The 115343-nt window shown below is 69.1% G+C and carries 107 protein-coding genes, 1 tRNA gene, 1 pseudogene and 1 riboswitch (1 of these 110 running past the window's edge); of the genes and pseudogenes, 40 read left to right on the top strand and 69 right to left on the bottom strand.

All coding sequences use genetic code 11. From position 1 onward, the window contains the following. From otsB to ON29_RS03025, 6 genes and pseudogenes are all read left to right on the top strand, one after another. Positions 1-2299 carry the 3' portion of a trehalose-phosphatase gene (gene otsB / locus ON29_RS03050; protein ID WP_040864562.1) on the top strand. It extends 275 nt beyond the left edge of the window, so only the last 2299 of its 2574 coding nucleotides appear in the window; its start codon lies beyond the left edge, outside the window; the stop codon is at positions 2297-2299. A 162-nt stretch (positions 2300-2461) separates the two neighbouring features. Continuing rightward, entirely contained in the window at positions 2462-3343 is an 882-nt protein-coding gene (locus tag ON29_RS03045) for a metal ABC transporter solute-binding protein, Zn/Mn family (RefSeq protein WP_051174820.1), read from the top strand. 4 nt (positions 3344-3347) lie between these two features. Then, a pseudogene (locus ON29_RS03040) lies at positions 3348-4211 on the top strand (metal ABC transporter ATP-binding protein); the annotation flags it as partial. A 287-nt stretch (positions 4212-4498) separates the two neighbouring features. Then, entirely contained in the window at positions 4499-5335 is an 837-nt protein-coding gene (locus ON29_RS03035; RefSeq protein WP_373283845.1) for a metal ABC transporter permease, read from the top strand. Between the two features lie 94 nt (positions 5336-5429). Further along, positions 5430-6602: an acyl-CoA dehydrogenase family protein gene (locus ON29_RS03030; RefSeq protein WP_040864560.1), complete on the top strand. Its 1173-nt coding sequence runs from the start codon at positions 5430-5432 to the stop codon at positions 6600-6602. A gap of 55 nt (positions 6603-6657) precedes the next feature. After that, on the top strand, positions 6658-7464 hold the full coding sequence (locus ON29_RS03025) for an enoyl-CoA hydratase/isomerase family protein (RefSeq protein WP_040864559.1): 807 nt from the start codon (positions 6658-6660) through the stop codon (positions 7462-7464). Positions 7465-7554: 90 nt separating this feature from the next. Here the strand turns inward: ON29_RS03025 and ON29_RS03020 are convergent, their stop codons facing one another. The 6 genes from ON29_RS03020 to carD form a co-directional block, all read right to left on the bottom strand. Beyond that, complete coding sequence (locus ON29_RS03020; RefSeq protein ID WP_040864558.1) at positions 7555-7833, bottom strand: DUF4190 domain-containing protein; 279 nt, start codon at positions 7831-7833, stop codon at positions 7555-7557. Between the two features lie 274 nt (positions 7834-8107). Beyond that, positions 8108-9076 carry a 23S rRNA (guanosine(2251)-2'-O)-methyltransferase RlmB gene (gene rlmB / locus ON29_RS03015; RefSeq protein WP_040864557.1) on the bottom strand — a complete coding sequence of 323 codons (969 nt, stop codon included), beginning with the start codon at positions 9074-9076 and terminating at the stop codon, positions 8108-8110. After that, a complete protein-coding gene (cysS, locus tag ON29_RS03010; protein WP_040864556.1) occupies positions 9076-10482 on the bottom strand; it encodes a cysteine--tRNA ligase in 1407 nt (468 codons plus the stop codon). The genes rlmB and cysS overlap by 1 nt, the downstream gene beginning before the upstream one ends. A gap of 64 nt (positions 10483-10546) precedes the next feature. Next, positions 10547-11014 carry a 2-C-methyl-D-erythritol 2,4-cyclodiphosphate synthase gene (gene ispF, locus ON29_RS03005; protein ID WP_040864555.1) on the bottom strand — a complete coding sequence of 156 codons (468 nt, stop codon included), beginning with the start codon at positions 11012-11014 and terminating at the stop codon, positions 10547-10549. A gap of 2 nt (positions 11015-11016) precedes the next feature. Then, complete coding sequence (gene ispD, locus ON29_RS03000; protein WP_083863200.1) at positions 11017-11742, bottom strand: 2-C-methyl-D-erythritol 4-phosphate cytidylyltransferase; 726 nt, start codon at positions 11740-11742, stop codon at positions 11017-11019. A gap of 2 nt (positions 11743-11744) precedes the next feature. After that, entirely contained in the window at positions 11745-12233 is a 489-nt protein-coding gene (carD, locus tag ON29_RS02995) for an RNA polymerase-binding transcription factor CarD (RefSeq protein WP_011206964.1), read from the bottom strand. 409 nt (positions 12234-12642) lie between these two features. Here carD and ON29_RS02990 point away from each other — a divergent pair, with 409 nt between their 5' ends. Next, positions 12643-13395, top strand: a complete 753-nt coding sequence (locus ON29_RS02990; RefSeq protein ID WP_444543618.1) for a copper chaperone PCu(A)C domain-containing protein — start codon at positions 12643-12645, stop codon at positions 13393-13395. Between the two features lie 96 nt (positions 13396-13491). After that, positions 13492-14892: a DNA repair protein RadA gene (gene radA / locus ON29_RS02985; RefSeq protein ID WP_040864553.1), complete on the top strand. Its 1401-nt coding sequence runs from the start codon at positions 13492-13494 to the stop codon at positions 14890-14892. A 259-nt stretch (positions 14893-15151) separates the two neighbouring features. On the opposite strand, the gene ON29_RS02980 is transcribed toward radA, so the two are convergent. Together ON29_RS02980 and ON29_RS02975 are read right to left on the bottom strand one after the other, a co-directional pair. Further along, on the bottom strand, positions 15152-15799 hold the full coding sequence (locus ON29_RS02980) for a hypothetical protein (RefSeq protein WP_040864552.1): 648 nt from the start codon (positions 15797-15799) through the stop codon (positions 15152-15154). 124 nt (positions 15800-15923) lie between these two features. Continuing rightward, positions 15924-16547 carry a carbonic anhydrase gene (locus ON29_RS02975; RefSeq protein WP_040864678.1) on the bottom strand — a complete coding sequence of 208 codons (624 nt, stop codon included), beginning with the start codon at positions 16545-16547 and terminating at the stop codon, positions 15924-15926. 91 nt (positions 16548-16638) lie between these two features. Here ON29_RS02975 and ON29_RS02970 point away from each other — a divergent pair, with 91 nt between their 5' ends. Then, positions 16639-17556, top strand: a complete 918-nt coding sequence (locus ON29_RS02970; RefSeq protein ID WP_373283842.1) for an HhH-GPD family protein — start codon at positions 16639-16641, stop codon at positions 17554-17556. A 22-nt stretch (positions 17557-17578) separates the two neighbouring features. Here ON29_RS02970 and ON29_RS02965 read toward each other — a convergent pair whose 3' ends face one another. Beyond that, on the bottom strand, positions 17579-18325 hold the full coding sequence (locus tag ON29_RS02965; RefSeq protein ID WP_040864551.1) for an alpha/beta fold hydrolase: 747 nt from the start codon (positions 18323-18325) through the stop codon (positions 17579-17581). Between the two features lie 58 nt (positions 18326-18383). On the opposite strand from ON29_RS02965, the gene mhuD reads away from it, so the two are divergent. From mhuD to ON29_RS02945, 4 genes are all read left to right on the top strand, one after another. Continuing rightward, a complete protein-coding gene (gene mhuD / locus ON29_RS02960) occupies positions 18384-18698 on the top strand; it encodes a mycobilin-forming heme oxygenase MhuD (protein WP_040864550.1) in 315 nt (104 codons plus the stop codon). A 262-nt stretch (positions 18699-18960) separates the two neighbouring features. Next, on the top strand, positions 18961-19155 hold the full coding sequence (locus ON29_RS02955; RefSeq protein ID WP_040864549.1) for a CbtB domain-containing protein: 195 nt from the start codon (positions 18961-18963) through the stop codon (positions 19153-19155). Continuing rightward, a complete protein-coding gene (locus tag ON29_RS02950) occupies positions 19146-19937 on the top strand; it encodes a CbtA family protein (RefSeq protein WP_040864548.1) in 792 nt (263 codons plus the stop codon). The genes ON29_RS02955 and ON29_RS02950 overlap by 10 nt, the downstream gene beginning before the upstream one ends. A 35-nt stretch (positions 19938-19972) precedes the next feature. Beyond that, positions 19973-20455, top strand: coding sequence for a hypothetical protein (locus ON29_RS02945; RefSeq protein WP_040864547.1), 483 nt, complete (start codon positions 19973-19975; stop codon positions 20453-20455). Positions 20456-20510: 55 nt separating this feature from the next. Here the strand turns inward: ON29_RS02945 and ON29_RS02940 are convergent, their stop codons facing one another. The 3 genes from ON29_RS02940 to ON29_RS02930 form a co-directional block, all read right to left on the bottom strand. Continuing rightward, positions 20511-20951: an OsmC family peroxiredoxin gene (locus ON29_RS02940; protein ID WP_040864676.1), complete on the bottom strand. Its 441-nt coding sequence runs from the start codon at positions 20949-20951 to the stop codon at positions 20511-20513. Positions 20952-21117: 166 nt separating this feature from the next. Beyond that, positions 21118-21438 (bottom strand): DMT family transporter, encoded by a 321-nt coding sequence (locus tag ON29_RS02935; protein WP_040864546.1) that lies wholly within the window; start codon positions 21436-21438, stop codon positions 21118-21120. Position 21439: 1 nt separating this feature from the next. Then, the gene (locus ON29_RS02930; RefSeq protein WP_040864675.1) at positions 21440-22087 is read right to left on the bottom strand and encodes an FMN-dependent NADH-azoreductase; all 648 of its coding nucleotides are present in this window, start codon (positions 22085-22087) and stop codon (positions 21440-21442) included. A 108-nt stretch (positions 22088-22195) separates the two neighbouring features. Between ON29_RS02930 and ON29_RS02925 the strand changes: the two genes are divergently transcribed. After that, positions 22196-22804 (top strand): TetR/AcrR family transcriptional regulator, encoded by a 609-nt coding sequence (locus ON29_RS02925; RefSeq protein WP_040864545.1) that lies wholly within the window; start codon positions 22196-22198, stop codon positions 22802-22804. A gap of 63 nt (positions 22805-22867) precedes the next feature. Here ON29_RS02925 and ON29_RS02920 read toward each other — a convergent pair whose 3' ends face one another. Further along, complete coding sequence (locus ON29_RS02920; protein ID WP_306307206.1) at positions 22868-23731, bottom strand: ABC transporter permease subunit; 864 nt, start codon at positions 23729-23731, stop codon at positions 22868-22870. Further along, positions 23728-24636: an ABC transporter ATP-binding protein gene (locus ON29_RS02915; protein ID WP_040864544.1), complete on the bottom strand. Its 909-nt coding sequence runs from the start codon at positions 24634-24636 to the stop codon at positions 23728-23730. The genes ON29_RS02920 and ON29_RS02915 overlap by 4 nt, the downstream gene beginning before the upstream one ends. Positions 24637-25193: 557 nt before the next feature. Here ON29_RS02915 and ON29_RS33570 point away from each other — a divergent pair. The 4 genes from ON29_RS33570 to ON29_RS02890 all read left to right on the top strand — a co-directional run bounded on the left by ON29_RS33570 (position 25194) and on the right by ON29_RS02890 (position 29373). After that, entirely contained in the window at positions 25194-27119 is a 1926-nt protein-coding gene (locus ON29_RS33570; RefSeq protein WP_245548806.1) for a histidine kinase, read from the top strand. A gap of 34 nt (positions 27120-27153) precedes the next feature. Then, positions 27154-27858, top strand: a complete 705-nt coding sequence (locus ON29_RS02900; RefSeq protein ID WP_051174830.1) for a response regulator — start codon at positions 27154-27156, stop codon at positions 27856-27858. A gap of 387 nt (positions 27859-28245) precedes the next feature. Next, positions 28246-28512 (top strand): SHOCT domain-containing protein, encoded by a 267-nt coding sequence (locus ON29_RS02895; protein ID WP_040864543.1) that lies wholly within the window; start codon positions 28246-28248, stop codon positions 28510-28512. A gap of 54 nt (positions 28513-28566) precedes the next feature. After that, positions 28567-29373: an LLM class flavin-dependent oxidoreductase gene (locus tag ON29_RS02890; RefSeq protein WP_040864542.1), complete on the top strand. Its 807-nt coding sequence runs from the start codon at positions 28567-28569 to the stop codon at positions 29371-29373. A gap of 74 nt (positions 29374-29447) precedes the next feature. Here the strand turns inward: ON29_RS02890 and ON29_RS02885 are convergent, their stop codons facing one another. The 19 genes from ON29_RS02885 to ftsH form a co-directional block, all read right to left on the bottom strand. Beyond that, positions 29448-32003: an ATP-dependent Clp protease ATP-binding subunit gene (locus ON29_RS02885; RefSeq protein ID WP_040864541.1), complete on the bottom strand. Its 2556-nt coding sequence runs from the start codon at positions 32001-32003 to the stop codon at positions 29448-29450. 289 nt (positions 32004-32292) lie between these two features. After that, a complete protein-coding gene (locus ON29_RS02880; protein WP_040864540.1) occupies positions 32293-33234 on the bottom strand; it encodes an esterase/lipase family protein in 942 nt (313 codons plus the stop codon). A gap of 89 nt (positions 33235-33323) precedes the next feature. Further along, positions 33324-33893: an anthrone oxygenase family protein gene (locus ON29_RS02875; RefSeq protein WP_040864670.1), complete on the bottom strand. Its 570-nt coding sequence runs from the start codon at positions 33891-33893 to the stop codon at positions 33324-33326. A gap of 132 nt (positions 33894-34025) precedes the next feature. After that, positions 34026-34586 (bottom strand): FHA domain-containing protein, encoded by a 561-nt coding sequence (locus ON29_RS02870; protein ID WP_083863212.1) that lies wholly within the window; start codon positions 34584-34586, stop codon positions 34026-34028. Between the two features lie 267 nt (positions 34587-34853). Then, complete coding sequence (locus tag ON29_RS02865) at positions 34854-35213, bottom strand: histone-like nucleoid-structuring protein Lsr2 (protein ID WP_040864538.1); 360 nt, start codon at positions 35211-35213, stop codon at positions 34854-34856. A gap of 115 nt (positions 35214-35328) precedes the next feature. After that, positions 35329-36828 carry a lysine--tRNA ligase gene (lysS, locus tag ON29_RS02860; RefSeq protein WP_040864537.1) on the bottom strand — a complete coding sequence of 500 codons (1500 nt, stop codon included), beginning with the start codon at positions 36826-36828 and terminating at the stop codon, positions 35329-35331. A gap of 260 nt (positions 36829-37088) precedes the next feature. Next, on the bottom strand, positions 37089-37511 hold the full coding sequence (locus ON29_RS02855; protein WP_040864669.1) for a rhodanese-like domain-containing protein: 423 nt from the start codon (positions 37509-37511) through the stop codon (positions 37089-37091). Between the two features lie 8 nt (positions 37512-37519). Beyond that, entirely contained in the window at positions 37520-38128 is a 609-nt protein-coding gene (locus ON29_RS02850; RefSeq protein WP_083863199.1) for a cysteine dioxygenase, read from the bottom strand. Between the two features lie 181 nt (positions 38129-38309). After that, a complete protein-coding gene (locus tag ON29_RS02845) occupies positions 38310-39107 on the bottom strand; it encodes a type III pantothenate kinase (RefSeq protein ID WP_040864536.1) in 798 nt (265 codons plus the stop codon). A gap of 17 nt (positions 39108-39124) precedes the next feature. Continuing rightward, positions 39125-39544 (bottom strand): aspartate 1-decarboxylase, encoded by a 420-nt coding sequence (gene panD, locus ON29_RS02840; protein WP_040773236.1) that lies wholly within the window; start codon positions 39542-39544, stop codon positions 39125-39127. 14 nt (positions 39545-39558) lie between these two features. After that, complete coding sequence (gene panC, locus ON29_RS02835; RefSeq protein WP_040864535.1) at positions 39559-40539, bottom strand: pantoate--beta-alanine ligase; 981 nt, start codon at positions 40537-40539, stop codon at positions 39559-39561. Then, positions 40539-41483, bottom strand: coding sequence for a Rossmann-like and DUF2520 domain-containing protein (locus tag ON29_RS02830; RefSeq protein ID WP_245548805.1), 945 nt, complete (start codon positions 41481-41483; stop codon positions 40539-40541). Before ON29_RS02830 ends, panC begins: the two co-directional genes overlap by 1 nt. 140 nt (positions 41484-41623) lie before the next feature. Then, positions 41624-42571 (bottom strand): DUF6779 domain-containing protein, encoded by a 948-nt coding sequence (locus ON29_RS02825; RefSeq protein WP_051174818.1) that lies wholly within the window; start codon positions 42569-42571, stop codon positions 41624-41626. 69 nt (positions 42572-42640) lie between these two features. Further along, positions 42641-43111, bottom strand: a complete 471-nt coding sequence (locus ON29_RS02820; protein WP_040864667.1) for a DUF3180 domain-containing protein — start codon at positions 43109-43111, stop codon at positions 42641-42643. A 2-nt stretch (positions 43112-43113) separates the two neighbouring features. Next, positions 43114-43650, bottom strand: coding sequence for a 2-amino-4-hydroxy-6-hydroxymethyldihydropteridine diphosphokinase (gene folK / locus ON29_RS02815; protein WP_040864532.1), 537 nt, complete (start codon positions 43648-43650; stop codon positions 43114-43116). 58 nt (positions 43651-43708) lie between these two features. Beyond that, on the bottom strand, positions 43709-44146 hold the full coding sequence (gene folB / locus ON29_RS02810; RefSeq protein WP_083863198.1) for a dihydroneopterin aldolase: 438 nt from the start codon (positions 44144-44146) through the stop codon (positions 43709-43711). Next, positions 44143-45000 (bottom strand): dihydropteroate synthase, encoded by an 858-nt coding sequence (folP, locus tag ON29_RS02805; RefSeq protein WP_051174828.1) that lies wholly within the window; start codon positions 44998-45000, stop codon positions 44143-44145. The genes folB and folP overlap by 4 nt, the downstream gene beginning before the upstream one ends. A gap of 143 nt (positions 45001-45143) precedes the next feature. Further along, positions 45144-45755, bottom strand: coding sequence for a GTP cyclohydrolase I FolE (gene folE / locus ON29_RS02800; RefSeq protein WP_174315378.1), 612 nt, complete (start codon positions 45753-45755; stop codon positions 45144-45146). Between the two features lie 149 nt (positions 45756-45904). After that, a complete protein-coding gene (ftsH, locus tag ON29_RS02795) occupies positions 45905-48295 on the bottom strand; it encodes an ATP-dependent zinc metalloprotease FtsH (protein WP_040864530.1) in 2391 nt (796 codons plus the stop codon). A 358-nt stretch (positions 48296-48653) separates the two neighbouring features. On the opposite strand from ftsH, the gene ON29_RS02790 reads away from it, so the two are divergent. Next, a complete protein-coding gene (locus ON29_RS02790; RefSeq protein ID WP_051174817.1) occupies positions 48654-49598 on the top strand; it encodes a hypothetical protein in 945 nt (314 codons plus the stop codon). Here the strand turns inward: ON29_RS02790 and ON29_RS02785 are convergent. Continuing rightward, the gene (locus ON29_RS02785) at positions 49578-50411 is read right to left on the bottom strand and encodes a DUF1266 domain-containing protein (RefSeq protein WP_040864663.1); all 834 of its coding nucleotides are present in this window, start codon (positions 50409-50411) and stop codon (positions 49578-49580) included. The genes ON29_RS02790 and ON29_RS02785 overlap by 21 nt on opposite strands. 160 nt (positions 50412-50571) lie before the next feature. Here ON29_RS02785 and ON29_RS02780 point away from each other — a divergent pair, with 160 nt between their 5' ends. Continuing rightward, on the top strand, positions 50572-50835 hold the full coding sequence (locus tag ON29_RS02780; RefSeq protein WP_040864529.1) for a DUF2277 domain-containing protein: 264 nt from the start codon (positions 50572-50574) through the stop codon (positions 50833-50835). Between the two features lie 8 nt (positions 50836-50843). Here ON29_RS02780 and ON29_RS02775 read toward each other — a convergent pair whose 3' ends face one another. Further along, entirely contained in the window at positions 50844-52157 is a 1314-nt protein-coding gene (locus ON29_RS02775) for a PucR family transcriptional regulator (RefSeq protein WP_040864528.1), read from the bottom strand. 185 nt (positions 52158-52342) lie between these two features. Here ON29_RS02775 and ON29_RS02770 point away from each other — a divergent pair, with 185 nt between their 5' ends. From ON29_RS02770 to ON29_RS02760, 4 genes are all read left to right on the top strand, one after another. After that, positions 52343-53944 (top strand): aldehyde dehydrogenase family protein, encoded by a 1602-nt coding sequence (locus tag ON29_RS02770; RefSeq protein WP_040864527.1) that lies wholly within the window; start codon positions 52343-52345, stop codon positions 53942-53944. Beyond that, positions 53941-54774, top strand: a complete 834-nt coding sequence (locus ON29_RS02765; protein WP_040864526.1) for an SDR family oxidoreductase — start codon at positions 53941-53943, stop codon at positions 54772-54774. The genes ON29_RS02770 and ON29_RS02765 overlap by 4 nt, the downstream gene beginning before the upstream one ends. A 100-nt stretch (positions 54775-54874) precedes the next feature. Then, complete coding sequence (locus ON29_RS35560; RefSeq protein ID WP_157172636.1) at positions 54875-55183, top strand: hypothetical protein; 309 nt, start codon at positions 54875-54877, stop codon at positions 55181-55183. Between the two features lie 18 nt (positions 55184-55201). Continuing rightward, positions 55202-56089: a LysR family transcriptional regulator gene (locus ON29_RS02760; RefSeq protein WP_040864525.1), complete on the top strand. Its 888-nt coding sequence runs from the start codon at positions 55202-55204 to the stop codon at positions 56087-56089. Here ON29_RS02760 and ON29_RS02755 read toward each other — a convergent pair. Then, the gene (locus ON29_RS02755) at positions 56079-57572 is read right to left on the bottom strand and encodes an amidase family protein (protein WP_083863211.1); all 1494 of its coding nucleotides are present in this window, start codon (positions 57570-57572) and stop codon (positions 56079-56081) included. The genes ON29_RS02760 and ON29_RS02755 overlap by 11 nt on opposite strands. 177 nt (positions 57573-57749) lie before the next feature. On the opposite strand from ON29_RS02755, the gene ON29_RS02750 reads away from it, so the two are divergent. The 3 genes from ON29_RS02750 to ON29_RS02740 are packed head-to-tail and all read left to right on the top strand — an operon-like array spanning position 57750 to position 63798. Further along, positions 57750-60299 carry a serine/threonine-protein kinase gene (locus ON29_RS02750; protein WP_083863210.1) on the top strand — a complete coding sequence of 850 codons (2550 nt, stop codon included), beginning with the start codon at positions 57750-57752 and terminating at the stop codon, positions 60297-60299. Beyond that, entirely contained in the window at positions 60296-63085 is a 2790-nt protein-coding gene (locus ON29_RS33565; RefSeq protein ID WP_051174816.1) for a protein kinase domain-containing protein, read from the top strand. Before ON29_RS02750 ends, ON29_RS33565 begins: the two co-directional genes overlap by 4 nt. Then, positions 63082-63798, top strand: coding sequence for a cyclase family protein (locus tag ON29_RS02740; protein WP_085994822.1), 717 nt, complete (start codon positions 63082-63084; stop codon positions 63796-63798). Before ON29_RS33565 ends, ON29_RS02740 begins: the two co-directional genes overlap by 4 nt. Positions 63799-63801: 3 nt before the next feature. Here ON29_RS02740 and hpt read toward each other — a convergent pair whose 3' ends face one another. Genes hpt through dacB form a run of 4 tightly spaced genes read right to left on the bottom strand, consistent with a single transcriptional unit; the run spans position 63802 to position 68101 of the window. Then, positions 63802-64356 (bottom strand): hypoxanthine phosphoribosyltransferase, encoded by a 555-nt coding sequence (hpt, locus tag ON29_RS02735; protein ID WP_040864524.1) that lies wholly within the window; start codon positions 64354-64356, stop codon positions 63802-63804. A gap of 1 nt (position 64357) precedes the next feature. Beyond that, entirely contained in the window at positions 64358-65482 is a 1125-nt protein-coding gene (gene tilS / locus ON29_RS02730; RefSeq protein ID WP_083863197.1) for a tRNA lysidine(34) synthetase TilS, read from the bottom strand. Between the two features lie 56 nt (positions 65483-65538). Then, the gene (locus ON29_RS02725; protein ID WP_083863196.1) at positions 65539-66648 is read right to left on the bottom strand and encodes an Rv3626c family coenzyme F420 biosynthesis-associated protein; all 1110 of its coding nucleotides are present in this window, start codon (positions 66646-66648) and stop codon (positions 65539-65541) included. 13 nt (positions 66649-66661) lie between these two features. Further along, a complete protein-coding gene (gene dacB / locus ON29_RS02720) occupies positions 66662-68101 on the bottom strand; it encodes a D-alanyl-D-alanine carboxypeptidase/D-alanyl-D-alanine endopeptidase (RefSeq protein ID WP_040864656.1) in 1440 nt (479 codons plus the stop codon). A 217-nt stretch (positions 68102-68318) separates the two neighbouring features. Here dacB and ON29_RS02715 point away from each other — a divergent pair, with 217 nt between their 5' ends. Further along, positions 68319-68810, top strand: coding sequence for an inorganic diphosphatase (locus tag ON29_RS02715; RefSeq protein WP_040864523.1), 492 nt, complete (start codon positions 68319-68321; stop codon positions 68808-68810). Between the two features lie 125 nt (positions 68811-68935). On the opposite strand, the gene ON29_RS02710 is transcribed toward ON29_RS02715, so the two are convergent. Then, positions 68936-69178, bottom strand: coding sequence for a hypothetical protein (locus tag ON29_RS02710; RefSeq protein WP_040864522.1), 243 nt, complete (start codon positions 69176-69178; stop codon positions 68936-68938). A 187-nt stretch (positions 69179-69365) separates the two neighbouring features. Next, entirely contained in the window at positions 69366-70187 is an 822-nt protein-coding gene (locus ON29_RS02705; protein WP_040864521.1) for a crotonase/enoyl-CoA hydratase family protein, read from the bottom strand. A gap of 193 nt (positions 70188-70380) precedes the next feature. Between ON29_RS02705 and ON29_RS02700 the strand changes: the two genes are divergently transcribed. From ON29_RS02700 to ON29_RS02690, 3 genes are all read left to right on the top strand, one after another. Further along, the gene (locus ON29_RS02700) at positions 70381-70701 is read left to right on the top strand and encodes a 2-oxo-4-hydroxy-4-carboxy-5-ureidoimidazoline decarboxylase (protein WP_040864520.1); all 321 of its coding nucleotides are present in this window, start codon (positions 70381-70383) and stop codon (positions 70699-70701) included. Between the two features lie 54 nt (positions 70702-70755). After that, complete coding sequence (locus ON29_RS02695) at positions 70756-71232, top strand: YbaK/EbsC family protein (protein WP_040864519.1); 477 nt, start codon at positions 70756-70758, stop codon at positions 71230-71232. A gap of 88 nt (positions 71233-71320) precedes the next feature. Then, entirely contained in the window at positions 71321-71872 is a 552-nt protein-coding gene (locus ON29_RS02690) for a flavin reductase family protein (protein ID WP_040864518.1), read from the top strand. 85 nt (positions 71873-71957) lie between these two features. Here the strand turns inward: ON29_RS02690 and ON29_RS02685 are convergent, their stop codons facing one another. After that, positions 71958-73277, bottom strand: a complete 1320-nt coding sequence (locus ON29_RS02685) for an aminotransferase class V-fold PLP-dependent enzyme (RefSeq protein ID WP_040864517.1) — start codon at positions 73275-73277, stop codon at positions 71958-71960. A gap of 47 nt (positions 73278-73324) precedes the next feature. After that, a riboswitch (SAM riboswitch) is annotated at positions 73325-73438 on the bottom strand. Positions 73439-74098: 660 nt separating this feature from the next. On the opposite strand from ON29_RS02685, the gene ON29_RS02680 reads away from it, so the two are divergent. Beyond that, positions 74099-78010: a Pls/PosA family non-ribosomal peptide synthetase gene (locus ON29_RS02680; RefSeq protein ID WP_040864516.1), complete on the top strand. Its 3912-nt coding sequence runs from the start codon at positions 74099-74101 to the stop codon at positions 78008-78010. After that, complete coding sequence (locus ON29_RS02675; RefSeq protein WP_040864655.1) at positions 78010-79356, top strand: M1 family metallopeptidase; 1347 nt, start codon at positions 78010-78012, stop codon at positions 79354-79356. Before ON29_RS02680 ends, ON29_RS02675 begins: the two co-directional genes overlap by 1 nt. Here ON29_RS02675 and ON29_RS02670 read toward each other — a convergent pair whose 3' ends face one another. Both ON29_RS02670 and ON29_RS02665 read right to left on the bottom strand, forming a co-directional pair. Next, a complete protein-coding gene (locus ON29_RS02670; RefSeq protein ID WP_040864515.1) occupies positions 79357-79542 on the bottom strand; it encodes a hypothetical protein in 186 nt (61 codons plus the stop codon). A 27-nt stretch (positions 79543-79569) separates the two neighbouring features. Then, entirely contained in the window at positions 79570-80028 is a 459-nt protein-coding gene (locus ON29_RS02665; RefSeq protein WP_051174815.1) for a DUF2752 domain-containing protein, read from the bottom strand. Positions 80029-80215: 187 nt separating this feature from the next. Here ON29_RS02665 and ON29_RS02660 point away from each other — a divergent pair, with 187 nt between their 5' ends. From ON29_RS02660 to ON29_RS02650, 3 genes are all read left to right on the top strand, one after another. Beyond that, the gene (locus ON29_RS02660) at positions 80216-81268 is read left to right on the top strand and encodes an alpha/beta fold hydrolase (RefSeq protein WP_040864514.1); all 1053 of its coding nucleotides are present in this window, start codon (positions 80216-80218) and stop codon (positions 81266-81268) included. Positions 81269-81546: 278 nt separating this feature from the next. Continuing rightward, entirely contained in the window at positions 81547-82002 is a 456-nt protein-coding gene (locus ON29_RS02655) for a hypothetical protein (RefSeq protein ID WP_157172635.1), read from the top strand. A gap of 135 nt (positions 82003-82137) precedes the next feature. Continuing rightward, on the top strand, positions 82138-82560 hold the full coding sequence (locus tag ON29_RS02650; RefSeq protein ID WP_040864512.1) for a TIGR03618 family F420-dependent PPOX class oxidoreductase: 423 nt from the start codon (positions 82138-82140) through the stop codon (positions 82558-82560). A 38-nt stretch (positions 82561-82598) separates the two neighbouring features. On the opposite strand, the gene ON29_RS02645 is transcribed toward ON29_RS02650, so the two are convergent. From ON29_RS02645 to ON29_RS02625, 5 genes are all read right to left on the bottom strand, one after another. Next, positions 82599-83156, bottom strand: coding sequence for a hypothetical protein (locus tag ON29_RS02645; protein WP_157172634.1), 558 nt, complete (start codon positions 83154-83156; stop codon positions 82599-82601). Between the two features lie 181 nt (positions 83157-83337). Continuing rightward, the gene (locus tag ON29_RS02640) at positions 83338-84870 is read right to left on the bottom strand and encodes an MFS transporter (RefSeq protein ID WP_245548804.1); all 1533 of its coding nucleotides are present in this window, start codon (positions 84868-84870) and stop codon (positions 83338-83340) included. Between the two features lie 360 nt (positions 84871-85230). Further along, a complete protein-coding gene (locus tag ON29_RS02635) occupies positions 85231-86490 on the bottom strand; it encodes a PP2C family protein-serine/threonine phosphatase (RefSeq protein ID WP_040864510.1) in 1260 nt (419 codons plus the stop codon). Further along, entirely contained in the window at positions 86487-87296 is an 810-nt protein-coding gene (locus tag ON29_RS02630) for an alpha/beta fold hydrolase (protein ID WP_040864509.1), read from the bottom strand. Before ON29_RS02630 ends, ON29_RS02635 begins: the two co-directional genes overlap by 4 nt. 227 nt (positions 87297-87523) lie before the next feature. After that, positions 87524-88027, bottom strand: a complete 504-nt coding sequence (locus ON29_RS02625; protein ID WP_063825236.1) for an SPW repeat protein — start codon at positions 88025-88027, stop codon at positions 87524-87526. Between the two features lie 147 nt (positions 88028-88174). Between ON29_RS02625 and ON29_RS02620 the strand changes: the two genes are divergently transcribed. Then, positions 88175-88621, top strand: coding sequence for a MarR family winged helix-turn-helix transcriptional regulator (locus ON29_RS02620; protein ID WP_040864651.1), 447 nt, complete (start codon positions 88175-88177; stop codon positions 88619-88621). A gap of 76 nt (positions 88622-88697) precedes the next feature. Here ON29_RS02620 and ON29_RS02615 read toward each other — a convergent pair whose 3' ends face one another. Then, positions 88698-89648 carry an RNA polymerase sigma-70 factor gene (locus ON29_RS02615; RefSeq protein ID WP_040864508.1) on the bottom strand — a complete coding sequence of 317 codons (951 nt, stop codon included), beginning with the start codon at positions 89646-89648 and terminating at the stop codon, positions 88698-88700. A gap of 122 nt (positions 89649-89770) precedes the next feature. Then, positions 89771-90961, bottom strand: a complete 1191-nt coding sequence (locus ON29_RS02610) for an NAD(P)/FAD-dependent oxidoreductase (protein WP_040864507.1) — start codon at positions 90959-90961, stop codon at positions 89771-89773. Positions 90962-91206: 245 nt separating this feature from the next. On the opposite strand from ON29_RS02610, the gene ON29_RS02605 reads away from it, so the two are divergent. Further along, entirely contained in the window at positions 91207-91599 is a 393-nt protein-coding gene (locus tag ON29_RS02605) for an Rv0313 family protein (RefSeq protein WP_040864650.1), read from the top strand. Positions 91600-91742: 143 nt separating this feature from the next. Here the strand turns inward: ON29_RS02605 and ON29_RS02600 are convergent. The 5 genes from ON29_RS02600 to ON29_RS02580 form a co-directional block, all read right to left on the bottom strand. Then, a tRNA-Thr gene (locus tag ON29_RS02600) sits at positions 91743-91815 on the bottom strand. A 62-nt stretch (positions 91816-91877) separates the two neighbouring features. Next, positions 91878-93083 carry a DNA polymerase III subunit delta' gene (locus ON29_RS02595; protein ID WP_040864649.1) on the bottom strand — a complete coding sequence of 402 codons (1206 nt, stop codon included), beginning with the start codon at positions 93081-93083 and terminating at the stop codon, positions 91878-91880. A gap of 546 nt (positions 93084-93629) precedes the next feature. After that, on the bottom strand, positions 93630-94136 hold the full coding sequence (locus ON29_RS02590; RefSeq protein ID WP_040864506.1) for a mycothiol transferase: 507 nt from the start codon (positions 94134-94136) through the stop codon (positions 93630-93632). Positions 94137-94173: 37 nt separating this feature from the next. Then, entirely contained in the window at positions 94174-97020 is a 2847-nt protein-coding gene (topA, locus tag ON29_RS02585; RefSeq protein WP_373283844.1) for a type I DNA topoisomerase, read from the bottom strand. Positions 97021-97393: 373 nt separating this feature from the next. Beyond that, positions 97394-97600 (bottom strand): cold-shock protein, encoded by a 207-nt coding sequence (locus tag ON29_RS02580; RefSeq protein ID WP_011206895.1) that lies wholly within the window; start codon positions 97598-97600, stop codon positions 97394-97396. 436 nt (positions 97601-98036) lie between these two features. Between ON29_RS02580 and sftH the strand changes: the two genes are divergently transcribed. Continuing rightward, positions 98037-100421, top strand: a complete 2385-nt coding sequence (gene sftH / locus ON29_RS02575) for a DEAD/DEAH box helicase (RefSeq protein WP_040864505.1) — start codon at positions 98037-98039, stop codon at positions 100419-100421. Positions 100422-100710: 289 nt separating this feature from the next. On the opposite strand, the gene ON29_RS02570 is transcribed toward sftH, so the two are convergent. From ON29_RS02570 to ssd, 7 genes are all read right to left on the bottom strand, one after another. Then, positions 100711-101211: an Rv3654c family TadE-like protein gene (locus ON29_RS02570; protein ID WP_306307205.1), complete on the bottom strand. Its 501-nt coding sequence runs from the start codon at positions 101209-101211 to the stop codon at positions 100711-100713. A 376-nt stretch (positions 101212-101587) separates the two neighbouring features. Then, on the bottom strand, positions 101588-101902 hold the full coding sequence (locus ON29_RS02565; protein WP_040864504.1) for a TadE family type IV pilus minor pilin: 315 nt from the start codon (positions 101900-101902) through the stop codon (positions 101588-101590). A gap of 59 nt (positions 101903-101961) precedes the next feature. Then, positions 101962-102147 carry a DUF4244 domain-containing protein gene (locus tag ON29_RS02560; RefSeq protein ID WP_040864503.1) on the bottom strand — a complete coding sequence of 62 codons (186 nt, stop codon included), beginning with the start codon at positions 102145-102147 and terminating at the stop codon, positions 101962-101964. 456 nt (positions 102148-102603) lie between these two features. After that, positions 102604-103230, bottom strand: coding sequence for a type II secretion system F family protein (locus ON29_RS02555; protein WP_040864502.1), 627 nt, complete (start codon positions 103228-103230; stop codon positions 102604-102606). Positions 103231-103914: 684 nt separating this feature from the next. Then, the gene (locus tag ON29_RS02550) at positions 103915-104709 is read right to left on the bottom strand and encodes a type II secretion system F family protein (protein ID WP_040864501.1); all 795 of its coding nucleotides are present in this window, start codon (positions 104707-104709) and stop codon (positions 103915-103917) included. Beyond that, a complete protein-coding gene (locus ON29_RS02545) occupies positions 104706-105890 on the bottom strand; it encodes a TadA family conjugal transfer-associated ATPase (protein ID WP_040864500.1) in 1185 nt (394 codons plus the stop codon). Before ON29_RS02545 ends, ON29_RS02550 begins: the two co-directional genes overlap by 4 nt. Positions 105891-105900: 10 nt before the next feature. Further along, positions 105901-107010: a septum site-determining protein Ssd gene (gene ssd / locus ON29_RS02540; protein WP_051174812.1), complete on the bottom strand. Its 1110-nt coding sequence runs from the start codon at positions 107008-107010 to the stop codon at positions 105901-105903. Positions 107011-107580: 570 nt separating this feature from the next. On the opposite strand from ssd, the gene ON29_RS02535 reads away from it, so the two are divergent. Beyond that, positions 107581-108390, top strand: a complete 810-nt coding sequence (locus tag ON29_RS02535) for an HAD-IB family hydrolase (RefSeq protein WP_040864499.1) — start codon at positions 107581-107583, stop codon at positions 108388-108390. A gap of 490 nt (positions 108391-108880) precedes the next feature. Here ON29_RS02535 and ON29_RS02530 read toward each other — a convergent pair whose 3' ends face one another. The 5 genes from ON29_RS02530 to ON29_RS02510 are packed head-to-tail and all read right to left on the bottom strand — an operon-like array spanning position 108881 to position 114887. Then, positions 108881-109627, bottom strand: coding sequence for a Fic family protein (locus tag ON29_RS02530; protein WP_040864498.1), 747 nt, complete (start codon positions 109625-109627; stop codon positions 108881-108883). 52 nt (positions 109628-109679) lie between these two features. Continuing rightward, complete coding sequence (locus tag ON29_RS02525) at positions 109680-111374, bottom strand: dipeptide ABC transporter ATP-binding protein (RefSeq protein WP_040864497.1); 1695 nt, start codon at positions 111372-111374, stop codon at positions 109680-109682. Beyond that, entirely contained in the window at positions 111371-112324 is a 954-nt protein-coding gene (locus ON29_RS02520; protein ID WP_040864496.1) for an ABC transporter permease, read from the bottom strand. Before ON29_RS02520 ends, ON29_RS02525 begins: the two co-directional genes overlap by 4 nt. Next, positions 112317-113243 carry an ABC transporter permease gene (locus ON29_RS02515; RefSeq protein ID WP_040864495.1) on the bottom strand — a complete coding sequence of 309 codons (927 nt, stop codon included), beginning with the start codon at positions 113241-113243 and terminating at the stop codon, positions 112317-112319. The genes ON29_RS02520 and ON29_RS02515 overlap by 8 nt, the downstream gene beginning before the upstream one ends. Positions 113244-113297: 54 nt before the next feature. Next, positions 113298-114887, bottom strand: a complete 1590-nt coding sequence (locus ON29_RS02510; protein WP_040864494.1) for a peptide ABC transporter substrate-binding protein — start codon at positions 114885-114887, stop codon at positions 113298-113300. Between the last annotated feature and the right edge of the window lie 456 nt (positions 114888-115343).

The following is a 115343-nucleotide window of genomic DNA, read 5'->3' as shown; positions in this document are numbered from 1 at the left end:
CTCGGAATTCGACGTGGGCTTCGTGCACGCGATCGACAACGACGCCAAGCATCTGCTCCAAGAGGTGCAGACGGCGCTGAACCAGGTCGCCTCGGACAATCCGGGGGTCACCGTCGAGATCAAGCCGGCCAGCGTCGCGTTGCACGTGCGCAACGCCAGCCCGGAGATCGGTCATCGCGCGCTGTCGCAGGTCCGGCTCGGTCCGGCGTGCTGGTTCGGCGTGCAGGTCACCGAGGGCAAGTCGGTCATCGAACTGGCCGTGGTGCAGACCGACAAGGGCACGGCACTGGACACCGTCCGGCATCAGGCGGGGGCCTCGGCCGCGGTGTTCTTCGGTGACGACGTCACCGACGAGAAGGCGTTCCGGGTGCTGTCGGGTCCCGACGTCGGCATCAAGGTCGGCGAGGGCGAGAGCCTGGCCAAGTTCCGGGTTGACAGCACCGAGGCCGTCGCCTGGGCGCTGGCCTACCTGCTGGAGGAGCGCCGGACCTGGCTGGCCGGCGCGAGCGCGCCGCGCATCGAGCGCCTGACCATGCTGGCCAGCCCGCGTTCGGTCGCGCTGCTCACCCCGGACGCCACGGTCACCTGGTTCTGCCACCCGGAGCCGGATTCCGCCGCGGTGTTCGCCCACCTGCTCGGCGGCCCGCAGGGCGGTCATTTCACCATCGAGCCCGAGCGCCCGGGCCTTCCGCTCTCGCAGCGCTACGTCGACGGCACGATGACCGTCGAAACCCGCTGGGCGAAACTGCAGGTCACCGACTACCTGCCGCACGACGTGGCGTCCAACCGCACCGACCTCACCCGGGTGATCACCGGCGACGCGAGGGCCGTGGTCACCTTCGCCCCCCGGCCCGAGTTCGGCCAGGTGCCGGTGAACCTCGAAGCGCAGGAGGGCGGGCTGCGCGTGCACGGCACCAACGATCCGATCGTGCTGCGCTCCCCCGGCGTGCGGTGGGAGATCGTCTCGGACGGCACCCACGAATCGGCACGGGCCGTGGTCGACCCGTCCAAGGGCCCGATCGTGCTCGAACTACGTTGCGGCACCACCGATCTCGATCCCGCCGCCGCGGGCGAGCCGGAGCGGCGACGGGAAGCCGAGCGGTACTGGTCGGAGTGGGCCTCGAAACTCACGCTGCCGCCGCTGAAGCCCGACCTGATGAAGCGTTCCGCGCTGACCCTGCGCGGCCTGGTGCACGCCCCGTCCGGTTCGATCCTCGCGGCCGCGACCACCTCGCTGCCGGAGGACATCGGCGGCGTGCGCAACTGGGACTACCGCTACTGCTGGCTGCGCGACGCGGCGCTCACCGCGCAGGCGCTGGTCTCGCTCGGCTCGCTCACCGAGGCCGAGGGCTACCTCGGCTGGGTGCACCGGGTGCTGGAGACGTTGCCCGGCCCCGAGCGCCTGCACCCGCTGTACACGCTCTACGGCGAGACGCTGCCGCCGGAGGCCTCGATCGACCAGCTGCCCGGCTACGCGGGCTCGCGCCCGGTGCGCGTCGGCAACGCGGCCAACATGCAGGTGCAGCTGGACGTCTTCGGCCCGATCGTCGACCTCATCGCCACCCTGGCGCACGCCAGGGAGCTGCGGGGCGTCACCGCCGCGGCGGACGTGCTGCCCGACGCCGACTGGGACCTGGTGTGCGCCATGGTCGCGGCGGTGCAGCGGCGCTGGCAGGAGCCCGACCACGGCATCTGGGAGATCCGCGGCAACCCCCGCCACCACGTGTACTCGAAGGTGATGGGCTGGCTGACCGTCGATCGGGCGCTGACCCTGGCGCAGAAATTCGATCGCGAGATCGACCCGGCCTGGCCGGTGCTGCGCGACACCATCGCCGACGAGGTGAAGGCGAAGGGCTGGAACGACGAGGTGCAGTCCTACACCGCGGCCTACGACGGCACCGACCTGGACGCGGCGACCCTGCACATCGGGTTGAGCGGCCTGATCGACCCGTCCGACCCGCGCTTCGCGGCGACCGTCGTGGCGACCGAGGCCGAGCTGCGCAGCGGGTCGACCGTGTACCGGTACCACCACGACGACGGCCTGCCCGGCGGCGAGGGTGGCTTCCACCTGTGCGCGGCCTGGCTGGTCGAGGCGTACCTGCTGATCGGGAAGCGCTCCGACGCCGAGGCGCTGTTCGCCCAGCTGGTCGACGTCGCGGGCCCGACGGGGTTGCTCAGCGAGGAGTACGACCCGGTGGCCGAACGCTCGCTGGGTAACCACCCGCAGGCCTACAGCCATCTCGGTCTGTTGCGCTGTGCGCAGCTGCTCGGCCAGCCGGTGGAGGCCGCGCTGGTCTGACCCGCGCATCGCGCCGAGGGCCCGCGAACGAGGAATCGTTCACGGGCCCTTCGCATTTCGCCGTTTTCGAGGGCTTCGCATCCTAACCTGCGACGATCCCTGCTAGAGTTAAACGGGAACGATTTCCATTATGATCTAGAGCACTGCCAGGAGTACCCCCACGTGAGAACCGGATTTGCCATCACCTCCGTAGGCATCGCCGTGGGGGTCGCCTCCACCCTGACGCTGACCGCCTGCGGCAGCTCGACCGACGACGGACGGCCGTCCGTTGTGGCCTCCACCGACGTGTGGGGCGATATCGCCGCCGCCATCGCGGGCCCCGACGCCACCGTCCGGTCGCTGATCACCGATCCGTCCGCCGACCCGCACTCGCACGAGACCTCCGCCGTCGAGTCGGCCGAACTCAGCGATGCCGACCTCGTGGTCTACAACGGTGGTGGCTACGACGAGTTCGCCGAGAAGGCGGTGGCGGGCACGAACAAGCGCACGGTGGACGCGTTCGCCTCGCGGGTGGACCAGAGCGACAACAACGAGCACGTCTGGTATGACGTGCGCACCGTCGGCGTGGTCGCCCACCGGATCGCCGCCCAGCTCGGCGAACTGGATCCGGACAAGGCCGCGGCCTACGCCGAGCGCGCGACGACGTTCGAGAACGGGCTCGCGGCGGTCACCGCCATCACCGGCGAACTTGCCGCCGAACACCCGAGAACTCCGGTGTTGCAGACCGAGCCCCTCGCGCACTACCTCGTGGCCGCCGCAGGGGCGGACGACCTGACTCCGCACGAGTTCCAGGAAGCCATCGAGCAGGAGACCGACCCGGCGCCCGCGGCCGTCGCGGCGACTCAGGACCTGCTCACCGGTAAGCGGGTCCGCGCGCTGATCTACAACGTGCAGACCGAGGACAAGATCACCAAGGACCTGCGGGGCACCGCGCGGAACGCGGGCGTCGCCGTCGTCGAGGTGACCGAGACCCTGCCCGAGGGCGTGGATTACATTCAGTGGCAGACGAAGAACGCGCAGGCGCTGGCCGCCGCGCTGGGCTGAGCAGATGAACGAGGGAGCCGCGCTGACCGAGCACACCGCCGCGGTGGAACGGCGGCGATCGAACATCGGTGCGGACTCGGCCGCGGTGCGGCTGGCGGCCGCCCGCTTGTCGTTCGGGGACCGAACCCTCTGGGAAGGGCTGGAACTCACCGTCGCACGGGGTGAATTCGTCGCGGTGCTCGGACCGAACGGCTCCGGCAAGACCTCACTGCTGAAAGTGCTGCTGGGCCAGGTCGGCCTGAGTTCCGGCACGGCCCGGATCGCGGGCTCTCCCGCGCGTACCGGCAACCCCGACATCGGCTATGTGCCGCAACAGAAGACGATCGATGCCGGGGTGCAGTTGCGCGGCGTCGACCTCGTCGGACTCGGCGTCGACGGGCATCGCTGGGGCCTGGGTCTGCGCTCCCGCGCCGAACGCAGACGCAAGGTTGCCGCGGCAATCGCCGACGTGGGGGCGGAGCACTTCGCCCACGCGCCGCTGGAATCCATGTCCGGCGGTGAGCAGCAGCGCCTGCGGGTGGCGCAGGCGCTGGTCGGTGATCCGAAGGTGCTGCTGTGCGACGAGCCGTTGCTCAGCCTCGACCTGGCGAACCAGCGACTGGTCGCCGAGCTGATCGATCGCCGCCGGCGCACCCACGACACCGCGGTGCTTTTCGTGACGCACGAGATCAATCCGATCCTGCCGTTGGTGGACCGGGTGCTGTACCTGGTCGACGGACGGTTCCGGATCGGGACGCCGGAGGAAGTGATGACCTCGCCGGTGCTGTCGGAGCTGTACCGCACCCAGGTGGACGTGCTGCGGGTCCGCGGTCGCCTGGTGGTCGTCGGCACCGGCGACACCATGGACGCGCTGGGCACCGCGGGCGGTCACTGTCACGGACCCGCGGGCGACGAGTTCGCACCCGGCGGCGCCGCGCAGGATGGGTCGACGGCGACGAGGGACGCGAACGACTCGGCGAAGAGGGAGCACGCGGACTCGACAGACTCGGCGTCCAACCACACCATTTCCGGCAACGGCAAGAGTTCGGTCGCTACGTCCTCGGCACCCTCCGTGCCAACGGACCTCGTGAACGGCAATGGCGACCAGTCGGCCGCGGACCCCGACGAGAGTGGAGTGCGCCCGTGACCGACAAGCTGTCCAGCGTCCTCGGCAAGATGCTGGACTTCGGTACCACGGCGAATCTGCTGTCCTACGGATTCGTCCAGCAGGCGCTGCTCGCCGCGGCCCTGCTCGGGCTGCTGTCCGGAGTGATCGGCCCGCTGATCATCAGCAGGCAGATGTCGTTCGCCGTGCACGGCACCAGTGAGCTGTCCCTGACCGGGGCCGCCGCCGCGCTGCTGGCCGGTGTGGGGGTCGGCCTGGGGGCCATCGCGGGGTCGGTGGTCGCGGCGGTGTTGTTCGGCCTGCTCGGCACCCGGGCGCGCGAGCGCGATTCGGTGATCGCGGTGGTGCTTTCGTTCGGCCTGGGTCTCTCGGTGCTTTTCCTGTGGCTGGGCCCCGACCGCGCGGGATCGAAGTTCTCGCTGCTGACCGGTCAGGTGGTCAGCGTCGGCAACAACGGCCTCGGCCTGCTCACCGTCTGCACCGCCGGGGTGATCGCGGTCCTCGCGTTCGTCTACCGGCCGCTGCTGTTCGCCAGTTCCGATCCGGAGGTGGCGGTGGCGCGCGGAGTTCCGGTGCGGGCGCTGTCCATCGTGTTCGCCGTGCTGCTCGGTATCACGGCGGCGTTCGGCGTGCAGATCGTCGGTGCGCTGCTGGTCCTCGCCCTGCTGATCACTCCGGCCGCCGCGGCCGCCCAGCTCACCGCGGACCCGATCCGGGCGACGGTGCTCGCCGTGCTGTTCGCGGAGATCGCCGCCGTTGGCGGCATCCTGCTGTCGCTCGCGCCGGGCGTACCCGTCTCCACCTTCGTCACCACCATCTCGTTTCTGATCTACGTCGCCTGCCGCCTGCTCGGCGCCCGCAACCGCAGGCTCGCCCGCGCCCGCTGAGCGACCGCGAACTTTGATGGCAGCCGCCTTCAGTCGTTTCGGGGCGCTTTCGTATGCTCGAGGCACCGCGACCCCGAACGAATGGTGACCAACGATGATCGACTTCGCGATTCCCGCCGACCTCGCCGCCGAACGCGACCGAGTACGCCGATTCGTCATCGACAAGATCGTCCCGTACGAGCGGGACCCGCGCCTGACCGCGCACGGCCCGACCGATGAGCTGCGGCAGGAACTCGTCGAACTCGCCCGCGCCGAGAAGTTGCTCACCGTGCAGGCGCCCGAGTCGCTCGGCGGGCGCGGCCTGACCCACATCGAGCAGGCGGTGATCTACGAGGCGGCGGGCTGGTCGACGCTCGGCCCGGTCGCGATGAACTGCGCGGCGCCCGACGAGGGCAACATGTTCCTGCTGTCCAAGGTGGCCGACCCCGACCAAGTCCAGCGTTTCCTGGCCCCCGTGGTCGCGGGCCACCAGCGTTCGGTCTTCGCCATGACCGAGCCCGACGGGGCGGGCTCCGACCCGGCCCAGCTGTCCACCGCGGCCACCTTCGACGGCGAGAACTTCACCATCAACGGCCGCAAGTGGCTGATCACCGGGGCGAACGGCGCGAAGACCTGGATCATCATGGCGCGGCTCGCCTCGAACCCGCACCTGCCCGAGGGCCCCACGCTGTTCCTGGCCGACGGCGACGAGCCCGGCATCGTCATCGAACGCACGATGAACACGATGGACCGCAATTACGTCGCCGGGCACGGTGTGGTCCGCTTCGACAACCTGGTCCTGCCCAGGGAGGCGTTGCTCGGCGAGGCGGGCCAGGCGCTGCGCTACGCCCAGCTCCGGCTCGCCCCGGCCCGGCTGACCCATTGCATGCGGTGGCTCGGCGCCGCCGAGCGCGCCCAGAGCATCGCGGTCGAGCACGCGCGCACCCGCACCGCGTTCGGCAAGCCGATCGGCGAACACGAGGGCGTGTCGTTCATGCTGGCGGACAACGAGATCGCGCTGCACCAGTGCAGGCTGACCATTTGGCACGCGTGCTGGCTGATGGACAACGGCGAGAAGGCACGGCACGAGAGTTCGATCGCGAAGTCGTTCGTGTCCGAGGAGCTGTTCAAGGTCGCCGACCGGTGCGTGCAGGTGCTCGGCGGCATCGGCATCAGCGACGAGACCGTGGTCGAGATGATCTTCCGGGACATGCGTGCCTTCCGGCTCTACGACGGCCCGACCGAGGTGCACAAGTACGCCATCGGGCGCAAGGTGCTGCGCGGATAGCCGAGGACTTTCGGCCCCGGGTCAGCTCCGCGTCCGTCGGCTAACATCCTGTGGCATGAGTTCGGAACTGCACGTCGACGTCTCTCAGGGCGTCGCCGTGCTCACGCTCAACCGGCCCGCCCAGCAGAATGCCTTCACCCCCACGATGGCCGCCGAATTGGGCGCCGCGTTGCGGCGCTGCGATTCGGAAGACGCCATCCGTGCCGTGATCGTCACCGGCACCCCGCCCGCGTTCTGCGCGGGCGCGGACCTATCCAACCGGGTGGGCGAGGTCAGCGCCACCATCGATCCGCCGCCGTGGCGAGTGCGCAAACCGGTGATCGCGGCCGTGAACGGTCACGCGGTCGGCATCGGCCTCGCCTTGGCCCTGCAATGCGACCTGCGGTACATGGCGCGCGACGCGGTGTACGGGCTGAACCAGGTGCGCCGCGGCGTCCTGGCCGACGGTTACGCGCACTGGACACTACCCAGGCTGGTCGGCATGGCCAACGCCGCCGACATCATGCTGACCGGGCGCACGTTCGACGGTGACGAGGCGAAGGCGATGGGCCTGGCCAACAGCTCACTGCCCGCGGGCGAGGTGCTACCCACCGCGCTGGCCGTCGCGCACGACATCGCGAACGGCTCGGCGCCGCTACCGGTGGCCCTGTCCAAGCGGCTGCTCTGGGAAGGGCTCGGGATGACCCCGGCCGTGGTCGGTCAACTGGAAACCGACCTCAACCAGCACGCGACCAAGAGCATCGACGGCGGCGAGGCCATGGCCGCGTTCCGAGACCGCAGGCAGCCCAGCTGGTCGGGCAGCGTCAGCACGGAATGGCCCGCGTGGGACGCCGCGGGACGCGAACGCCCCAGTTTGGATTAGGTCCGCCGACGACAGCGCTTCAGCCGCTCCGCCGGCCTGCGTACCAACCCGAGCCCGGAGAGGTGGACAGGCTCCGTCCGGCGGCACCGCTCAAGCGTTACCGCCGAGCAGGATGAACAGGAACAGCACCGCGAAGATGATCATGAATACGGTGCCGACGACGCCGAGGATATAGCCGACCAGCACCTGGGTGCGGCCACCGTACGCGCCACCGGATTCCTCGATCTGGTCGAGCGCGCGCCGTCCAAGCGCCCACGCCACCGGCCCCAGCACCCCGCAGCAGAGGACGCTCGCCGCGCCGAGAAACAACACCGCCGTCGCGTTCGGATGCTCGACCGGCTGACCGATGGGCTGATTGGGTATCACCACCAGCCGAATTCTACTGTGCCGTGCCGCCTCTCCGTGTTCTTAAGCCGTACGCGTCGGGGCTCGCGAGAATTCGGGGCGACTCTTGCGTTCGGTGACGCGCACGCCGGGGCGGACCCTGGGAGTTGGCCACGCCCTTGCGAGATCAGTTGGTGCGCTTTGTCTTTCCAACGAGATCGTGGCCTCGGACGGCAGGCTGGGTATCGACGGCAAGTTGTCCGTCGAATACGCACAGCCCCAGCACGCGGATGCCCGATCGAGCGACCGGCGGAAACGATCAGGCGCGGCGTTGCCGGGCGACTTCGGAGAGCACCACGCCGGCGGCGACCGACGCGTTCAGCGATTCCACCGGGCCGGCCATCGGGATCGACAAGATCGCGTCACAGGTTTCCCGGACCAGGCGGGACAGGCCCTTGCCCTCCGAGCCGACCACGATCACGGTCGGATCACCGCCGTCGAAGTCGTCGAGCGTGGTGTCGCCCCCGGCATCCAAGCCGACGATCTGAACACCCTGCGACGCCCAATCCTTCAGCGTGCGGGTGAGATTCGTCGCGCGCGCGACCGGAAGCCGAGCGGCGGCGCCCGCGCTGGTACGCCAGGCCACCGCGGTGACGCTCGCGCTGCGCCGCTGCGGGATCAGTACGCCGTGGCCGCCGAAGGCCGCCACGGAACGGATGACCGCGCCCAGATTGCGCGGATCGGAGATGTTGTCCAGCGCGACCAGCAGCGCGGGCTCGGCGGCGCCGCGTGCCCGGTCGAGCAGGTCGTCGGGATGGGCGTAGCGGTACGGCGGCACCTGGAGGGCGACACCCTGGTGCAATCCATTGGCGCTCAACCGATCCAGGTCGGTGCGCGGTACCTCGAGGATGGAGATGCCCGTGTCGGCGGCCATCCGCACGCTCTCGGTCAACCGGTCGTCGTTCTCGGTGCCGACCGCGACGTACAGCGCCGTCGCGGGCACACCCGCACGCAGGCACTCGACCACCGGATTGCGCCCGAGCACCAATTCGGGGCCGTCGTCGCTCTTGCGTCCGGCGGGCCGGCCCGCCGCGGACGAACGCCCCTGCGCCGCTTTGGCTTTCGCGGTCGCCCGCTTGGCGGCGGGATGCTTGGTCCGCATCTCGGCGGGCGGGGTCGCGCCACGTCCCTCGAGCCCGCGCCTGCGCTTGCCACCAGAGCCGACGACGGCGCCCTTCTTGCTGCCGCTCTTGCGAACCGCGCCCCGACGCTGCGAATTGCCTGCCATTACTCGGCCTTTCCGGATTGCGGTTCGCCGAGCGCCCATTCGGGACCGTCGGCGGTGTCGGTGACCTCGATGCCCGCGGCCTGCAGACGGTCGCGCACGCCGTCGGCGGTCGCCCAGTCCTTCGTGGCCCGCGCCTCCTGGCGGCGGTCGAGTTCGGCACGCACCAGCACGTCGAGAGCGCCGAGCGCGGCGGAGGAATCGCTCGGGGCATACCAGTGCGGGTCGAGCGGGTCGACGCCGAGCACGCCCAGCATGGCACGCACCTGGCTCGCCAGGTCGCGCGCGGAGTCGATCGCGCCGACCTCCAGCGCCTTGTTGCCCTCGTGCACCGCCCGGTGGATCTCCGCCAGCGCCTTGGGCACCGCGAGATCGTCGTCGAGGGCGGCGGCGAACGCGTCGGTCCACTTGCCGACCGGAATCTCACCGGCCCGGTCCACCACCCGGGTCACGAAGGCCTCGATGCGCTGATAGGACTGCGCCGCGTCGTGCAGCGCCTTCTCCGAGTACTCCAGCATCGAGCGGTAGTGCGCGCTGCCCAGGTAGAACCGCAGTTCCACGGCACGCACCTGTTTGAGCACATTCGGCACGGACAGCACGTTGCCCAGCGACTTGGACATCTTCTCCCCGCCCATGGTCACCCAGCCGTTGTGCAGCCAGTACCTGGCGAAGCCGTCACCGGCCGCCTTCGACTGGGCGATCTCGTTCTCGTGGTGCGGGAACACCAGATCCATACCGCCGCAATGGATGTCGAATTCCGGGCCGAGGTAGAACTCGGCCATCGCCGAGCACTCCAAGTGCCAACCGGGACGGCCGGGCCCCCACGGCGACGGCCAGGTCGGCTCGCCCGGCTTGGCCGCCTTCCACAGGGTGAAGTCGCGCGGGTCGCGCTTGCCCTCGCCCGCGCTCTCACCCTGGTGCACGTCGTCGAGCTTGTGGCCGGACAGCTTGCCGTAGTCCGGATAGCTGACCACGTCGAAGTAGACGTTGCCCGCCGAGGCGTAGGCGTGACCGCGGTCGATCAACCGCTGCATCATGTCGACCATCTGCGTGATGTGGCCGGTGGCGCGGGGCTCCGCGGACGGCGGCAGCACACCGAGTCGTTCGTAGGCGCGGTCGAAGGCACGCTCGTGCGTGGCGGCCCACTCCCACCACGGCCTGCCCGCCTCGGCGGCCTTGGTCAGGATCTTGTCCTCGATGTCGGTGACGTTGCGGATGAACCAGACGTCGAAGTCGTGCGCCAGCAACCAGCGTCGCAGTACGTCGAACGCGACTCCGCTGCGCACATGGCCGATGTGCGGCTCACCTTGCACGGTGGCGCCACAGAGGTACACCGAAGCACGGCCGGGGACCAGGGGCGCGAAATCGCGCATGGTCCGCGTGTCGGTGTCAAAGAGGCGCAGGGTCACGGCAGTCGATCCTAGCTGGTGTATAAGGTCGTTCACGGACCGGCTCGGGTCCGCCGGAGCAGGATCACCGACAAGCTTGCAGCAGCGCCGTCGCGACGGCGGCGACACCCTCGCCGCGACCGGTCAGGCCGAGTCCGTCGGTGGTGGTGCCGGACACCGACACGGGGGCATCGAGCAACTCGCCGAGCACCTGCTGCGCCTCGGCGCGCCGCGGCCCGATCTTCGGGCGATTGCCGATCACCTGCACCGCGGCGTTGACCACTTCGAAGCCCGCTTCGTCCAGTAGCCTGCGCACTTCCTTCAGCATGGCCGCACCGGAGACACCCGACCATTCCGGGCGTCCGGTGCCGAAGACCGCGCCGACATCGCCGAGGCCCGCCGCGGACAGCAGCGCGTCGCACAGCGCGTGCGCGGCGACGTCGCCGTCGGAGTGACCCGCGCAGCCGTCGTCGCCGTCGAACAGCAGACCGGCCATCCAGCACGGCCTGCCCGCTTCGATCGGATGGACGTCGCTGCCGATGCCGACGCGCATGGTCACGGCACCACCGCCCGTCCGATGCCCGCGCCGTCGAGTACCGCGTCGGCGAGCCGGAGGTCGAGCGGAGTGGTGATCTTGAACGCCAGCGGATCGCCGGGAATGGTGTGCACGCCGACGCCGAGCCGCTCGACCAGCCCCGCGTCGTCGGTCGCCTGGATGCCCTCGGTGGCGTAGGCGGAGCGCAGCAGATCGGCCGCGAAACCCTGCGGTGTCTGGATGGCGCGCAACCCGGCGCGCTGGGGAGTGCCGGTCACCGCGCCCGCCGCGTCGACCGACTTGATGGTGTCGGTCACCGGAAGTCCGGGAACCACGGCGGGACGGCCCGCGCGCAGTTCCGCCGTAACCCGGGCGATGAGCTCGGGTGGCGTGAGCGCTCGGGCGGCGTCATGGACCAGGAAGTAGGCGGCGTCGGGCGCCGCGGCGATACCCGCCCGCACCGAGTCGATGCGTTCGGCGCCACCGACGACCACCTGAACCGAACCCGTGGGCGGCAGCAGGGCAACGGCGCTGTCGACGAGTTCGGTGGGAACCATCACGATGATCCGGTCGACCGCGCCGGAGGCGATCAATCCTTCGACGGCGAGCCGGACCATAGGTGTGCCGCCGACCGGGACGAACGCCTTGGGTGTCGATTCACCCAGACGCACGCCACGGCCGGCGGCAGGCACCAAAGCAACGACGGGTCCGTCGGTGGGACGGACACCGTTGTCAGGTGTGTTCACGGTCAGGAAGCCGCTGCGAGGACCTCATCGAGCAGGGTCTCGGCCTTGCCGTCATCGGTTCCTTCGGCCAGCGCGAGCTCACCGACAAGGATCTGCCGAGCCTTGGCGAGCATGCGCTTCTCACCCGCGGACAGCCCGCGGTCCTGCTCCCGGCGCCACAGATCGCGGACGACCTCGGCCACCTTGTTCACATCGCCGGAGGCGAGCTTCTCGAGGTTGGCCTTGTAGCGGCGGGACCAGTTGGTCGGCTCCTCCGTATGCGGCGCACGAAGCACCTGGAAGACCCGATCGAGACCCTCCTGACCCACGACGTCACGCACGCCGACGTATTCGGCGTTCTCCGCGGGAACCCGAACAGTGAGATCGCCTTGGGCGACCTTCAGGACCAGATACTCTTTTTGCTCACCCTTGATGGTGCGAGTCTCGATTGCTTCGATCAACGCCGCTCCGTGGTGGGGGTAAACGACGGTGTCTCCGACCTTAAAAATCATGTGTCCCGTGCCCCTTTCGATGTTCACAGTTTAACATGCGACTCGATAACGGCGCGATCAACTGTGCAGGTCAGGGCCACAACGAGGCGACCGTGGGGCTTGACAGATGCCAGGTGGTGTGCATTACGTTGTGCCAGAAGGGGTTATCTCCCGGCTCGTTCGGCGCCGCTCGCCTCCCGCGCGCCGGCACCTTCGCGGCAACCATCCGAAGCTCGACCGAACCGTTATCGAAGTACCGGGTGTCGGCACGGACGTGTCGTGGCCCGCTTCACACCGCGCGTGCGCGTGTCGCGCGGGACTCCCGCGTTTGTCCCAGCCCCCGCGCCCGGTCCACCGAGGGAACTACTACGCTGCCTAGTTACTACGCTCCCGCGCGGAGCAGAGCCCGGTCGACATGGAGGGACAACCCGTGACTGCCCTGAAAGCTGTGACCGCCCCGAAGGGGGCGCGACGTCGCATGGTGACGGTTGCCGCACTCGCCGCCGGAGCGGCGATCGCGCTGTCCGGCTGCGGCGCGGGCCAGATCTCGCAGACCGCGGAGCAGGTCGCCGCCGTGAACGGCAACCACGCCGACGTCGGCCGCATCGCGCTGCGCAACGTGCACATCGTGTACCCGGGCGAAGGCACCGCCTACAACAACGCCAAGGGCGGCAAGGCGCTCATCGCCCTGTCGATCGTCAACAACAGCGAGTCCGTCCCCGACGAGCTCACCAGCATCACCACCGACCTGGGCACCGTCAAGATCACCCCGGCCTCCGGCGAGTCCGTCGTCGAGCTCGCGCCGCAGCAGACGGTCGTCGCGGCTGACCAGCCGGTCAAGCACGAGTCCACGCCCAGCAGCAGCGCCGCGCCCACCACGAGCGCCGCGGCCCCCACCTCCGCGCCGCGCTCCGCCGCGCCGACCACCTCCGCCGATTCGCACGGCGCGGGCGAGCACGGCTCCCAGCCCGCCGCCACCGACCCCGAGGCCAACCCGGTCCTGATCGAGATCACCGGCCTGACCAGGGACGTCACCCCCGGCCTCACCTACAACGTCTCGTTCAACTTCAAGCAGAACGGCACCGTCCAGGTCCAGGTCCCGGTCGACGCTGGCCTGCACACCGAGCGCCACGAGTCCGACAAGTCCGGCCCGGCCGAAGCCGAGCACACCGGCGGTCACTGAGTCGAATAGCAGCGACTTCGTCGCCACAAAGGGGCCGCGAACACCCAGCGCCGCAGGCGCTGGAAAAACAAACACTGTGGTGCGTATGGTGCCCCTGTGGCAAAGACCAAGCCGACCTTCCGGTGCTCCGCCTGTTCGCACGAAGTCGCCAAATGGGTGGGCAAGTGCCCGGAGTGCGGGGCTTGGGGCACGGTCGATGAAGTAGTCGTCGGGGCGGGGGCGGTCGGTTCTCCAGGGCGGAAAGCGATGTTGCCCAGCACCGCGGCCGCGCCGATTTCGCAGATCGACTCCAAGGTCACCCGAGCACGGCCGACGGGCGTGAGCGAGCTGGACCGGGTGCTCGGCGGCGGGGTGGTGCCCGGCTCGGTGGTGTTGCTCTCCGGTGAGCCGGGAGTGGGCAAGTCGACGCTGCTGCTCGAGGTGGCGCATCGCTGGGCGGCCGAGCACGGCGAGAAGTCGCTGTACGTCACCGCGGAGGAGTCGGCGGGGCAGGTGCGGTTGCGGGCCGATCGCACCGGCGCGGTGCACGACCGGGTCTATCTGGCGTCGGAATCGGATCTGTCGATCGTGCTCGGGCATGTCGAGCAGGTGCGACCGACGCTGCTGGTCGTCGACTCGGTGCAGACCATGCTCGCTCCGGAGGTGGACGGCGTCACCGGCGGAGTCACCCAGGTACGCGAGGTGACCGCCGCGCTGACCTCGCTGGCCAAGACGAGCGGGATCGCAGTGCTGCTGGTGGGGCATGTCACCAAGGACGGCAACGTCGCGGGCCCGCGCACGCTCGAGCACCTGGTCGACGTGGTCCTGCAATTCGAGGGCGACAAGAACTCCACACTGCGCATGGTGCGCGGCATCAAGAACCGCTTCGGCAGCGCCGACGAGGTGGGCTGCTTCGAACTGCACGAGGACGGCATCGCCTGCGTCGACGACCCGTCCGGCCTGTTCCTGCACCACCGCACCGATTCCGTGCCCGGCACGGCGGTGACCGTCGCGATGGACGGCAAACGCCCGCTGGTCGGCGAAGTGCAGGGCCTGACCGTGAAGACCGAGATTCCGCAGCCGCGCCGCGCGGTGAGCGGCCTGGACTACAACCGGGTCGCCATGGTGCTGGCCGTCCTACAGAGCCGTGGCCGGGTGTTCCTCGGCAAGAGCGACGTGTACGCCGCGACGGTCGGCGGCATGCGCTTGGTCGAGCCTTCCGCCGACCTGGCCATCGCGCTCGCCATCGCCAGCGCCGACTCCGACGTCCCGATCCCACCGGGCTGGGTGATCCTCGGCGAGGTCGGCCTCGCGGGCGAGGTGCGCAAAGTGACCGGCCTCAACCGCAGGCTGGCCGAGGCCGAACGCCTCGGCTTCACCACCGCCCTGGTGCCGCCCGGCCTCGCGCCGGTGCAGAGCGCCATGAAGATCTACGAGGTCACCGACCTCCGCTCCGCCATCCGCATAGCGGGCCTGCGCAAGCTGCGCGCCGCGGTCCCCGAGGAAGCCGCCGGCTGATCCCGACGGCCGCTGAGCCCGCGCCACGCGCGACCGAATGGCGGTAGCACAAGCGGCGAGCACCCATACCCGGCTCTCCAAGCGCACCTCGACTCCCGGTTTCGAGCGAAGCGAGACCGAGCATGTTCCGTTCGCGGCCCGGCTCGCGTTTGCGCGGCCGTCGCGTAGGCGACGAAGGAGCAAGCGGCGGTCGCGCAAACGCGAGCCACAAAGGGGCCGCGAACACCCAGCGCCGCAGGCGCTGGAAAATCAGCGCAGCTCAGGCGATGTTGAACGGCTCGGCCATGCTGCGCACCGAGCCGAGTTGCGCGACAACGCTGTAGGCCCCCGGCGGAACGGGAACCCGTTCGCCCGCGCAGCTGGGCTGGGACGTGGTGCCCGACCAGGTCACCGTGAATGCCGCCTGCTCACCGCGACCCATCGTGCGAACGTCGGGCTGGCCGTCCGGATAGCAGTCGGTGCTCGACCACAGGCGCCGCTGACCGTCGAGCGTGTGCACGGAGACTTGTTGCAGACCGGAGCCCATGTCGCGGGTGCACGGCACCGCCGAGATGTTGGTGATGACGATCCCGAACACCGGCTGCTCACCGGTCTTGTACGTGGGCTGCTCTACGGTGACCTTGATGGCCAGCGATTGGTCCGGGCACGGGCCCGCCGCGACACTGGTGGCCGCCGCCGAGGTTTTCGGCGCGCCGGACTCACCCGACGGCTTGGCCGCCGCGTCGACGGGCTTGGCCGCGACCGAGCTGGACTCGGCGGCCCGGGTGTCACCGGGCGAGTCGCCCCCGCGCGCGACCGCGAGCACGACCCAGATCACCAGCGCCAGGGCGACCACCAGGATTCCGATGGCGAACACGCGTCGACGCCAGTAGATCTCCGGTGGCAGCGGTCCATTCGGTTCCAGCACGTCTCAACGGTAAGGGCACCATCGGGCGCACCGTCTCAGGGGCACGGCGTGTCGGCCGTCCGCCCCTGTCGGCGGCGAGTAGATTCCGCCGCCACGCTGGGCCGACGGCGGGCGCGCCGCGGCGTCAGACCACCTCGCCGATATTGCCGACGACCCGGTGCAGCTGCACTTTGCCCTCGGCCAGTTTGTAGGTCACGCAGGCGATGGCGAGCTCACCGGTGGCCACCCGCTGCGAGATGATCATCGACCGCTGCATGAGCAGGCGGCTGGTCTCCACCACGTGCCTGGCCTCCATCTCGTCGACGGTGGACAGGCCTTCGCGCCGCCCGATCAGAATGGAGGGCGTTACCCGCTCGACCACGCTGCGAATGAACCCGCCGGGGACCTCGCCGCCGTCCAGCGCGTCGATGGTGGCCTTCACGGCGCCGCAGCTGTCGTGCCCGAGCACTACGATGAGCGGCACGTTGAGCACCTGCACCCCGTACTCGATCGAGCCGAGCACCGAGCTGTCGACCACATGGCCCGCGGTGCGTACCACGAACATGTCGCCGAGGCCCTGGTCGAAGATGAGTTCGGCGGCGACCCTGGAGTCGCCGCAACCGAACAGGATCGCGTGCGGGTGCTGGCCGCTGACGAGCTTGGCCCGGTCCGCTGCGCCCTGGCTAGGATGCAGCAGTTCACCACTGACGAAGCGCTCGTTGCCTTCGCGCAAGGACTTCCAGGCACTGATCGGGTTGGAATCCGGCATACCGACCATTGTGCAGGACGGTTCGGGTTACCAGCGAGTTCGGCCGGTTACAGGTGGGCAAATACCGCCTGGCAGCAGTAGGACGGGGATAGTGAGGGCAGTGCGGAACGGCGCACCGAAGGGCATCGACGCGGACACGTTGCTGGACTGGTACGGGGAGACCGCGCGGGATCTGCCGTGGCGCAGGCCTGGCGTTACCGCGTGGCAGATTCTGATGAGCGAGATCATGCTCCAGCAAACCCCGGTCGTGCGGGTCGAGCCGATCTGGCGGGAGTGGGTGGCGCGCTGGCCGGTCCCTTCGGCGATGGCCGCCTCCTCGCCTGCCGAGGTGCTGCGGGCCTGGGGAAAACTCGGCTATCCGCGCCGCGCGCTGCGGTTGCACGAGTGCGCCAGGGTGCTGGCGGCCGAGCACGGTGACGAGGTGCCCACCGACGTGGAGGTGCTGCTCGGGTTGCCGGGCATCGGGGCCTACACCGCGCGCGCCGTCGCCTGTTTCGCCTATGGCCAACGAGTTCCGGTGGTGGACACCAATGTCCGGCGGGTGGTTGCCAGGGCGGTGCACGGGCGTGCGGAAGCGGGCAACCCCTCGTCGCGGGACCTCCCCGACACCGAGGCGCTGCTCCCGCTTCAGGTCGACCGCGCCGCGGTGTTCTCCGCCGCCCTGATGGAACTCGGCGCGACCGTGTGCACCGCCCGCACCCCCGATTGCACGCGCTGTCCACTGCCGAGTTGCGCGTGGGTCGACGCGGGCCGGCCGGTGAGCGAGGTGGTCCGCCGCACCCAGAAGTACGAGGGCACCGACCGCCAAGCGCGCGGTCGCCTGCTGGAGGTTCTGCGGCATGCCAGCGGGCCGGTGGAACGAACGCGCCTGGATATCGCCTGGACCCGCGATCCGGGCCAGCGCGACCGAGCCCTGGACTCGCTGCTACTGGACGGCCTGATCGAACAGACACCCGATGGCTTGTTCGCCTTGGCGGGCGAAGGCGGGCACCCGGGCGCGACCGGCTGACCCCGGAACCGCCCGCTGCGGCTCAGGTCCTCAGCACCCGCCGCAGGAAGCGCTCGACCTCCGCTCGGTAGCGCTCCGGTTGGTCGTCGTGCACGAGATGGCCGGCACCGGCGATCAGGGCGTAATCGGCGCCCGGATGGGCGGCGGCCATCCGCCGCATCTGCCCCGGCGGAGTGATGCTGTGCTCGCCCTCCAGCAGCAGGGCGGGCACCCGCACCGCGTGCCACTGCCGCCAGAAGTCGCGCGTTCCCCACTCCTCGGAGATATCGCGGAAGGTGGTGACCGAGCCGTGTAGCCGGTATCCCTCCGGCCCGCGCTCGAAGGAGTTCAGGAAGTACCGTCCGGCGACCGGCCCGAAATAGGACAGCACGGCCTCGTCGTCGGGGAACGGCTGCGGCCACGCCTCGATCATCGCCGCCCAGTGCGCGGCGGTGCGGCCGGTGAAGTCCGGCGCGATGTCCTCGATCACCAGCGCCCGGACCCGATCGGGGTGGGTCGCGGCGAATACCCAGCCGTGCAGCGCGCCCATCGAATGGCCGATCACCACCATCGGCTCGCCGATCGCGGCGGTGCCCGCGGCGAGGTCCGCGACGAAGGCCTCGGTGGTCAGTTCCCCGGGCGCGGGCCTGCCGTGGCCCGCGGCGTCGAAGCTGTAGACATGGCCGTATCCGCGCAGCCAGGCCAGCTGATCGCGCCAAGTGCGCGCGCTGCCCATCAGTCCGTGCAGCAGCAGGATCGGCGCGCCCGCTCCGCCTTCGTCGTGCAACATCGACTCGACAATACGAGGTACCGAGCGTCTGCTCGGCCGCAGCCGCTAGCTTGGACGCATGGCTGTTGTGAAGATCAACGCGATCGAGGTTCCCGAGGGCGCGGGCCCCGAATTGGAGAAGCGGTTCGCCCACCGTGCGCACGCGGTCGAGGGCTCCCCCGGCTTCCTCGGCTTCCAGCTGCTCCGCCCGGTCGCCGGTGAGAAGCGGTATTTCGTTGTCACCCAGTGGGATTCGGAAGAGTCCTTCGCGGCCTGGCGGGACGGGCCCGCACGCGAGGCGCACGCGGGCGAGCGGCAGAAGCCGGTCTCGACGGGTGCGTCCCTGCTCGAGTTCGAGGTCGTGCTCGACGTCGAGGCCAAGCCCGCGAACTGAGTCCGGCATCCGACGCCGGGCAGGTCCGCCTGCCCGGCGACTCGCCCGACGCCGTGGTACGCCCGTGCCGGACCTGGTTGACGCGGGGGGTGTGCGGGTGTCACAGTTCGAAGGACAAACGCGAGGGTGACGCGGTAATTCCGGTGAGATTCCGGAGCGGTCGCGCCACTGTGTTCCACGCACCGAGTCCGGTGCCGGAAAGCCAGACACCGGCACCGTCGCGCCACCACCCAACGGGACGCGTATCCCAAGGAGGACTCGAATGGCCATCGCGCATACACCCAGCCGGGCAACCGATTCCCTGGCCGCCGTGCTCGTCACGGTCGGTGTCGTTCTTCTCGCATTGCTCACGCTCTACCTGGTCGGCTTCGACCAGGGTGTCATCTCGCGCAGCGGGATGTATCTGCATGAGCTGATGCACGACGGACGCCACCTGCTGGGGCTCCCGTGCCATTGATCGGTTCGCTCCGAACACTGCTGCTTCGCGGCCTGCTGGCCGGCCTCATCGCCGGTCTGCTGGCCGCGACAGTCGGTTACTTCGTCGGCGAACCGAAGGTGGACGCCGCCATCGCGATCGAGGAAGCGGGGTCCGCCGCCGGGCACACCCATGGCGAGCACGCGGAATCGACAGCCGGGCATTCCCACGGTGACGAGGAAGAACCGCTGGTGAGCCGCGGCGGCCAGAAGTTCGGACAGTTCCTCGCCCTCGGGTTGGCCGGGCTCGCGCTCGGCGCCATCTACGCCTCGGTCGCGCATTTCGCGCGGCGCTACACCGCCCTGTCCGGCCCACGGCTCGCCCTGGCGCTCGGCGTCGCGGGCTGGGCCGCGATCGTCGCGGTGCCGTTCTTCAAATACCCGGCGAATCCACCGGCGGTGGGTGATCCGGACACCATCAACGAGCGGACCCTGCTGTGGCTGGCCGCGGTCGTGCTGGGCCTGGCGGCCGTCGGCGCGGCGGTCGCGGCGTTCACCGCGCTGCGCGCGCAACTTCCCACGTTCCGCCTGATCGGCGGTGTCGCGGCGTTCGTCCTGGTGACGGCGCTCGGTTACGTCCTGCTGCCCGGCGTGAACGAGGTGAGCGCGGACTTCCCGGCCACCCTGCTGTGGCAGTTCCGGGTGGCGTCGCTGGCCGAGACCGCGACCCTGTGGGCCTGTCTCGGCCTCGGCTTCGCGGCGCTCACCGAGTTCGCGACCCGCACCGATACTCCGGTACCGGTGGCCGCCGCTACCGCCGGGTGATTCGCGTCCGGAAGCACTGAGGCAGTGTCGGTCCCATGACCGGCACTGCCTTTTCCGTCTGGCCCGTATCGCCGCGCGCCCATTCCGCTGGACCGCCGCGCGCCGTCCGCGTCGCGTTCGTCGCTCTGGCCGTCGCTGTCCTCGCGGGCGCCGCCGAGGCCATCGCGCGGGCCGCCCGGGCTTTTCCCGAAACCGACACGGCGAGCCTGGCCACCGGGTTGGGGGTGCGCGCGGGGATCTACGTTCTGGTGCTGGTCGTCGCGGTGCGCATGACCTACGGCGACCGCTGGGCCCGCCTGCTGATCACCGTCGGCATCGGCGGGTTCGGCCTGTTGTCACTGATCATCGAGCCGCTCGCCGCGGCCATGTCGGCGAATGAACTGCGCGACCTCGTCCGGGACGCCGGTCCCGCATCCCTGCTACTGGCCGCCCTCCGCACCGTGCACGTCTTCGCCGTGCTGGTCGCCGTCCCCGCGCTCTACAGCCGCTCCGCCCGCCACTACTTCCGCAAGCGTTGACACGCGCGCTTCGCGCCCCGCCTCCGTCGAGGGTGCGGGGCACGAAGCGGTGTCACTAGGCGAGAGCGGCATCCAGGGTGATGTGGTCGACGCCGGCCAGGGCCTTGCTGACGGGGCAGCCGGCCTTGGCGGCCTCGGCGGCGGCCTGGAAGGCGTCGGCGTCGATGCCCGAGACGCGACCGCGGACGGTCAGCGCGATCCCGGTGATCCGGAAGCCGCCCGCCGGGTCGGGGCCGAGGGTCACGTCGGCGGTGACGTCCAGGTTCTCCGGGGTACCGCCCGCGTTGCCGATCTGCGCCGACAGCGCCATCGCGTAGCAGGAGGAGTGCGCGGCCGCGATCAGTTCCTCCGGACTGGTGGTGCCGTCGGCCTCCTCGGCGGAACGCTTGGGGAACGACACGTCGTACTTACCGACCCCTGAACTGGCCAGTTCGACCTGTCCCGAACCCTCCTGAAGGGTGCCGGTCCAAGCGGTACGCGCGGTACGTGTGGGCATCACGGTCCTTTCGCCGATGATCGTTTGACGATTCAGCACGAAACCTACCCCGGCGGGCACGCCCCGGCCCACCGGTTCGCCGATCGCGTTCGCCGCGGCGCACCGCTCGCTCACCGCCGGTAAACCACGGACGCTCAGGCGATTCCGCGCCGTCGACGACGTGTCCTCACTCCGGATTCGTGACTCTGGCCAGCACGATGCCGCCGAGGATCAACGCGAGCGCCAGGAGCCGGCCCGCGCTGAGCGGGTCCTTGTGGACCACGATGCCGAGGGTGATCGCGCCGAGCGCGCCGATGCCGGTGAACACCGCGTAGGCCGTGCCGACCGGCAACGTCTGCATGGCGCGCGACAGCAGGTACACGGCCGTGACGCCGAGAACGACGCAGACCAGCGTCGGAACGAGTCTGGTGAAATTCTCGGTCGGTTTGATGCTCTGCGACCACACGATCTCCACCAGCCCGGCGACGGCGAGAACTATCCAGTTCACCTCAGTACTCCCCGGCCAGAGCGCGGACGGCGGCCGCAGCGCGGGCGTAGGACGTGTCGTGCTCGGCGCGCCTGTGTGCCAAAGCCGGGTCTTGGCGGGAATTGGCTAATTCCGCATGCACGAACACCGTGTCGGACACGCCGAAATGACCCGCGAAGAAGTCGCGCAGGAAGCGCTCCTGATAGTCGTAGGCCGCTTTCGGAGCGCCCGGCGAGTAAGCGCCGCCGCGGGCGCCGGCCACGACGAACCTCCGGTGCCCCAGCGACATTCGCGGAAAGGTCACCTGGTCCAGCCATGCTTTGAGCGAAGCCGGGATCGAGTAGTTGTACATCGGGGTGCCGATCAGGATCACGTCCGCCGCGAGCAATTCCGCCAGCAGCGGCTCGATGATCTTCCACGCGGTGGCCTGCTCCGGGGTCCGCACCAATTCACCGAGCCGTTCCGGCTCCGAGCTCGGCCGGGCCAGCACGGCGTCGCACAGCTCGGTCCACGCCGCCCCGATGAACGGCACCGGCTCGGCCGCGAGGTCGCGGTAGTGGTAGCCGCCCTCCGGATGGCGTGCGCGCCACGCGTCGGCGAATGCCGCGCTCAGCTCCCGGCTGATCGACTGCCGCCGGGCGCTGGCGTCGAGGTGCAACAGCGTGCTCATGATCCGACCTCCGAATAAGTGGACATAATGTCCGATTCCATCGATCTCCACCATACGAGCGATCCGGACAGATTGTCCAGTTGTTGGCGAATCGGCTAGAGTCGCGGCATGGAACCCCGAGCCGACCTGCTCGCCGGTGCCGCGCCGGGCCGGTCGGCGGCGCCGGAACGAGCGGACGCGGCCCGCAACCGGGCCAAAGTGCTCGCCGCCGCCGCGGAATTGTTCGCCACCCGCGACCCCCGCACGGTCACGATGGACGACATCGCGAAGGCCGCCGGTGTCGGGCGAGGCACCCTGTATCGGCGTTATCCGGACACCAACTCGGTCGCGGTGGCCCTGCTGGACGAACACGAGCGGGCACTGCAAGCGAAACTGCTCTCCGGTCCGCCGCCGCTCGGCCCCGGAGCTCCCGCGGCGCAGCGGCTGGCCGCGTTCTACGCCGCGATGGTCGAATTGCTGGACGCGCACGCGCATCTCGTGCTCGGCGCCGAGATCGGCGGAGCTCGCTTCGCCACCGGGGCTTACGGATTCTGGTACGCACACGTACGAGCCCTGTTGTCGGCGGCGGGGATTCGCGAGCCGGACGCGATGGTCGACCCGCTCCTCGCGCCCTTGGCCGCCGAGGTCTACCGGCAGCAGCGCGAGCGCGGCTTGACTTCCGAACAGATCACCGGCGCGCTTCGGGTCATCGCGGAAACCGTTCTGGGGGCCGGGTGAGCATGCCGCGCGCGGAAACCGCCGGTGGACGGCGCCCACCAGCGGTTTCACCCCTCCGGTAACTCACACCAGGTCGCGTTCGCGCATCAGCCAGATCGTGCAGGCCGCGAACAGCACCACGTAGACGACCAGTACGACCACCGAGTCGGTCCGCGAAAGGATCTGCGACACACCGGGCGTGGCGGGCCCGTCCACGGTGCGCATCGCCCCCGCCAGCGATCCCGCGGCGGTGCCGGGCAGATGATCGGTGATCACCTCGATCGGCGCGAAGATCGCGGCGACGCCGCGCAACAGGTTCTCCACCACCAGCACCCAGACCAAGCCGAGCCCCACCGCGAGCGCGGGCCCACGCGCGACCGCCCCGATCAGCGCGCCCGCCAGGGTCCACATACCTAGAATCACGACGCCGGTGAGGATTCCGAGCATCGACCGGCCCAGTCCAGGCAACGCGAGCGACTGCGACTGGAAAGCCGAGATCAGCGCGGCGACGGAGAGGTCGACCACAAATGCCGTGCACACCAACGCCACCACCACGCCGGCGAGGCTCACCACCACGGCGGCGACCGCCTGCACCCGCGAAGGCCCCTGCGTGAATACGGTCTTCCAGGTTCCCCAGCCGTATCCACTGCCGACGGCCAGGGCGCCGAGGATGAGCATCAGCGCGCCGCCGAACATGGCCATCCCTTGGGTGAACACTTCGGGCACCGCGGCCGGCAACATCTGTCGCAGCAACGCCTCGCGGGGCAGTCCGTTGGACATCCGGCTCGATTCCCCCGAGGTGTAGGCCAGATAGTTGAACAGATAGGCGAACGTGAGATTCAGCAGAAGCCATGTGCCGAGAAGGATCCAGAACGCGGGCCACTTCCGCAGTCGCAACGTTTCGGCCTTCGTACTCGCGACAAAATCGCGGATCGCCATGCCGTTCATCGCGCGGCCTCCCATCGCGTCATCTCGAAGAACACTTCCTCCAGGGACTTCTCTTCGACCCGCAGCTCGAGCAGGTCCGCTCCCGACGCCACGACCGCACGCGCCACGGCGGGCGCGGTGACGGTGTCCGATTCCGACTCGATCCGGATACCGCTCGGGGTCAGCAGTGCCGAACGTTCACCCACCAGCCGTCGCACCGCGGGCAGGGCCACCTCCAGCGGGTCGGCCCGCACCACCAGTGCCGAACCTCCGCGCAACTGAGCGACCGTCGCTTCGGTGAGCAGCCTGCCCTGCGAGATCACGCCGACCCGGTCGCACATCGCCTGGACTTCACTGAGCATGTGGCTCGACAGCAGTACCGTGTGCCCCTCGGCGGCCAAAGCGGTGATCAGCTCCCGCATCTCGGCCATCCCGGCGGGGTCGAGGCCATTGGTCGGCTCGTCCAGAACGAGCAGGTCAGGGCTGCCGAGCAAGGCTGCGCCCACACCGAGGCGCTGCTTCATGCCGAGTGAGTAGGTGCGGTACTTGTCCTCGCCGCGGTCCGCCAGCCCGACTCGTTCGAGCGCGCCGTCGACCTCCGGCGTGCCGAGCCCGCGATACTCGGCGAGCACGCGCAGGTTGTCCCGGCCGGAGAGGTAGGGGTAGAAGCCGGGACCTTCGATGAGCACGCCGATCCGGCGGACCACCGCGGGATCGCCGGGACGATGCCCCGCGACGGTGGCCGTGCCCTCGGTGGGACGGATCAGCCCGGCCAGCATGCGCAGGGTGGTGGTCTTGCCCGCGCCGTTCGGGCCGAGGAAGCCGTAGATCTCGCCGGACCCGACGCTCATGCTCACATCGTCGACAGCGGTGTGCTCCCCGTAGCGTTTGGTCAGCCCTCGGGTGACCACGATCGAATCTGTCATGCACCGAGAATCCGCCGCCGCCCCCGGTGCGGACATCCGTCGCCGGGCGACGGTCGGCATACGTACCCAGGACGACGGCCGACCGCTCACGGTTCCGCGCCTCACCGCTCACCCATGGCCCACACCGCACCGCTCCCACTCGATGGCCCACCACGCACGGCTTGCGTTTCCCTGGCCACGTCTCTCTCACTGCCCATCACTCCGAACTCACGACCTCGGGCCACCAGCCACCAGCCACGAGTTCCCTGCCACGATCCACGACCCCCGGGGCCACCAGCCGGAGCCACGAACCACGAGCCAGGAGCCACCAGCCAGGAGCCACCAGCCAGGAGCCACCAGCCAGGAGCCAGGAGCCAGGAGCCAGGAGCCAGGAGCCAGGAGCCAGCGTTTACAGCCGTGTCGGATCACCTGCCAGACCGGCGCGGGCAGCGGGCGCGCCCGGACTTTCGCCGAGGACCGAACCTGCGGCGAAACGCCGAATCGGTGCAATTCTCCCGAAATACGTTGCCAGGCGGACGTCGAATCGTGACCGAGCCGCATAGGCTACGTGGGTGCGGGTGGCAGGGATTACGGATCGAAGCTCGGTCGGCTTGGACTGGGGAGTCGCGCTCGTCGTGGCCGCGGTTCAGGTGGTCGGGGGCACCTTCGCGAACATGCGGCAGACCGGGGTGCACTCGCTCGACGTGCTCGGTTACCTGCTGCTGCTGGCCGGGCCCGCGGCGCTGATCCGGCGCCGGGCGCAGCCGCTGCCCGTGCTGATCGTCGTCCTCGCCGTGTGTCTCGCCTATTTCCTGCGCGGCTACGGGTACGGGCCGATCTTCGTCTCGCTGGTCGTCGCCTTCTTGACCGCCGCGAGCAGCGGATCACGGTGGTGGACTTACCCGCTCGTCCCACTCGGGTATCTGGCGCTGGTCTGGCCGCTGCCCGCGCAGCTTGGTCGCCCCGCCAACCTGTGGCAGGTCTTCGCGCTGATGGCGTGGCTGGCGATACTGCTGCTGGTGGCCGAAGGAATCCGCCAGCGCAAGGCCGTCCTCGTCGCCCGCAGGCAGCGCGCCGAGTCGGCGCGCCGGGACGAGGAAGCGCAGCGCGAGCGGCGCGCCAGCGAGGAGCGCCTCGCCATCGCGCGCGAGTTGCACGATGTACTGGCGCACAGTCTGTCGATGATCAACGTGCAATCCTCGGTGGCGCTGGAATTGCTCGACAAACGTCCGGAGCAGGCGGAAACAGCGCTCACGGCGATCAAGAACGCCAGTCGCGACGCACTCGCCGAGGTGCACGCGCTCCTGCACACGATCCGCTCCGGAACCGCCACCGCCGCGCCCGACGAGCAACCGTCCACGGCCGACGCGGAGGAGACCGGTCGCCGACGGCCTCGCCGCTCCGCCCGCAAGGACCGCATTTCCGCTGCGGCCGAGCAGGATTCGAGTCGCGACGAGGACGTCGAGCAGGCTTCGGCGACAGCGGTCGAGCCGCCTCCCGCACCTCGTGCGCCCGCTCCGAGCATCAGCGACCTGGACGATCTGCTGCTGCGTCCGCGCACCACCGGCCTGACGGTCGGCACCCGAGTGCTCGGCACCCCGCAGCAGCTGCCCAGCGTGATCGACGTGGCGGCGGCGCGGATCGTCCAGGAGTCCCTCACCAACGTGCTCCGGCACGCCCCGGGCGCCGACGCCACGGTGACCGTGCGCTACACCCCGGACTCGGTCGACATCACCGTCGACAACAACCGCCCCACCAGTGCCCCCGCGCGTTCCGGCACCGGCGGCGGCAACGGCATCATCGGCATGCGCGAGCGCACCCACGCACTGGGCGGCGCTCTCACCGCCGGTCCACGCCCCAGCGGGGGTTTCCGGGTCGCGGCCCGGTTACCCACGCGTGCGCCCGAACCCGGTGCGCAGGCCGGCTCGACGGCACCGGCATCCCCGGCCCGTCGCACGACGCCGGCAGCGGCGCCGGAACGGGACCCGGCTACTGGGAGCGCATCGCCCCACTCCACTTCGGCAGCGAGAAAACCGTCGCGGAGCGGCATGGCCTCGGACGCGCCGGAGCAGGGCCCTCGCGCATCGAGCACGTCCACACCCAGCGCGACGGCAGCGAGCAGACCGGCGCGGAGCAGCAGCACGTCGGAACACGACACCGATGCAACCAGCATGTCGACGCATAGCGCCTCGACAAGGAGAACGCCGACACAGGACAGCACGGCATCGGGCGCGCCGGAACAGGACGCCGCGACAGCGAGCAGGCCGACGGGCAGCGCCTCGAGCGGCCGAGGATCGGCGCCGGACACCACGGCAACGGGTACGCCGGAGCAGAGTGCGGCGGGGTCGGGCACGTCGCCGACGAGTACCGGCGCAGTGGAATCAACGGCCACGGGCACCGCGAGTACCGCGCGCTCGAGCGAGACCGAGTCACCCGCGAAGCCCGGCCGCCCCGCCGATGCGGCCGCCCGACCGAGCACCTCGGCCGGTCGCGGGCAGCGCTGACGGGACCACGCGGCCCCACGGCAGAGGAGACGCGATGCACGAGCACCACGATCCAGCCGGCGCGGACGCCCCATCCGGCAGCATCCGAGTGCTGGTGGCCGACGACCAGGCACTGGTGCGCGGGGGTTTCGTCGCGTTGCTGGAGGCCCAGGACGGCATCGAAGTGGTGGGCGAGGCGGACAACGGCGAGCAGGCCGTGCGCATGACCCGCGCCCTGCGCCCCGACGTGGTCCTGATGGACATCCGCATGCCCATTCTGGACGGCTTGGCCGCCACCCGCATGATCGCCGAGGATCCGCGACTGGCCGAAGTGCGCGTCGTCGTGCTGACCACCTTCGAACTCGACGAGTACGTCTTCGAGGCCCTGCGCTCCGGCGCGACCGGCTTCCTGGTCAAGCACACCGAACCGGCCGATCTGGTTCGTGCCGTCCGCGTGGTCGCCGCGGGTGACGCACTGCTGTCCCCCGGCGTCACCCGCACACTGATCGCGGAATTCTCCGTGCGCGCCAAGACGCCGCCACCGGCGACGCTCGCCGAACTCACCGACCGGGAACGCGAAGTGATGACCCTGGTCGCCGAGGGCCTCACCAATGCCGAAATCGGTGAACGCCTCTACATGAGCCCAGCCACCGCCCGCACGCATGTCAGCCGCATCCTCGCCAAACTGCACGCCAGGGACCGCACCCAGCTGGTGGTCATGGCGTATGAATCCGGGCTCGTCCGCCCCGGCTGGCAGTGAGCCGCTCTCGGTCTACAGCACTGACCGCGGTCTCCGGGTTGCTCGCCGTGCCTGGCTATCGCGGGGCATCGCAGCTCCGCATCAGTCCGGCCCCGCATTCTCGTACCGCTGCCGAGTTAAGAGCCGGGCCTTCCGTAGCCATAGCGAATAATTTCTCAATCGTCGCGTCGCGCGGCGACGCCCTGTCAAGACATCACCCCGGCCCGATATCGACCGACGGCTATTTTTCAGCGAACCACATTTCACAGCCTGAATAACAGTCAGCAAATAACTAGTAAATTATTGGGTGGCCATCACCCGCGGCTCCGCGGCTACGTATCCAGGCGTATTTCGAGTGTCGACGCGCGACCGATGCCCCCGCCATACCCTTCGGCGCAGGCTTTCGGCATGAATATTTTCACTCACCCCGAGGCCGTGAGTTTCCTGGCCGACCACTACGACGGCGGATGGCACCCCTGGCCGTTCTTCTGGATCTTCCCGCTGCTGTTCTGGCCGACCGTCGTGGCGGTGCTGGTGTTCGCCCGGCGGCGGTTCATCGGCCGTGCGAGCGGTATCGGCGCGCTGCGCACCGCGTTCGCGCGCGGCGAGATCACCGAGGAGCAGTACCGCAGCAGGCTCGCCGTCCTGAGCGAACCGCGGCGCGCCAAGCGGTAGCGACCAGCCGTCCACCGCGCGAGCGGATACTTCACGATCGGGAGACCCCCACCCATGAGCATGACCTTCGGAATCGTTCTCACCCCGCGTTCGGGAGCCGACTGGGCGCGCGAGGCAGCCGCCGCCGAACGGCAGGGTTACCGGACCCTCCTGCTGCCCGACACCCGGTTCACCCCCTCACCGTTCCCGGCCCTCGCCGCGGCGGCTGCCGTCACCACCACCATTCGGCTGCGCCCGAACGTCCTGGCCGCACCGCTGCGCTCCCCCGCAGCCACCGCGCGGGAGACCGCGGCCCTGCAACTGCTGTCGGACGGACGTTTCGAACTCGGGATCGGCTCGGGACGCCCGGACGCCGCCGCCGAGGCCCAGTGGCTGGGGGCATTCTGGGGCTCGGCCGCGCAACGCCGCGCCCACCTGGTCGCCACCATCGCCGCCGTACGCGCTCAGGTGGCCCCGGCCCCGCCGGTCGTGATCGCCGCCAACGGCCCCCGGATGCTGGCGACCGCGGCGGAATTCGCCGACCGCATTCTGCTCGCCGCGGGGCCCGCCGCCACCGAAGCGGAACTGGCCGAGTTGGTCCGCACCGCGCGGGACGGCGCCGACCGCCCCCTGCGCTTCACTCATCAGCTGGTCGGCATCGGTCATCGGCTGCCGAGCTGGACCTCGAAGAAGCTCGGCCTGACCGCCGACGCGCTCGCGGACGCGGGTGCGGCGGGCGTGATCCCGGCGGACCCGTCGGCCGCCGCCGAGATGCTCGAGCGCCGCAGGGAGAAGTACGGCATCGATGAGCTGATCGTGCCCGGCGAACTCGCCGACGACTTCGCACCCGTCCTCGCCCATTTCGGCGGCCGGCGTTCCTGACCTGGCGCCCCCGCCGGAATACGAAAAGCCCGTGCCCACCGCCATACGGTGGGCACGGGCTTTTCGGTTACGACTTACTCGCCCGAGGCAGCCTCGGTGGAGCCCTCGGTCGCGCCGGTCAGCACGACTTCCGGCTTCTCTTCGGTCTGCGCCTTGGTCAGCTTCGCCTTACCGGAGAAGGTGAACTTGGCGTCCTCGCCGGAGCCCTCGCCGTTCCAGCCCTCGACGTCGACCGAGATGGTCTGGCCGGGGCCGATCTCGCCGAAGAGGATCTTCTCCGACAGCTGGTCCTCGATCTCGCGCTGGATGGTGCGGCGCAGCGGCCGGGCACCGAGCACGGGGTCGAAGCCACGCTTGGCCAGCAGGTTCTTGGCGTTCTCGGTGAGCTCGATCGCCATGTCCTTGTTCTTCAGCTGCGTGGCGACGCGGTTGATCATCAGGTCCACCATCTCGACGATCTGGTCGGTGGTGAGCTGGTGGAAGACGATCACGTCGTCGATGCGGTTGAGGAACTCGGGCCGGAAGTGCTTCTTCAGCTCGTCGTTGACCTTGAGCTTCATCCGCTCGTAGTTCGAGCCCTCGGCATTGGACTGTGTGAAGCCCAGGCCGACCGCCTTCGAGATGTCGGACGTGCCGAGGTTCGAGGTGAAGATCAGCACCGTGTTCTTGAAGTCCACGGTCCGGCCCTGGCCGTCGGTAAGGCGGCCGTCTTCCAGAACCTGCAACAGGGTGTTGTAGATCTCCTGGTGGGCCTTCTCGATCTCGTCGAACAGCACGACCGAGAACGGCTTGCGGCGCACCTTCTCGGTGAGCTGGCCGCCCTCCTCGTAGCCGACGTAGCCCGGAGGGGCACCGAACAGCCGCGAGGCGGTGAAGCGGTCGTGGAACTCGCCCATGTCGATCTGGATGAGCGCGTCGTCGTCGCCGAACAGGAAGTTCGCCAGCGCCTTGGACAGCTCGGTCTTACCGACACCGGACGGACCGGCGAAGATGAACGAACCGGACGGACGCTTCGGGTCCTTCAGGCCGGCGCGGGTGCGGCGGATGGCCTTGGAGACGGCCTTGACCGCGTCCTCCTGGCCGATGATCCGCTTGTGCAGCTCGTCCTCCATACGGAGCAGACGGGTGGTCTCCTCCTCGGTGAGCTTGAACACCGGGATACCGGTCCAGTTCGCCAGCACCTCGGCGATCTGCTCGTCGTCGACCTCGGCCACGACGTCCAGATCACCCGAGCGCCACTGCTTCTCCCGCTCGGCCCGCTTGGCGACGAGCTGCTTCTCCTTGTCGCGCAGCCGCGCGGCCTTCTCGAAGTCCTGCGCGTCGATCGCGGACTCCTTCTCCCGGCGCGCCTCGGCGATCTTGTCGTCGAATTCGCGCAGGTCCGGCGGAGCGGTCATGCGACGGATGCGCATCCGCGCGCCCGCCTCATCGATCAGGTCGATCGCCTTGTCCGGCAGGAACCGGTCGTTGATGTAGCGGTCGGCCAGGGTGGCCGCGGCCACCAGCGCGCCGTCGGTGATGGAGACACGGTGGTGCGCCTCGTAGCGGTCGCGCAGACCCTTGAGGATGTTGATGGTGTGCTCGACCGTCGGCTCGCCCACCTGCACCGGCTGGAACCGGCGCTCGAGGGCGGCGTCCTTCTCGATGTACTTGCGGTACTCGTCGAGGGTGGTCGCGCCGATGGTCTGGAGTTCGCCGCGGGCCAGCTTCGGCTTCAGGATCGAGGCCGCGTCGATGGCGCCCTCGGCGGCACCCGCACCGACCAGCGTGTGCAGCTCGTCGATGAACAGGATGATGTCGCCGCGGGTGTTGATCTCCTTGAGCACCTTCTTCAAGCGCTCTTCGAAGTCACCGCGGTAGCGGCTGCCCGCGACCAAGGAGCCCAGGTCGAGGGTGTAGAGCTGCTTGTCCTTGAGCGTCTCGGGGACCTCGCCGTTGACGATGGCCTGCGCGAGCCCCTCGACGACGGCGGTCTTGCCGACGCCCGGCTCGCCGATCAGCACCGGGTTGTTCTTGGTGCGGCGGCTGAGCACCTGCATGACGCGCTCGATCTCCTTCGAGCGGCCGATGACCGGGTCGAGCTTGCCTTCGAGCGCGGCCTGGGTCAGGTTGCGACCGAACTGGTCGAGCACCAGCGAGGTGGACGGGGTGCCCGCCTCACCGCGCGAACCGGACTCCACCGGCTCCTTGCCCTGATACCCGGACAGCAACTGGATGACCTGCTGGCGCACACGATTGAGATCGGCGCCCAGCTTCACCAGCACCTGGGCCGCCACGCCCTCGCCCTCACGGATGAGGCCGAGCAGGATGTGCTCGGTGCCGATGTAGTTGTGACCGAGCTGCAGCGCTTCCCGAAGGCTCAGCTCCAGCACCTTCTTGGCGCGCGGGGTGAACGGGATGTGACCGGACGGGGCCTGCTGGCCCTGGCCGATGATCTCCTCCACCTGGCTGCGCACGCCTTCCAGCGAAATGCCGAGCGACTCCAGCGACTTGGCCGCGACGCCCTCACCCTCGTGAATCAGCCCCAGCAGGATGTGCTCGGTGCCGATGTAGTTGTGGTTGAGCATCCGGGCCTCTTCCTGGGCCAGGACAACGACACGCCTCGCGCGGTCGGTGAACCTCTCGAACATCGCTCCCTCACTCTCCTGCTCCGACATTCTGGCAACAGACGCCGCAGTGTGCTGTGTACAACAACCGTGGGCGTCAGCCTGCCATGAAGCCCGGGGGTTGCGGCCCCCGCCTCCACTCTAGTTGGCGGGGGATGCCACCGCCGCCGGTCCACCCTATTGCCGACCGGCGACAGCACGGTCATTCACTCACAACGTGGGCGCCGCGGGATTCGTTCCGGCCAGGTTTTGCCCTCAGCGAACAAATCGCCCGCCGACCGGATCTCCGCCGCACACGTCGGACCTCGGCTGCCTACCCCGTGTACGGGTCGGCGACACCGCAGGGCACGGGGCGTTGATGCGCGGGATCGAGCGCGTTGAGTACGTAGGTCGCGGCCCTCCTGCTGCCCGCTATGCCCGTATGACCAGAGTAGTCCGTCGAGCACCCGTCCTGAACCACGATGTTGGTCACCCGGGGCCCGGTCACCAATCCGGAGGTGTACGGCACCACCAGCTCGTCCAGCACGGTCGCGATGTTCGTGTAGGCCACGTCGGGGTGGTAGACGCCGTCCGCGTTGAGCGTGCGCACGAACTCCGACCCTTGCAGCACCTGGCGGCAGGCCATGCACGGCGAGCCCGCCACGGCGTCGAAGAGCGGGCCGAGGCCCAGCCGGGTGCCGAACGCGTTCAGGTCCGCCATGCCGCCCGCGTTCGAGCCGAGCCAGGGCGGGGCGAGCCCGACCATCTTGTCCACCTTGCCCGCGCCGCCGAGCCGCTTGACGTAGTAGTTGCCGATGAAGTTGCCCTGGGAATGGCCGATCAGGTCGACCTTGGCCGCGCCGGTCGCGGTCCGTACCCGGTCCACGAAAGCGGCGAGCTGGGCCGAGCTCTGCTCGATCGGAAGCATGCCGCCGATGGCCGACGCGGGCCACGGCAGGTTGTAGGCGCCGAAGGTGGACGAATACACGCAGTAACCCTCGTTGGCCAGCAACGGCGCATACACGCCCCAGTTCGTCTGTGCGCCACCACCCGTGCCGTGCACGAGAACCACGGGGTTCGGATGCTCGGAGCCGGGCCGGCAGGACCAGTCGTTGGTGCCGGGCAGCGAACCGCCCGGGTGGGACAGCTCCGCGGGGATGCCCGCGAAGAAGTTGTAGTCGACCGGATATCGCTCCTGCGCGTGTGCCGCGCCCGCGGTGGCGCACACCGCTGTGAGCAGAACGAAGAGCAACGAAAAGCCTGGGACACGCCGCACGATAGCCTCCCGGTCCGGTCTCGTCTTCCGGGGAAGCTACCGCACGAAGTGGCCCAGACGGAGGAGATTCCGGCGGGTCGTTGCGGAATCTAGCTCTGACCGAAGGCAGGCGCGACGTACTGGCCTGCCGCCGCCCGGCCCGGCGCCGCCGCGGAGGCCTTGCCCTGCTGGATGCCCGCGACGAACAGCGCACCGCACAGCGCCAGGAAGGCCAGCGTGTGGAAGACGCCGCGCGCGATGTTCCACCGAACCCAGGCCGCTTCGAAATCGGCGCGCACCGCGGCGAGGTCGGCGATCGAGCCAGGGTCGCCCGCGGCGGCCAGCTGGTCGTTGAGCGGGACGTTCAACCCGGAGGTGACCCCGAAGGCGACAACGTTGAGCACCAGCGCGAGCACGATCCAGATCAGCGTGCCCCGGTGCTCCCGGCCCAGGTGCAGCGCCGCCGCCAGGACGGTGAACCCCACCGTGCCGAGGAACGCCATCATGAACCACGGATTGATGATCACCACGTTGATCTTCTGCATCACGTCGATCATGGCGCGATCGTCGGTGCGGGCCAGCGCGGGCATCACCGAATTGGCGTACGCGTAGAAAAGGCCCGCGATCAGGCCCGTCGCCAGCGTGGCGAACACCAGTGCGGCGAGACGTGTGGCGGTCATGAGTTCCTCCTGCTCGGAAAACCCGCCGGAGTCGTCGCTCCGGCCCGGGTACCTCCGAGTCAAGCCGCTATCGCCCGGACTCTCCATGGCCGAGAAGCTCGATGCGCTAAGCGAGCGTCTACGGTGGAGGCCTCACAGGTCCCGATCGGAAATGAGCCCACTCTGCATGGCCAGTCCCGCCAATCGCACCCGCTTCTGGTTCTGCGGCAGATCCTCCACCCCGAACTTGGCGAACAGGGCGCGCAGGTGCGTCTTGATCGCGTCGACGCTGAGGAACAGCTCCTCGGCGATCTGCTGATTGGAGGCGGGCGTGGCGAAACCCGCGCCGTGCTTGTACGGCCTGCACAGTGCGACCAGCACCGAGCGCTGCGTCTCGGTCAGCGACCGCGCCGTGGGTATCGAGCCGGTGGAGGTACGGGTGATGTCGTCGGAGACGCCGCCGAAGTCGTGAAACGACACCCGCGAGGTGCCGACCCGGATGACGTCGCCCGCCATCAGCCTGCGGCGGCCGACGAGCCGGTCCCCGTTGACGAAGGTGCCGTTGCGGGAGAGGCCGTCGTCCACGATGGTCCAGTGCGCACCCAGGTATTCGACCGCCGCGTGCAGCCGGGAGACCTCGGCGTCCCAGCTCAGGGCGAGATCGGCATGCGGGGAGCGGCCGATGGTGACGCGTCCGCGATCCGGCGTGAGCATGAGCTCCTGCTGCCGACCGGCATCATCGGTGAACCGCAAGAATGATCCGACGAATCCTGTCACTGCGCCGATACCTCACCTCTCCATACCGCCAGTGACCGTCGCACGCTTCCATGGTGCCGCGTCCCGGTACCACGAGCAAGATCGATTCATCCGCCGGGACGTGCCACCGTGTGATCCGGTCTCGTTGCCATATCGAAGCCCTATCACAAACAAGACCGCCGCCCCGACGTCGCACGATTCGCCGGGACGGCGGCCGAAAAATAACTATCCCTTCGCGGCCTTGTTGTACGCGTCGGTGATGTCGGCGGAGATGCGGCCCCGTGCGGACACCTTGTGTCCATTCCGACGCGCCCACTCCCGAATTGCGGCGCTTTGTTCCCGATCGATCGAGACCCGGCTCTTCGGAGTGCCCGCGGCGGCCGCGGCGGCCTTGACCCGGCGCCGGCCGCTCACCCGGCGCGCATTCGAAACCCACTCCTCCAAACCGTCGCGCAGCTTCGCCGCATTTGCCGACGACAGGTCGATCTCGTACGACACACCGTCGATCGCAAACTCGATGGTCTCGTCCGCGATGGACTCACCGTCGACATCGTCGATCAGGCTAACGGTGACCTTCTTTGCCATGAGATGAACGTCCTCTCGAAATCGTGCGACCCGCATACTAGGCCGATTACCCGAGGCAAGAATACCCCGAATTCCGGAAATTCCAAGACGGAGTCGCTGCTTTGCAATCCAGTGGTCACCGGGTGACCGGACGCACAATTGGGAACAGTATCGTTTCTCGGATTCCCAATCCCGTGAGCGCCATCAACAACCGATCGATTCCCATACCCGTTCCGGTCGTCGGCGGCATGCCGTGCTCCATCGCCGCGAGGAAGTCCTCGTCCAGCACCATCGCCTCGTCGTCACCCTGCGCGGCGAGCCGCGCCTGATCGACGAACCGCTCGCGCTGGATCACCGGGTCGACCAACTCCGAATAGCCCGTGGCCAACTCGAAGCCGCGCACATAGAGATCCCACTTCTCCGTGACCCCTGCCGTACTACGATGCTGCCTGGTCAACGGGGATGTCTCCACCGGGAAGTCGCGTACGAAAGTCGGCGCGTACAGCTTGTCGCCATACTGGTGTTCCCAGAGTTCCTCGACGAGTTTCCCGTGGCCGTAGCCCTTGCCCTCCGGAATTTCCAGACCGACCCGATCCGCGAGCGCGCGCAATTCGGCGACCGACGTTTCCGGAGTCACCGGCACACCCAGCGCATCCGACAGCGAAGGGTACATCTCGACGACGGCCCACTCGCCGCGGAGATCATATTCGGTGCCGTCGGCCAGGGTCACCACCTGCGTGCCGAACGCCTCCTGCGCCACTTCCTGCACCAATTCCCGGATCATCACCGCCGAGTCGTCATAGGTGCCGTATGCCTGGTATGTCTCCAGCATCGCGAACTCGGGGGAATGCGTGGAGTCCGCGCCCTCGTTCCGGAAGTTCCGGTTGATCTCGAAGACCCGCTCCAGGCCGCCGACCACGCAGCGCTTCAGGAACAACTCGGGCGCGATGCGCAGGAAGAGGTCCATGTCGAGGGCGTTGGAATGGGTGACGAAGGGGCGGGCCGCGGCGCCGCCGTGCAGCGTCTGCAGCATCGGCGTCTCCACCTCCAGGAAGCCCCTGCGCTCCAGGGCGTTGCGCAACGCGCGCACCACGGCGATGCGGGTACGGGCCATTTCCCTGGCCTCGGGACGCACGATCAGGTCGACATAACGCTGCCGTACCCGCGATTCCTCGTTCATCTCCTTGTGCGCCACCGGCAGCGGACGCAGGGCCTTCGCCGCCATGAACCAAGAATCGGCCATGACGCTCAGTTCCCCGGTCCGCGACGAGATGACCTCACCGTGCACGAAAACGAAGTCACCGAGATCCACGTCGGCCTTCCAGGCGGCGAGGGCGTCCGTACCGACCCCGTTCAGGCTGATCATCGCCTGCAGCTTGGTACCGTCGCCCTCCTGCAGTGTCGCGAAACACAACTTGCCGGTATTACGCAGGAAAATGACGCGCCCGGCGACGCCCACCTGCAGCCCGGTGGCCGTGTCCGCGGCGAGGTCCGGATATGCGGCCCGAATTTCGGCCAGGGTATGCGTACGCGGCACGACGACGGGATAGGCCTCCCCACCGTCCGCGAGCAGCCGCTCCCGCTTCTCCCGGCGAATCCGTATCTGCTCCGGTGCATCGTCGGCGGCCGGCGACACGGCAGGCCGCGAATCCGATGTCGATGCGCTGGAAGATGCAGAGTTCGGGGTGCTCACATCGAACAACCCTAGCGTGCATCGGAAATCGTTATGCGGGCCGCCCGGACTCCGGCCCGGAGTAACGAAACGGTATCGATGCGTCGCCCCGCCCGGGACGTCCGCACCGGCGTCGTACGGACGCGAAATAGCCGGTGCGCATCGTGTGGTGTGCGAAACTACCTGAGCGCCCGGCTATTTCGAGATGGAAGTGTCGGCGGGAATTACAGCAAGGCGAGCGCTTCGGCCTCGCGCGCGAAGTGCGGCGCCCCGACGGCGACGTGCAACAGACCGGCCGCCTTCAACGCCTGATAGCCGCCCACCAGATCGGTCGCCCGGTGCAGCCCGAGTTGCTGCAGCGCGGCGGCGGCCAGGCTGGAGGTATATCCCTCGGAGCAGACGACGATCCATTCCACGTCGTGATCGGCGGCCAGCGCCAGGCGGGCGGAACTGGTGGGGTCCAGCCGCCATTCCAGGACATTGCGCTCGATCACCAGCGCGCCGGGCAAGGTGCCCTCCCGTCCGCGTTGCGCCTGCGGCCGGATATCCACCAGAATGGCGCCCCGCTCGACGGCTTCCGGCAATTCGAAGGCGTAGATCCGGTCCAGGTGGGCCCGTGCGTTCTCGAGCATCTGATCGATGGTCAAACGGGTCATCACATATCACCTTCGGGCTGGTCGGTGAGGACGGTTCGGGTGCGCCGCAGGGTGCCGTGCCCGGTCACCTCGTAATACGACATGGCGGTGAGCGGCGGGGAATAGGCGTGCACGCTCAGCGTGGGATCGAGCGGACCGGCGGAATCGACGGCGCCCGGCACGGCGGCCTGCGTCCGCATGACGTCGTGCACCCAGCCGATCGGGAACGAGGCCTGATCACCCGCCGCGAGCACGCGACGACGCAGTTCCGTTCCGTTCCAGCGATATTCGGTGAGCGCGCCGCTGAGCACGGTGAGCGCGCCGAGCGATCCGGCGTGGTCGTGCAGCTCGGTCGACTTGCCCGGCGTCCAGCTGATCAGCCAGACGTCGACCTCGTCGTCGGTGAGCAGCCTGGTCGCCCAGCGCTCGTTTTCCGGCCATTTCCCCCCGGCGGGAAGCAAATGGTCGTATCGCCCGGCCAGCACGTCTTCGGCGCCCTCATCGGTCAGCCGCAGCAGATCGGCCGGGCGCAGCCGGGTGGGCAGGGCGGGCGCCACCGAGCGTTCCACCGGCGGGGTAGCCGACAGCGCGGTACGCGCGGAAGAAAGGGAAAGGACAGAAGAACGCATGAGCGAATCTCCAGGAGGAAGGTAACGGTCGAGGGCGGGAACTCAGCCTCGATCGGTCGAGGCACGTCAGCCTCGACAACACTCCTGGGTGCTCGCGTAGAAGGTCACGAGAGGGAGTTTAACAGCAGACGGCGCGGTGTCGACAAGTGCCCGGCCTGCGACAAATCCGACACCGCGCATATCAGACACTTCCCTTGCGCCGCTGATTGCGTTCGTATACGAGTCGCAGGCCGGTCAGCGTGAGGTGCGGATCGTGGTCGTCGATCGTTTCGGATTCCGGGACGATCAGCGGTGCGGTCGCCCCGGTCGCCACCACGGCGACGTCATCACCCGCGAAGGCGTCGAACTCGTCGCGAATGCGATCGATCAGGCCGTCCACCAGCCCGGCGAAACCGAATACCGCGCCGGACTGCATGCATTCCATGCTGTTCTTCCCCAGCACCGAACGTGGCCTGGTCAACTCCGCCCGCCGCAGCGCACTGCGTTCCACCAGGGCCTCGGTGGAGATCTCCACACCCGGCGCGATGATCCCGCCCAGGAACTCGCCCTTCTTCGACACCAGGTCCACGCAGATCGCCGTGCCGAAATCGACGACGATCGCGGGCGCGGAATAGCGCTGGTACGCGGCCAGGCAATTGACGATGCGGTCCGCGCCGACTTCTTTCGGATTGTCCACCAGCAGCGGAATCCCCGTGCGCACACCGGGTTCCACCAGCACGTGCGGAACGTGGCCCCAGTATTGGCCGAGCATGCCGCGCAACTCGCGCAGCACGGGCGGCACCGTGGAAAGCGCCGAGACGCCGATCACCTCGTCCAGTTGCGCGCCGACCAGCCCGCGCACCTGCATGGCGAATTCGTCGGCGGTCAGCAACGGATTGGTGTGCATTCGCCAGTGCCGCACCAGTTTCGAATGCTCCCCGGAACCGGAGAACAGGCCGAGTTCGATACTCGTGTTGCGGACATCGATGGTCAGCAGCATGTCCTGGTCGCCGCTCCTCAGACGAACGACAGCGAGCGGGGCGAGGTCAGGCCCGAGCCTTCCGGCGCGTGCGCCGGGTCCGAGCCGAGTTCGACCGGGCGGTTGCGCTCGTCGACGAACACGACCTTGGGGTCGTACTCGGCGATCTCCTGCTCGTTCAGCTGGCCGTAGGCGATCAGGATGACGAGGTCGCCCGGGTGCACCAGGTGAGCCGCGGCGCCGTTGATCCCGATCACCCCGGAACCCCGCTCACCGGCGATGACGTAGGTCTCCAGGCGGGCGCCGTTGTCGATGTCCACGATGCAGACCTGTTCGCCTTCCAGCAGATCGGCGGCGTCGAGCAGGTCCTGGTCCACGGTGACCGAGCCGACGTAGTGCAAGTCGGCGTGCGTCACGGTGGCACGGTGGATCTTCGACTTCATCATGGTGCGCAGCATTGCGTCGAACCTTTCTAGTTCGCGGGAGGAAGGACGGCGGGGTCGGACACCGCCGCGACAGGCTGGGAGGAGTTCGCGGCGGGCCGCGAACCGGCGACGGTGGGGTGGCCGTCGATCGGAGCGCCGAGCGTGACGGCGATGTTGTCGATCAGCCGGGTCGCGCCGACCCGGGCCGCGATCAGCAGCCTGGCGTTGCCGGTGGCCGGGGCGGGCCCCAGGGTGGCCGAACGCAGCTCCAGGTAGTCGACGTCCACGCCGGTCGCGGCGTCGAGCACCTGGCGGGCGGCCGCGAGCACCGCGTCGCCGCCGAGACCGCCCGCGTGTTTGCCCGCCGACAGAGCGGCCGACAGGGCCAGCGCCGATTCGCGCTGCACGGGGTCGAGGTAGCGGTTGCGCGAGGACAGGGCCAGGCCGTCGGGCTCACGGACGGTGACCACCGGGGTGATCTTCACGTCGAAATTCAGATCGCGGACCAGCTGCCGGATCAGGGTGAGCTGCTGGTAGTCCTTCTCACCGAAGAACGCCTCGGTCGGCCGCGCGATCTGCAGCAGTTTGGCGACCACGGTGAGCATGCCCGCGAAATGGGTCGGGCGGCTGGCCCCCTCCAGCTCCGCGCCGAGCGGACCGGCGTGCACCGTGGTGCGCGGACCGTCCGGGTACATGTCGGACACGCTCGGCGCGAACACCAGCTCGACGCCCTCGGCACGCAACAGCTCGACGTCGGCGTCCAGCGTGCGGGGGTATTTGTCCAGGTCTTCGTTCGCCCCGAACTGCAAGGGATTGACGAAGATCGACACGATGACGACCTGGTTGGTCCGCTTGGCCAGCCGCACGATCTCCAAGTGCCCCTCGTGCAGCGCGCCCATGGTCGGCACCAGCGCGACGGTGCGGCCGACGCCGCGCAGGGCGGCGGACACCGCCCCGAGTACCGCTGGATCGTGGTGCACGGTCAGCACGCCGGGCCGGTAGGCACCGCGCAATTTCGAGTCGAACATCAGCGTCCTTCCAGCAGCTGGATTACGGCGGGGGCGGTGCCTGCCCGCTCAGCGGTGCGCAGCGACAGCGCGCGATAGGCCTCGGCCAGCCGGGCATCGACCGACGACAGGGCCTCCAGGTGCGCGGCCACCGCGTCGGCGTCGCCGCGGGCGACCGGGCCGGTCAGCGCGGCCTGGCCGCGGCGCAACGCGTTGTCCAGCGCCGCCGACGCCAGCGGGGCGAGCAGACGCTCGGCCAGGCCGTTGGGCTGCTCGTCGACCAGTTGCTGTCCCATCAGGCCGGGGCCGGCCAGGGCGGCGCGCAACGCGGCCACCGCGTCCACGATCACCGTGACCAGGTGATTGCTGCCGTGCGCGAGCGCGGCGTGGTACAGCGGCCGGTGCTGCTCCGGTACGCGAACCGGCTCGCCGCCCATTTCGATCACCAGCGACTGCGCGATGGCGTAGCCGACCTCGTCGGCCGCGGTGATACCGAAGCACGCGTTGCCCAGCCGGGCCACGTCCTCGTCGTGACCGGTGAAGGTCATCGCCGGGTGGATGGCCAGCGGAAGGGCGCCGACCTCGGCCAGGGGGGCGAGCACGCCGACGCCGTTCGCGCCGGAGGTGTGCGCCACGATGGTGCCCGGCCGCACCACTCCGGCGCCTGCCAGGCCGCGGACCAGGCCGGGGAGCTCGGTGTCCGGCACGGCGAGCAGCAGCAGCTCACTGCGGGCGGCCACCTGCTCGATCGGCAGGATCTCCGAATCGGGCAGTCGGGTCCTGGCACGGCGCACCGAGGCGTCGGAGATCGCGCAGACACCGAACACGACGTGTCCGGCCCGCTCGAGTGCGGCGCCCAATGCCGAGCCCACGCGTCCCGCCGAGACGATTCCCACCGTCAGGCGTGCGGGCGCGGGGTCGTAGCCCGAAGCAGCGTTGTCGGAATTCACGCTTCTCGAGGTCAACGTTGTCCTCTCGATGTCGTTCCAGTCCCGCCATGCGGGTACCGGACGGTACGCCAAGAGAATATCGGCAGGCGGTTCGCCGCCGCCACGGGGTGCCCGCGTGATCTAGGCCGCAGTGCCGGGCCGCGACCCGGCACGGATCACCGGCGTTCGCGCTCCTCGGATTGCAGGTTGGCCATGATCTCCGCGACCGAGAGACGGCGCGAGGGCGTCTCGTCGTCGCTCTCGGCCCTGCGCCGCCTGCGCGCGCTCGGCGTACCCATCGCGGGCGCGGACGTGGGCCGTGCGGGCGGTTCCCGAGTCGGCTGCGGGCGGGTAGCGGGCCGGGTGGGCGGCTCGTCGCGCGGCTCGGCCGCGGTCTCGGTGAAGGCATCCGCCCAGCCGCGCGGCTCGGCGTGGTGTGCCTGCTCCGCGTCGGCCTGCTCGGCGTCGTCGTCGACGGAGACGATCGCGGTCTCGGCGGTGACCGGATCGTCGAAGGGGCTGGCGAAGACCGGCGGCTCGGGATGGTCGGGCTCGAAGATCGGCGTCATGCTGCTACGCGGTTGCTGGTCGGCGAAGACCGACCACATCCCGGCATTCGCGGAGCTATTGTTCCCGGAGTCGGTCCCAGAGCTGGTCAGCTCCTGGATCCGGGTCGCGTCGGCGCGCAATGCCGGGCGATCCGTCGGCAGATCGCCGTCGAACAGCCGCTGCAGGCTCTGCCGCAGCACCGTGAGCTCCGCCCGTAAGGCCGCGAGTTCGGCCGCGTCGGCGCCCACTTCCTCGCGGACCCGCGCCTCGACGCCGAGTTCGTACTCGCGCCGCGCGGTGACCTCCCGCTCCAGCTGCAACTCGTAGACGGTCTGCAGATCGCGGACCTTCGCCTTGTCGATCGTCGCCTCTTTGCGGTACTTCGTCGCAGCCAGAGCGCCGATTGCCGCGGCCCACAGCGCCGCGACCAGACCTACCCGTACGAACTCGACACTGTTACTGAAGATCAGGAAAACGCTGGCAACCAGACCGAGCAAGATCAAGACACCGACGAATAATTTTCCCGCGTCCTCCCGCTGTCGACGGGAAGTGCTGCTACGGGAGGGTGAAACCATGCCAGCCAGGGTAGCCAATAGGTCGTGCAGAGCCCAGATTCCGTTTTGTGATTCGATCCGGGACTTTAGCTACGTAGTTGCCGCATCGTCGGTTGGATCCTCCGGCGCCCGGCAGCAGTACTCCAGCCACAGGGCCGCAGCAACCAAAGCGACGCCCGCCAGCATCCCGACGATCGCACCGGGGCTGTCGGCGGCGGCCGCGCGCAGCGTGCCGCGCTGCGGGAGGACCCAGCACAGGAAACCGAGCCAGATGCCCGCGGCGATCGAACCCACCTGCGCCGACGCCTTGGCCAACGCTACGGCGCGGGCGGCGGTGATCGGATGCAATTGGTGGCGGCCGTCGCCGATCTCGTGGTCGTTGACCCGCGCCCGGATGACGAAAGCGAGCACCGCTTCGATCGCGGCCACCGGGTACAGCGAGGCGCCCGCGAAGATCGAGATCGGCGGGAAGTTGTCATAGGCCACACGGGTGGCGATCCACGCGACCAGCGCGGCGATCAGCACGTTCGCCACGATGTCGAGGATGCGGGTCGGCTTCAGTTTCACGACGCCTCGCCCGTCAGCGAGAACTCGGTGCGGAGCACCCCGGCGCGTTCGGCCGGGTCGAGCCGCGCCAGCAGATCGGCCACCGGATGCGGCGCGCCGTCGACCTCCAGCACCGCGTCCGGCGCCACGTCCAGCCACGGCACCAGCACGAAAGCGCGCCGGTGCGCCTGCGGGTGCGGCAGCAGCAGATCCGGGTCGGCGCTGCGGCACGCGACCGGCTGCCCGTCGCGCAGTTCGGCGCACCACACCACATCCACGTCGAGTGTGCGTGCCCCCCAGCGCACTTCGCGCATTCGCCCCGCCGCCTGCTCCAGCTCCTGGCCGCGACGCAGCCAGTCCGCGCAGCTGAAGGCCGGATCCTCCACCAGCACAGCGGCATTGAGGTAGCCCGCCTGCGGGACACCACCCCAGGGCGCCGTGGAGTACACGGCCGAGGCGGCCAGCACGCGATGGCCGAACCCGTCCAGGACGCTGCGCAGATGCGCGAGCCGGTCGCCCAGATTCGAACCGATGGACAGCACGGCACGGGTCATCGGCGTGCCTCCCCGGCACCCGGCACGAGGAAAGTGGCCGTGCCGCAAGGTAGCTCGCTCATTCGGCGGGCTCCCCCCGGTGCCGGGAGGTGACCACCCGCACATCGGCGAAGGTGTGCGGGATCGGCGCGGACGGTTTGTGCAGCACCACCTCGACCGACCTGATCCGCGGATCGGTCATCACATCGTCGGCGATCTCCGACACCACCGTTTCGATGAGATCGCGCGGCTCACCCTGGACGATGCGCACCGCACGCTCGGCCAGCGCGCCGTAGTCCACGGTGGCGGCCAGATCGTCGGACGCGGCGGCCACCGCGAAATCCACCCACACCGTCAGATCGACCAGGAATTCCTGACCGTCGCGGCGCTCGTGCTCGAACACGCCGTGATGCCCGTAAACGCGCAGGCCGCGCAATTCGATGCGGTCGGCGCCGCGCCGGATCACCGGATCACGCGGCGGTGCCTCGTGTTCGGCGTGGACGGGGGACCGGCTCATCGTCGAGCTCCTTGCGCACTGGGTCGGGTGGTGTCGTGCTGTGCGGCGCGCTGCCGTGCGGCATTCTGCCACGCGTCGGTGACCGCGATGGCGTCGAGCGAGGCGCGCACGTCGTGCACCCGCACACCCCACGCGCCGTGCAGCGCGGCCAGCGCCGAGATGGTCGCGGTGGCCGTCTCCCGGCCGTCCGGCGGACGCGGACCCGCCTCGTCGGCGAGCAGCGAACCGAGAAAACGCTTGCGCGACGCGCCGATCAGGACGGGCAGCCCGTGCGCGACCAATTCGGGCAGCGCGCCGAGCAGCGCCCAGTTGTGCTCGGCGTTCTTCGCGAAGCCCAGACCGGGGTCGAGGATCAGCCGGGTCGGGTCGACGCCGGCGGCCACGGCCAGGTCCACCTGCGCGGTGAGTTCGGCGAGCACCTCCGCCACCACGTCGTCGTAACGGTCCGCCGGTCCGATGTGCCGGTAGTCGGCGCCCGCCCGCCAGTGCATGAGAATCCACGGGACCCGCGCGGACGCGACCACCCGCACCATGTCGGCGTCGGCGCGGCCGCCGGAAACGTCGTTCACTACCGACACCCCGGCCTCGAGCGCCGCGGCGGCCACGGCGGCCCGCATGGTGTCCACGCTGGTCGGTACGCCCGCCGCGACCAGGCCACGGATGACCGGGGCCACCCGCGCGGCCTCGGTCGCCGCGTCGATGCGGACCGCGCCCGGCCTGGTCGACTCGCCGCCGACGTCGATGATGTCCGCGCCCGCGGCGTGCAGCCGCACCCCGTGGGCGATGGCCAATTCGGGATCCAGGTACCGGCCGCCGTCGGAGAACGAATCGCTGGTGACATTCACCACGCCCATCACGACGCAGGAGCGTCCGTCGCGGGCGAACCCGCGCACCGGCGCGGTCGATCCCGCTTCCGACCGAGCCGTTGCGGTGTCCTGCCTGGTCGCACCAGTCGCCGCGCGCTGCGCGCCGCTCGGTTCGGACACCGCGGGACCGCTCACTTCCGGAGGATCAGATCGAGCGCCTCGGCGCGCGAGGCGGCGTTGGACTGCAGCAGTCCGCGCACGGCGGAGGTGGTCGTACTCGCGCCCGGCTTGCGGATGCCGCGCATCGCCATGCACAGGTGCTCGGCCTCGATCACCACGATCGCACCGCGCGGGTCCAGCTTGCGCATCACCGCGTCGGCGATCTGGCTGGTCAGCCGCTCCTGCACTTGCGGGCGCTTGGCGTACAGGTCGACCAGCCGGGCGAGTTTGGACAAGCCGGTCACCCGGCCGTGCGGGCCGGGGATGTAGCCGACGTGGGCGACGCCGTGGAAGGACACGAGGTGGTGCTCGCAGGTCGAGTACATCGGAATGTCCCTGACCAGCACGAGTTCCTGATGACCCTCGTCGAACGTGGTGTTGAGCACCGAATCCGGTTCCACGTAGAGCCCGGCGAAGGTCTCCCGGTAGGCGCGCGCGACCCGGGCGGGCGTCTCGAGCAGGCCGGGCCGATCCGGGTCCTCGCCGACGGCGATCAGCAATTCCCGTACCGCCGCTTCGGCCCGCGCCTGATCGAATGATCTGCCCGTTTCCAGTGCGACCGGTCCGGGCTCCGTCACGCCGATGTCGACACCGTTGTGTTCAGCACTGTCCGGTTCGGCGAGAATGTAACCACCGCCATGCTCGTTCGCCGACAATCGAGGACACCTCCAAACTCCCGGGGCGCCGGCAATTTCTCGGCACCCCCACGATGGACGAGCCTAATCGTCACCGCTCAGTGACGACCGTTCGGTCCATCCCAATCGCCGTTGTCGCCCTCACCGTTCGGATTGGTCCGGCGCGGCTCGTCGTAGCCGCCGCGATCGCCGTACCCGTCCCGGTCGTAGCCACCTTCGGACGCGCCCTGCGGACCCCATTGCTGGTAGCCGTGCCGCGGTTGCTGTGGTTCGCCCCAGCCCGGCTGACCCGGCTGCGGCTCGTCCCGCGGCGGCCAGCCGGGAGCCGACCATCCCGCCGGAGCGCCGTAGTCCGGCCGCGAACCGTGCGTCCCCTGGCGCGGATACGCCGGAGCGGGCGCCTGGGGCAGCGGGTAACCACCCGACGCGGGCGGGCGACCGTATTGCGGCGGAGCGCCGTAACCGCTCTCGTGCGGCGGATATCCGTTGGCGGGCTGCGGCTCGCGCTGCGCGGACGCGGCCACCGGCTCCGCGACCGGCTCCGGCGGCCAGGACTCGCCGCGCTCGGCGGCCAGCTCGCCCGGGGTCTTCACCGGCGGCTTGTCCGAAGGGACGCGATCGCCGAAATCGTTGAACGCGGTGATGCGCGGGCGCTTCTGCACCGACGTGAGGATCTGCTCGAGATCCTTGCGGTGCAGGGTCTCTCGTTCCAGCAGCGCGGTGGCCAGGTCGTCGAGCACGTCGCGATACTCGTTCAGGATCGCCCACGCCTCGGTGTGCGCGGCCTCGATCAGGTTGCGCACCTCCTCGTCGATCGCGCCCGCCACCTCGTGCGAGTAGTCCGAACCCATGCCCATCGAGCGGCCGAGGAACGGATCGCCCTGCTCCTGGCCGTAACGGACGGCGCCGAGCCGGGCACTCATGCCGTACTCGGTGACCATCGCGCGGGCGATCTTGGTGGCCTGGTCGATATCGGAGGACGCGCCGGTGGTCGGCTCGTGGAACACCAGTTCCTCGGCCGCGCGGCCGCCCATCGCCATCACCAGGCGGGCGATCATCTCCGAGCGGGTCATCAGGCCCTTGTCGTCCTCGGGCACCGTCATGGCGTGGCCGCCGGTGCGGCCGCGGGCCAGGATGGTGACCTTGTAGACCGGCTCGATGTCCGGCATCGCCCAGGCGGCCAGGGTGTGGCCGCCCTCGTGGTAGGCGGTGATCTTCTTCTCGTGCTCGCTGATGATCCGGCTCTTGCGCCGCGGACCGCCGATCACGCGATCGACCGACTCCTCGAGCGATTCGCCGGTGATCATCGCGCCGTTCTCGCGGGCGGTGAGCAGGGCGGCCTCGTTGATCACATTGGCCAGGTCGGCGCCGGACATGCCGACGGTGCGCTTGGCCAGGCCGTCCAGGTCGGCGTCCGGGGAGATCGGCTTGCCCTGCGAGTGCACCCGCAGGATCGCGCGGCGACCGGCGAGGTCGGGGTTGCCCACCGGGATCTGCCGGTCGAACCGGCCGGGACGCAGCAGCGCCGGGTCGAGGATGTCGGGCCGGTTGGTCGCGGCGATCAGGATGATGCCGGTGCGGTCGCCGAAGCCGTCCATCTCGACCAGCAGTTGGTTGAGGGTCTGCTCGCGTTCGTCGTGACCGCCGCCGAGGCCCGCGCCGCGCTGGCGGCCGACCGCGTCGATCTCGTCGACGAAGATGATGCAGGGGCTGTTCTGCTTGGCCTGCTCGAACAGGTCGCGCACCCGGGAGGCGCCGACGCCGACGAACATCTCCACGAAGTCCGAACCGGAAATGGTGAAGAACGGCACACCGGCCTCGCCCGCGACGGCACGCGCCAGCAGGGTCTTACCGGTGCCGGGCGGGCCGTAGAGCAGGACGCCCTTGGGGATCTTGGCGCCGAGGGCCTGGTAGCGGACGGGATTCTGCAGGAAGTCCTTGATCTCGTAGAGTTCCTCGACCGCCTCGTCGGCTCCGGCCACGTCGGCGAACGTGGTCTTGGGCATGTCCTTGGACAGCTGTTTGGCCTTCGACTTGCCGAAGCCCATCATGCCGCCGCGCCCGCCGCCCTGCATGCGGGCCATCACGAAGATGAACAGGCCGAGCAGGATGACCATCGGCAGCACGAACAGCAGGATCTGGGTGAACCAGCTCTCCTGCTTGACCACCGTGTTGTACGGGGCGCCGGAGTTCTTCACGGCAGAGAAGACCTGGGCGGAGGTCTCGCTGCCGCCCGGATACTTCGCGATGATCTTGTTCTGCCCGCCGGTGGCGTCGTTGCCGTCCTTCAGCTCGATGCGCAGCTGCTGCTCGCGATCATCGATCTGAACGTTCTGGACGTTGCTCTTGTTCTCGAGCTGGCTGAGGGCAACCGAGGTATCGACGCTCTTCCAGCCCCGCGTGTCGTTGCCGAAGTAGCTGAACGCATAGATCACGAGCAGAATGCCCGAGACTATGGCCAGGGTGCGAAACACTGTCTTGCGGTTCATAGAGCGTCGGCCGGGGCGGCCAGTCCTTTCCGGTGTCTCCGGTTCTTGCCTAGCGATGCATCTGGCGCGTCCGGTTCCGCGGGGTTCGGATGCGGACAAGCCACGTTACCGCGTACGGTCTACTCGATACATCGCACAGTTCGGCTGCAGGTGCAGTTAACGAGGTAAACGGCCGGGGAACGACGGTGGTTCCCGATGTCTCCGGTCCGGCTTCCTCCAAGTGGCAACAATCATGGCATGTTCGGCCTATCGTGAGCGACGACACAACATCGCGGCGCGAGCGACGGGCACGTAAGCGGTAGCTCGCAAACCACGAAGGCCCCGGGAGCGCCGCAGACCAGACACGAGCGCAGGGGGTATGGACATAGTCGAGTTACGGACACCCACAGCGATACTGCGTCACGGCGGCGGCAGACTGATCGTCCTGCGACCCGGGTCCGACGGCGAGCGCGTGCTCGATGTCCCGGTCTCCGACCTGCTGAAGGTCCGGCTGAACCGGCGCGCGGACGACGCGGTCGTCATCGAGATCTATCTGCGCTACCCGACGCCCGTGCTCACCGGCGTGCCCGCGGACCGCACCCCGCTGCCGGTCCTGATCGCCGAACACGACGTTCCGGCGGCCACCGAGATCGTCGACCGGCTCAATAGGCAGATCATGGCCACCCAGCGCATCGACGTCGCGGCGCCGGATCTGTGCCCGCCCGCGCCCACCTGGGGCCGCGGCGGTCCCATCCGCGCCGACGTGGAGCGGGCGACGCGCAGGATGTCCCCCCGCCGCGACGCGAAGCAGGCGATAGCGGCTCTGCATCGTTACGTGACGCCGGACGAGTATGTCCTGGAGACCGCGATCGCGGTCGCGCACCCGCCCGCGGGCAGCGGTGCCGGCCTGCTCGCCGCGACCACGGCGCGGCTGCTGTTCATCGCCATCGGCGACGGCCGTTACGCGCACGAACTCCCGATTCCGGTGATCGTGTGGGCCCGGGTCACCGACACCCCGGCCGCGGGCCGCGGCGAGATCGGTCCCGGACGCGGCGCGACCGGCATCGAGGTGCACGACGGCAGCCGAACTCTGCATTTCTCGGGCGCCGACCGCGCCGACACCGATCGGGTCACCTGCGCGGTGAACTTCGCGGTGCGCCGGGAGTCCGCCGACGGCGCCGCCGGCTCCGCCGATCCCGGTGTGGCCCAGTTGTACTCGGAGTGGGAACTGCTGGTCGAGCGGCACTCCCTCGGCATGGTCGACGACGCCCAGTTCCAGCGCTACGGCCGCGGGATCCTGCGCTCACTCCCCGACGGGAACTGAGTTCAGCGCGATCCGCCGCCACGGGCTGGTCGGGCGCAGCCACAGTCGCAGCAACTCCTTGCGGCGGTCGACGCCGCCGTTCTTCAACTCCGCCAGGTCCTCACAGGCCTGCCAATAGGTCCAGCCGGTGAGATAGGCGTCGCCGAACTGACGCCAGTTGCGGTACTTGCTCTGCGCCAGCGGCAGTGCGCGCGCCAGATAACTCCAGGCCACGTCGGCATCGAGGTACCCGGCCGTGTAGGCCATCCTGGCCACCGCGACCACCCGGGCCAGATCCCAGGCGTGGATGTCGCTGGGCAGCGGCCGCGCCAGATGGTCGGTGAATCCGATCTTGATCGCCTGCGACCAGATGTCGTAGTCGCGGACCAGCGCCTCCGGATTGTCCATCCCCCGAAACGCGCCGACCTGCCGCAGGAACGCCCGGTGCCGGTCGGCGCGCTCACCGAATCGATCGCGCTCGCTGGCGTTGATCGAGGCCGTCACCAGCGGGTGCACCAGCGCGTAGAGCGGGGCGTGCATGCCGTCGAGCAACTGCTCCATCGACGCCTGCGCCTCGGTGCCGTCGGTGATGCCCCACGCACCGGTGAGCGTATCGATGGCCAGCTCGCGCCGATCGCCGAGCGGATGCGCCCGTTCCGGGCCGAGCAGCAGCGCGTCGTGGAACGCGTCCCAGCGCGCCGAGTAGAAGGCGCCGAGGGCCAACGCCCGCAATTCGTCGTCGGATACCGCGGCGCCGGACCAATGGTCTTCCTCCCGCTCGTCCAGCTCCGCGTACGGAAAGGTCGTCAAGGTGGGTACACCGCGCGAAGACATGCCCCGATTGTTCCCCATCCCGCGCAGCCGACGCGCGGTATTCGCCGATGGCGCCGATGGCGCCGCCGCGGACCCGGGGGGCGTCCGGCGCGCGAATCGATTTCGGCCTCGGTGACTTCTTGCCCTGACGCATGTCGTGATCTGGGGCTAGTGTGCTCGCATGTGTAGAAACATCACCGTCCTGCGTGGTCTGGAACCTGCCGCAACCGAGCAGGAAATCTATGCCGCCGCACTGCAGTACGTGCGCAAGGTCGGTGGCGTGTCCGGCCTGAGCTCGACCACCAAAGCGGCTGTCGACAAGGCCGTCGCGGCCATCGCAGAGGCGACCACCACCTTGCTCGCCGAGTTACCCGACCGGAGGGTGGCGCCGCCCACCGAGCCACCGCTGCGCCGCATCGCCGCCCGCGAAGCCGTGGGCGACTAGCAGGCGGTTCAGGGCAGGGCGTCCGTGCCGTAGACGGCGACGCACACCAGCGCGATCTCCAGCGGCAGGCCACGCTCCTCGATCGGATATCCCAGTAGTTGTTCGATCCGCTGCACGCGGTAGCGGACCGTGTTCTTGTGCACACCGAGTACCTTCGCGGTGGCCTCCGGGCTGCGTTGGCTGCGCAGATAGGCGTGCAGCGTCTCGCGCAGCCGCGCGGCGTGCGCGTCGCGCCCGGCCAGCGCGCCGAGTTCCCGCTCGACCAGCCCGCGCATGGCCGCTTCGTCCGCGCCGGCGAGATAGGCGATCTCCACCGTTCGATAGCCCGTGACCCGAGGGCCACCCGCGGGCGCGCGCTCGGCGACCTGCCGCGCGGCGACCGCCTCTCGATGACTGCGGCGGAAGCCCGCGATCCCCCCGGCGGGCACGCCGAACGCCACCCGCACCGGCGCCTCGACCTGCACCGCGGCCAGCCGCTCCACTTCGCCCGGCGCCGCGAGTTCGGCGCCGTGTTCTCCGTCGTCCGTACCCGCCCACGCCCACATCGCGCTGGCGCCGGACGCAACGGTGAGCACCCGCGCGCTGCCCAGTGCCGCGGCCAGCCGCGCCGCGACCCGATCCAGCAGCCCGGTCGCCTCCGCGTCCGCACCGGTGGACTCGCCGGTCGGCTCGTCGGTCCACAGCACGAAGGCCAGGTGCCGCTGCGACAGGCGGTATCCCAGCCGCACCGACGCCTGCTCGACGTCCACGTCGTCGCCATCCAGCAGGGCGCGCACCGTCTCGGCGCGCCGGTTGAGCGCGGCGCGCAAGACCTGCTCGCGCTCCTCCATGTAGGTGTCGGTGAGCAACTCGACCGAGGTGCTGATCCACTTCGTGGCCCGCTCGAACAGCCGCAGCAGCACCACGCGCTCGAGTTCCGGCGTGGCCTGCCGCTGCTCGACGATCTCGGTCATGTAGTCCAGCACCGCTTCCATGCCCACGTGATAGACCCGCAGCAGCAGCCGCAGCTCGAAGCCGCGCCGGGCCACGCTGCGCGCGAACGCGTGCGCCTCCTCCGGCAGCGAGAACTCGAAGGCGTCGCTGGCCAGGCGGCTGAGCACGATCCTGGCGTGCGCCCGGGTGCTGGCCGCGAGGTCGCGGCGCATATCGCGATCGGCGAGTTCGGGGATGCGGGCGATGATCACGTCGTCGAGCCGGGTGACGATCCGCTCCAGCACTTCCGCGCGTGTCGTCTCGTAGACGTATTCGGCCAGCCAGTCGCGCACCTCGTCGGGAGCCGGGCTCGGCCGGACCGTGCCGCCCCGCGGCGGACCACCGGTCATCGCGCTCTCCTTCGACTCGGCGGATACTTCGCCATTCTTTGTACCAAGAAAACAAATTTGCCTATTTTCCTTGACAATTCGGGCCAAGAAACTTGGTTCGGATTGTGTCACGATCATAGTTCAGTGGCCTGCCTCACAGCAGTCAGCAGACCGCGGTTCAACACGACGTCAGTGGGAGAACAGCAGTGACCAACACCGAACCAGCGCCCGCGACCGAGGCGCAGGCACGCGAAACGACCGCGAAGAAGGACGGTCCCGCAGTCATCGAGGTACGCAATCCCGGCACGGGCGAGGTCGTCGGCACGGTGCCGGACGAGACCGCGGACGCGGTCGCGGCCAAGGTCCGCGAACTGCGGCTGTATCAGCCGGAATGGGAGGCGATCGGCCCCGAAGGCCGCAAGGTCTGGCTGCTGAAGTTCCAGGACTGGTTGATCGACAACACCGACCGGCTGGCCACCGTATTGCAGTCGGAGACCGCGAAGCCCCGGGTGGACGCCCTGATCGACCCCGGTTTCGCGACCGATCTGATCGGCTACTACGCCCGGCGCGCCGCGAAGTTCCTGGCCGACGATCACCCCTCGCCGCACAGCCCGCTGGCCCGCGTCAAGCGGCTGACCACGGTCTACCGGCCCTATCCGGTGGTCGGCGTCATCACACCGTGGAATTTCCCGTTGGCCATGCCGGTGATGGACGTCTTCCCGGCGCTCGCCGCCGGGGCGGCCGTCATCCTCAAGCCCTCCGAGGTGACCCCGCTCTCGGCGCTCGAACTGGCCAAGGGCTGGGCCGAGATCGGCGCGCCGCCGGTCTTCGCGGTGGTCACCGGCGCGGGCGCGACCGGTGCGGCCGTGGTCGGCAACGCCGACTACATCCAGTTCACCGGCTCCACCGCGACCGGCCGCAAGATCGCGGCCGCCTGCGTGGAACGGATGGTGCCCTACAGCCTGGAACTGGGCGGCAAGGACCCGGCCATCGTCTTGGCCGACGCCGACCTCGAGCGCGCCGCGCACGGCATCGCCTTCGGCGGCATGTTCAATTCCGGCCAGGTCTGCATCTCGGTGGAGCGGGTGTACGTCGAGGCGCCGGTGTACGACGAGTTCGTCGCCAAGCTCACCGCCAACGTCAAGGCGCTACGCCAGGGCCTGGACGGTCGCGAATCCAAATACGACGTGGGAGCGCTGGCCAACGAGAACCAGGTGGCGATCGTGCAACGTCACGTCGAGGAGGCCGTCGCGGCGGGCGCCAAGGTCCTCACCGGCGGCAAGCGGGCCGGATTCGGCACCGCCTTCGAGCCGACCGTGCTGGTGGACGTCGATCACTCCATGTCCTGCGTCACCGAGGAGACCTTCGGCCCGACGCTGCCGGTGATGAAGGTGGCCGACGAGTCCGAGGCGGTACGGCTGGCCAACGACTCCGTCTACGGCCTCTCGGCGTCGGTGTGGACCGGCGACAAGGAGCGGGGCGAGCGGATCGCCCGGCAACTCGACGCCGGTGCGGTCAACATCAACGACGTCTTCGCCAACCTGTTCAGCTATGCCTTGCCGATGGGCGGCTGGGGCCAGTCCGGTGTCGGCGCCCGCTGGGGCGGTGCGAACGGCGTGCGCAAGTACTGCCGTCAGCAGGCGATCACCACGCCGATCCTGCCGACCCAGCAGAAGGAACTGTTCTGGTACCCGTACTCGATGCCGAAGCTGCTGTTCGCACTCGGCGCGATGCGTGCGGCGGGGGCGCGCGGCCTGCGCCGCCTCGATCTTCCGGCCCTGCTGAAGCTGAAGGGACACGACAAGTGACCGAAGCGAAGCAGATCCGCGGCAAGGTCGTCGTCATCACCGGTGGCGCCCGCGGCATCGGGCTCGCCACCGCGACCACGCTGCAAGCCCTCGGCGCGCAGATCGCGATCGGCGACATCGACGAGACCACGGTCAAGGAGTCGGGCACGGCACGCGGCTTCGAGCTCTACGGCAGGCTCGACGTGACCGATCCGGATTCGTTCGACGGGTTCCTGGACGAGGTGGAGCGCACCCTCGGCCCGATCGACGTGCTGATCAACAACGCGGGCATCATGCCGACCGGCAAGCTGGTGGACGAGCCGGATCCGCTGACCAAGCGCATCCTGGACATCAACGTCTATGGCGTGATCCTGGGCTCCAAACTGGCGCTGCGCCGGATGCTGCCGCGCGGCGGCGGGCACATCATCAACATCGCCTCGCTGGCCGGTGAGGCCCACATCCCGGGTCTGGCCACCTACAACGCCAGCAAGCACGCGGTGCTGGGATTCACCGACACGCTGCGGGAGGAGTACCGCGGCACCGGGGTGCGCTTCTCCTCGGTGCTGCCCACGCTGACCAACACCGAACTGGGCTCCGGCGTCACCGCGCCCAAGCTGATGCGCGCCGCCGAACCGGAGGAGATCGCCGACGCCGTCGCGAAGCTGATCGTCGCACCGAAGTCGAAGGTCAGGGTGACCGCGGTGGCCGGGTTCATCTCCCGGTTCGTCGGGCTGCTGCCGGAGGCGGTCGGGGACGGCATCGGCCGGGCGCTCGGTTCCGGCCGCGCCTTCCTCGCCGACGTCGACGCGGACAAGCGCAAGGCCTACGAGGAGCGCGCCCGCGGGGTGTGAAACACAGCGCGGAGCCGAGGCGCCGCGGCCGGGATTCGTCTCGGTCGCGGCGCCTCGCTTTGTACAGCGGCCCACCGCGAGCGCAGTTCCCCCCTGTCATGTGAGGAAAATCACGCGAGGTCTCGATTACATCGACCAGCCGGTCAGCGGCAAATTCTCAGCCGGTGATCAGCGCCCGCAGAGATGTCCGCAATCCGCCATCGACTCTCCGGGAAAGACCTCATTCGTGCTGGTCAACTGCCCAACTACGACGACAGGAGGGCAACAGCTGCATGCATGCCGAGAATTCGCCAACCGGTGGATGCGCAACACCATCGCAGGCAATATGCTGTCCCTAACAAACCTGCCGACTGTTTCGGCACCCGTATCCGAACTTTTCGGCCTGATAAGCCTGGAAATTCCGGACTGATTCTGATAGCAAGGGGCTATGGACCCGCATTTGCGCGACCTGCGGTATTTCGTCGCCGTCGCTGAGGAACTGCACTTCACCAACGCCGCTCAGCGGCTGCACATCGCTCAACCCACCCTGTCGCGTCAGATCCGTCAGCTGGAACGTCAGCTCGACGTGGTCCTGTTCGACCGCAACCAGCGCAGTGTCGCACTGACCGTCGCGGGCAAGGAATTGCTCGAAGGCGCCCGCAAGATCTTGGAGCTGTGGGAGGTCACCAACGTCTCGCTCCAAGAGGCGGGCGAGGTGTTGCGCGTCGGCATCCAATCCGCACTGGGTCGCGGTCTGCTCAGCGATCTGGAGAGCGCGAGCGGGCATCGCCTCGCACTGCACGCCGCTTCATGGACCGATCCCTCCAGCGGGCTCGCCGGACGCCAGGCCGACCTCGCTCTGGTCTGGCTGCCGCTGCCGGACCAGAGCCGCTATCGCTGGCAGGTGCTGCGCACCGAACCGCGGTGGGTACTGCTGCCGGAGAACCACCCGCTGGCCGTCTCGGAGACCATCGAGTTCGCCGATCTGCTCGACGAACCGTTCGTCGCGCTGCCCACCGAAGCCGGTGCGGTGCGCGATTTCTGGCTCGGCAACGACGGACGCGCCGGCCGTCCGCCGAAGATCGGCGCCGAGGCCGCGACCGCCGAGGACAAGCTGGAGGCCGTGAGCCTCGGCCTCGGCGTGTGCCTGCTCGCCGAGAACAACGTGCCGATGTACCGCTGGCCGGGGCTGACCGCGCGTCCCGTGTCGGGGCTCGCACCGTGCGAGCTGGCCGTGGCGTGGCGGGCCGACGACAACCGGCCGACCATCCTCGAGTTCGCGGGCCGGGCCGTCGAGGGCGGATTCGCCGCGCAGCAATCGCCGGTCAGCGTCTGAATCGGCCCGCCGTGGTCGCAGGCGCCGTGCGCTGCCACGGATAGTGGGCCTCCAATTGCGCGGCCAGCCGTAGCAGGGTGGATTCGCTGCCCGGCGGTCCAGCGAGCTGGGCCGCCACCGGCGTACCCGACCGGGGATGCTCGCCCATGGGGACGGATGCGGCCGGCCAGCCGACCAGATTCCACAGCGGGGTGAAGGGGGCCAACCGCGCGCCCGCGAGCAGCGTGGCCGGCCGATTGCGGAAATGCCAGGCCCGCACCGGGGGCGGCGGGGCGGCGAGCGTGGGAGTGATCACCACGTCGTAATGCTCGAAGAACTCCAGTAGTCGCGCCTCGACCCGGTCGATCTGGGCGGGCCGCGCGAGCCGTAAGCGATGCACCGTCCGGCCCAGGGCCAGTCGGTGCCGCGCTCTCCGGGATAGCTGGTCGGGCTCGGGTAGCGCGGGAGCATCGCGTGCACCGAGGGCCAGCCAGCGTAGGGATGCCGCGAACAGCGCGTTTCCGTACGGTAGCGCGGTCGGTTCGACCAGATGGCCTGCCGCCGCGGCCAGCGAGGCCGCTCTGCGGGCCGCGGCCGTCCAGTGCCGGTCGACGCGCGTCAGCCGAGAAGGTGGATCCACGGCCAGTCCGATCCGTAGTCGGGCGGGTGGATCCACCTCGGCTAGGTCCGGCCGCGCCGCCAGCACCGACAGCGCCAGCGCGGCGTCGTCCACGCTCGTCGCGAGGACACCGCTTTCGACCAATCCGGACCAAGCGCCCGCACCGGGGACGGTGTACTGCCCGGGCTTGATCCCGAAGACGCCGCAGCACGCGGCGGCGACCCGCACCGCGCCCAAGCCGTCGCAGCCGTGCGCCACCGGGACCAGCCCGGCCGCGACGGCGGCGCCTGCCGCGCTTCCCGCGTTGCGTGCGGGGTTCCACGGATTGCGGACGACCGGTTCCGTGCCCGCGCTGGTCACCCATCGGCTCAGCTCGGGCGCCGTCACGAGGCCCACGATCACCGCGCCCGCGGCACGCAGCCTGGCCACCACCGGATGATCCGCGGCGGCCGCCGGGCCCCACGGCACCGGCTCGCCCGCGATCGGGAGGCCGTGTTCGACCGCGACCGGGACACCGGCCAGCGGTAGTACGTCGAGGTCGTCGCGCTCCATCAGGCCGACCGACTCGGCCATCGCCTGTTCGGCCCGGACCACGCTGAAAGCGCTGTGTTCGCGGTCCGCCGCCGAGATCCGGGTCCCGGCATCCGCGGCCACCTGGCCGGGGTGCAGCAGGCCGTCTCGCACGCACGCCGCGATCGTCGCGGCCGGACCGCGTTCGAGACCGGCCTCGGCTTCCCGAGCGCTCTGCGGCCGTACGCCCGCGGCGGGCCCGAGCGGTCGGATGAGGACTGATTCGCTGGTCTTCGCATTCGGAATGGTTGTTCGCGGCGCGGCGCGTCCCGCCGATATCGAGCCGTCCGCCACGATTGCGGCCTCGTCAGACATGTGCTGGTCATCCCCCGTCGCGTCGTTGTCGAAATCGGGTGATCCACTGTCGTGCCGCAAGTTATCATTTCGAATACGGCACGGGGGATGATGGTGTGGGGTGTGGCGGAAATTTCCGGCCATCCGACAACGACCGATGCGGATTCCGCGGCGTCCGCCGAGCCACAAGGTCCGAGCATGAGTGCGAACTCTGGAAGAAGTTCCGATCCCGACACAGGTGTTTCCACCCGTCCGGGGGGTGGCGACCTGTCGCATGCCGAATCCGACGCGGTAGCGGCGTTCTCGGCGGCATGGAAATCGACCCGGCGCCCGCCGACGATCGCCGATTACCTGCCCGACGCCAGCACGTTGCGTCGCGAGGCATTGCTCGAGTTGATCCGCGTCGACTTGCGCCATCGCTGGTTGCGTCGCCCGGTGACGGCCACGAGCACCGTGCCGGAACCGGCCGCGCGGTTGCGTTTGGCCGATTACTGCGCCGAATTCCCCGAACTCGCGTCCGACGATATTCCGGCCGGTCTGGTGTACGAGGAGTTCGTCATCCGCCGCCAGAGCGGCGAGCGAGTGGATCCGCGCGAATGCCTGCGCGAATATCCGCGGCAGGCCGAGCAACTGCGCGAGTTGTTGAACACCGACGACATCGATCAGAGCACCCGCCGCGCGGCTACCGAGGATTCTTCCCGGACCGTGTTGGCGCATACCGGATCGGTCCTCGCCGACACCGCATTGAACCGAACCACCGAGTCTGTTCGTGATTCCGAGGTGACCAGAACGACCGCCGCCGATCTGACGGGCACGGCCACCGCCGCGCCCACGACGATCGGGACCGGGCCGGGCCGCTCCGACCCGCTCGACCGCATCGAGATCGGTCAGCGCATCGATGACTTCGATCTGCTGACCGGTCTGGGCAGCGGCGCGTTCGCCCGGGTCTTCCTGGCCCGGCAACGATCGCTGCAACGGCTGGTCGCGGTCAAGATCTCGCTGGACCACGGCACCGAGCCGCAGACGCTGGCCCAGCTCGACCACGACTACATCGTGCGGGTCTTCGACCAGCGGCTGCTCGACGACGCCGAGGGCGCGGCACGCAGGCTGCGACTGCTCTACATGCAGTTCCTTCCGGGTGGCACTCTGCTGGGCGTGTTGCGCTGGGTGCGCGCCACCCCGCCCGCCGAGCGCAGCGGCCGGCTCCTGCTGGACGCCGTGGACGCGGCCATGGAGGAGAAGGGCGAGATCCGGCCGACCGACTCCAGTGTGCGCGCCGAGATCGCGAAGCTGAGCTGGCCGGAGACGGTGGCCTGGCTGGGTCGCAGGCTGGCCGAGGCGCTCGACTACGCCTCCACGCACGGCGTGCTACACCGCGACGTGAAACCGGCCAACGTCCTGCTCACCGCCGAGGGCGTGCCGAAGCTGGCCGACTTCAACATCAGCTTCAGCCGCAACGTGGAGGGCACCAGCCCGGTGGCCTACTTCGGCGGCTCACTGGCCTACATGTCGCCGGAACAGCTGGAGGCCTGCCACCCCAGCTTCGGCCGCAGCGCCGCCGACCTGGACACCCGTGCCGACATCTACTCACTGGGCGTGGTGCTCTGGGAGTTGCTCACCGGCGCGAAGCCGTTCGACGACCGGACGGCGGGCGCGGGCAACCAAGGCGACGACACCACGCTGGAGGCCATGCTGGAGCGGCGCAGCGCCGGCGTGAACGATGCCGCGCTGGAGCGGATCCCGGCCGACTGCCCCGCCGCCTTGTGCCGCGTACTGCGGACCTGCCTCGCTCCGGACCGGGCCGACCGCTGGTCCAGTGGCACCATCCTGGCCAGGCAGCTCGAGATGTGCCAGGACGCGCGCGCCCGTGAGCTGGTCGACCCGGCGCCGAACAGCTGGCGGCGGCGGCTGCGCCCGCACATCGTCCCGGTGGCGCTGACGGCGATGGCGCTGCCGAACGTGCTCGCCTCGCTGTACAACATTCAGCACAATCAACACCTGATCATCAGCCGGATGACCGAGGAAGCCCAGCAGACCTTCCTCATCATCACCGGCGCCGTGAACGCCGTCTTCTTCCCGACCGGCATCGCGCTCGTGCTGTACATGGCGAGATATGTGCTGACTGTGCCGCGTGGCCTGCGCAAAGGGCGACGATACGACCCCGAGACCCTGCGGCGTGCCAGACGCGACGCGCTGCTGATGGGCGACCGAGCCGTCGCCGTGGCCTTCTCGCTGTGGGTGCTGGCCGGACCGATCTTCCTGATCGCACTACAGGTGTCGACCGGAGAGATATCGGCACGCTATGTGGTGCACTTCTTGTCGTCGCTGGTGGTGTGCGGTGCGATGGCGGTCGCATATCCCTTCTTCCTGCTGACCTTCTACATGGTGCGGTGCGTCTACCCGCTGTTCCTCCGGCACGGGGACATCAGCCCGGAGGACGCGGTGTGGCTGCGCGGCCTGGACCGGCGCTGCAACGGCTACCTCGCGGTGGCCGCCTCGGTGCCGCTGCTCGCGGTCGCCGGGGTGACCTTCCTGCCCCCCTCCGACATCCCGTCGGTCATCTTCGCGGTCCGGCTGCTGTGCGTGGGCGGCATAATCGCGTTCGTGGGGACCTATCTGATCTTCCGTGCGCTGGAAGCGGATCTGCGGGCGCTGGAGCGGGTGGTCGATCCCGAATCCGCCGTAACGGGGTCCTCGGAGGGCAGGTCCGCCCGAGCGAACAAGACCGCCGCGGAGACCGCCGCGTGAGCTTGCCCCGCACCCATGCCGTCGCCCGGTTCTCCGCCGACTGGCAGCGCAGCGTCCACGGCGACCGGTTGCCACCGCAGATCCGCGACTACGTACCCGACGGCACGCAGGTTCGCTTGGCGGTGCTCGTCGACCTGATCCGGGTGGATCTGCGGCGGCGCTGGGAAAACGAGGGGCTCGGCAAACGGATCGCGGAGTACCGCGAGGAATTCCCCGAAATGGCGGACAGCCCGGAACTGGTCGATCTGCTGTGCGAAGAATTCCTGGCGCGCCGTGAACTCGGATCGCTGCCGCTGGAGGACTTCCTCGCCGAATACCCGGAGTTCGCGGGCGCGATCGGCGAACGTCTCGCCGATTTCGCCGACGACGCGGGGACGAACGCCGAATCGAGCGAAGCCGTCGCCGCGCTGGCCGACCTCGCGCCCGGTCTGCGAATCGACGACTTCGATCTGATCACCGATCTGGGCGCCGGGCTGCTCGGCCGCGTCTTCCTGGCCAGGCAGCGTTCCATGCAGCGGCTGGTCGCCGTCCGGTTCTCGGCGGGCCGGGCGGCCGCCCCGCGCACGATGGCCCAACTCGACCACGCCCACATCGTGCGCGTCTTCGACCAGCGGGTGCTCAGCGCCGACGCCGCACGCACGCTGACGGTCGCCGGTGCGCCCGCGAACGGCGGCCACGCCATCGCAGGCACAGCCGACGCGGATGCGACTCGCGCAGCGCCACGGCCCGCCCGCCACCTCGCGCTCGCGGATTCGGACGCCACGGTCGCAGCCCCACCGGGCCAACCCGGCGACGATGACACGGTCGCGCATACCAGCGCTCCCCACACCCGCCCAGCCGACGCGGTTCACATCCGACAGTCCACAGACGACGCGACGATCGCCCAGCCCCACACCCAACCGGCCGACGCGACACACAGCCGACGATCCGCCGCGAACGACGCGACGATCGCCGCGGCGGCCGATGCGTCCACCGCGCGCGAAGACAGTGACGACACCACAGTCGCCGGTACTCGCCGCCCACGCCGCGACGGTGCGCCGATCTCCGAGCACGCTGCCGGGCGACCCCCCGGATCCGGTGAGGGCACCGCGGTTCTCGCCGCTCCGGACGCGACGGTGGTCGACCGATCGATCGATCCGGACGCGACCGTCGCGGGCCCGCCGGCCCACACCGGCCCCGCGCCCGGCCGGGCGCCGTTCGTACCGGACTCCCCCGCGACCGTCCCCCCGCGCCTGGTCTACATGCAGTACCTCCCGGGCGGCACGGCGGTCGGTCTCCTCGAGCAACGCCGTCGCGGCTCGGTGACCGAGGGTGGCGCACTGCTGCTGCGCGCGCTGGACACCGCCATGGAGGCCAAGGGCGAGATCCGGCCGTCGGATTCCAGCGTTCGTGCCGAGATCGCCCGCTTGACCTGGCCGGAGACCGTGGCGTGGGTGGGCAGGCGGTTGGCCGATGCCCTGGACTACGCCGAGCACCACGGCGTGCTGCACCACGACATCAAACCGGCGAACGTGCTGTTCACCGCGGAGGGCATCCCGAAGCTGGCCGACTTCGCTCTCGGTGAGGCGGCCCGCGCTTCGGCGCCGCACGGTCCCGGCGCGACCGGCGCCCTGGCCTACCGCTCCCCGGAGCAGCTGGCCGCTTACCTCGATCCCGACGCGCCCGCCCCCGGCAACGGCAGCGACGTGTACTCCCTCGGCGTGCTGCTGTGGGAGATGCTCACGGGCGCTGTTCCGTTCGACGATCCACCGATCACCGAGGACGGCCCCGCCACCGAGACGTACGCGGCGATGCTCGCGGTGCGCCGCCGCGGCGTCTCGGCGGAGGCGCTCGCGCGCCTGCCGGAAGACACCCCCGCCGCGCTGCGCCGCGTGCTGCTGGAATGCCTGCACGCCGATCCGGAGCGCCGCTGGCGCGGCGGCGCGGAACTCGCGGGCCAGCTCGACCTGTGCCTGGACGCCCGCGCTCGCGACCTGGTCGATCCCCCGCCCGACAGCCTCGCCCACCGAGCCCGCGCATGGCTGCTCCCGGTCGCGGCGCTGTGCGTCGGCGTGCCGAACGTGCTGGCCAGCTTCTACAACATCCGGCTGAACCAGAGTCTGATCATCGACCGGATGTCGGCCGCGGACCAGGAGAAGTTCGCGGCGGTGGGATTGATCAACAATCTCGTCGCGTTCCCGGTCGCCGCACTGCTGCTGCTGTTCATGACCCGGCGGCCGCTCACCATCGCGTACCGCCTCGGCCGCGGCTCCGGGTATTCCGCCCGCACGCTCGCGAAAGCGCGCCGCGACACCTTGCTGATGGGCGACTGGGCGGTGTGGATACCCTTCGGCTTCTGGCTGGTCGCGGGCATCATCTGGCCGCTGGGACTGGCCTCCTCCGGCGTCGCGCTGCCGCGCGGCACCTTCCTGCATTTCTTCGCGGCGCAAGTGGTGTGCGCGGCGATCGCGCTGGCCTATCCGTTCTTTCCGATCATGGTCTACGCGGTGCGCTCGATCTATCCACAACTTCTGGTGCGCGGCGGTATCGGTCGCGACGACGAACGTCAGCTGCGCGCACTGGCCAGGCGCGGCAGTCTCTATCTCGGTGTGGCGGCGTCGGTTCCGCTGCTGGGCGTGGCGAGCGCGACCTTCGTCGAGGCCACCGACCTGGAACTGGTGATCGTTCCGGTGCGCGTGCTGAGCGTGGGTGGCATCCTGGCATTCGTGCTGACCTATCGGCTCTTCCGGCTCCTCGAAGCGGACCTGCTCGCGCTGGCCAGGGCGATCCCCCAGCGTCCGCGATGACCACACCGCGCCCGCTCGGGCAACTGGTGAGCCTCTCGCACGTCCACGATCCGGTCACCACCCCGCTGTACCCGGGCGATCCGGAATTCCGCGCCGACGTGGTGGCCACGATCGTGGACGACGGCTACTACCTGCGCTATATCCAGCAGGGCGAACACACTGGAACCCATTGGGGCGCACCGGTTCATTTCCGTGCCGACGGGCTGGCCGCGCACGAACTGGAACTGGACGATCTGCTGTTGCCCGCGGTGCGGATCGATGTCCGGCAACGCTGCGCGAACGATCGCGACTACGCGATCAAAGTCGGCGACCTGACGCGGTGGGAAGCCGAACACGGCCGGATTCCGGACGGCGCGGCGATAATCGCCTGGACCGGCTGGGACGCCAAGTGGGGAACGCCGGAATTCGTCGGCACGGGCGAATCCGCCGGTCGGCAACCAGGTTTCGCGGTGGAGACGGTGAAATGGCTGCTGCGCGGCGGCAGGCTCGGCCGCCGTGGCGCGCTCGGCATCGACACGTTCGGGCCCGACGTGGGCGCCGACGAGACGTACGCGGTGTCCAAGCTGCTCTACGGCGAGCACCGGATCAGCTTGGAATGCTTGGCGAACCTGGCCGCGCTGCCCGCGACCGGGGCGTGGGTGCTGGTCGGCGGACCGCTTTACCGCGGCGGTTCCGGTTCTCCGGCAACGATCTTCGGCATCCTGCCCGAGTGAGTCTCAGCCGCCGTAGACCTTCGGGTCCAGGGTGCCGATGTAGGGCAGGTCGCGGTAGCGCTCCGCGTAGTCGAGGCCGTAGCCAACGACGAATTCGTTCGGGATGTCGAAGCCGACGTGCGCGACCTCCACTGGCGTGCGTAGCGCGTCGGGCTTGCGTAGCAGGGTGACCACCTCTAGCGACGCCGGATTGCGGGTGGACAGGTTGCGCTTGAGCCAGGACAGCGTGAGCCCGGAGTCGATGATGTCCTCGACGATCAGGACGTTGCGGCCCGCGATGTCCTTGTCCAGGTCCTTCATGATGCGCACCACGCCGGAGGACGAGGTCGACGACCCGTAGGACGAGACGGCCATGAACTCCATCTGGGTCGGAATGGGCAGGGCCTTGGCCAGGTCGGTCATGAAGAAGATGGCGCCCTTGAGCACACCCACCAGCAGCAGATCGCCCTCGGGAGCATCGGGCGGATACCGCTTGGCGATGAGTTCGGCCAGCTCCTGGGTCTTGGCGGCGATCTGTTCCTCGGTGATCAGCACCGACGCGATGTCGTCCCCGTACACGTCAGCCGGATTCCCTTCCGTGGTGATGAGCCCGTTGGGCCGGTTGGGTCTGCTTCATCGGTCCGATGCCATCCTCGCCCAGCCGCAGTGTCAGCCTGCCACGTTCGCGCCCGGCGACCAACCTGCAATCCGGCCGCCCTCCACCGACCGCCACGCCGCCCTGCCCGCGCCAAGCCGTAACCAGTTCGTCGACTGCCTGTAAATGCTTGGTGGTCAGGGCTTTCGCCCCGTTGTCGAGCAGCCATGCCCGAATTGCCCGTTTACGGAGGGCCGCGGGCGCAGTGGCGAGGGTCTCGATCACCAGTGACGGCCCATCACTCGCGGTGTGCCGCAGCTCGGCGGCGAGCGCGTCCAGGACGGCGCCGTCCTCCCGCAACTGCTCGGCCGTGCGTGCCAGCGCGGGAGCCACCCCGCCGCCGAGAATCCGCTCCAGCAGCGGCAACGCCTCGGTGCGCAGCCGGACCCTGGTGAACTCCGGCGCCGCGTTGTGCGGATCGTCGTGCGGCGTCACGCCCAGGTCGGCGCACATCTGCCGGGTGGTCTCCCGGCGCACGCCGAGCAACGGCCGCCCCCACGGCTCGGCGCAGGCGGCCATCCCTTGGATCGAGCGGCCACCCGAGCCTCGCGCGAGCCCGAGCAGCACCGTTTCGGCCTGGTCGTCGAGGGTGTGCCCGAGCAGCACCGGCAGGTCCGCGCGCGCCGAGTCCAGCGCGGCATAGCGGGCCCGGCGGGCGGCGGCTTCCACACCGCCCTCGGTGCCGACCTCGACCGTGAGCACGCGGGCGGACCGGCAACCCATGGCCAAGGCTCGAGCCGCCGCCGTGGCGGCGACGGCCTCGGAACCGGGTTGTAAGCGATGATCGACCACCAGAGCGTCGACCGCGTTCGTCTCGACCACCGCCGCCGCGGTGAGTGCCAGCGAATCCGCGCCACCGGACAAGGCGACCGCGACTGCCTGTTCCTCGGTCTCGCGCGGCCGGTAAACGCTCAGCCAGTCGCGGACCGCCCTGCGGACGGCGAGTACGGCCGCGGTCTCGGGCAGCCGCCGGGGAGTGCCCGCAGCGGGCGCTCGCCCGGGACCGTCCGGCCCGAAGCGCCCGGGTGTCGTTCCTGGCGCACGCCCCATGGGCGCAGCCTACCGGCCTACCGCGACCGGCGATCCATCGCAGTGGCCCTGCTCGCTCAGGCCAGCACGCGCTCGATCCAGCGCTGCGGATGCTCGATCTCGTCGGTGCGCGGCAGCGTGTCGGCATCGGTCCACACCGTGTTGAACCGCGTCATCCCGACGGTGCCGACCACCTCGTCGACGAACTTCTTGCCGCGCACGTATTGGGCGACCTTCGCGTCCACGCCGAGCAGGGCGCGCAGGAGGCGTTGCACCGGGTTGGTCGGACGCCTGCGCCGCTGGTCGAACGCGGTGCGGATCTGCTCGACCGACGGGACCACCGCCGGGCCGACCGCGTCCATGACGTGGTCGGCGTGCCCTTCCAGCAGGGTGCCGAGCATGAGCAGCCGGTCAAGCGCCGCGCGCTGCGGCGGCGCCTGGGTGGCGCGCAGCAGGCCGACCACACCGCGCGCGGCCGGGTCGTCGGAGGCGGCCCCGCGACGACGGTCGCGCACCTCGTCGACCAGCCGGGACAGCATCTCGCTCACCGGCTCCTCGGCGACCTCGCCGAGGACCTCGACGTTGGCGCGCATGTAGTCACCGAGCCAGGGCGCGGAGGAGAACTGCACCCGGTGGGTCACCTCGTGCAGGCAGACCCAGAGCCGGAAGTCGCTCGGCGACACCCCGAGAGCTCGTTCGACGGCCACGATATTCGGCGCGACCAGCAGCAAGGTGCCGTCGGACCCCGTGAACGGATCGTATTGACCGAGAATCGCCGTGGACAGGAAGGCGAGCATCGCGCCCGCCTGCACACCCGCGGGTTTGCCCGCGAGGAGTTTGCGGTCCGGCCCGGCCGCACCCGTCCCGGTGAGCTGGGCCATCGAGTCGGCGGCGGCCGTGATCCACCCCGGCCGGTCGACGATCCTGGCCGAAGGGACCGGCCGGTCGTCCAGCAGTCCGCTGACCTCACGTACCGGCGCCTCCGCCCGCACCGAGGAATCGGCGAGTTCGGCGACCACCTGTTCGGCGGAGTAGCGCGACGTGCGCGGACCCGCCGGAACCAGAGCGGAGCCGGTTTTCGCGGCCAAGCGCCAATCGACCACGCCGGACAGACCCGAGCGGCCCTTTCGCCGCTCGACCGCACCAGCGGAGCCGAATTCAGCTGCCTCGGAACCTTGCTGGGTCATGATCAACCACCCGTCAGGAGCATCCACAATTTCGCAGCGTGCCTGCGATCGCGTCCAACGCGGGCCTGCTCACCTCCGGCGGTCGATCGTTCGACATCAAAGCGAAGGTCAGCACCCGCCCATCGGCGTCCAGCACATACCCGACCAACGCGCTGGACACCGACAGAGTTCCGGTCTTGGCCCGCACCCAGCCCGCGCCCTGACGGTCCCGGGCGACGTAACGGCTGGTCAGTGAGCCCGTGGCACCCGCGACCGGCAGATCGTCGAGCATCGGCGCCAAGGTGGCCGCGACCCGGTCGTTCTCCGGCTGGGCCTTGGTACCGGCCGGTTTCACCGCCGTGGCGCCGGTGGGCTCGGCCGCGCTCGCCACGACCCGGTCGAGCAACCGCGCGGGAATCCGGTCGTCCACCGAAAGCCCGCTGCTGTCGTGCATATCCAGGCCGGACAGATCGAAACCGGCCTTGCTCAGCGCCGCGCGCACCGCGGTGGCACCGCCGGTGAACGACGCCTCGCCGCCGGTGGCCGTGGAGATCTCCCGTCCGATCGCCTCGGCGAGCACGTTGTCGGAGTAGACCATCATGTCGCGCAGCCGGTCGCGCAGCGGCGCCGAGCGCACGGAGGCGATCTCGGCCGCACCGGCGGGCGCGGTGCCCGCGCGTACCTTGGCCGGGTCCAACCCCAGATCGGCGGCCAAGCGCCGCCCAGCGTCGAGAGCGGGCGTCGCGGTGCGCGGCGAGTACTCGACGAGCGGTTGCAGGCGGCCGCCGTCGATCATCACCGGCTCGATCGGGGCAATGGAGCCCTCGGGGATGTCCACCGGGTCCCAGCCCTGCGCCATGGTGGGGCCGGTATAGGCGGAGGTGTCGACGACGATCGTGTCCACCGCGCGCCCGGCCGACTTGATCTGGGTGACCAGGTCGGACAGCCGCGGTCCGTTCGGGTAGTACCCCTTGCCGTCCGGTTGCGCGGTGAGCGTCGGGTCGCCGCCGCCGACCAGTACCAGTTCGTTCGGCGCAGCACCCGCGACGACCTTCGTGATCAGCCGATGCTCGCCGGGCAGCGTGAGCAGCGCCGCCGCGCTGGTGAGGATCTTCGCGGTGGACGACGGGATCATCGGCCGGTTCGCGTCGCCGCTCCACAGCACCATTCCGCTGTCGGCGTCGGTCACCTGGCCCGCGAACGCCCCGAGGTCCGGATTGGCGATCACCGGGGCGAGCGCGGCGGCGATCCCCGCCGGGGTCGGCGCGGAATCGGTGGACCGGGCGGGACCGACCTGCGGAGACGGCTCGACCGGAGCGGGCGGGTCGGCGATGGTGAGGCCACCGTGCCGGAACTCGTCGGTCCACGGCCGCACCGCGAGCAGTGCCACGGCGGCGACGACGATCAGGACGACCACCGTGCTCGAGATCCAGATCCACCTGTTGCGGCGCCGCCGGGCGGCCAGCCCACCGATGTTCTCGTTGCCACCAAACACGTCGCCGCCGCTCTCCTGACCGATTCCCGCAGCAGCCGCCTGCCGCACCCATATCCGCGACGCCCACACTATCCTCGTTGCGCAACCGTTCCCCTGAACAACCTGGCGAGTCGGCGCACTCCGCAGCGGCCGAGTCGGCAGTCGCCGAAAAGCAGCCGAGTCGCCGAGCTCGGCACCGATGCACGAAGGAGATGGCGTGGAGTTCGACGTCACTATCGAGATCCCCAAGGGTTCCCGGAACAAGTACGAAGTCGATCACGAGACCGGCCGGGTCCGGCTCGACCGGTTCCTGTACACGTCCATGGTCTATCCCGCCGACTACGGCTACATCGAGAACACCCTCGGCGAGGACGGTGACCCGCTGGACGCCCTGGTCCTGCTGCCCGATTCGGTGTTCCCCGGCGTGATCGTGGAAGCCCGTCCGGTCGCCATGTACAAGATGACCGACGAGGCGGGCGGCGACGACAAGATCCTGTGCGTGCCCGCGGGCGACCCGCGCTGGGACCACATCCAGGATCTGAAGGATGTGCCGGAGTTCGAACTGGCCGCGATCAAGCACTTCTTCGAGCGCTACAAGGACCTGGAGCCCGGCAAGTTCGTCAAGGGCTCGGAGTGGGTCGGACGGGCCGAGGCCGAGGCCGAGGTGGAGGCGTCCATCCAGCGCCTGAAGGACCAGGGCGGGCACTGAAAGCCCTCGCGCACAACGAAAGCGGGGAGTCCGGTAGGCACGGACTCCCCGCTTTCGTTTTTCCGGGCGCGAAAGATGAAAAGGGGCACCCGGAAACCGGATGCCCCTTCTCGGCGTCAGGTGGCTCAGTAGTAGATGTACAGGTCGTAGCCGTCCCAGGTCTCGATGCACTCCCAGTAGTAGCCGCCGGTGCTGGGCGACTCGCCGTCGGCCCGGCAGGCGTACAGCGTGGCGTAGGTACCGACGTAGGTGCCGCCGTAGGCGACCTCCTGGTAAACCGGCGCGGCCGAGGCCGAAGCAGCCGTCGACACCCCGGCGACGGCGGCGGTGGCCAGCAGACCAGCGGCGAGGAAGGACTTGATACGCATTGTTCTTGCTCCTGAATGCGAGGCGAAATTTCCGACATCCCAAACGATATGGGCGATCGGCGCCTGGCACAGCCACCCCTAGGGTGAGGGCAAGGCAACCCTGAGGCGAATCACCTTGCCCACCCTCGATACCCACCCTTGGGGGCTCGGCACGACGCACTCGCGGAGTACGGGCGCGCCGCGGTTGTCACTGACCGCGGAATTCGGGCGCGCGTTTCTCGAAGACGGCCTTGATCGCCTCGGTGAGATCCTCCGACGGCAGGAACGCGGCGTTCCACGCGGAGACGTAGCGCAGGCCCGCCGCGATCTCGTCCTTGCGCCGCTGATCGAGCACGTCCTTGGCGCCCTGCACCACCAGCGGCGGGTTCGCGGCGATCTCGCGCGCGGTGGCGTGCGCGGCGTCCAGCGCCGCATCCTGGTCCGCGAAGACGTCGTTGACCAGGCCGATCTTCTCCGCGCGCGCGGCGTCGATGTCCTTGGCGGTGTAGGCAAGCTCCCGCAGGTGCCCCTCGCCGATGATGCCGGGCAGCCGGTGCAGCGAGCCGATGTCGGCGACGATCGCGACCTTCGCCTCACGCAAGCTGAACTTGGCATCGGCGCTGGCATAGCGGATGTCGACGGCCGCGATCAGGTCGAGCCCGCCGCCGATGCACCAGCCGGACACCGCGGCGATCACCGGCTTGCGGCAGTCCGCCACCGCCGTGACCGAGGCCTGCATCTTGCGCAGCTCGGTGAGGAAGTCGGTGCGCGGCGCGGCCAGGGCGCGATCTGCCATGAGCGGACCGAACGTGCCGCTCATCGCGGGCAGGTCCAGACCGTAGGAGAAGTGCTTGCCCGAGCCGGTCAACACGATCGCGCGCACCTCGGGGTCGGCGTCGAGCGCCTGGAAGACCTCCGGCAACTCGCGCCAGAAGTCGGGACCCATCGCGTTGCCCTTGCCGGGCCCGATCAACGTCACCTGCGCGACGTGATCCTTGGTTTCGACGGTGAAAGCCTGCCAATCAGTCATTTGTACAGCGTATCGAGACCACGCCGGGCGGGTATCCCGGCCCGCGCGCGCTCGGTGTGCGAGGATTCGCCGCGAAACCTCGCAGCGTGTAAATCCTGTGCAAATTGCGCGGCGGCGCACTGGTTCCCGGTTCGGGATTCAGCGGATCATGGTCGAGTCAGCAAACCTCATTCGCCGGTTTTCGGAGGACACCATGCTGATGCATCGGGGAATCGGCCTCGACCGGTTCAACGGTCTGCCGCGCGGTCGCGCGATTCATGCCCTCTACGAGTGCTGCTGCAGCGTGACGTGGGCCGCGACGCTGGCCGACGCTCGCCCCTATCCGGATCGGGACGCGCTGCTGAGCAAGGCCGATGTCGAACTGCTCGCGCTGTCCCAGCGGGACGTCGATCGCGCCTTCGAAGGGATTGCGCACGACCCGGTCTCGTCACAATGCCTGGCCGAACTGGCACGGGTCACCCGCGAGCGAATCGCCGGGATGCTCGGGCCGGCCGAGGGCTACCCGGAATACTGAACCGGCGGCGCGACTTGCCCGGCGTACCGACGGCAATCGCTCTACCCTGGTGAGATGCGCAGGTCGTCATTGCCACCGGTCGCCTGCCGGGTCGCGGATACCCTCATCTCCCGGGGCCATCACGGTCTCATCGTCGCCCAGCCGGAGCCGACCCACACCGCCGCGGACGCCGCACGGGCCCTCGGCGTAGACGTGGGGGCGATCACGAAATCACTGGTGTTCCTGCTCGACGACGACCCGGTGCTGCTGCTGGTCTCGGGAGCGCACCAAGTCGATCTGGCGAAGACCGGCGCGCGCCTGGACGGGACGCTGAGCCGCGCCCCCGCCGAGATGGTGCGGGAGGTGACCGGTCAGCCCATCGGCGGCGTCGCACCGGTCGGGCATCCGACCAACCTGCCCACCTGGGTGGACAGCGCGCTGGGGCGCCATCGCGAGCTGTGGGCAGCGGGCGGGCATCCGAACACCATCTTCCGCACGTCGTTCCCGGAATTGCTGCGGATCACCGCGGGTCTTCCGATCGATGTCGACTGACTCGACGCCCTCGCGGCGAGTCCGGTGCCCGCACGAGTGCGATCAATGCCACCCGCACCGGCGGGGCGTCCGGGCGTAGTTTCGTGAGGTGACCGACGCACCACGGCCTGAGACGGAACTACAGATCCCCGATGATCTGAGCGGCATCACCGCGGAGCAGTATCGCGCCTCCATGCGCCACTACCCGGCCGGCGTCACCGTCGTCACGCTGACTTCGCCGCAGGGGCCGGTCGGCTTCACCGCGACCTCCTTCGCCTCGCTGTCACTTGACCCGCCGCTGGTGTCGTTCAATATCGCGCACACCTCCTCCAGCCTGTCCGCCATGCTGGACGCCGAGTCCGTCGTCATCCACTTCCTCGGCGAACACCAGCAGCACCTGGCCCACCGGTTCTCCCGGACCGCGGAGGAACGCTTCACCGACCGCGCCCTGTGGACCACCCTGGACACCGGCGAACCGCTCCTGCACGGCACCCCCATCTGGTTGCGTGCCACGGTGCACCAACTGATCCCCATCGGCGACCACACCTTCGTCGTCGGCTTGGTCACCCGGGTCCACGACAACACCGACGAGAAACCCGCCGCCGCGCCACTGCTCTACTACAACGGGCGCTACTACCGACCGATCGCCCTGAGCGACTGACCCGCGCCGCCCACGCCGTGTCCACACCGCCGATTCCGCCCGCGGCTCGCGAGGCGCGACCGCGTGGATCGGGAAGAGCGCGGCTTCAGCCGACCAGACAGGGGGCTGCGCCGGTGGGGGCGGTGGAGGTGAAGGGGCGCGTTTCGGGCGTGGGGTTCCAGACGCCGTTCTCGGCGGCGTAATTCCAGGTGGGGCCCGTTCGCGCGAGGATGGCGATCGCCTCGATCAGGCGGTCCACGTCGGCGGAGGTGGTGCCGAGGCCGATGCTGGCGCGCAGTGCGCCGTTCAAGCCGAGGCGGGCGAGCAGCGGGTGGGCGCAGAAGCGTCCGTCGCGCACACCGATGCCGTGTTCGGCGGAGAGATAGGCGGCGACGTGGCCGGGGGCGAAATCGTCCAGGGTGAAGGCGACGATGCCGACGGCATCAGGGCTGTCGATCCAGATCCGCAGCAGTTGGACGCCGGGAATCGTGGCCAAGCCGTCGCGCAGGCGGTCGGCGAGCCGGTGTTCGTGCGCGGCAAGGGTTTCGGCATCGATCCCGCTGAGCGCGTCACAAGCCGCGGCCAGTGCGGCGGCGCCGAGCACGTTCGGCGAGCCTGCTTCGTGCCGCTGCGGAGCGGACGCCCATTCGACCGCGTCGCTGCGTACCTCGCGCACCGCGCCGCCGCCCGCGAGGTAGGGCTGCGCCGCGTCGAGCCAATCCCGCTTGCCCACCAGCACACCGGCGCCGAACGGCGCGTAGAGCTTGTGCCCGGAGAACGCCAGGTAGTCGATCGCGGTGTCCCGCAGGCTGATCCGCCGATGCGGCGCCAACTGGGCGGCGTCGACCAAGATCCGGGCGCCGCACTGATGCGCGATGGTGGCCAGCCGTTCCAGCGGAAGCACCTCGCCGGTCACGTTCGACGCGCCGGTCACCGCGAGCAACGCGGCCGGCTTGCTGCACAGTTCGGCGACCAGCCTGCCGATGGTCTCTTCGACCGTGTCGGCGGCCTGCACGACGCGCCTGCCCCGCTTGGTCCACGGCAGGAAGTTGGCGTGATGCTCGACGTCGAGCACCACGGTGTCCCCCGGAACACAGGAGGCCAGCAGGTTCAGCGAGTCGGTGGTGTTGCGGGTGAAGACCACCACCTGATCGTCGGCGGCGTCGAGGAACCGGGACACCGATCCGCGAGCGGCTTCGTAGCACTCGGTGGAGATCCGGGAGGCGTAGCCCGCGCCGCGGTGCACGCTCGCGTAGTACGGCAGCAACTGCTGCACCCGGTCGGTGACCTGGGCCAACGCGGGCGCACTCGCGGCGTAGTCGAAGTTGGCGTAGGTCGCCGATCCGCCGTGCACCAGCGGCACGCGCAGTTCGTCGCCGGACACCCGGGCGAGTGCGGCACAGGGGTTGTCGACAGCAGTAGTCATCACGTGAATCCCGTCGGCTCAGGGACTCGCGACCGAACGATTCGGCGAGTCCGCGCTTGCCGCGCCCGGTTGGGCGGCGGCCGGGTCGTCACCCGGAGCACCCCACCGCGGAGGAGGGTTGCCGGCCAGCAAGCCGGGGCTTTGCGCTGGCACTCATGACCAGACCCGAGAGTGGCAGAAGCGCCCCGGCACTGTCAACCACATTCCACCCGAGTCCCCACGAGCACCGCGTGGACATAACCACCACGCGTCGGCCATTACAAGCACCCCCACGACGACGCGCGAGCCGCGCCCGAAGCGGGATTTCGCGCGTCGGCACCGGCCCCCGTCCACGGCCGAAACGCGCCTCGGTTCGCTCGTCGGTTACCACCGAGCGAACCGATGCCGAGGCGACTCGGTCCCCGCTCGTTGCCCGCAACGGCGCAGCTTCTCGAGCGCCTCCGTATCTCGAACGCGCTGAACCCGATCGCGACGCCCCGCCGCGACTCCCTCGGTGACCGCCCGGAACAAACGCCTTCCGAAGACCAGCTCCGGACCGCTCGATGAGCCGAATCACACCTTCGGATCAGCGATCTCCCGGCGAACGCGGCAGGCGAGCCGCCCACCAGCGTTTTGCCCTATCGGAACGGCGAATATCGATCCCACCTGCAACAACGCGCATCGCGCCCACCGATCCGGCATCCGGTTCGGTGAACAACAAGCGACGACAACCCCGGGTACCGTGGACAGCTGGCCACAGCGCTGTTTGCCCTTTGGTAACCCAGCTATGACACAACAACGGGAAAGTGTGAGGCGAGTCGATGGGAGGTGCGCACAGCACCATGCTCGAGACAGACGTCGACGCGTCGGCGGGCCCGTTGTCACGCGGCGATCGCGCGCCGGAGGCCAGGACGCTCGTCGACATCCTGACCGCGACGGCACTCGCCCATCCCGACGCCCCCGCCATCGACGACGGCCACGTGGCGCTGTCCTATCTGGAATTGGTCGTCGAGATCGAGAACACCATGGCCCGGCTCGCCACCGCGGGCGTGCGGCCCGGCGATCGGGTCGGCGTGCGCATGCCGTCGGGCACCCGCGGGCTCTATGTGACCATCCTCGCCATCCTCTACTCCGGCGCCGCTTACGTGCCGGTCGACGCCGACGACCCGGACGAGCGCGCCCAGCTGGTCTTCGGGGAAGCGCAGGTCACCGCGATCGTGACCGCCGAAGGCATCGAGACCACGGCCGCGGGCATTCGCGCGGCGGAGCAGCAGCGTGAGCAGACCTGGTCGACGCTGCCCACTCCCGGCGACGACGCCTGGATCATCTTCACCTCCGGTTCCACCGGCACTCCGAAAGGCGTTGCCGTCACCCATCGCAACGCGGCCGCCTTCGTCGACGCCGAGGCCGATCTGTTCCTGCGCGACGCCCCGATCGGTCCGGGTGACCGGGTGCTGGCGGGTCTGTCGGTCGCCTTCGACGCGTCCTGCGAGGAGATGTGGCTGGCCTGGCGCAACGGCGCCTGCCTGGTGCCCGCCCCGCGTGAGCTGGTGCGCACCGGCGCCGATCTCGGCCCGTGGCTGGTGCGGCGGGAGATCAGTGTGGTCTCGACCGTCCCGACCCTGGCGGCGACCTGGCCGGTGGAGGCATTGGAGGCGGTGCGCCTGCTCATCTTCGGCGGCGAGGCCGTCCCGCCGGAACTCGCCGAGCGCCTCGCGGGGAACGGTGCCTCGGCTCGCGAGGTGTGGAACACCTACGGCCCCACCGAAGCCACGGTGGTCGCCTGCGCCGCGCGCTTGGACGGCCGGTGGCCGATCCGAATCGGCCTGCCGCTCAACGGCTGGGACCTGGTCGTCGTGGACCAGGCGGGTAACCCGGTGGCCGAGGGGGGATCCGGCGAACTGGTGATCGGCGGCGTCGGACTGGCTCGCTATCTCGACCCGGTCAAGGACGCCGAGAAGTACGCGCCGCTGGCCTCTGTCGGCTGGGAGCGCGCCTACCGCAGTGGCGACCTGGTCCGCAACGACAGCGCCGGGCTGGTCTTCCTCGGCCGCGCCGACGATCAGATCAAACTGGGCGGGCGGCGCATCGAACTCGGCGAGATCGACAACGCTCTGCAACACCTGCCCGGGGTCACGGGCGCCGCGGCGGCCATCCGGACCACCAAAGCGGGCAACAGGCTTCTGGTCGGCTATCTGACCGGACCCGGCCCGGACTTCGATGTCAAGGCCGCGCGCGCCGTCCTCGGTGGACAACTTCCGGCACCACTGGTGCCCAGGCTAGCGGTGGTCGACGAACTGCCCACCCGCACCTCCGGCAAGGTGGACCGCGACGCGCTGCCATGGCCGCTGCCCAATGCCGCCGAGGACGACGACGACAACGACCTGACCGGCACCGCCCGATGGGTCGCCGGACTGTGGGATGCCATTCTCGGCGCTGAGGTCGGCGATCCCGACGCGGACTTCTTCGACCTGGGCGGCGGCTCGCTCGCGGCGGCGCAGCTGGTCACCGCCCTGCGGGAACGGTATCCGCAGATCGCCGTCGCCGACGTCTACGACCATCCCCGCCTCGGCGCGCTGGCCGACCTGCTGGAACAGACCACCCCCGCCGTGGCCGTCGCCGAGCGAACGGTGCGGCCGACGCCGCTGCCCGCGCAGGTGGCGCAGGTGCTGGCCACCATCCCGCTCACCACCCTCACCGGATTGCAGTGGCTCACCTGGCTGGCGATCGTCGGCAATATCGCGGCCTGGTCCGGCTCACTGCACTGGCTCCCCCAGCTGTCCTGGTGGTGGACGCTGGCCGCGTTCCTGCTGTTCATCTCGCCGCCCGGCCGCATGGCCATCTGCGTGGCGGGCGCGCGGCTACTGCTGCGCGGCATCCGGCGGGGCAGTTATCCGCGCGGTGGTTCGGTGCATCTGCGGCTGTGGGCTGCCGTCCGTCTCTCCGAGGCCAGCGGCGCCGAGAACCTGTCCGGAGCGCCGTGGATGGTGCCGTTCGCCCGCGCGCTCGGCGCGAAGATCGGCAAGGGCGTCGACCTGCACAGCCTCCCGCCGGTGACGGGCATGCTCGAACTCGGTGACGGGTGCAGTGTGGAGCCGGAGGTCGACCTGTCCGGCTACTGGATCGACGGCGACGTGGTGCATCTCGGCCCGATCACCATCGGCCCCGGCGCGGTGGTCGGCTCACGCTCGATCTTGTTGCCGGGCACCAAGATCGGCAAGAACGCCGAGGTGGCCCCCGGCTCCGCGGTATCGGGCAAGGTGAAGGCGGACCAGGACTGGGCCGGTTCGCCCGCGGTGAAGGTCGGTAAGGCACAGCACCGCTGGCCCGCGCACACACCCGATCGTGCCCGCCACTGGGTCGGCATCTTCGGGATCACGTCGATGGCGCTGGCCGCCATGCCGATTCTCGGTATCGGCGCCGGTGGGGCGTTCCTGGCCTGGTTCGTTCGCGACACCCGCACGCTCGCCGCCGGCGCCGCGCGCGCGTTCGCCGTGCTTCCCCTCGCGACCTTGCTCAGCCTGGGCGTCTACGCGGCGGCGACCATCGTCGCGGTCCGGCTGCTGAGCGTCGGCCTGACCGAGGGCTACCACCCGGTGCGCAGCCGGGTCGGCTGGCAGGCCTGGGCCACCGAGCGGCTGCTGGATTCCGCGCGCACCTTCCTGTTCCCGCTGTACGCCAGCCTGCTCACTCCCCTGTGGTTGCGCTTGCTCGGCGCGAAGATAGGTAAGAGCGTCGAGGCGTCGACCGTGCTGCTGCTGCCGAAGTTCACCACCGTCGCCGACGGGGCGTTCCTGGCCGACGACACCATGATCGCCGGTTACGAACTCGGCGGCGGCTGGCTGCACATCGGGGAGGCGAAGGTCGGCAAGCGCGCTTTCCTCGGCAACTCCGGGATGACCGCGCCCGGCCGCCGTGTCCCGAAGAACGGGCTGGTCGCGGTGCTGTCGGCGGCGCCGTCCAAGGCGAAACCCGGCTCGTCCTGGCTGGGCAGCCCGCCGGTCCGGCTGCGCCGCGCCGCGGAGAACGCCGATACCGCGCGCACCTTCGACCCGCCCGCGCGCTTGCGGGTAGCCCGCGGCATCGTCGAAACCTGCCGCTTGGTCCCGGTGCTGGTGACCTTCGCGATCGGGCTCGGCGTGCTTTTCACCCTCGCCTGGCTCGCGCAAACGTTCGGCCATCTGGCCGCGGGACTACTCAGCGGGTTGGTGCTGCTGGCGGCAGGCGCTGTCGCGGGGGCGAGCGCGGTGGCCGCCAAATGGTTGCTGGTGGGGCGGATACGCACCGGGGAACATCCGCTGTGGAGCTCGTTCGTCTGGCGCAACGAGGTCTCCGACACCTTCGTGGAAACGGTTGCCGCGCCGTGGTTCGCGCGCGCGGCGACCGGGACGCCCGTACTGAACCTCTGGCTTCGCGGTCTCGGCGCGCACATCGGGCGCGGGGTATGGTGCGAGTCCTACTGGCTACCGGAGGCGGACCTGGTGACTCTCGGCGACGGCGCGACCGTGGAACGCGGCTGTGTGGTGCAGACCCATCTGTTCCACGACCGGATCATGGCCATGGACACCGTCGCTCTCGGTGCGGGCGCCACCCTTGGTCCGCACTGCGTGGCGCTGCCCGCCTCTGCGCTCGGCGACGGCGCCACCATCGGCCCGGCTTCGCTGGTCATGCGCGGTGACACGGTGCCCGCCTCGACGCGCTGGTGGGGCAACCCGATCGCGCCCTGGTTCACGGGCGACCCCGGGGCGCGCTGATGACGGGCAAGTTCTACGAAGCCCCCATCGACGAGTACCTCCCGCAGAACGGCAATCGGGGGTATCGGGTCACCCGGTACGAACTGGAGCTGGCCTACCGGGTTGCCGCCAACCGCCTCACCGGGCGCGCCGCGATCACCGCGGTGACCACCGAGGTGCGCACCCGGTTCGCACTCGATCTCGCCCAGGCGCTGAGCGTGTCGAAGGTGTCGGTCAACGGGATCAAGGCGGCGAAATTCGCCCATCAGCACGGCAAGTTGATCGTCACGCCGCAGCAGCGGATTCCGGCGGGCGGCGTGCTGGCGCTGGTGGTGCAGTACGGCGGCACCCCGAAACCGGTGCGCGGGCCGTGGGGCGAGGTCGGCTGGGAGGAACTCACCGAGGGCGCGCTCGTGGCCAGCCAGCCCAACGGCGCGGCGTCCTGGTTCCCCTGTGACGACCACCCGAGTTCCAAAGCGAGCTATCGGATCTCGATCACCACCGATTCGCCGTATTACGCGGTGGCGAACGGAACCCTGCTGCGCAAGCAGACCAAGGCCAGTCAGACCACGTGGGTGTACGAGCAACCCGAACCGATGTCGAGCTACCTGGCGACCATCCAGCTCGGTCACTATCGCAGGCACCGCATCGGCCCCTCGCACTCCGCGGTGCCGATGCACGCCGTCCTACCGCCGCGGTTGCGCGCCAACTTCGACCACGACTTCGCTCGCCAGCCGCGGATGCTCGAGGTCTTCAGCGAGAAGTTCGGCCCCTATCCGTTCGAGGACTACACCGTGGTCGTCACCGACGACGAACTGGAGATCCCGATCGAGGCGCAGGGCATCTCCATCTTCGGCGCCAACCATTGCGACGGCCGGCGCGGCGCCGAACGGCTGGTCGCGCACGAGCTGGCCCACCAATGGTTCGGCAACAGCCTGACCATCCGGCAGTGGCGCGACATCTGGCTACACGAAGGCTTCGCCTGCTACGCGGAATGGATCTGGTCGGAGGCCGCGGGCGGACCCACCGCCGACCAGCTGGCCCGCGCCGCGCGGCACAACCTCTCGCGCGAGCCCCAGGACATCGTCATCGGCGATCCGGGACCGCAGCGCATGTTCGACGATCGCGTCTACAAACGGGGTGCGCTCACCCTGCACGCGCTGCGCCTGGAACTCGGCGATCCGGGATTCTTCGACCTGCTGCGGGAGTGGACCATCCGCTACCGCCACTCATCGGTGACCACCGAGGAGTTCACCGACCTGGCGGGGCACTACAGCCTGGTCTCGCTGCGCCCGCTGTGGGACAGCTGGCTGCTCGCCGAGCGGCTACCGCAGCTGCCGCCCTACGGCGGCGCGTCGACGGCCTGATCAGAACACCAGATAGCGGGCGGCCAGTTCCTCGACGAGCGGATCGTCGTCCGGGACGTTCGCCAGCGCGTCCAGATCGGTTTCCACGGCGATCTGCCGGGGGTCGTCGTGCTCGGTATCCCGCGGATCCTCGATGAGCTGGCGCAGCAACTTCTCCCGCACCCGGGTCTTCAGCGAATCGTTCATACCTGAGGGTGCCCCCACATCGGCGTGTTACACGGGTGTGAACAGGGTTCCCCACGGCGTATTGCGCACCACGGTGTAGATCGCCAGCAAGGCGAAGAACGTCCACATGGTGGTCCGGCTGATCGACGGCAGCCGCATCTTCTGCCCGCGCCAGGCCTGGACGGTCCAGTCCGCCACCCACACCGCGAACGCGACGACCAGCGGGATCGCGAGCAAGTTGCTGTGCAGGGCGTCGAGCACGTGCCCGTCGGTGAGATTGTGCACGGCGCGCATCCCGCCGCAGCCGGGGCAGTACCACCCGGTCAGCGCGTAGACCGGGCAGGTGCCGTAGGAGCCTTCGACGTGCGGATCGCGCAAATGCAACAGCACCCCGACGCCCACTCCGACACCCGCGACGAGCAGGGGAAGTCCGACGCCGCGCCATCCGGTCCTCGGCTCGGGTCCCAGCTCCGCAGCGGGGCCGGAGGAAGATTGCGCGATATCCACGAAGTCAACCGTAACCGGGTGGCGATACGCCCGATACCTCACAACCCGGTTCATTCCGAAATGATCTTTTGCGGTAGCGATTCCGGGGGTACTCCCCGATATACACCAGGAATGCCGTCGTGCAGCGCTAGCACTAGCAAGCACCTTGCTTGCACTGTACGGTGACGGTGGACACAAAGGAGTGCTCATGCTGGCGAAGTCGATGAGGACGCTGGCGGACGCGCACAACGGTGCGCTCACCGCCGATTACCGTGCCGGACTGCGGTCCCGCACCTTCCGGACCGCGTCGTTGAACGCGCCCACCGCCCGTCACGCGGTCATCCCCGTCACCACCAAGGACGGCGCTCGCCTGCGAGTACACGCGTACGGTCCCGCCGAGGGCGATGTCATCGTCCTGATCCACGGCTGGAGCTGCAGCATCGAGTACTGGAACCCGCAGATCAACGCCTTCGCCGACCGGTATCGCGTGGTCTGCTACGACCAGCGCGGCCACGGCGCCAGCGAACTCGGCAAGTCGGCCCCCACCAAAGATTCGCTGGCCGATGACCTTTCGGTAGTCCTGAATGCGACGCTCCGCCCGGGGCAACGAGCCGTTCTGGTCGGTCACAGCATGGGCGGGATCACGGTGCAGGCGTGGGCCGCTCGCTATCCCGAGCAGGTGCGCAAGCAGGCCGCCGCCGCCGTGCTGCTGAACACTTCCTCGGGCAACATCCGCTACGACACCGACCTGCTTCCGCTGCTGAACAAGCCGCTGACACTGGCGGATCGGCCGATCACCGTGCTCGGCGCCACCGTGCGGATGCCCATGATCGTCGCGGAGACGCTGCTCACCGCGCCGGTCCCGCTACCGGGCGGCTGGCCGGCCAGCGCGCTGCTCAAGGCGCGCGTGATGACTCCGCACGCGACGGCCGACCAGGTGGAGTTCGCGCTGGGCATCGTGCGGTCGTGCCGGCCGCTGACGCGCGGCAGGCACGCCGCCGCGCTGGCCGACATGGATCTCGCCGAAGCCGCCGCCTCCCTCACGGTGCCGACCACCGTGATCGCGGGCGCGCACGACCGCTTGCTGCCCGAACGCATGTCGCGCCGCATCGCCGACGCTCTCGCCGAGACGGGCCATCTGGCCGCCTACCACGTGTGGCCCACCGGCCACCTGGGCAATATCGAAGCCGCCGACCGCTTCAACGCGGAGTTGGCCGCTATCGCCGAAACCGCCCATTTGCGCTCCGCGGCCGCGGGCTGACCCGAGACCGCTTCCTGGGCCGGTCGATGACGCCCGGTCCAGGGTCGAGGGTGAGCCGACCGCCGACAAGCGGTCCGCTATCGCGCTCTCGTATGTTTGCCAACCAGATACTCCGTAGACGGCTCTTCGGATGCAGCCTGTCGCTCACCAGGAAAATCCGGCGTTTCTACGCCGGGCTTCCTTTGTTCAACTCGCCCTCCACGCGCTCTCGTTAACATTCAGCGAACTCAAGGCGACTCAGAGGACAGACAGGTTCGGGTTCGACGAAGGGAGCAGCGGTGAGTGTCTGGCGTGGCGTGGCGGTCCTGGCTCTGGCAATCGGTGCACTCGGTGTGACCGCCCCCGCGGCCTCCGCGCTTCCCCTGGGCGTCCCCCCTGCGCGAACGCTCTGTGGCGGCGATGGTGCCGGCATCGGCATGATCGCCGCCTTCTACGACCCCGACCGCAATTACTCCGGTGTTCCGACGCTCTGGATCCACCCGGAGTTCGTCTTCGCACCCGATCGACCCGGCGGCTCCTGCGGCGTAACGGTCACCGTTTCGTGGCGCAACTCCGATACCGGCGTCTTCGGAACCCTTCCCCCCATACGGCTCGACGACCGGACACCGGCCGAGGAGAACGTCGCCGGCTCGTGGATACCGGTCGGCATTCCCGCAGGCCTCGGCCGAGTGGAAGTCCTGATCGCGACCGACTCTCCGCACGTCCCGGGCAAGGGAGTCTTCGTAGTCACGTAGTCCGAGCTCGCCCCCCGGCACGACCGGCGCAGGTTCTCGATCAATGGCGGATCCATCCGATCCGCTTGTTCCAAGCGCGATCTCGTCGGGCGCCGGGGCGGGAATGAAAACGTCGGCCGAGCGGTAGAACAACACATGACACTCGACGACGACGCCCGTGCACTCATCGGACCCGGTGCCGACGCGACGCTGGTCACGATCAACCCGGACGGCAGCCCGCAGGTCTCGGTCGTCTGGGTGGCTCTGCAATCGACACCGGGCGGCGACGAACTCGTCACCGCCCACCTCGGCGTCTACCAGAAGATCCGGAACGTCCGCCGCGACCCGCGCGTCGCGGTGACCATCCTGTCCCCGGAAGGGGGTGAGGTGATGCGCCCGTATCTCTCGATCACCGGCACCGCCCGCGTGGTGGAGGGCGGCGCCCCCGAGCTGCTCCGAGAACTCGCCAAGACTCTGGCAAGTCCGAATGCCGCGTTTCCTCCCGCGGACGCCCCGCCCGGTTACCTCACCCGGATCCGCATCGAGAAGGTCGGCGGTATCGGCCCTTGGGCCTCCTGACACCGATGACAGTCCCGCGCTCCGGCCGAGCCCGGGACTCAGTCGGAGCGACTGCGTGCCTTCATTCTCCGCACCCATTGCGCGATGGCCACCACGGCCGAGAACATCGCCGTCGCGCCGGCCAGCAACGCGGTGCCGGTGAGTTTCGCGGTGGAGAACTCCACCTTTCGTAGTCCCGGCAGGGGGTACTGCCCATTGCCCGAGGCCCATCGAACCACGTAGCCGACCTGAGTCCCGAGGTCGGTGGGTGGGCCGGACCCGATCATCGAGCGCAGCTCCGGTCCCTTTCCGTTCAGATAGACGAGCGTGAAGGCGACGAAGAGCGCCACCGCCACCGCGGAAACGGTCGTCAAGCGAGCGAGCGCTTCGGTGCGGGCCCAGAGATTGATCACCGCGGCGATGACGGTGAGGAAGATCGCGATGGTGGCCAGAATGGCCCACTTACCGCTGAGGTTGGAGTGGTTGGGCGGACTCTTCGACCACAGGCCGACGAGCGTGGTGGTGATGTGGGTTTGACCGAACGCATTGCTCCAGATCGTGCCATCGGGCCCTCCGGTGGCGAGCCACGGCTTGAACAACAGAGTGAAGGTGATCAAGCTCCCCACCGCGGCACACAGGAAGCCCGCGTTGTCCCGGAGCAAGATCACGAAGGGCCGCAGCCGCGCTCGTAATTTCTCGCCGTCGACTCGGCGTTTTCGGACCCTGCCCGCAGACCGGCGCGGTGCGGCTGCCTGTCGATCCTTGCTCGTACGCCACGGAGTCGGCTGCACCATCTCGCTAATCCCCGTTCATCGAATCGATGCCCGACGCGCCGTCAGACACCGGCTCGCTACTTATGGCAACTGGAGTTCCGGGTTTCGCCACGGACAGCGGATCCGCGATGTCCTCCAGGGACTGCCCTTCGGCGTTCACTCCGAAGAACCAGGCGACCAGACCGCCGACGATCATGAACCCGGCGCCGATGAGGTACCCCACCGTGAGCGGGAACCGGTCGGGGCTCGGGTTGTCGGCGCCGCCTACCAGGTGCCCGAACAGGAACGGTGCGACAACCCCGCCGGCGCCCTGCGCGATGGCGAAGAAGAACGAGATGGCTTGACCACGCAGTTCCAGCGGAAAGATCTCGCTGACCGTGAGATAGGCGGAGGAAGCGCCCGCCGAGGCGAAGAAGAAGATGACGCACCAGAAAATCGTCTGCGTGGTGGCGTCGAGCATGCCCGCGTTGAATGCCCAGGCCGAGATGAAAAGCAGGAAACCGGATATCGAGTACGTCGCGCAGATCATCTTCCGGCGACCGATGCTGTCGAAGAGCGGGCCGAGTACCAATGGGCCGATCAGGTTGCCGATCGCAAAGGGGAAGAAATAATATCCCGTGTGATGCGCGGGCACGTTGTAGAAATTGATCAGAACCAAGCCGACGGTGAAGAAGATCGCGTTGTACAGAAATGCCTGCGTGGCCATCATCGTGAATCCGAGGAAGGAACGGGAAGGATACCGTCCGAAGAAGATCCGCCCCATCTGCAGATAGGACAGCCGCTCCGTGTCCACGATATCCAGGGCCTTGCTCTCGTCGACCGGAGGGAGCTCGACTCCCCTGCTCCGAACCTGCGCTTCGATCTCGTCGACGGTCCGCTCCGCTTCCTCGGCCCGCCCGTGGGTGAGCAGCCAGCGGGGGCTCTCGGGGATGTGCCTGCGCAGGAAGATGATGACGAGCCCGAGGACGGGTCCGATGAAGAATCCGAGTCGCCATCCCCAATCGGTCGGAACGAAACGCTCGTTGAACAGGACCAGGCTGGCCGCCGCTCCCAAAGCCGCACCGCCCCAATAGGTGCCGTTGATCGCGATGTCGACCCGGCCCCGATACTTCGACGGCATGATCTCGTCGATCGCCGAATTGATCGCCGTGTATTCTCCACCGATTCCGGTGCCCGCGATGAAGCGGAAGAAATACAGCGACCACGCATTCCAGGAGAAACCGGCCAATCCGCTGCCGATCAGATAGATCGCCAGGGTCAGAATGAAAAGTTTCTTGCGGCCGAGCCGGTCGGTGAGCCGGCCGAAGACGAGTGCGCCGACGACTTGGCCGGCCAGATACCACGAAGCCATCGCGCCGACCTGACCGGATGTGAGATGCAGTGCATCGGCGTCCTGTAGCGGGCCACCCATGCTGCTGACGATCTGGATCTCGATTCCGTCCAGGATCCAGGAGACGCCGAGCCCCACGACGATGAGCCAATGGAACCCGGTCCACGGAAGCCGGTCCATCCGGGCGGGAACCAGACTTCGGATTACCTTGGTTCGGTTTTCCAACACTTGATGATCACCTCGATTGCAGAAGAAGCCGGTTCGACCACGGGGCCGCGTGAGGGTCGGCAGGATAGGACCGCATCGATGCCGGGCACCGATGGGTCTCCGAGGGACGTAAGCCTCGATCTGGTCCTCGGCATCTGCACCGGCGTCGCTCCTCATCGCCCCGAGCGGAACCTGGTTACGCCAGGGTTACATGAATATTGGTTCGTTGTGAATTGTGCCACTATTCGACGGCTCATTAAAGTTGTGAGATATTCCCCGCTCAGCGAAGCGGCGTTTCAGCAGGTAGCGGTTCGGGGCGCGGTCGAACGGATCCCCTCACGGTGGGGCACAACTCTCGAACCCGTTGTCCCCCGGCCGGAATCAGGGCGTGGTGCCCTGCGCTGGAGGTAGCGCGTGGATGGCGAGGACGGCGGTATCGTCCTCCACTCCGGATCCGAAGGAGGCGAGCAGTTCTCGGATGGCCTCGACACCGCCGGAGGCGGTGACCGGCGCCAGCGCGCGAGCGAATTCGATGAGCGCGCCGTCGCCGTAGCGACCGCCGTTCGCCGTCGTGCGGGCTTCGGTGAGCCCGTCGGTGTAGAGAATCAGGGTGTCGCCGACCTCGAGCCGGACTTTCCTGGTGACGATCTGGGCGTTTCGGATCGCCCCGATGAGCTGACCGCCCCAGGTATGCATTTCCTCCACGTCCCCGTCGGAGCGCAAGAGCAGGGCCGGCGGGTGCCCGCCACCGGCCAGGGTGATGTCGCAACCCCCGCGCTGGGGAGTGGGTTCGATCAGGCCGAAGATGATCGTGCAGAACCGTCGGTTGTGGCCGTGGGACCGCTCGGTGAGGGTGGTGTTGAGCATGTCGAGCACGGCGGCCGGATCGCGGGTGTAGGCGGTGGCGGTGCGCAGTGTGTAGCGGGCCTGGGAAGTGAGGGCCGCGGCGGGAGCGCCTTTGCCGCAGACATCGCCCAGGAACATTCCCCAGCTGCCGCCGGTGATCGGGAACAGATCGTAGAAATCGCCGCCGACCTCGTCGGCGGAGGCGATGTGGTAGTACGCGGCGACCTCGAGGCCGGGAACATCGGGTAGTTCGGGTGGTAGCAGGGTGGTCTGCAAAGTGGCGTTCAGACGCTGGAGGCGTTCGCGCTCCTGCTCGGCTTCGCGTCGTGCCCGTAGCAGCTCGGTCTCGTAGGCGCGGCGCTCGCGGGCATCGAAGACGGTGGTGCGAATCAGAAGTGGTTGTCCCTGGCTGCCGGTCTTGACCTGCGAGCTGACCAGCACGGGTAGTCGGCGGCCGTCGGTGGTCTTCATCTCCAGGGCGATGCCGCGAATCTTCCCCTGCATGCGCAGCAGAGGAGCGAAATGGGTCTCGTGATAGAGGCGGCCACCCACGGTGAGCAGGTCGGAGAAGTGCTTCCGGCCGACCAGTTCGTCGCGCCGCCAGCCCAGCCAGTCGAGCAGCGTGGCATTCACCTTGGCGATGCGACCGTCCAGCGAGGTGGAGAGGTACCCGCAGGGCGCGTTCTCGTACAGGTCCTCGACGCTGTCCTCGAGCAACGCGGCGAACGCCGCGTCGTCATCGGTCCCCGCTCCGAGAGCACTGCCACAGTCTCGGTCGCCCGCGGCGCTCGTCATCCGGTCTCGGCGGCGAAGGCGGCTATGGCGTCGGCGGTCTCCGCCGGAGCACTGAGCTGGGGGCAGTGGCCGGTTGCCGTCAGCGTGACCAGTCTGCTGCCGCGGATCCGCTCGTGGACGAAGGCCCCGACCTCGAGTGGGGCGATAGCGTCATCGGAGCATTGCAGGATCAGAGTGGGTACCTCCACCGCCGCGAGATCGGCCCGGTTGTCGGCGAGGAACGTGACGCGGGCGAAGACGCGTGCGATTTGCGGGTCGGTGCGGCAGAAACTGTCGGTGAGTTCCTCGGCGAGCTCCGGCCGATCGGGGTTGCCCATGATGACCGGCGCCATCGCGCCCGACCAGCCCAGATAGTTCGCATCGAGCGCCTCCAGGAGTTCGTCGATGTCGGCGGCGTCGAAGCCGCCCCGATATCCGGTGGCCGGATCATCGATGAAGCACGGCGAAGGAGCCACGAGCACCAGTCCGGCGAACGCCGCGGGCTCGCGGGCGGCGGCGAGCACTCCCATCGTGGCACTCACCGAGTGCCCGACGAAGATCACCGGCCCCAGATCGAGTTCGCGAAGCAGCGCGAGCACATCCTCGACGTACCCGTCCATGCTGGAATAACGCTGCGGGCTCCAGGCCGACAGATCCGAGCGGCCCGCACCCACGTGATCGAACAGTACGACGGTGAAATCCCGCTCCAGAACCGGGACGATCAGCCGCCACATGTGCTGGTCGCAACCGAAACCGTGGGCGAGCACGACCACCGGCGCGCCGGTCTTGCCGCTGACGGTCACGTGGTTCCTGCTCAGCACCTTCACATAGACACCTTCGCAGAAAATTCGGGCGAACGCCCACCGCCGGTCGTTCTGCCTGGCGGGGGGAAGGCGGCTTTCGGTAGAGGTCGGGTCTGGGGTAGCCAGCGCCCGCGGCCACCCCAGACCCAACACCTCACAGTGTGCGAAGAACGCATCCTCGGACGGCTCCTATTTGCAGGGGTTTGCGCGTGGAAAAAGCCGTGCCGATTCAGCCGGGATGCACTACGCGCTCACCGGGCGGAAGTTTCCGGCGGCAGCCCGGACGGTCGCTGCGTTCGAGTCGCGTTCGCGGCAGGCGCCTCGCCGGTGAGGCGGCCGGTCCGGCTCATCCCGAGGAACATCGAGCCCAGGCCGAGCAGCACAGCGATTGCGCCGGCGACCACGTTGTTCCAGATCGTCGACGTGGTGTCGACGTCGCCGCTGACCACCCAGGGGGCCAGGATCGTCCAGAGGCCGAGCAGCGGCGCGGCCCAGACGATGCCATGGGTCCGGCCGTAAACCGAGGCGAATCCGAAGGCCAGCATCGCGAGGGCGATGCCGACGACGAGGTTGTTGACGGTCAACGTCGAGAACCCGTTGAACCCCACGACCCACGGGGAGATAGCGATGTAGAGCCCGGTCAGGAACATCAGGCCGGTGACCGCTTGGGCGTCGGGCGCCTCCGAGGCGCGCTCGTACTTCTCCCGCAACTCCACGATGTCGGGATGCCGACTCATCATGGTTTCACTACTCACACTCTCCACCACCCTTCAGACGTAGTGGCGAATCGAAGCTCTCTCCCGAGCCGGGCGGCCGCGATCGGTTCCGCGACGCGGCCGGGCCTGATCGCCGCTCACTGATATATCACTCTGTGATAATATCACTCCATGATGGATGAGTCGATGCCATCGCCGGTACCGCCTAAGTCTCAGCACCTGAGCGATCAGGAGTACTCGCGGCTGCTGGCGTTCCGGGCCGGGCTTCGCCGGCTCCTGCGGTGGAGTGAGCGCCGGGCGGCCGAAGTGGGGCTCACCGATACGCAACACCAACTGCTGCTGGCGATCCGCGGGCATTCCGCCCCGGGCGGGCCGACGATCGGAGAGATCGCAGGCTACCTGTCCACCCGCCACCACAGTGTGGTGCAACTGATCGATCGCACCGAGCAACTCGGCCTCGTCGCCCGCAAGCGAGGGCAGGGCAACGACCGCCGCGTCGTCCACCTCACCCTCACCGAGGCGGGCAAGGAAATCCTGGCCCTGCTCAGCGCCACACATCTGGAAGAACTCCAGCGACTGACCCCACTCCTCGGCACCCTCGACGACCTACCCGCCGTGCCGCAGGCAGGATGAGCCCGCCGGACCCGCCCGCAACCGAGACGCGGGTAGGCGAGCCCCAAGCGGTGCGCGGACGCGCCGTAACCGGTGTTCAGCGCAGAGTGAGTGGGATCTCGGAATCGACGCGGGTCAGTTTCTGCGGGTTGCGGACGTAATAGAGACCGGCGATACGGGTGTCCTCGACGCGCATCGCGATGACACCGTCGAGTTCTCCGTCCACGTACAGAGCCAATGCGGGACTGCCGTTGACCGTGGTCGCCTCGACGATGAGCGCGACGTCGTTCCTGGTGAGCCCGCCGACGATGAACCGGGCCACCTTGCCCGCACCGATGACCGGACGCGGTGTGGCCTGCTTGATGCCACCTCCGTCGCTGATCGCCACGACGTCGGGGGCCAGTATGTCCAGCAGGCCGCGCAGGTCTCTGGTCTCGAGCGCGCGCCGGAACGCGGCGGCAGCCGCTTCGGCCTCTCGCGCGGTGACCGAGCGGCGCGGACGACGGGCTTCGACGTGGCGGCGGGCGCGGTGGGCGAGCTGGTGGACGGCGGCGGGAGTCTTGTCGACCGCGGCCGCGATGTCGTCATAGCCCATCCCGAATGCTTCGCGCAGCACGAACACCGCGCGTTCGGTCGGGGTCAACGTCTCCAGCACGAGCATCAGCGCCATCGAGACACTCTCGGCGAGTTCGACATCGGCGGCCACATCCGGCGTGGTGAGCAGTGGCTCGGGCAACCAGGAACCTACGTAAGCCTCCCTGCGGCGTTTCATCGACCGCAGCCGGTTGAGCGCCTGACGGGTGGTGATCCGAACCAGATAGGCACGGGCGTCGTCGACGTGCGCCGCGTCGACCGCCACCCAACGCAACCACGTCTCCTGGAGGACGTCGTCGGCATCGGCCGCCGATCCGAGCATCTCGTAGGCGACGGTGAAGAGCAGGTTGCGGTGGGCGACGAACGTTTCCGTCGCCTCGACCGTGGCATGGTCGCGACCCGCTCCCGCACCGTCGGCCCGCCGCGACTCGCCGGGTTCATTTGCTGTGTCCATCCAGTCCTCTTCTTCCTGCCGTCGGGGGCCGTGCGACGCCGGTTGTCGCTGCCGCGTGCGGCAGCCTCCGCGCTCAGGGGCGCTGCCGCACATCGTGCAGTCGAAGTCACCGGCGGGATCGGCTAGGCGACCGGTGACGCGGTGACGCTACGCCGGACTTCCAGCAGAGCCGGCCTGTGCTTGCCGTCCTTGAACCAGGAATGCGACCCGGGCTTACGCGCCTCGTTCACCAGGTGTTCGACGCTGGAGGCGCAGGAGAACTCCTTGAGCTTCTTGCCCACCGGCCCGCTGAAGTAGAGCCGCAGCGCGGTGTCGTCCTTGTGGGCGAGCTGGAAGATCCCGGCACCACGGCCGAAGCTGATGCACATGGCGGGGAACGACAGGTCGATCGGCGCGGGCCGGTCACCCGCGATGCGGTGCAGCACGGTGTCCGCGGCATGGGCGCCGAGGCAACCCGCGGCGTAGGCGCTCATCCGGAACGGCAGATCCGACGGTGCCGCCGAATCGCCCGCCGCGACGATGCGCTCGTCGTCGACGCTGGTCAGGGTCTCGTCGGTGAGCAGACGCCCGGCGCTATCGGTGCTCAGCCCGCTGCGGGCGGCCAGATCCGGAACGCCGAAGCCCGCGGTCCAGATGGTGACCCGGCTCGCCAACGTGCGGCCGTCGGCGAGTTCCACGGCCTCCCGCGTCACCGCGGCGACTGCCGAGTCCGGGCCCTCCAGCACACTGACCCCCAGCTTGGCGAGATACTTACGGGCTGTGCGCCGAGCCTTCGGATGCAGATACGGGCCGAGGATCCCGCCGCTGACCAACGTGACGCGCCGCCCCCGCTCTGCCAGCTCGGCGGCGGTCTCGATGCCGGTCGGACCGCCCCCCACGACCGTCACCGCAGCCGCCATGGGCGTGTCGAAGAGCACCGACCGCAGACGCTGCGCCGCCTCCAGGGTCGCGACCGGGTAGGCGAACTCTGCCGCGCCCGGCACCCGTGGGCCCGCACTGCCGCTGCCCACCGCGTAGATCAGGTAGTCGTAGCGGATCTCGTCGCCCTCCGCCATCGTCACCCGGCGCCCGGCCGCGTCGATTCCGGTCACGCTGTCGACGACCAGCCGCACACCCTCGGCGAGGACTTCGGCATAGTCGACGACCGCATCGTGGGTACCGCCCACCAGTTGGTGCAGACGCAGCCGTGGGACGAAGAGCGGGCGGGGATTGATCACGGTCACCGTCACGTCGGCACGCTGCGTAAGACGGTTCGCCGCCATCACGCCGGCGTATCCGCCGCCGATCACGACCACATCGATGTTCTTGCTCATGGTGTCTCCTTCGCTCCGAGAGGCTCGGGAACAAGACACCGCCGGGGCGCACATCCTGACACAATGTGATGCAGGTCACTAAAATCGAGGATCGCTGGATTGGGCAGGCCGCTCCGGAACCAAGCGTGGCAACGCTCTCGTCACCGCCGCTCAGCTGTCGAGGACAGATGCGGGCGGCGTGGCGAAGTCGGCGTTTCGCGAGCACACTGAGGTCGTAGCGCCCACCTCGTCCCCAGGAGAACATGATGCCAACCAACGGACCTTTCGGCATCGATCCGGAAGATTTCGAACGCGCACTGCGTGGGGCGGGAACCGAACTCCGCGACCTGCTCGGGAAAGCCGGCGTATACCTCGACCGCGTCGACCACGCCGGCCTCGGTTCGCTGGCGTCGCTGTTCGGTCAGTTCGTCCAGCCGGAACGGCCACGTCCACCGGAGCCCGAGGGCGAGATCACCGGCGAGACGGGCAGCGGGGTATGGGCGATCTACAGCATCGACGACACCGGCGAGGCCAGGATCGACCAGGTCTTCCCGAGCGAACTCGAGGCCTTACGCGCACATCGAGACAACACCGATAATCGCCGTCGAGTGCGGTTTCTCCCCTACGGGGTTCCGGCAAGCGTGTTGGACGCACCCTGACGCGCAGACTCGCTCCACGAGTGGGGATCGGCCGGTATCGCTTCCAGTTCCACAGCGTCGTACGACAACCTCGGGCTTGCGGTAGGCGCAACTGCGGCACTGAGTCGTCCCAGCACGGAAACAACCGTTGACCTGGCTTTTTGAGCCGCCTGGGGGAATCGAACCCCCGACCTTTTCATTACGAGTGAAGCGCTCTACCGACTGAGCTAAGGCGGCGTGCCTTTCGGCCAAGCGAGTCTATCCTCTCGCGGGCCGATCGCGAAAACAGGTGGTCACGGTCACTGTGCGCGGGCCGCGATGAGGGCGGCGGCCATGGCGGCGAGGGCGAAACGGGGTTTGACGTTCAGGTCGAGCGCGGCGCGGCAGGCGAGCACGGCCTCGATGGATTTCAGCAGGCCTTCGGGGGGCACACGCTCGGCCAAGTCGTGGATCTCGTCGGACAGGTCCGGGTGGGTGAGCGCGATGCCGGAGCCGAGCCGGGTGGCGCCGAATCGGACGGCCAGCGCGTCCCGGTAGACGCCCGCCACGTCGATCAGAGCGCGATCGAGTGCGTCGCGGCCGGTGCGGGTCGCACGGGATTTCTGCCGCCGCTCCAAGTCCTTCAGCACGCCGGCGGAGCCGCGAGTCGCGCCCGCCGCGCCCTTGCCGGTGCCGCCCGCGCCCATCGCGGTCGCGAGTTCTTCGCGCTCGCGTTCGTCGCGGGTCGCGCTCATCTGTTTGGCCTCGTCGTCGGCCGCGCGTACCAGCTCGTCGGCGGCGGCGTAGGCCGCGCCGGGCTTCCCGGATGCGGTGACCAAGGCCAGAGCGCGTCGGCGGCGGCCTCGCGCCTCCTCGTCGGTGGCGAGCCTACGGGCACGGCCGACATGGCCGCCGCTGATGGAGGCGGCCCAGTTCGCGGTCTTCTCGTCGAGGTTGTCGCGTTCCCGCAGCACCCGCGCGATGGCGGGCACCGACGGCGTCACCAGGTGTACGTGCCGGCAGCGGGAGCGCAGTGTGATCGAGATGTCCTCGGGGTCGACCGAGGGTGCGCAGAGCAGGAACACCGTCCGTTCCGGCGGCTCCTCGACGACCTTTAGCAGCACGTTTCCGGCCGCCTCGGTCAATCGGTCGGCGTCCTCGATGACCACCACCTGCCAGCGCCCGGTACTCGGCCTGCGCGAGGCCACCTGCACGATCTCGCGCATCTCCTTGGTGCTGATGCTCAGGCCCTCGGGCACCACCCGGCGCACATCGCCGTGCGTGCCCGCCATGGTCGTGGTGCAGGCGTGACACCTGCCGCACCCGGGTGTCCCCGAGTCGGTGCACTGCAACGCCGCCGCGAAGCACAGCGCCGCGACGGATCTGCCCGAGCCGGGCGGGCCGGTGAACAACCACGAATGCGTCATCGCGCCTTCGACCGCTCCCCCGCGCGCGGCTACGGCGGCAGCCGTCAGCTCGGACTCGACCGCCTCCTGGCCGACCAATCGATCGAAGACTCCCGCCACGCCGTACACCCTATCGGCCCCTCCCGACAAGTTTCGGGCTGATACCTGAGCACTCTCACCGCCCACCAGGACGCGCAGTTCACCACACGCCCGGCCCCTACCGACGGTTTCACGCCGCTACCTGAGCACTCACCGCCCACCGCAGCGCGCACTTCACCACACACCCCGCCCCTCCCGACAAGTTTCGGGCTGATACCTGAGCACTCTCACCGCCCACCGCAGCGCGCACTTCACCACACACCCCGCCCTGCCAACGGTTTCAGGCCGATACCGCAGCACCGCAATGGCGACGCGCGCACTCTCCCGCACGGCCGACTCGGCCCGCAACAGCCGTGCTGTTCCGCCGCCGTCCCCGGATCGCGTCCACATACGCATCCACCGTGTGATGGATCGAAACGTCGCGCGGCCGAACCGACTGGGGGAGACACTCGTATCGCCCGAAGAGCTTCTGCGCACCAGCTGATGCGTGCGAGGCCACCTTCGGGACCCGGCATCACCGGGATCTCACGGCGGCCACAGCGAGTCGGCCGTACTCGACAGACCAGGCTAGGAGGCGCGCTGGTGCGTGCTGTTCGCCCCGTCCAGCGCCTCACGGATGATGTCGGCGTGCCCCGAGTGATGCGCGATCTCCCGCAGGATGTGCAGCACCGTGTAGCGCACCGACCACCAGACGCGCTCCGGAGTCCACGGCGTCGTCGGAGTGGGGATCGAGGTGTCGAGGCTGTCCACCGAGCGGATCAGCTCGGCCGTCGCCGCGGCAACCTCGTCCCAGGTGGCCAGCAGGCCTGCCACGGTCTCCTCGGGGGCCATCACGTACTCGGCCCCGAACTGCGAGACATCCAGTTCCGCGTTCTCGTCCCGCCGCACGATCACCGACGTCCAGTGCCGTTCGCAGCTGACCAGGTGGTGCAGCAGCCCGCCCAGGGTCAGCTCGCTCACCGTGGTTCGCTTCCGCGCCTGCTCGTCGTCGATGCCACGCAGGGTGATGCGGAAGAGCTCGCGCTGGTCGGCGAGCATCGCCATCAGATCCTCGCGCTCCTGTTCGGTACTCATGGCGCTCAGGCTACGGCTACCGCCACGCGCCGAGAACTCACGACTTCCCGACGCCGGTCTTCTTCGCCGCCGTCTTCTGCGCCGCGGTCTTCTTGGCCACCGTCTTCGTGGTGGTCGCCTTCTTGGCGGCGGTCTTCTTGGCCGCGGTCTTCTTCGCGGGAGCCTTCTTCGCGGCGGCCTTCTTGGCGGTCTTCTTCACCGGCCCGCGAGCCCGCCGGTCGGCGAGCAGCTCCATGGCCCGCTCCGGGGTGATCGACTCGATCTCGTCGCCCTTGCGCAGCGTCGCGTTGGTCTCGCCGTCGGTGACGTACGGACCGAAGCGGCCGTCCTTGATCACCATCGGCTTGCCGCTGGCCGAGTCGTTGCCGAGTTCACGCAGCGGGGCGGCGCTGGACGCCTGCCGCCCACGGCGTTTCGGCTCCGCGTAGATCTTCAGCGCCTCCTCCAGCGTGACGGTGAAGATCTGATCCTCGGTGTTCAGCGAACGCGAGTCGGTGCCCTTCTTCAGGTACGGCCCGTAGCGCCCGTTCTGCGCGGTGATCTCCTCACCGCTCGCCGGGTCGGCACCGACCACACGCGGCAGCGACAGCAGCTTCAGCGCGTCGTCGAGCGTGATAGTGGCCAGGTCCATGGATTTGAAGAGCGAGCCCGTGCGCGGTTTCGGCGCAGCGGCCTTCTTCGTGGTCTTCTTGGCGGGTTCCTGCCCCTGCTCGACCTGCGGTTCGGGCAGGATCTCGGTGACGTACGGGCCGAAACGCCCTTCCTTGGCGACGATTTCGTGCCCCGACTCGGGATCGACGCCGAGCGAACGACCCTCCTGCGGCGTCGAGAACAGCTTCTCGGCGACCTCGGGGGTCAACTCGTCCGGCGGGAGATCGTCCGGCAGGTTGGCCCGCTGCGACACCGGATTACCCTCGGGGTCATCGGGATCGGCGACCATCCGCTCCAGGTATGGCCCGTACTTGCCGACGCGGACCACGACATCGCGTCCGTCGGCATCGCTGAACAGCTTGATGGAGTTGATCTCGCGGGCGTCGATGTCGTCGAGCCGCTCCCCCACCATCTTCTTCAGACCGCCGGACCGCGCGACCGACCCTTCCACACCGTGATCGCCGCCGAAGTAGAAGCTGGACAACCAGTTTCCGCGCTGCTCGCGTCCACCGGCGATGGCGTCGAGATCGTCCTCCATGGCAGCGGTGAAGTCGAAATCGACCAGTCGGCCGAAATGCTCCTCCAGCAAGCCGATCACGGCGAAAGCCACCCACGACGGGACCAGCGCGCTACCGCGCTTATAGACGTAGCCGCGGTCGAGAATCGTCTTGATGATCGACGAATACGTCGACGGGCGGCCGATGCCGAGCTCTTCGAGCGTCTTGATCAGCGACGCCTCGGTGTAGCGCGCGGGCGGGTTGGTGCTGTGCCCATCGGGATTCAGCTCGACCGCCGTCACCGCCTGGCCTTCGTCCAGCGCGGGCAGCCTGGACTCGGCGTCGTCGGACTGGCCGCCCGCCTCCTCGTCGACGCTCTCCACATAGGCCTTCAGGAAGCCGGGGAAGGTGATGGTGCGGCCCGAAGCGGAGAACACGCACTCCTCGCCGGTGCCCGCGACGCCGGTGATGCGCAGCGTCAGCGTGGTGCCCCTGGCGTCGGCCATCTGGGAGGCGACCGTGCGCTGCCAGATGAGTTCGTAGAGCCGGAACTCGTCGTTGTCCAACCGCGCGTGCAACTGACCGGGCGTGGCGAACGTGTCGCCGGCCGGACGGATCGCCTCGTGCGCCTCCTGCGCGTTCTTCACCTTGCGGGTGTACTGCCGTGCGGTCGGGTGCACGAACTCCGAGCCGTAGAGCTGGGTGGCCTGCGCACGGGCCGCTGCGATGGCCGACTCCGACAGCGTCGTGGAGTCGGTACGCATGTAGGTGATGTAGCCGTTCTCGTACAACCGCTGCGCCACCCGCATGGTCCGCTCGGAGGTGAAACGAAGTTTGCGTCCCGCCTCCTGTTGCAGCGTCGAGGTCATGAACGGCGGATAGGGCTTGCGCGTATACGGCTTGGCCTCCGCCGAGGAGACCACCAGGTCGGCGCCGTCCAGCGCCTCGGCCAGCCGCCGCGCGTAACCCTCGTCCAGGACGACGACGCCGCTCGCGGCCTTGAGCTGCCCGTCCGATCCGAAATCGCGCCCCGTGGCGACCCGCGCGCCGTCGACGGTGACCAGACGGGCGCCGAAGGTCCTCGGATTGGTGGCGTCGCCCTCCGCGCCGTTGCCCGCGTCCAGCTTGGCGGCGATGTCCCAGTACTCGGCGGAACGGAACGACATCCGCTCGCGTTCGCGCTGCACGATCACCCGGGTGGCCACCGACTGCACGCGGCCGGCCGACAACCGCGGCATGACCTTCTTCCACAGCACGGGGCTGACCTCGTAGCCGTAGAGCCGGTCCAGGATGCGGCGGGTCTCCTGCGCGTCCACCAGATCGTTGTCGAGGTCGCGGGTGTCCGCGGCGGCGGCCTGGATGGCGGGTTCGGTGATCTCGTGGAACACCATCCGCCGGACCGGCACCTTGGGTTTGAGCGTTTCCAGCAGGTGCCAGGCGATCGCCTCGCCCTCGCGGTCGGGGTCGGTGGCCAGGTAGAGCTCGTCCGCGTCTTTCAGCAGGCTCTTGAGCTCGGTGACCTTGGCCTTCTTATCCGGGCTGACGACATAGATGGGTTCGAAGTCGTTGTCCACATCCACGCCGAGGCGCGCCCATGACTGGCCCTTGTACTTGGCCGGGACATCCGCCGCACCGCGCGGCAGATCCCGGATATGACCGACCGACGCCTCGACCGTGTAGTTACGACCCAGGTACGGCGCGATCTTGCGGGCCTTGGTCGGGGACTCGACGATCACGAGACGACGCAGGGCACGGCCCTGGTCGGCTGCACCGCGGTCTCGTGTTGCCACCGGCGAATACACCTTTCCTGATCGACCCGCGCTGCGTAGTTTCCGCTGTGCGCGGCTTGGGGTGAGCGGCTGCGACGGCTGAACGTCGCACCAGACACGTTTATACCGTGACGCCGCGTGTGGTCGAGTGCTTCCGACTCGAACCACTGAGCGTACGCCCGCCAGTTCGACTCAGTATGCCTGCCGTTTCGCCACACCTGCGCCGCGGCATGCTCGGCGGACCGATCCGCCGGCGCACACGGGCCGTGACTACCCCAGATATAGCTCGTCCCTCACCCCGTTGCCGGTGGTGAGGGACGAGCTGTGGATCCTCGTGCGCTCAGCTGAGTGCACGCACTCCGGTGGCCTGCGGGCCCTTGGTGCCCTGGCCGACCTCGAACTCGACCTTCTGGTTCTCCTCGAGGGTGCGGAAACCCGAACCCTGGATCTCGGAGTAGTGGACGAAGACGTCAGCGGAGCCGTCCTCCGGCGCGATGAAGCCGAACCCCTTCTCCGCGTTGAACCACTTCACAGTTCCCTGTGCCATTCTGTTCCTTCTCTTTTCTTACCGGAACGGCGGACAACTGGGTTCGTCCACCGGGTCCGTTCCGACCGCTGTACTGTTGGTTCCCCCTGCAGGAAAGCACCAAGCACACCGTTCGCAACATCGATCCTGCTGACGGTTTGGACTTTGGATCCGTCCCTCGAACACAGAAGCTTGCGACCAGGAACCAGTGAACCATGTCTTCGGGCAATTCAACAGTCGAGTTACCGACAATTTGCAAAAAAGTTGATCTTGCGAATGCGCAGGTGAGGGACACAATGGTGGAATCCAGACTTGGGGTTCGTTTGCTTAGTGATAACCGAGTCGACGTTCAGCAAAGAAGCTGTGACCCAGGTCGCTATTTGGTATCGAAATGGCAGGTAGGGGTTGCCGGACGCACACGTTTCACACTTCCGGAGCGTGTTGCGGGGTTCGCGTCGTGAATCAGCCGCCCTCAGCGCTCCGTGGACGGCCTCCCGCAGGGCCCAGCTACGGGGCATCGTTGCTGAATCGTGTCCTAACGGGGGTGCCGGACAACGATCCTCGGCTGACGCATGTGGTCGAGCTGCCCGCGCGGGCCGCAGCACACTCCGCCTGGCCCGCTTGGGCATCACCGGATGTGGTTGCGGCATTACGCGACACCGGCCTCGAGGCGCCGTGGCGCCATCAGGTGGAGACGGCGGATACGGCGTTCCACGGACAGCACGTGGTGGTGAGTACCGGGACCGCCTCGGGCAAATCGCTCGGTTACCAGCTTCCGGTGCTCACGGCGCTGCGAGCCGATCCCAAGGCCACCGCGCTGTATCTGTCGCCGACGAAGGCGCTCGGCGCCGATCAATTGCGCGCGATCGGCGCCCTCACGCATGAAGGCCCGTTGCGCGATACCCATCCGGCCACCTACGACGGCGATACACCTGCCGAGATCCGCGAGTGGGTACGCGCCAACGCGCGGTGGATCTTCACCAATCCGGACATGCTCCACCTGGGCATACTGCGATCCCACCAGCGCTGGGCGCGCGTACTGCGCAGGCTGCGTTATGTAGTGGTCGACGAATGCCACGCCTATCGAGGTGTTTTCGGCTCGCATGTCGCGCTGGTGCTGCGCAGGCTGCGGCGGATCGCCGCACAATACGGCGCGGACCCCGTGTTCGTGCTCTGCTCGGCGACCTCGGCCGAACCGGCGGCGGCCGCGTCGCGCCTGATCGGCGCGCCGTGCACCGCGGTCACCACGGACGGATCGCCGCAGGGTCCACGGACCGTCGCGCTCTGGGAACCGCCCTTGCTCACCGCGTTCACCGGCGAGAACGGTGCGCCGGTGCGCAGGCCCGCCACCGCGGAAGCGGCGCGGATCATGGCTGATCTGGTGGCCGAAGGCGCTCGGACCTTGACCTTCGTCCGCTCGCGCCGAGCCGCCGAGCTCACCGCGATGGAGGCCAGGAGACTGCTGACCGAGATCGATCCGGACTTGGCCGCGCGTGTGGCGTCCTACCGCGCGGGATATCTCGCGGAGGACCGGCGCGATCTGGAAGCGGCCTTGTCGGACGGATCGCTACTGGCCGCCGCGACGACCAACGCCTTGGAACTCGGCGTCGATATCGCGGGGCTGGACGCCGTGGTCATCTCCGGTTTTCCCGGAACGGTCGCGTCGTTCTGGCAGCAGGCCGGACGGGCCGGGCGACGCGCTCAGGGATCGCTAGTGCTGCTCGTGGCGCGGGACGACCCGCTGGACACCTACCTGGTCCACCACCCCGAAGCACTGCTGGACAAGCCGGTCGAGGCCACCATCACCGATCCGCGCAATCCCTACGTGCTGGGACCGCAGCTGCTGTGCGCCGCGCTGGAGCTGCCGCTCACCGACGCCGAGGTGGACGAACTCGGCGCAGGCGAGGTCCTTGCCGAGTTGGCGGCGAAAGGATTGATCAGACGGCGCGGAACGGAGGATCGCGCGCGCTGGTACGTGACCGCGGAGACGCAACCGCACGACGCGGTGGATGTCCGGGGCGGCATCGGCGCTCCGATAGCCATCGTGGACGGCGAAACCGGCAGGCTGCTCGGCACCGCGGATGCGGGACGGGCCCGGGCCACGCTGCATCCCGGCGCCGTTCACCTGCACCAGGGCGAGACCTACGTGGTCGACGAGCTGGATCTCGACGACGGCGTGGCCTTCGTACACGCCGCCGAGCCCGGCTGGACCACCAGCGCGCGTCAGGTGACCTCGATCGACATCGATGCGGTGACCGACCGCCGCTCTCACGGTCACGTGACGGCCGGGCTGGCGCGGGTGCGGGTTACCAGTCAGGTGATCGGCTACCTGCGCACGCTGGTCACCGGCGAAGTGCTCGACCTGGTCGAACTCGATCTACCGCCGCAGACACTGCCCACCAGGGCGGTCATGTACACGGTGACACCGGAGCTGCTGGCGCTGGCCGGAATCGAACCCCAGGACGTACCCGGAGCGCTGCACGCGGCCGAGCACGCGGCAATCGGGCTGTTGCCCCTGGTGGCGACCTGCGACCGGTGGGACATCGGCGGCGTCTCCACCGCCGAGCATCCGGACACCGGGCTGCCGACCGTCTTCGTCTACGACGGCCAGGCCGGCGGGGCCGGTTTCGCCGAGCGCGGCTTCGCCCAGCTGCGGCAGTGGCTTTCGGCCACCCTGTCGGCCATCGAGTCGTGCGGCTGCGCCGCCGGTTGCCCGTCCTGCGTCCAATCACCCAAGTGCGGCAACGGGAACCATCCGCTGGACAAGGCGGCAGCGGCACGCCTGCTCACCGCCGTGCTGACCGAACTGTCCGCCGGCGCGAAGGCATCGCACGATTCGTGACGGCGCAGAGTCGGACACGTGACCAATTGTCGACCTTGCCAGCGCACACGCTGGGAAGACTGGGAGACCTCCCAGTGGAATGACACCGCTTCACCCTCCGTGAATAAAAAGGATTAGTTTCATGTTAACTAGAGTATTGCCACTGAGTCCATTGCCGACATGCGCATTCATTGGTATTCGATATCCGGACCCGCGCGGGGAATTCCACGGGCCCGCTTTTTAACCGGCCAGTAGAATTACCGATTTCCGCTACCGGACGCGACGCAAGGGCGACCGTGTATCGAACTCCTCAGCCTTCAACCGGCCCGGCCCGCGCACTCGCTCGAACGACGCGATCGCCATACAGACCTATTGGTACATTCCTTTCCACAACGACCGTGAGGTCCCACTCCGCAACCTCACAGAGGCGGATTCGTGTTCCCATCCGCCGCGCCGCCTCGTCCGCCTCCGCGCATGCGGCTTCGACGCCGGCCACCAACGCGCCCGCCCCGGCGAGCGCCGCCGAATCAGCGGCTGCCTGTGCCCGATGCCGCGTCACCACCACGGTGCCCACCTGGGCGATCAAGAGCGTCACACCGATCAGCCCTACGAGCGCCAGGCAGGTGAAGACTGTGGCCAACCCGTCCTCGCTGGCTGCGCGTCGTGGACTCCGCGCCACGGATGCCTCCCGCCAGGCCGGCCCGGCCACGCCGTCGAGCGGATGGGCGTGGCGCCATGCCGCAGAGCCCATACGGTGTGCGAGTCGGTCGCCGGTTTGGACGTGCTTTGCGGGGTCGCTCAGGTCGGTCATGTCACACCCTCTGTCGAAGTCGGGGTTCGGCCCACCCGTCCTCTGATTGCCGCAGCGTGACGGGTCGGGCAGGCGGTCGGTCGGTCGCCGGGCAGGCGCACCGGACGCGTCGCACCTGTTCTCGAGTACGGCAACCTGCCTCGGGCGCGCGTTTGGCGGCATCGAACGCGCAGCACTCGACCTGCGGTCGGCCCTTCGGAGCAGGACGGCATGGACCGGCGTGGCCTCATCGATCCGGGGCACACCGAGCCGCGGGGTGAGAGACCTTCCATCGTCGGCGCGCCCGCTCGGACATCCGCCGACCAGGCAGACCGCACCGACAACTCTCGTGATGCGCAGCGTGGCCCATGCGGGAACACGCCGTGGCTACCCCCTTTCACTTCGCGACCCCGGGTTCGAGCGTCGCGACCGCTTCCGCGCGGAGGGTGAGCAGCGGTAACAGTGGAGTTCCCGCGGAGACCACGGCTATGGCACGAGTGCCCTCGATGCGGAGTGCGATGTCGGCCGAGGGCGGGGCGATGCGCTCGGCCGCCGGGCGAGCGTTGGCCTGATCGCCTCTAGCGACGAGGCGGGCCGCCTCGCGGGCGGCGTCGACACAGCGGACCTGCGTCGACGCCGCCAGTAGAGCCCCGAGGCAGAGCACGACGGCCGCCATGAGCGCGGTCAATGCGAGCGCGGCCTCGACCGTCACCGCTCCCCGATCGTCGCGCGGTCCCGGAGCGGCACGGCGTCGTTCGGCCGCGGCGACGCCTACACCGACGTGTTGAGCGCCCGGTCGATGATCTTCGTCAGCGCGTTCACGATGCTGTCGCCGGTCACCACCCCGTAGAGCACGGCGCCGAATGCCGCCGCCGCGATCGTGCCGATCGCGTACTCCGCCGTGCTCATGCCGTCCTCCGCGACCACCGCCCGAAGCACTCGTACCCGCAAGCCCATATATACAGCCCTCATCCTCCGGCCCACGGACCTCGCGACCCCCTGGATACGCACCCGATTCCTCCTTTCCGGCCCGTGCGGCCGCTCCGCACGGGCACGCTTGTTCCGAAGCAGTCCGCGGCGCGTGCCGCCGTCTCGGAACCACCTCGCCGCCGCCGATCCGCACACCCGGATCAGGCGAACGCTCGCCTCGCGAAATGCCCGGCGGCGCCACCTCGCCCCGCCGAACCGCCGACCACGCACCGCCGCACCGTGCTCCGCCGAGCCCGTCACACTTCCGAGCCGACACTGTCGGATCGCGAAGCCACGGCACGTCGCGGGATGACAGCAATCCGCTCACACCCGGTCTGCTGCCACACCCCCGCACCGCCGCGCCCTGAACCGCCGAACCCGTCCGAAAGCACCGCGTGCTTCGAGCCGATCTCGTGGAAGGCAAAGCCGCGGGATGCCGCAGGATTACAACAGTCCGCCGTCGAGCACTCGTCCTGCCAAGCCGATGACCACCGGCACTATGCCGAGGCAAACGAAGGCCGGGAGGAAGCACAGACCCAACGGGCCGCCGATCAGGACACCCGCGCGCTCCGCCTTCGCGGCTGCCGCGTCTTCGACGGCGGACCTCTGCTGCTCGGCCAGTTCCAGCACCGCGGCCGCCAGAGATGACCCGGAGCGTGCCGAGCGACGTGCCATCCGGGCCAGTGACTCGATCTCCTCGGCCGCGGGACGCCCATTGGCGTCGCGCGCCACCTGTTCCCAGACCGTGGCCGCGTCGGCCCCCAAGGCGAGCAGGTCCGCGGCGCGGCGCAAGGCTTCGCCGAGCGCTTCGGGCGCCTCCGGCGCCACGGCCCGCGCCGCGCCTGCCATGGGCAGCCCGGCCCGCAGGCAGGCGGCCAGCAGATCGAGAACCGAGGCGACCGCCAGCGGATCCATCCCCTTGTGCGCTCGGCGCGCCGACTCGGTCGGCCCCTGGTGGGCCCGGCCGAAGGCGGGTAGCCGCCGGCTGACGGCGACCCGCCCGGGGACCAGTGCGAGTGCCACCGCTACCAGCAATAACGGCGGCGCCAGATTCGGGGTGAACGCAATCATCAGCCTTCCTCTCCTGCTCTGTGGGGCGAGAACCGCAGACATGACCTGCCGTCAGGCCACACGGCGACATACCGAACGCCACAGCACCGCGCCCACCACACTTCGAGCGACCACCACGGACACCACGCGTAATCAGGCCGAACAGCGGCATACCGAACGCCACAGACGTTCCAGCGCGCCCCACGACCCTCGCGCAAGAACCGCGGACATGACCCCTCATCAGGCCATACGGCGGCACACCGAACGCCACAGACATGCCACCGCGCTCCACAACCCTCGAGCGAAAACCAGGGACGCGACCCGTCGCGTGGCTGCACGGCGGCGTGGCACGCGTCACCGGCGTGCCGGAACTCCCGGAACGCTCGGCGCGAGGATTACCCGCGCGGCCTGCTGGCAGGACACACGGTGACATGCCGCGCTCAGCCGACCTGCCCACGCCGCCGACACACTCGCCGATGAGATCGGCCGGCGGTCGCGGCGATGGGCGGGCACTGCGGACCGGGCGGTGGCTTCGTGCGGCCGTACCGCTCGCGGTTATGGCAGAAACCACCGCTGCAATCGGCGGGCCTACGGACCTCCACATCTCGCCGACGGCTTTCCACGCATCGCGTATCGACGCCGACATCGAAAGCGGCAGGGCAGCTTGGATATTGGGCCGCTCACAGCCGACCGTCGTAAGCCTCTTCATAACAGCACCTTTCGCGTGATCACATCGGTCCACAGCAGGCCCGCGCAGGCCAGGCCCGCGCCGAGCGGAAGCAGCACCGTCCCTGCGGACGAGGCGAAGAGGACGTGCAGCGGCGCTGCGCCCATCATTTGGCCGAGGGCGATGCCGAGAAGCGGCAGGCAGGCGAGGACCGCGGCAGTGGCGCGCGCACCCGCCAGCGCGGCTGTGGTGCGGCCGTGGAATCGAAGGCGGCCCGCGAGATCCGTTCGGGCTGCCGACAGCAACTCGGCCAGCGCCAGGCCATGCCGCTCGGCCACCTGCCAAGCGCCCGTGACCCGGGAAAGTTCTTCGGTGATCAAGGAATCCGGTCTGCGCAGGCCCTCCGCCGCCGAGCCACCGAGCCGGCTGCGTGCGGCGCCGATGGCGAACGCGCGTGCCGATTCGCCCCGCGCCTCACGCGCGGCGGTCTCGGCGGCGGCGCTCGGGTGCGCCCCGACCCGCAGTTCGGCGATCACGGCCTCCAAAGCGTCGAGCAGATGTCCTTGCTCGGCACTCCTGCGCCGGTCCCGCGCCGCCCGGCGGGCCCGCAACCCGACCGTTCCGCCGACCAGGCCGGCCGCGAGGAAAGGACCAGGGCCGAAGATGAGGAGCACAACCACCACGCCTGCGCTCGCCACTGCGCGAAACAGCTTTTCGCGCTCCGGCATCCGATACTCGGCTCGCGCGGTCGACAACCGCTCGAACCGGCGGCGCGACCGCGGCGCCGGGACCACGATCAACGCCAGCGCGAGGCACAAGAGCGCGCCGCTCATCGGTCGAGCCGTTCGGCGAGCAGGCTGGACAGGTCCGTGGCGGCCGGAGCAGCACCCGTGTCGAGCCAGGCGGGCGTGATCCGCACGTGTCCCTCGCCGGTACGGTGCACGAGGCCGATCTCGCGTAAGCCGCGCGAGCCGTCGGATCGACGGTGCACGTGCAGGACGACCTGCACCGCGGCGGCGAGCTGACTGTGCAAGGCCGCTCGATCCATTCCGCCCAAGGCGGCGAGGGCTTCCAAGCGGGCCGGGACTTCTCGCGGTGAGTTGGCGTGCACGGTGCCAGCTCCTCCGTCGTGACCGGTGTTCAACGCGGTCAGCAGGTCGACCACCTCGGCTCCCCTGACCTCGCCGACCACGATCCGGTCCGGCCGCATGCGCAGCGCCTGGCGGACCAGGTCGCGCACGGTGATCTCACCGACGCCCTCTACGTTCGCGGTCCTGGCGACCAGCCGGACCACGTGCGGATGCGGTGGCGCGAGTTCCGCCGCATCCTCGACGCAGACGATCCGCTCGGCGGGGTCCACCGTGGCGAGCAGGCCGGACAGCAGCGTCGTCTTGCCTGCGCCGGTGCCACCGACCACGAGGAATGCCAGCCTCGCCCGGACGATTCGTTTCAGCAGGACCTTCGCGTCGGCGGGCACCGCGCCCGCCGACGCGAGCGCGTCGAGTCCCTGAGTAGCGGGACGAAGGACGCGCAGCGACAGACAGGTGCCCCCGTGCGCGACCGGCGCGAGGACCGCGTGCAAGCGGACACCGAAGGAATCCCCCAGTGCCGCGCCGGTTCCCGTCAGCCGGCCGTCCACCCATGGTTGTGCGTCGTCGAGCCGTCGCCCGGCCGACAATGCCAGGCGCTGCGCCAGCCGCCGTACCGCGGCCTCGTCGGAGAACGTGATCGAAGTCCGCTCCAGACCGTGCCCGCGATCGATCCACACCGCGTCGGGACCTGTCACCAAGACGTCCGCCACGTGCGGATCGTGCAGCAGCGGTTCGAGTACGCCCGCGCCGGTCAGCTCCGTCTGCAACAACCGCAGGGCGCGTAGCAGATCGGTGTCCCCCAGCACCCCGCCCGCTTCGGCGCGTATCGCGGCGGCGACCTGCGCCGGATCGGGATCGCCGGTCTCGGTGGCCAGTCGCTCCCGCACCCGATCCAGCAGCTCGGTGGTCAGTATCGCGCTCATCTTCCCCGCCTCACCTCCGCTGCCCAGGTGGTGCGCTGAGCACGCCGAGCACGGCGTCGGCGGCATCGCGCAACGGTCCGCGCCTGCGGACCGAGATCCCGCAGCGCTCCAGCCGGTGCGCCAGACCGCTCTGGGCACGGACGGCGGCGAGCAGCGGAAGATCGAGCACCTCGGCGACCTCGGGCGCGCGCAGGCCACCGGGCGCCGGGCCGCGAACGATCAGTCCCTGGTTCGGGTTTCGGCGCGCGATGTGCGCGGACACCGCTTCGGCGGCGGCGACCGCCCGCAGGCGCGCCGGGACGACCAGCACCACGAGATCCGCCGAGTCGAGCATCTGGTCGGCATGCGGTCCGCGCTCACCGGAAATGTCGCAAACTACGAAATCGCCTGCGACACGGCCCGCTTCGATCACAGCGCGGACTCCGGCCGCACCGAGCTCGCGTGGCAATCGTCCCGCACCGCAGCGTCCGCAGGACAGTACCGCCAGGCCGGGCGCCGCGATGGGCAGGGCGCCGTGCAACGCGGTCGCGGAGACCCGCCCGTCCTCGATCACCAGATCGGGCCAGCGCAACCCCGCCGTGTTCTCGATACCGAGCAGCAGGTCGAGGCCACCCGCGAAAGGCGCGCCGTCCACCAGCAAGGTCTCGCGCCGGAACCCTTCCGCGGCGGCGCGCAGCGCGACCGCGGCGGCCAAGGTGGATGCTCCGGCCCCACCGCCCGCCCCCGCGACGGCTACCACCACGCCATCGCCCGCACGTTGTTCGCCGTACTCGGCAAACATCTCGATAAGCCCCACCGCCGCGCCGGGCAGGGCGATAGCCCGCTCCGCCCCGACCGAGGCGGCGGCCTGCCAGTCGAGCAAGCCTGGCTCACCATCGGTTACCAACACCACGCCGGTCCGGCGCAGGTATCCTGCCGCGGCCGCCTCCCGCGCCGTATCGGTGTCGAGTATCACCAGCGGAGCGCCCGTCCAGACATGCCTGCCGACCGGTTGGGTCCGTTCATCGAGAGACCGTTCGGCGGCCGCCGCGATACGCCGGACCTCCTCGCGCAGGCGGTCGTCATCGATGAGCACGAGAGCGGGCGGCGGCCCGGTCGGCTCCGATGCTTCGAGGTTCATGCAGGTCAGCGTCGCTGAACACGCACGGACAAAGAAGGGCCGATGTGCTGAATGTGGATAGCTTCCGGGGTGTGGACAACTTCCGAGCCGGGCGTCCTACCGCACTGTCCCTGAAATAGAGGACGGCCCCAGCCGGGGGGGGAGGAGGCTGGGGCCGTCGGGGTTCAGCCCCGGGGGGTCGGGCTGAACGCGCCTGGACCATGTCCAGGTGCCAGCAATACTACACCCAAGCCCCGCCCACAACGCAAGTCTGCCGACGGACATCTTTGTGGCCCTCGTGGCTTCGGCGTCTACGGGGCAAACTCCACCGACGCGCCGTCCGCACGCCCGCCGCCGTTCGGAACACGCGTGCCGATCGGGCACGACCGTCGTCCATCCGCCGCCCACCTGCGGCGGATCGAAGGCAGGGAAGCCACACGACAGGCGCGGCGGACCCGGTCCGCCGGTCCGCCAGGCCACCACACCGGGCTGCCGAGATGATGCGGCCACGCGGCCGAAGCACCGGGGTGAGCCGCCCCGCAGCTCAGCGCCCCTCCGGAGGGAGGCGACTCCGCCGCCTATCCTGGTCAGGTGGACAACTCAGCCCCTACGGGTGGACGCGTCGCGGCCTTCTTCGATCTGGACAAGACCGTCATCGCGAAGTCGAGCACGTTCGTGTTCAGCAAGCCCTTCTTCGCGCAGGGGCTGTTGAACCGCCGCGCCGTCCTGGAGAGCAGCTACGCACATTTCCTGTTCCTGCTGTCCGGCGCCGACCACGACCAGATGGAACGCATGCGCGCCCACCTGACCAGCATGTGCGCGGGCTGGGACGTCGAACAGGTGAAATCCATTGTGGCCGAGACGCTGCACGAGCTGGTCGATCCGCTGATCTACGCGGAGGCCGCCGACTTGATCGCCGACCACAAGATCCGGGGCCACGACGTGGTGATCGTCTCGGCATCCGGCGAGGAGATAGTCGGTCCGATCGCCGAAGCGCTCGGCGCTTCACACACCGCGGCCACCCGGATGGTCGTGGCGGACGGGAAGTACACCGGCGAGGTCGAGTTCTACTGCTACGGCGAGGGCAAGGTCGCCGCTGTCGAAAAACTCGCCGCCGGGGAGGGTTACGACCTGTCGCGCTGCTACGCCTACTCCGATTCGATCACCGATCTGCCCCTGCTCGGCGCGGTGGGGCACCCCACCGCGGTAAACCCGGATCGCAATCTGCGCCGCGAGGCCACCGCACGCGGCTGGCCGATCCTGACCTTCTCCAACCCGGTATCGCTGTGGGCGCGCTTCCAGGCGCCGTCCTCGACGACGGTCGCGGCCACGGCGGCGGTCGGCTTGAGCGCGGTACTGGCGGGCGCGATCAGCTACCGGATGCTGCGCCGCCGACGCTGATATCCGAGCGCTCGAGCACCTCGTGATGCCTGGTCGCCGGATGCTTGCCCACGCATTTGCCGACTTAGCACAGGCCGCGGCGGACCAGGCATTTAACCACGAAACGCCGGAAAACACGCCGATTATTCAATGTCTTACAATCCCTTGATGTGAGTGCAGTCACAGTGTAGAAAGGTAACTACGGAAGGGCGGAAGGCCAAGGCAGTACCGGAGGAGAAGGCACTGTCTCCCGACCATCCTTCCCAGCACGGACACCAGGCACCCACGCGGAGCGCGCCGCGACAAGGGCAGAAGCGTTGTGGGCCTGCGAAATACGGATAGTCGACGGCGAAGGCCTCGCACAGGTTGCGGGGATGAACCGGCCGATGTCCGGATTATCGCCGAGGCCGCAGAACACAACCCACCTAGCACGCTTGGTAACCGGGTAGTCCGTGCTAGCGGGCGGTGAGGTCGACAGACAACGCCGCCCGCTTTGATGTGTCCGGGGGGGTTATCCCGCCGCCGAGTCGGCGATCGATGTGGCTTCGCGCGCACCGTCTTCGAAGGCCGCGCAGCAGAAGATCACCCATCCGCCGACGGCCTCCGCATCCCCGGAGTCGAACCCGGCGGCCGCGTCCAGGTACGCCTGACGCCTGCGCAACAAGAACACCTCCGGCACGCCGAGACTGTGCGGGTCCAGCCCACTGGACACCGCGACCAGCCGGGACGCCGCCCGCGCGACCACGCCGTCGGCCGTGCCGAACGGCTTCAGCGCCAGTAGCTCACCGTGTACTACGGCGGCGAGCACCGGGGCGGGCGCGCGGGAACCGACCACCGTTTGCGCCAGCAGGTCCAGCCGCTGCGCTACGCCGGAGTCGAAGCGCGGCCTGCCGAGCGACTCCTCCCGCGGCACCAGATCGGCCGCGGCGAGCAGATGCAGCCGCGCCAATGCCTGGAGCGGAGCGCGCTGCCAGGTGCGCACCAGATTCCGCAGCGCGTCCCCGTCCAGCGCCTGACCGACGCGCAACGACCCGGCCAGTATCGGGTCCGCCACCCGCCCGTCGGCGGGGATGTCCGTGCTGCCCCCGTCGATGGCCGCCGAGGACCGCGCCGCGCGCACCGCGGCCTCGGCCGCCGTGGTCGGCCACCCGCGCCGGTTCGCTTTGTGCCGGTGCACCTCGGCGAGCGCGTCGCGGGCGCGGTCGGCCGCGTCCCGGACACCGGGAAGATCGACGAGGGGCTGCAGCGGATCGGTCACGGCATACGAGGCTACTTGCGGCCGCGCGGACCGATCCGCGCGCCCGGCTCCCCTACCCGGCCAGCAGATCGCGTCCCGGAATCGCGTCGAGCAGCTTGCGCGTGTACTCCTGCCGGGGGTGGTCGAACACCTCGTCGGTCGTCGCCGCTTCGACCACCTTGCCGCGCTGCATGACGAGCACGTCGTCGGCGATCTGCCGGACGACGGCCAGATCGTGGGTGATGAACAGATAGGCCAGACCCAGCTCGGCCTGCAGCTCGTTGAGCAGCCGGAGGATCTGAGCCTGCACCAGCACGTCGAGGGCGGACACCGCCTCGTCGCACACCACCACCTCCGGCCGGAGTGCGAGCGCACGCGCGACGGCCACGCGCTGACGCTGCCCCCCGGACAGCTCGTTGGGGTAGCGCCGCAGCACATCGGCCGGCAGCGCCACCTTGTCGAGCAGCTCCCGCACGGTCGCCTCCCGTTCTTCGGGAGTGCCGATCCGATGGGTGCGCAACGGCTCCTCGACGGTGCGGTAGATGGTGTACATGGGGTCGAGCGAGCCGTAGGGGTCCTGGAAGATCGGTTGCACCCTGCGGCGGAAGGCGAACGCGCCCTTGCGGTCCAGGGCGGTCACGTCCTTGCCGTCGAACGTGACCGTGCCGGAGGTGGGCGCGAGCAGCCCCAGCACCATCTGCGCCACCGTCGTCTTGCCCGAGCCGGATTCGCCGACGATCGCCGTGGTCGACCCGCGCCGCAGCCGGAACGACACATCGTCCACGGCGACGAATTCGGTCGATTTCCACGGCGTGCGCTCACGGATGCGGAACGTCTTCGTCAGGTGCTCGGCGGCCAGCACCTCGTCCGGAACCACCGTGAGTTCCGTGTCGGCCGCCGCCACCTGCTCGGCCACCTGGACGGCCTGCGCGCGGATCTGTGCCCGGCGCCGCACCGCCGAGCGCCGCGCGGCCAGCGACGGCGCCGAACTCACCAGCCGCTTGGTGTACAGGTGCTGGGGATCGCGCAGAATCCGCAGGGCCGGGCCGGATTCCACGACGCGGCCGCGATACATCACCACCAGGTGTTCGGCCCGCTCCGCCGCCAGGCCCAGGTCGTGGGTGATCAGCAGCACGGCGGTGCCGAGTTCGGCGGTGAGCCGGTCGAGATGGTCGAGGATCTGCCGCTGCACGGTCACGTCGAGCGCCGAGGTCGGTTCGTCCGCGATGAGCAGCTTGGGCCGGCAGGACAGGCCGATCGCGATCAGCGCGCGCTGGCGCATGCCGCCGGAGAACTCGTGCGGATACTGGTTCACCCGGCGTTCGGCGTCGGGCATGCCCGCTTCCTCGAGCAGCTCCACGGCCCGTTTCCTGGCGGCCTTGCCCTTCGCGATGCCGTTGGCCTCCAACGTCTCGCGGATCTGGAATCCGACCTTCCACACCGGATTCAGATTCGACATCGGGTCCTGCGGGACGAGCCCGATGCCGCTGCCGCGGACCGCGACGATTTGTCGTGCGGAGGCCGCCGTGAGGTCCGTGCCGTCGAATCTGATCGTGCCGGAGGTGATCCGGCCCGTGCCGGGCAGCAGGTCGATGATCGCGTGCGCGGTGGTCGACTTCCCCGAACCGGATTCGCCGACGATGGCCACGGTCTGCCCGGGATAGACCGACAGGCTCACATCCCGGACCGCGGGCACCGGCTTGCCGTCGGCGGTGAAACTCACGTTCAGATCGGTGATCTCCAGCAGCGGGCGCTCGGTCTCGCTCATCGCTTCCTCGCCTTCGGATCGAGGGCGTCCCGCACGGCGTCGCCCAGCATGATGAAGCTCAGCACGGTCAGCGCGAGCGCCGTCGCCGGATAGAACAGGATGGCCGAGGTGCGGATCTCCTTCTGCCCGGTGGCGATATCCGCACCCCAGGACACCACCGTGCGCGGCAGGCCGACGCCGAGATAGGACAGCGTCGCCTCGGTGACGATGAAGACGCCCAGCCACAGCGTGGTCACCACGATCAGCGGTCCCGCCGCGTTCGGCAGCACGTGACGCAGCAGCGTCCGGATGCGGGAGACGCCCAATGCTTTCGCCGCCGTGACGTAGTCGCTGTTCCTCGCTTGGATGACGGCGCTGCGCGCGATCCGCGCCGCCTGCGGCCAGGTGAACGAGGCGAGGATGACGATCACCGTCCAGATCGTGCGCGCGTCCAGCAGCTGCATGATCACGATGGCGGCCAGCATCAGCGGAATCGCGTAGAAGATCTCGGCGACCCGGGAGACGATCGAGTCCAGCGGCCCGCCGTAGAAGCCCGACAGCGCCCCGAGCGTCCCGCCGATCAGTACGAACAGCAGCGTCGCGCCGACACCGGCGAGCACGGAGGCCCGCGCGCCGTACACCGTCCGGGCGTAGATGTCGCAGCCCTGCTTGTCGAAACCGAACGGGTGGCCCGCGCCGCGCGGATCCATGCTGAAATCGCCGTTGCAATACCGCGGGTCCTGATCGGTGAACAACCCCGGCCAGATCACCACGATCAGCACGAACACGATCAGCACCGCCGCCACGACGAAGATCGGGTTGCGCCGCAGCTGCCGCCACGCGTCGCGCCAGATGCTGGTCGGCGCGCCTGCGGCGGGCACGGCGTCGGTGGCGAGCACCTCGACCTCGTCGGGCGGCGCGACGAAGTGCTCCTGGCCGCGGCGCGGCTGCCCCTCGGTCGGGTCAGGCATAGCGGATCCTCGGGTCGAGTGCGGCGTAGAGCAGGTCTACGACCAGGTTGGTGACCAGGAAGATGACGATCAGCACCGTGACGAAGGAGACCACGGTCGGCGGTTCGCCCCTGGTGATGGCCTGGTAGAGCGTGCCGCCGACGCCCGGGATGTTGAAGATGCCCTCGGTGACGATCGCGCCGCCCATCAGGGCGCCGAGATCGGCGCCGAGAAACGTGACCACCGGGATCATCGAGTTGCGCAAGATGTGCACGGTCACCACACGCGGCCTGCCGAGTCCCTTGGCGGTCGCGGTGCGCACGTAGTCGGCGGACATGTTCTCCGCCACCGAGTTCCGGGTCAGTCGCAGAACGTAGGCGAACGACAGCGAGCCGAGCACGAACGCGGGCACCAGCAGCTCACCGACCGTCGCCTTGCCGGACACGGTCACCGGAACGATCCCCCACTTCACCCCGAGCAGATACTGCGCGAGGAAGCCCACCACGAAGACCGGCACCGCGATGACGATCAGGCTGACCACGAGCATCGTCGAATCGAACAGTTTGCCTTTGCGCAGCCCGGCGATCAGGCCGAACAGCACCCCGAAGACCGACTCGATCAGCACGGCCATGAGCGCCAGCTTGATGGTGATCGGGAACGCGCGCGCGAGTTCGTCCCGCACCGGCCTGCCGGAGAAGGCGGTGCCGAAGTCCAGCGTGACGATGCCCTTCAGGTACAGCAGGTACTGCACGAGGAAGGGCTCGTCGAGGTGGTAGCGCGCCCGCAGCTGTGCCTCGACCGCGGGCGTCATCGGTTTGTCACCGGCCAGCGCGTGGATCGGATCGCCCGGGACGAGGAACACCAGGGCGTAGATGAGCAGCGTCGCCCCGAGGAACACGGGGATCATCTGAAGCAGACGCCGCACGACATACCAGGCCATTTCGCCTCCTGGGTAGCGCCGCCGAGCGTCGTGCGGACGCCGGGCGGCTGGCGGCTACTTCTCGATGTTCTCGAAGGCGAACAGACCGTTCCAGGCGAGTTCGGCATTCCGCACCCGGTCGGAGCGGCCCGCCGCGGCCACGTAATCGAACACGGGAATGTCGGCCAGGTCCTTGATCAACAGCGCCTGCGCCTGCGCGACGAGCTTGTAGGACTCCTCCTGGGTCGACGCGGCCAAGGCGGCATCGAGCAAGCGGTCGAACTCGGGACTGTTGTAGTCCACGTTGTTGGTGTCGGAGTAGCTGTAGTACTGCGAGGTGAGGAACTGCAGCATGGTCGGGTAGTCGCCCTGCCAGCCGTAGCGGAACGCCTTGTTGATCGTGTGCGCGTTCACCTCGTCGCGGATGTTCTTGAACGTCGGGTACGGCACGCCGATGGCGTCGATGCCGAGGGTGTTCTTGACGCTGTTGGCCACCGCCTCCACCCAGGCCTGATGGCCGCCGTCGGAGTTGTAGGCGATCTCGTAGCGGCCCGACCACGGCGATATCGCGTCGGCCTGCGCCCACACCTTTCTGGCCTCGTCGGGGTTGTACTTCAGCACCTCCGTGCCGGGCAGGTTCGCGTCGAAGCCGGGCAGCGTGCTGGCAGTGAAGTCGCGCGCCGGGATCCGGGTGCCGTGGAAGATGTTCTGCGCGATCTGTTCCCGGTTGATCGCCATCGAGATCGCGCGGCGCCGCAGCAGTCCCTCCTGGCCGGTGAAGTGCGCGACATTCGCCTGGATGCCGATGTGCTGATTCTGGGCGGTCGGCTTGGTGATCGCGCGGTCCCCGAGATCCTGCTGATAGGAGGTGAGCGCGCTGTCGGGCACGGTGTCGAGCGCGTCGAGGTTGCCCGCCTGCAGGTCCGCGTACGCGGTATCGAAGGACTGGTACATCACGAACCGCAGCCCTTTGTTCTTGGCCGGGCGCCCGCCGGGGTATTCCGGGTTGGGCACCAGATCGATCTTGACGTTGTGCTCCCACGCCCCGGTCCGGGCGAACTTGTACGGGCCGTTGCCGATCGGGTTCTCACCGAACGCCTTCATGTCCTTGAAGGCGGCTTCGGGCAGCGGATAGAACGGCGCGTACCCGAGTTCGGTCTCGAAGTCGATCGACGGAGCTTTCAGCTCGATGGTGAACGTGCGGTCATCGATCACCTTCAGGCCCGACATCGTCTGTGCCTTCGGCTTTTCCGCGGACACCTCGTCGAAACCGACGATGGGGCCGAACACGTAGCTCTGTAACTGCGCGTTGCTGCCGAGGGCCCCGTAGTTCCACGCGTCGACGAACGACTTCGCCGTCACCGGGGTGCCGTCGGTGAACTTCCAGCCGGGCTTGATGGTCACCCGGTAGTTCTTCCGATCCGTGGTCTGGATCGACTCTGCCATCTCGTCGTGCGCCTTGCCGTCGGCGTCGTAGTACTTCAAGCCCGCGAACAGCCGGTCGACCACGCGCCCGCCCATGTTCTCGTTGGTGTTGGTGGGCACCAGGGGATTCTGCGGCTCACCGCCGTTGACGGTGACGATGTCGGCATCGGCGCCGTCACCGGAGGAACATGCCGACAGCCCGAGGCTCGTGGCCAGTACGACTGCCGCCGTCAACGCCATCGCTCTGTGGAATTTCAACGCGTCCTCCCGGTGCGAGAAGGGGGGAGCCGATCGGCACCCGCGCGAGATCCATCAGCGCATGCCGACACGATCCCCCTGTGTGGTTGGCAGAGTAGCCACCGGCGGGGGCACTGTCACCTGATTGCTCCGAGTGGATTGCACTTGTTACCGATCCGGCAACATCGCCGAAACACCCGAAGTTTCGTGCGCAAATGACCATTCGGCCGGAACTTTGGTTCCGTCGAGACGAGGCGGGAGGCGCCGCCCGCGGCACCTCCCTGGCGGACGCGCGGCGGCGTGGGCAGGCGAAACCCGGCAGGCACACCGTACGCGGCGTGGGTCACAGTTGATTACTGTCGAACTCGGCTGCGTCGATTCGTGCGCTCAGGCTACGTGGAAAGAAGAGACGAGATGACTGAAACCAGCGCCGACCCCAGGGACTCGTACCCGCCGACC

It is taken from the genome of Nocardia exalbida NBRC 100660, from assembly GCF_000308575.1.
In the GTDB taxonomy this organism is placed as follows: domain Bacteria; phylum Actinomycetota; class Actinomycetes; order Mycobacteriales; family Mycobacteriaceae; genus Nocardia; species Nocardia exalbida.
Note: the sequence above shows the minus strand (reverse complement) of the source record. Positions and strands in the feature narration are given on the sequence as shown.

What these genes read in the sequence shown, in the direction of transcription:
- ON29_RS03035 (WP_373283845.1), top strand. Translation starts at nt 4,499, where the DNA reads ATGCTGGACTTCGGTACCACGGCGAATCTGCTGTCCTACGGATTCGTC.
- ON29_RS03030 (WP_040864560.1), top strand. Translation starts at nt 5,430, where the DNA reads ATGATCGACTTCGCGATTCCCGCCGACCTCGCCGCCGAACGCGACCGA.
- ON29_RS03025 (WP_040864559.1), top strand. Translation starts at nt 6,658, where the DNA reads ATGAGTTCGGAACTGCACGTCGACGTCTCTCAGGGCGTCGCCGTGCTC.
- rlmB (WP_040864557.1), bottom strand. Translation starts at nt 9,076, where the DNA reads ATGGCAGGCAATTCGCAGCGTCGGGGCGCGGTTCGCAAGAGCGGCAGC.
- ispF (WP_040864555.1), bottom strand. Translation starts at nt 11,014, where the DNA reads ATGCGCGTCGGCATCGGCAGCGACGTCCATCCGATCGAAGCGGGCAGG.
- carD (WP_011206964.1), bottom strand. Translation starts at nt 12,233, where the DNA reads ATGATTTTTAAGGTCGGAGACACCGTCGTTTACCCCCACCACGGAGCG.
- ON29_RS02975 (WP_040864678.1), bottom strand. Translation starts at nt 16,547, where the DNA reads ATGCCGGATTCCAACCCGATCAGTGCCTGGAAGTCCTTGCGCGAAGGC.
- ON29_RS02965 (WP_040864551.1), bottom strand. Translation starts at nt 18,325, where the DNA reads ATGTTGCACGACGAAGGCGGAGCGGGCGCGCCGATCCTGCTGCTGCAC.
- mhuD (WP_040864550.1), top strand. Translation starts at nt 18,384, where the DNA reads ATGGCTGTTGTGAAGATCAACGCGATCGAGGTTCCCGAGGGCGCGGGC.
- ON29_RS02955 (WP_040864549.1), top strand. Translation starts at nt 18,961, where the DNA reads ATGGCCATCGCGCATACACCCAGCCGGGCAACCGATTCCCTGGCCGCC.
- ON29_RS02945 (WP_040864547.1), top strand. Translation starts at nt 19,973, where the DNA reads ATGACCGGCACTGCCTTTTCCGTCTGGCCCGTATCGCCGCGCGCCCAT.
- ON29_RS02940 (WP_040864676.1), bottom strand. Translation starts at nt 20,951, where the DNA reads ATGCCCACACGTACCGCGCGTACCGCTTGGACCGGCACCCTTCAGGAG.
- ON29_RS02930 (WP_040864675.1), bottom strand. Translation starts at nt 22,087, where the DNA reads ATGAGCACGCTGTTGCACCTCGACGCCAGCGCCCGGCGGCAGTCGATC.
- ON29_RS02925 (WP_040864545.1), top strand. Translation starts at nt 22,196, where the DNA reads ATGGAACCCCGAGCCGACCTGCTCGCCGGTGCCGCGCCGGGCCGGTCG.
- ON29_RS02920 (WP_306307206.1), bottom strand. Translation starts at nt 23,731, where the DNA reads ATGAACGGCATGGCGATCCGCGATTTTGTCGCGAGTACGAAGGCCGAA.
- ON29_RS02915 (WP_040864544.1), bottom strand. Translation starts at nt 24,636, where the DNA reads ATGACAGATTCGATCGTGGTCACCCGAGGGCTGACCAAACGCTACGGG.
- ON29_RS02900 (WP_051174830.1), top strand. Translation starts at nt 27,154, where the DNA reads ATGCACGAGCACCACGATCCAGCCGGCGCGGACGCCCCATCCGGCAGC.
- ON29_RS02895 (WP_040864543.1), top strand. Translation starts at nt 28,246, where the DNA reads ATGAATATTTTCACTCACCCCGAGGCCGTGAGTTTCCTGGCCGACCAC.
- ON29_RS02890 (WP_040864542.1), top strand. Translation starts at nt 28,567, where the DNA reads ATGAGCATGACCTTCGGAATCGTTCTCACCCCGCGTTCGGGAGCCGAC.
- ON29_RS02885 (WP_040864541.1), bottom strand. Translation starts at nt 32,003, where the DNA reads ATGTTCGAGAGGTTCACCGACCGCGCGAGGCGTGTCGTTGTCCTGGCC.
- ON29_RS02875 (WP_040864670.1), bottom strand. Translation starts at nt 33,893, where the DNA reads ATGACCGCCACACGTCTCGCCGCACTGGTGTTCGCCACGCTGGCGACG.
- ON29_RS02870 (WP_083863212.1), bottom strand. Translation starts at nt 34,586, where the DNA reads ATGCTCACGCCGGATCGCGGACGCGTCACCATCGGCCGCTCCCCGCAT.
- ON29_RS02865 (WP_040864538.1), bottom strand. Translation starts at nt 35,213, where the DNA reads ATGGCAAAGAAGGTCACCGTTAGCCTGATCGACGATGTCGACGGTGAG.
- ON29_RS02850 (WP_083863199.1), bottom strand. Translation starts at nt 38,128, where the DNA reads ATGCGTTCTTCTGTCCTTTCCCTTTCTTCCGCGCGTACCGCGCTGTCG.
- ON29_RS02845 (WP_040864536.1), bottom strand. Translation starts at nt 39,107, where the DNA reads ATGCTGCTGACCATCGATGTCCGCAACACGAGTATCGAACTCGGCCTG.
- panD (WP_040773236.1), bottom strand. Translation starts at nt 39,544, where the DNA reads ATGCTGCGCACCATGATGAAGTCGAAGATCCACCGTGCCACCGTGACG.
- panC (WP_040864535.1), bottom strand. Translation starts at nt 40,539, where the DNA reads ATGTTCGACTCGAAATTGCGCGGTGCCTACCGGCCCGGCGTGCTGACC.
- ON29_RS02825 (WP_051174818.1), bottom strand. Translation starts at nt 42,571, where the DNA reads ATGGTTTCACCCTCCCGTAGCAGCACTTCCCGTCGACAGCGGGAGGAC.
- folK (WP_040864532.1), bottom strand. Translation starts at nt 43,650, where the DNA reads ATGACCCGTGCCGTGCTGTCCATCGGTTCGAATCTGGGCGACCGGCTC.
- folB (WP_083863198.1), bottom strand. Translation starts at nt 44,146, where the DNA reads ATGAGCCGGTCCCCCGTCCACGCCGAACACGAGGCACCGCCGCGTGAT.
- folP (WP_051174828.1), bottom strand. Translation starts at nt 45,000, where the DNA reads ATGGGCGTGGTGAATGTCACCAGCGATTCGTTCTCCGACGGCGGCCGG.
- ftsH (WP_040864530.1), bottom strand. Translation starts at nt 48,295, where the DNA reads ATGAACCGCAAGACAGTGTTTCGCACCCTGGCCATAGTCTCGGGCATT.
- ON29_RS02790 (WP_051174817.1), top strand. Translation starts at nt 48,654, where the DNA reads ATGGACATAGTCGAGTTACGGACACCCACAGCGATACTGCGTCACGGC.
- ON29_RS02785 (WP_040864663.1), bottom strand. Translation starts at nt 50,411, where the DNA reads ATGTCTTCGCGCGGTGTACCCACCTTGACGACCTTTCCGTACGCGGAG.
- ON29_RS02780 (WP_040864529.1), top strand. Translation starts at nt 50,572, where the DNA reads ATGTGTAGAAACATCACCGTCCTGCGTGGTCTGGAACCTGCCGCAACC.
- ON29_RS02775 (WP_040864528.1), bottom strand. Translation starts at nt 52,157, where the DNA reads ATGACCGGTGGTCCGCCGCGGGGCGGCACGGTCCGGCCGAGCCCGGCT.
- ON29_RS02760 (WP_040864525.1), top strand. Translation starts at nt 55,202, where the DNA reads ATGGACCCGCATTTGCGCGACCTGCGGTATTTCGTCGCCGTCGCTGAG.
- ON29_RS02755 (WP_083863211.1), bottom strand. Translation starts at nt 57,572, where the DNA reads ATGTCTGACGAGGCCGCAATCGTGGCGGACGGCTCGATATCGGCGGGA.
- ON29_RS02750 (WP_083863210.1), top strand. Translation starts at nt 57,750, where the DNA reads ATGAGTGCGAACTCTGGAAGAAGTTCCGATCCCGACACAGGTGTTTCC.
- ON29_RS02740 (WP_085994822.1), top strand. Translation starts at nt 63,082, where the DNA reads ATGACCACACCGCGCCCGCTCGGGCAACTGGTGAGCCTCTCGCACGTC.
- tilS (WP_083863197.1), bottom strand. Translation starts at nt 65,482, where the DNA reads ATGGGGCGTGCGCCAGGAACGACACCCGGGCGCTTCGGGCCGGACGGT.
- ON29_RS02725 (WP_083863196.1), bottom strand. Translation starts at nt 66,648, where the DNA reads ATGACCCAGCAAGGTTCCGAGGCAGCTGAATTCGGCTCCGCTGGTGCG.
- ON29_RS02710 (WP_040864522.1), bottom strand. Translation starts at nt 69,178, where the DNA reads ATGCGTATCAAGTCCTTCCTCGCCGCTGGTCTGCTGGCCACCGCCGCC.
- ON29_RS02705 (WP_040864521.1), bottom strand. Translation starts at nt 70,187, where the DNA reads ATGACTGATTGGCAGGCTTTCACCGTCGAAACCAAGGATCACGTCGCG.
- ON29_RS02700 (WP_040864520.1), top strand. Translation starts at nt 70,381, where the DNA reads ATGCTGATGCATCGGGGAATCGGCCTCGACCGGTTCAACGGTCTGCCG.
- ON29_RS02695 (WP_040864519.1), top strand. Translation starts at nt 70,756, where the DNA reads ATGCGCAGGTCGTCATTGCCACCGGTCGCCTGCCGGGTCGCGGATACC.
- ON29_RS02685 (WP_040864517.1), bottom strand. Translation starts at nt 73,277, where the DNA reads ATGACTACTGCTGTCGACAACCCCTGTGCCGCACTCGCCCGGGTGTCC.
- ON29_RS02680 (WP_040864516.1), top strand. Translation starts at nt 74,099, where the DNA reads ATGCTCGAGACAGACGTCGACGCGTCGGCGGGCCCGTTGTCACGCGGC.
- ON29_RS02675 (WP_040864655.1), top strand. Translation starts at nt 78,010, where the DNA reads ATGACGGGCAAGTTCTACGAAGCCCCCATCGACGAGTACCTCCCGCAG.
- ON29_RS02670 (WP_040864515.1), bottom strand. Translation starts at nt 79,542, where the DNA reads ATGAACGATTCGCTGAAGACCCGGGTGCGGGAGAAGTTGCTGCGCCAG.
- ON29_RS02660 (WP_040864514.1), top strand. Translation starts at nt 80,216, where the DNA reads ATGCTGGCGAAGTCGATGAGGACGCTGGCGGACGCGCACAACGGTGCG.
- ON29_RS02650 (WP_040864512.1), top strand. Translation starts at nt 82,138, where the DNA reads ATGACACTCGACGACGACGCCCGTGCACTCATCGGACCCGGTGCCGAC.
- ON29_RS02635 (WP_040864510.1), bottom strand. Translation starts at nt 86,490, where the DNA reads ATGACGAGCGCCGCGGGCGACCGAGACTGTGGCAGTGCTCTCGGAGCG.
- ON29_RS02620 (WP_040864651.1), top strand. Translation starts at nt 88,175, where the DNA reads ATGCCATCGCCGGTACCGCCTAAGTCTCAGCACCTGAGCGATCAGGAG.
- ON29_RS02615 (WP_040864508.1), bottom strand. Translation starts at nt 89,648, where the DNA reads ATGGACACAGCAAATGAACCCGGCGAGTCGCGGCGGGCCGACGGTGCG.
- ON29_RS02610 (WP_040864507.1), bottom strand. Translation starts at nt 90,961, where the DNA reads ATGAGCAAGAACATCGATGTGGTCGTGATCGGCGGCGGATACGCCGGC.
- ON29_RS02605 (WP_040864650.1), top strand. Translation starts at nt 91,207, where the DNA reads ATGCCAACCAACGGACCTTTCGGCATCGATCCGGAAGATTTCGAACGC.
- ON29_RS02590 (WP_040864506.1), bottom strand. Translation starts at nt 94,136, where the DNA reads ATGAGTACCGAACAGGAGCGCGAGGATCTGATGGCGATGCTCGCCGAC.
- ON29_RS02580 (WP_011206895.1), bottom strand. Translation starts at nt 97,600, where the DNA reads ATGGCACAGGGAACTGTGAAGTGGTTCAACGCGGAGAAGGGGTTCGGC.
- ON29_RS02570 (WP_306307205.1), bottom strand. Translation starts at nt 101,211, where the DNA reads ATGACCGACCTGAGCGACCCCGCAAAGCACGTCCAAACCGGCGACCGA.
- ON29_RS02560 (WP_040864503.1), bottom strand. Translation starts at nt 102,147, where the DNA reads ATGGGCTTGCGGGTACGAGTGCTTCGGGCGGTGGTCGCGGAGGACGGC.
- ON29_RS02555 (WP_040864502.1), bottom strand. Translation starts at nt 103,230, where the DNA reads ATGATTGCGTTCACCCCGAATCTGGCGCCGCCGTTATTGCTGGTAGCG.
- ON29_RS02550 (WP_040864501.1), bottom strand. Translation starts at nt 104,709, where the DNA reads ATGAGCGGCGCGCTCTTGTGCCTCGCGCTGGCGTTGATCGTGGTCCCG.
- ON29_RS02545 (WP_040864500.1), bottom strand. Translation starts at nt 105,890, where the DNA reads ATGAGCGCGATACTGACCACCGAGCTGCTGGATCGGGTGCGGGAGCGA.
- ssd (WP_051174812.1), bottom strand. Translation starts at nt 107,010, where the DNA reads ATGAACCTCGAAGCATCGGAGCCGACCGGGCCGCCGCCCGCTCTCGTG.
- ON29_RS02525 (WP_040864497.1), bottom strand. Translation starts at nt 111,374, where the DNA reads ATGAGCGAGACCGAGCGCCCGCTGCTGGAGATCACCGATCTGAACGTG.
- ON29_RS02520 (WP_040864496.1), bottom strand. Translation starts at nt 112,324, where the DNA reads ATGCCTGACCCGACCGAGGGGCAGCCGCGCCGCGGCCAGGAGCACTTC.
- ON29_RS02515 (WP_040864495.1), bottom strand. Translation starts at nt 113,243, where the DNA reads ATGGCCTGGTATGTCGTGCGGCGTCTGCTTCAGATGATCCCCGTGTTC.
- ON29_RS02510 (WP_040864494.1), bottom strand. Translation starts at nt 114,887, where the DNA reads ATGGCGTTGACGGCGGCAGTCGTACTGGCCACGAGCCTCGGGCTGTCG.